103 protein-coding genes and 10 pseudogenes are annotated in these 107,539 nt (G+C 68.6%); 58 read left to right on the top strand and 55 right to left on the bottom strand.

Features of this window, described 5'->3' with window-relative positions; translation table 11 throughout:
* Window positions 1–668 precede the first annotated feature (668 nt).
* From ACWCP6_RS27470 to ACWCP6_RS27500, 7 genes are all read left to right on the top strand, one after another.
* Window positions 669–1,553 (top strand): phosphotransferase, encoded by an 885-nt coding sequence (locus tag ACWCP6_RS27470; RefSeq protein WP_450935253.1) that lies wholly within the window; start codon window positions 669–671, stop codon window positions 1,551–1,553.
* Window positions 1,550–1,897 carry an NUDIX hydrolase gene (locus ACWCP6_RS27475; RefSeq protein ID WP_450935254.1) on the top strand — a complete coding sequence of 116 codons (348 nt, stop codon included), beginning with the start codon at window positions 1,550–1,552 and terminating at the stop codon, window positions 1,895–1,897. The genes ACWCP6_RS27470 and ACWCP6_RS27475 overlap by 4 nt, the downstream gene beginning before the upstream one ends.
* Window positions 1,898–1,932: 35 nt before the next feature.
* Window positions 1,933–3,219, top strand: a complete 1,287-nt coding sequence (locus tag ACWCP6_RS27480) for an MFS transporter (protein ID WP_450935255.1) — start codon at window positions 1,933–1,935, stop codon at window positions 3,217–3,219.
* Window positions 3,216–3,797 carry a class I SAM-dependent methyltransferase gene (locus tag ACWCP6_RS27485; RefSeq protein ID WP_450935256.1) on the top strand — a complete coding sequence of 194 codons (582 nt, stop codon included), beginning with the start codon at window positions 3,216–3,218 and terminating at the stop codon, window positions 3,795–3,797. The genes ACWCP6_RS27480 and ACWCP6_RS27485 overlap by 4 nt, the downstream gene beginning before the upstream one ends.
* Before the next feature lie 33 nt (window positions 3,798–3,830).
* A complete protein-coding gene (locus ACWCP6_RS27490; protein ID WP_450935257.1) occupies window positions 3,831–4,580 on the top strand; it encodes a class I SAM-dependent methyltransferase in 750 nt (249 codons plus the stop codon).
* A 135-nt stretch (window positions 4,581–4,715) separates the two neighbouring features.
* The gene (locus ACWCP6_RS27495; RefSeq protein ID WP_450935258.1) at window positions 4,716–4,991 is read left to right on the top strand and encodes a hypothetical protein; all 276 of its coding nucleotides are present in this window, start codon (window positions 4,716–4,718) and stop codon (window positions 4,989–4,991) included.
* Between the two features lie 93 nt (window positions 4,992–5,084).
* Window positions 5,085–6,015 (top strand): IS5 family transposase gene (locus ACWCP6_RS27500; RefSeq protein ID WP_450935259.1). Its coding sequence is split into 2 segments (ribosomal slippage): window positions 5,085–5,533 and window positions 5,532–6,015, totalling 933 coding nucleotides; the frame shifts between segments, so codons are not numbered across the junction.
* Here ACWCP6_RS27500 and ACWCP6_RS27505 read toward each other — a convergent pair.
* The 7 genes from ACWCP6_RS27505 to ACWCP6_RS27535 all read right to left on the bottom strand — a co-directional run bounded on the left by ACWCP6_RS27505 (window position 6,016) and on the right by ACWCP6_RS27535 (window position 13,810).
* Entirely contained in the window at window positions 6,016–6,654 is a 639-nt protein-coding gene (locus ACWCP6_RS27505) for an SMI1/KNR4 family protein (protein WP_450935260.1), read from the bottom strand. It abuts the gene before it with no gap.
* Window positions 6,655–7,561: 907 nt separating this feature from the next.
* A complete protein-coding gene (locus tag ACWCP6_RS27510) occupies window positions 7,562–9,046 on the bottom strand; it encodes a SulP family inorganic anion transporter (RefSeq protein WP_450935261.1) in 1,485 nt (494 codons plus the stop codon).
* A gap of 79 nt (window positions 9,047–9,125) precedes the next feature.
* Window positions 9,126–9,734 carry a carbonic anhydrase gene (locus ACWCP6_RS27515; protein ID WP_450935262.1) on the bottom strand — a complete coding sequence of 203 codons (609 nt, stop codon included), beginning with the start codon at window positions 9,732–9,734 and terminating at the stop codon, window positions 9,126–9,128.
* A gap of 122 nt (window positions 9,735–9,856) precedes the next feature.
* Window positions 9,857–10,228 carry a hypothetical protein gene (locus ACWCP6_RS27520; RefSeq protein ID WP_450935263.1) on the bottom strand — a complete coding sequence of 124 codons (372 nt, stop codon included), beginning with the start codon at window positions 10,226–10,228 and terminating at the stop codon, window positions 9,857–9,859.
* A gap of 861 nt (window positions 10,229–11,089) precedes the next feature.
* Window positions 11,090–11,278 carry a hypothetical protein gene (locus ACWCP6_RS27525; RefSeq protein ID WP_450935264.1) on the bottom strand — a complete coding sequence of 63 codons (189 nt, stop codon included), beginning with the start codon at window positions 11,276–11,278 and terminating at the stop codon, window positions 11,090–11,092.
* Window positions 11,279–12,210: 932 nt separating this feature from the next.
* On the bottom strand, window positions 12,211–12,393 hold the full coding sequence (locus ACWCP6_RS27530; RefSeq protein ID WP_450935349.1) for a transposase domain-containing protein: 183 nt from the start codon (window positions 12,391–12,393) through the stop codon (window positions 12,211–12,213).
* A 181-nt stretch (window positions 12,394–12,574) separates the two neighbouring features.
* Complete coding sequence (locus ACWCP6_RS27535) at window positions 12,575–13,810, bottom strand: glycosyltransferase family 87 protein (protein WP_450935265.1); 1,236 nt, start codon at window positions 13,808–13,810, stop codon at window positions 12,575–12,577.
* Window positions 13,811–15,041: 1,231 nt separating this feature from the next.
* On the opposite strand from ACWCP6_RS27535, the gene ACWCP6_RS27540 reads away from it, so the two are divergent.
* The 5 genes from ACWCP6_RS27540 to ACWCP6_RS27560 all read left to right on the top strand — a co-directional run bounded on the left by ACWCP6_RS27540 (window position 15,042) and on the right by ACWCP6_RS27560 (window position 18,632).
* On the top strand, window positions 15,042–15,167 hold the full coding sequence (locus ACWCP6_RS27540; RefSeq protein WP_450935266.1) for a hypothetical protein: 126 nt from the start codon (window positions 15,042–15,044) through the stop codon (window positions 15,165–15,167).
* A gap of 656 nt (window positions 15,168–15,823) precedes the next feature.
* Window positions 15,824–16,237, top strand: coding sequence for a hypothetical protein (locus tag ACWCP6_RS27545; protein WP_450935267.1), 414 nt, complete (start codon window positions 15,824–15,826; stop codon window positions 16,235–16,237).
* A gap of 370 nt (window positions 16,238–16,607) precedes the next feature.
* Window positions 16,608–17,408 (top strand): maleylpyruvate isomerase family mycothiol-dependent enzyme, encoded by an 801-nt coding sequence (locus ACWCP6_RS27550; protein ID WP_450935268.1) that lies wholly within the window; start codon window positions 16,608–16,610, stop codon window positions 17,406–17,408.
* 431 nt (window positions 17,409–17,839) lie between these two features.
* Window positions 17,840–18,181 (top strand): transposase, encoded by a 342-nt coding sequence (locus ACWCP6_RS27555; RefSeq protein WP_450935269.1) that lies wholly within the window; start codon window positions 17,840–17,842, stop codon window positions 18,179–18,181.
* Window positions 18,135–18,632, top strand: coding sequence for a transposase (locus tag ACWCP6_RS27560; RefSeq protein ID WP_450935270.1), 498 nt, complete (start codon window positions 18,135–18,137; stop codon window positions 18,630–18,632). The genes ACWCP6_RS27555 and ACWCP6_RS27560 overlap by 47 nt, the downstream gene beginning before the upstream one ends.
* Here the strand turns inward: ACWCP6_RS27560 and ACWCP6_RS27565 are convergent.
* Window positions 18,589–19,133, bottom strand: a pseudogene (locus tag ACWCP6_RS27565) (hypothetical protein). The gene ACWCP6_RS27560 and the pseudogene ACWCP6_RS27565 overlap by 44 nt on opposite strands.
* Window positions 19,134–19,661: 528 nt before the next feature.
* Between ACWCP6_RS27565 and ACWCP6_RS27570 the strand changes: the two are divergent.
* Window positions 19,662–19,883 carry a hypothetical protein gene (locus ACWCP6_RS27570; protein ID WP_450935271.1) on the top strand — a complete coding sequence of 74 codons (222 nt, stop codon included), beginning with the start codon at window positions 19,662–19,664 and terminating at the stop codon, window positions 19,881–19,883.
* A gap of 545 nt (window positions 19,884–20,428) precedes the next feature.
* Here the strand turns inward: ACWCP6_RS27570 and ACWCP6_RS27575 are convergent.
* The 4 genes and pseudogenes from ACWCP6_RS27575 to ACWCP6_RS27590 form a co-directional block, all read right to left on the bottom strand.
* A complete protein-coding gene (locus ACWCP6_RS27575) occupies window positions 20,429–21,307 on the bottom strand; it encodes a hypothetical protein (RefSeq protein ID WP_450935272.1) in 879 nt (292 codons plus the stop codon).
* The gene (locus ACWCP6_RS27580) at window positions 21,307–23,211 is read right to left on the bottom strand and encodes a hypothetical protein (RefSeq protein WP_450935273.1); all 1,905 of its coding nucleotides are present in this window, start codon (window positions 23,209–23,211) and stop codon (window positions 21,307–21,309) included. Before ACWCP6_RS27580 ends, ACWCP6_RS27575 begins: the two co-directional genes overlap by 1 nt.
* Before the next feature lie 85 nt (window positions 23,212–23,296).
* Window positions 23,297–23,466, bottom strand: a pseudogene (locus ACWCP6_RS27585) (transposase); the annotation flags it as partial.
* Window positions 23,467–23,473: 7 nt separating this feature from the next.
* Window positions 23,474–23,708: pseudogene (locus ACWCP6_RS27590) on the bottom strand (transposase); the annotation flags it as partial.
* A gap of 128 nt (window positions 23,709–23,836) precedes the next feature.
* Between ACWCP6_RS27590 and ACWCP6_RS27595 the strand changes: the two are divergent.
* From ACWCP6_RS27595 to ACWCP6_RS27605, 3 genes are all read left to right on the top strand, one after another.
* Window positions 23,837–24,982, top strand: coding sequence for a hypothetical protein (locus tag ACWCP6_RS27595; RefSeq protein WP_450935274.1), 1,146 nt, complete (start codon window positions 23,837–23,839; stop codon window positions 24,980–24,982).
* Window positions 24,979–26,112 carry a hypothetical protein gene (locus ACWCP6_RS27600; RefSeq protein WP_450935275.1) on the top strand — a complete coding sequence of 378 codons (1,134 nt, stop codon included), beginning with the start codon at window positions 24,979–24,981 and terminating at the stop codon, window positions 26,110–26,112. The genes ACWCP6_RS27595 and ACWCP6_RS27600 overlap by 4 nt, the downstream gene beginning before the upstream one ends.
* Window positions 26,113–26,414: 302 nt before the next feature.
* Entirely contained in the window at window positions 26,415–26,888 is a 474-nt protein-coding gene (locus tag ACWCP6_RS27605) for an allene oxide cyclase barrel-like domain-containing protein (RefSeq protein WP_450935276.1), read from the top strand.
* Here the strand turns inward: ACWCP6_RS27605 and ACWCP6_RS27610 are convergent.
* From ACWCP6_RS27610 to ACWCP6_RS27645, 8 genes are all read right to left on the bottom strand, one after another.
* On the bottom strand, window positions 26,825–27,211 hold the full coding sequence (locus ACWCP6_RS27610; protein WP_450935350.1) for a GFA family protein: 387 nt from the start codon (window positions 27,209–27,211) through the stop codon (window positions 26,825–26,827). The two genes, ACWCP6_RS27605 and ACWCP6_RS27610, sit on opposite strands and share 64 nt — an antisense overlap.
* 923 nt (window positions 27,212–28,134) lie before the next feature.
* A complete protein-coding gene (locus ACWCP6_RS27615) occupies window positions 28,135–28,449 on the bottom strand; it encodes a hypothetical protein (RefSeq protein WP_450935277.1) in 315 nt (104 codons plus the stop codon).
* A 168-nt stretch (window positions 28,450–28,617) separates the two neighbouring features.
* Complete coding sequence (locus tag ACWCP6_RS27620; RefSeq protein WP_450935278.1) at window positions 28,618–30,042, bottom strand: eCIS core domain-containing protein; 1,425 nt, start codon at window positions 30,040–30,042, stop codon at window positions 28,618–28,620.
* A gap of 391 nt (window positions 30,043–30,433) precedes the next feature.
* The gene (locus ACWCP6_RS27625; RefSeq protein ID WP_450935279.1) at window positions 30,434–31,078 is read right to left on the bottom strand and encodes a hypothetical protein; all 645 of its coding nucleotides are present in this window, start codon (window positions 31,076–31,078) and stop codon (window positions 30,434–30,436) included.
* 317 nt (window positions 31,079–31,395) lie between these two features.
* Window positions 31,396–32,898 carry a hypothetical protein gene (locus ACWCP6_RS27630; protein WP_450935280.1) on the bottom strand — a complete coding sequence of 501 codons (1,503 nt, stop codon included), beginning with the start codon at window positions 32,896–32,898 and terminating at the stop codon, window positions 31,396–31,398.
* Window positions 32,895–33,230 (bottom strand): helix-turn-helix domain-containing protein, encoded by a 336-nt coding sequence (locus tag ACWCP6_RS27635; RefSeq protein ID WP_450935281.1) that lies wholly within the window; start codon window positions 33,228–33,230, stop codon window positions 32,895–32,897. Before ACWCP6_RS27635 ends, ACWCP6_RS27630 begins: the two co-directional genes overlap by 4 nt.
* Entirely contained in the window at window positions 33,227–34,354 is a 1,128-nt protein-coding gene (locus ACWCP6_RS27640; RefSeq protein ID WP_450935282.1) for a tyrosine-type recombinase/integrase, read from the bottom strand. Before ACWCP6_RS27640 ends, ACWCP6_RS27635 begins: the two co-directional genes overlap by 4 nt.
* Window positions 34,355–34,922: 568 nt before the next feature.
* The gene (locus tag ACWCP6_RS27645; RefSeq protein WP_450935283.1) at window positions 34,923–35,825 is read right to left on the bottom strand and encodes a LysR family transcriptional regulator; all 903 of its coding nucleotides are present in this window, start codon (window positions 35,823–35,825) and stop codon (window positions 34,923–34,925) included.
* 188 nt (window positions 35,826–36,013) lie between these two features.
* Here ACWCP6_RS27645 and ACWCP6_RS27650 point away from each other — a divergent pair, with 188 nt between their 5' ends.
* The 6 genes from ACWCP6_RS27650 to ACWCP6_RS27675 all read left to right on the top strand — a co-directional run bounded on the left by ACWCP6_RS27650 (window position 36,014) and on the right by ACWCP6_RS27675 (window position 42,673).
* Window positions 36,014–36,307 (top strand): DUF1330 domain-containing protein, encoded by a 294-nt coding sequence (locus ACWCP6_RS27650; protein WP_450935284.1) that lies wholly within the window; start codon window positions 36,014–36,016, stop codon window positions 36,305–36,307.
* Window positions 36,308–37,142: 835 nt separating this feature from the next.
* Complete coding sequence (locus ACWCP6_RS27655) at window positions 37,143–37,865, top strand: hypothetical protein (RefSeq protein WP_450935285.1); 723 nt, start codon at window positions 37,143–37,145, stop codon at window positions 37,863–37,865.
* Entirely contained in the window at window positions 37,852–38,460 is a 609-nt protein-coding gene (locus ACWCP6_RS27660) for a Fic family protein (protein ID WP_450935286.1), read from the top strand. The genes ACWCP6_RS27655 and ACWCP6_RS27660 overlap by 14 nt, the downstream gene beginning before the upstream one ends.
* A 609-nt stretch (window positions 38,461–39,069) precedes the next feature.
* A complete protein-coding gene (locus ACWCP6_RS27665; protein WP_450935287.1) occupies window positions 39,070–39,516 on the top strand; it encodes a hypothetical protein in 447 nt (148 codons plus the stop codon).
* A gap of 248 nt (window positions 39,517–39,764) precedes the next feature.
* Window positions 39,765–41,627, top strand: coding sequence for an NACHT domain-containing protein (locus tag ACWCP6_RS27670; RefSeq protein WP_450935288.1), 1,863 nt, complete (start codon window positions 39,765–39,767; stop codon window positions 41,625–41,627).
* Window positions 41,624–42,673, top strand: coding sequence for a DUF6801 domain-containing protein (locus tag ACWCP6_RS27675; protein WP_450935289.1), 1,050 nt, complete (start codon window positions 41,624–41,626; stop codon window positions 42,671–42,673). The genes ACWCP6_RS27670 and ACWCP6_RS27675 overlap by 4 nt, the downstream gene beginning before the upstream one ends.
* 1,135 nt (window positions 42,674–43,808) lie before the next feature.
* Here ACWCP6_RS27675 and ACWCP6_RS27680 read toward each other — a convergent pair.
* Window positions 43,809–44,186, bottom strand: coding sequence for a hypothetical protein (locus ACWCP6_RS27680; RefSeq protein WP_450935290.1), 378 nt, complete (start codon window positions 44,184–44,186; stop codon window positions 43,809–43,811).
* A 466-nt stretch (window positions 44,187–44,652) separates the two neighbouring features.
* Between ACWCP6_RS27680 and ACWCP6_RS27685 the strand changes: the two genes are divergently transcribed.
* Together ACWCP6_RS27685 and ACWCP6_RS27690 are read left to right on the top strand one after the other, a co-directional pair.
* A complete protein-coding gene (locus ACWCP6_RS27685; protein ID WP_450935291.1) occupies window positions 44,653–45,159 on the top strand; it encodes a hypothetical protein in 507 nt (168 codons plus the stop codon).
* Window positions 45,160–45,207: 48 nt separating this feature from the next.
* The gene (locus ACWCP6_RS27690) at window positions 45,208–46,041 is read left to right on the top strand and encodes a TRADD-N-associated membrane domain-containing protein (protein ID WP_450935292.1); all 834 of its coding nucleotides are present in this window, start codon (window positions 45,208–45,210) and stop codon (window positions 46,039–46,041) included.
* 171 nt (window positions 46,042–46,212) lie between these two features.
* Here ACWCP6_RS27690 and ACWCP6_RS27695 read toward each other — a convergent pair whose 3' ends face one another.
* From ACWCP6_RS27695 to ACWCP6_RS27720, 6 genes are all read right to left on the bottom strand, one after another.
* Window positions 46,213–46,749 (bottom strand): GNAT family N-acetyltransferase, encoded by a 537-nt coding sequence (locus ACWCP6_RS27695; protein ID WP_450935293.1) that lies wholly within the window; start codon window positions 46,747–46,749, stop codon window positions 46,213–46,215.
* 94 nt (window positions 46,750–46,843) lie between these two features.
* The gene (locus ACWCP6_RS27700) at window positions 46,844–47,179 is read right to left on the bottom strand and encodes a hypothetical protein (RefSeq protein WP_450935294.1); all 336 of its coding nucleotides are present in this window, start codon (window positions 47,177–47,179) and stop codon (window positions 46,844–46,846) included.
* A gap of 902 nt (window positions 47,180–48,081) precedes the next feature.
* Window positions 48,082–48,354 (bottom strand): hypothetical protein, encoded by a 273-nt coding sequence (locus ACWCP6_RS27705; RefSeq protein ID WP_450935295.1) that lies wholly within the window; start codon window positions 48,352–48,354, stop codon window positions 48,082–48,084.
* Between the two features lie 494 nt (window positions 48,355–48,848).
* Entirely contained in the window at window positions 48,849–49,298 is a 450-nt protein-coding gene (locus ACWCP6_RS27710; protein WP_450935296.1) for a hypothetical protein, read from the bottom strand.
* A complete protein-coding gene (locus ACWCP6_RS27715; RefSeq protein WP_450935297.1) occupies window positions 49,295–50,284 on the bottom strand; it encodes a metallophosphoesterase family protein in 990 nt (329 codons plus the stop codon). Before ACWCP6_RS27715 ends, ACWCP6_RS27710 begins: the two co-directional genes overlap by 4 nt.
* Window positions 50,281–50,829: a plastocyanin/azurin family copper-binding protein gene (locus tag ACWCP6_RS27720; RefSeq protein ID WP_450935298.1), complete on the bottom strand. Its 549-nt coding sequence runs from the start codon at window positions 50,827–50,829 to the stop codon at window positions 50,281–50,283. Before ACWCP6_RS27720 ends, ACWCP6_RS27715 begins: the two co-directional genes overlap by 4 nt.
* 759 nt (window positions 50,830–51,588) lie before the next feature.
* On the opposite strand from ACWCP6_RS27720, the gene ACWCP6_RS27725 reads away from it, so the two are divergent.
* From ACWCP6_RS27725 to tatC, 6 genes are all read left to right on the top strand, one after another.
* Entirely contained in the window at window positions 51,589–52,194 is a 606-nt protein-coding gene (locus ACWCP6_RS27725) for a sigma-70 family RNA polymerase sigma factor (protein ID WP_450935299.1), read from the top strand.
* Window positions 52,195–52,219: 25 nt separating this feature from the next.
* Window positions 52,220–53,008, top strand: a complete 789-nt coding sequence (locus tag ACWCP6_RS27730) for a zf-HC2 domain-containing protein (RefSeq protein WP_450935300.1) — start codon at window positions 52,220–52,222, stop codon at window positions 53,006–53,008.
* A gap of 999 nt (window positions 53,009–54,007) precedes the next feature.
* A complete protein-coding gene (locus ACWCP6_RS27735; protein ID WP_450935301.1) occupies window positions 54,008–54,430 on the top strand; it encodes an ATP-binding protein in 423 nt (140 codons plus the stop codon).
* A 272-nt stretch (window positions 54,431–54,702) separates the two neighbouring features.
* Window positions 54,703–55,119 carry a hypothetical protein gene (locus ACWCP6_RS27740; protein ID WP_450935302.1) on the top strand — a complete coding sequence of 139 codons (417 nt, stop codon included), beginning with the start codon at window positions 54,703–54,705 and terminating at the stop codon, window positions 55,117–55,119.
* A gap of 621 nt (window positions 55,120–55,740) precedes the next feature.
* Window positions 55,741–56,028 (top strand): Sec-independent protein translocase subunit TatA, encoded by a 288-nt coding sequence (gene tatA / locus ACWCP6_RS27745; RefSeq protein ID WP_450935303.1) that lies wholly within the window; start codon window positions 55,741–55,743, stop codon window positions 56,026–56,028.
* Between the two features lie 440 nt (window positions 56,029–56,468).
* A complete protein-coding gene (tatC, locus tag ACWCP6_RS27750; RefSeq protein WP_450935351.1) occupies window positions 56,469–57,371 on the top strand; it encodes a twin-arginine translocase subunit TatC in 903 nt (300 codons plus the stop codon).
* A 121-nt stretch (window positions 57,372–57,492) separates the two neighbouring features.
* Here the strand turns inward: tatC and ACWCP6_RS27755 are convergent, their stop codons facing one another.
* The gene (locus ACWCP6_RS27755; RefSeq protein WP_450935304.1) at window positions 57,493–58,386 is read right to left on the bottom strand and encodes a methyltransferase domain-containing protein; all 894 of its coding nucleotides are present in this window, start codon (window positions 58,384–58,386) and stop codon (window positions 57,493–57,495) included.
* 211 nt (window positions 58,387–58,597) lie between these two features.
* Window positions 58,598–59,104 carry an ArsR/SmtB family transcription factor gene (locus tag ACWCP6_RS27760; RefSeq protein ID WP_450935305.1) on the bottom strand — a complete coding sequence of 169 codons (507 nt, stop codon included), beginning with the start codon at window positions 59,102–59,104 and terminating at the stop codon, window positions 58,598–58,600.
* A 57-nt stretch (window positions 59,105–59,161) separates the two neighbouring features.
* Between ACWCP6_RS27760 and ACWCP6_RS27765 the strand changes: the two genes are divergently transcribed.
* Window positions 59,162–60,073 carry a S41 family peptidase gene (locus tag ACWCP6_RS27765; RefSeq protein ID WP_450935306.1) on the top strand — a complete coding sequence of 304 codons (912 nt, stop codon included), beginning with the start codon at window positions 59,162–59,164 and terminating at the stop codon, window positions 60,071–60,073.
* 15 nt (window positions 60,074–60,088) lie between these two features.
* Here the strand turns inward: ACWCP6_RS27765 and ACWCP6_RS27770 are convergent.
* Window positions 60,089–60,444: pseudogene (locus ACWCP6_RS27770) on the bottom strand (transposase); the annotation flags it as partial.
* A gap of 24 nt (window positions 60,445–60,468) precedes the next feature.
* Between ACWCP6_RS27770 and ACWCP6_RS27775 the strand changes: the two are divergent.
* Window positions 60,469–60,822 (top strand): annotated as a pseudogene (locus ACWCP6_RS27775) (transposase); the annotation flags it as partial.
* A 36-nt stretch (window positions 60,823–60,858) separates the two neighbouring features.
* Here ACWCP6_RS27775 and ACWCP6_RS27780 read toward each other — a convergent pair.
* From ACWCP6_RS27780 to ACWCP6_RS27805, 6 genes and pseudogenes are all read right to left on the bottom strand, one after another.
* Window positions 60,859–61,362 (bottom strand): AAA family ATPase, encoded by a 504-nt coding sequence (locus ACWCP6_RS27780; RefSeq protein WP_450935307.1) that lies wholly within the window; start codon window positions 61,360–61,362, stop codon window positions 60,859–60,861.
* Window positions 61,363–61,579: 217 nt separating this feature from the next.
* A complete protein-coding gene (locus tag ACWCP6_RS27785) occupies window positions 61,580–62,353 on the bottom strand; it encodes a MerR family transcriptional regulator (RefSeq protein WP_450935308.1) in 774 nt (257 codons plus the stop codon).
* Window positions 62,353–63,447, bottom strand: a complete 1,095-nt coding sequence (locus tag ACWCP6_RS27790) for a serine hydrolase domain-containing protein (RefSeq protein WP_450935309.1) — start codon at window positions 63,445–63,447, stop codon at window positions 62,353–62,355. Before ACWCP6_RS27790 ends, ACWCP6_RS27785 begins: the two co-directional genes overlap by 1 nt.
* A 448-nt stretch (window positions 63,448–63,895) precedes the next feature.
* Window positions 63,896–64,747, bottom strand: a pseudogene (locus ACWCP6_RS27795) (DNA/RNA helicase domain-containing protein).
* A 307-nt stretch (window positions 64,748–65,054) separates the two neighbouring features.
* Complete coding sequence (locus tag ACWCP6_RS27800; RefSeq protein WP_450935310.1) at window positions 65,055–65,687, bottom strand: DUF6368 family protein; 633 nt, start codon at window positions 65,685–65,687, stop codon at window positions 65,055–65,057.
* 154 nt (window positions 65,688–65,841) lie between these two features.
* Window positions 65,842–66,471 (bottom strand): TetR/AcrR family transcriptional regulator, encoded by a 630-nt coding sequence (locus ACWCP6_RS27805; protein ID WP_450935311.1) that lies wholly within the window; start codon window positions 66,469–66,471, stop codon window positions 65,842–65,844.
* 91 nt (window positions 66,472–66,562) lie between these two features.
* Between ACWCP6_RS27805 and ACWCP6_RS27810 the strand changes: the two genes are divergently transcribed.
* Together ACWCP6_RS27810 and ACWCP6_RS27815 are read left to right on the top strand one after the other, a co-directional pair.
* Window positions 66,563–66,976 carry a DUF4345 domain-containing protein gene (locus tag ACWCP6_RS27810; protein WP_450935312.1) on the top strand — a complete coding sequence of 138 codons (414 nt, stop codon included), beginning with the start codon at window positions 66,563–66,565 and terminating at the stop codon, window positions 66,974–66,976.
* Window positions 66,973–67,212, top strand: a complete 240-nt coding sequence (locus ACWCP6_RS27815) for a DUF397 domain-containing protein (RefSeq protein WP_450935313.1) — start codon at window positions 66,973–66,975, stop codon at window positions 67,210–67,212. Before ACWCP6_RS27810 ends, ACWCP6_RS27815 begins: the two co-directional genes overlap by 4 nt.
* A gap of 130 nt (window positions 67,213–67,342) precedes the next feature.
* Here the strand turns inward: ACWCP6_RS27815 and ACWCP6_RS27820 are convergent, their stop codons facing one another.
* A complete protein-coding gene (locus tag ACWCP6_RS27820; protein ID WP_362686226.1) occupies window positions 67,343–67,546 on the bottom strand; it encodes a cold-shock protein in 204 nt (67 codons plus the stop codon).
* A gap of 743 nt (window positions 67,547–68,289) precedes the next feature.
* Complete coding sequence (locus tag ACWCP6_RS27825; RefSeq protein ID WP_450935314.1) at window positions 68,290–68,577, bottom strand: WhiB family transcriptional regulator; 288 nt, start codon at window positions 68,575–68,577, stop codon at window positions 68,290–68,292.
* A gap of 229 nt (window positions 68,578–68,806) precedes the next feature.
* Here ACWCP6_RS27825 and ACWCP6_RS27830 point away from each other — a divergent pair, with 229 nt between their 5' ends.
* The 5 genes from ACWCP6_RS27830 (at window position 68,807) to ACWCP6_RS27850 (ending at window position 72,201) form a co-directional block, all read left to right on the top strand.
* Window positions 68,807–69,556, top strand: a complete 750-nt coding sequence (locus ACWCP6_RS27830; RefSeq protein WP_450935315.1) for a hypothetical protein — start codon at window positions 68,807–68,809, stop codon at window positions 69,554–69,556.
* A gap of 249 nt (window positions 69,557–69,805) precedes the next feature.
* Window positions 69,806–70,468: a TetR/AcrR family transcriptional regulator gene (locus ACWCP6_RS27835; protein WP_450935316.1), complete on the top strand. Its 663-nt coding sequence runs from the start codon at window positions 69,806–69,808 to the stop codon at window positions 70,466–70,468.
* Between the two features lie 126 nt (window positions 70,469–70,594).
* Window positions 70,595–71,062, top strand: a complete 468-nt coding sequence (locus ACWCP6_RS27840; RefSeq protein ID WP_450935317.1) for an ester cyclase — start codon at window positions 70,595–70,597, stop codon at window positions 71,060–71,062.
* A 119-nt stretch (window positions 71,063–71,181) separates the two neighbouring features.
* Window positions 71,182–71,757 (top strand): NADPH-dependent FMN reductase, encoded by a 576-nt coding sequence (locus ACWCP6_RS27845; RefSeq protein ID WP_450935318.1) that lies wholly within the window; start codon window positions 71,182–71,184, stop codon window positions 71,755–71,757.
* A gap of 69 nt (window positions 71,758–71,826) precedes the next feature.
* Window positions 71,827–72,201, top strand: coding sequence for a nuclear transport factor 2 family protein (locus ACWCP6_RS27850; RefSeq protein ID WP_450935319.1), 375 nt, complete (start codon window positions 71,827–71,829; stop codon window positions 72,199–72,201).
* Between the two features lie 333 nt (window positions 72,202–72,534).
* Here the strand turns inward: ACWCP6_RS27850 and ACWCP6_RS27855 are convergent, their stop codons facing one another.
* Window positions 72,535–73,131 carry a TetR/AcrR family transcriptional regulator gene (locus ACWCP6_RS27855; protein ID WP_450935320.1) on the bottom strand — a complete coding sequence of 199 codons (597 nt, stop codon included), beginning with the start codon at window positions 73,129–73,131 and terminating at the stop codon, window positions 72,535–72,537.
* Window positions 73,132–73,392: 261 nt separating this feature from the next.
* Here ACWCP6_RS27855 and ACWCP6_RS27860 point away from each other — a divergent pair, with 261 nt between their 5' ends.
* The 3 genes from ACWCP6_RS27860 to ACWCP6_RS27870 all read left to right on the top strand — a co-directional run bounded on the left by ACWCP6_RS27860 (window position 73,393) and on the right by ACWCP6_RS27870 (window position 76,668).
* Window positions 73,393–74,337 carry an alpha/beta hydrolase family protein gene (locus ACWCP6_RS27860; protein WP_450935321.1) on the top strand — a complete coding sequence of 315 codons (945 nt, stop codon included), beginning with the start codon at window positions 73,393–73,395 and terminating at the stop codon, window positions 74,335–74,337.
* 51 nt (window positions 74,338–74,388) lie between these two features.
* Window positions 74,389–75,333 (top strand): NAD-dependent epimerase/dehydratase family protein, encoded by a 945-nt coding sequence (locus ACWCP6_RS27865; RefSeq protein WP_450935322.1) that lies wholly within the window; start codon window positions 74,389–74,391, stop codon window positions 75,331–75,333.
* Window positions 75,334–75,606: 273 nt separating this feature from the next.
* Complete coding sequence (locus ACWCP6_RS27870; RefSeq protein WP_450935323.1) at window positions 75,607–76,668, top strand: hypothetical protein; 1,062 nt, start codon at window positions 75,607–75,609, stop codon at window positions 76,666–76,668.
* Between the two features lie 261 nt (window positions 76,669–76,929).
* Here the strand turns inward: ACWCP6_RS27870 and ACWCP6_RS27875 are convergent, their stop codons facing one another.
* Entirely contained in the window at window positions 76,930–77,340 is a 411-nt protein-coding gene (locus ACWCP6_RS27875; RefSeq protein ID WP_450935324.1) for a DUF6463 family protein, read from the bottom strand.
* A 181-nt stretch (window positions 77,341–77,521) separates the two neighbouring features.
* Here ACWCP6_RS27875 and ACWCP6_RS27880 point away from each other — a divergent pair, with 181 nt between their 5' ends.
* Complete coding sequence (locus ACWCP6_RS27880) at window positions 77,522–78,109, top strand: TetR/AcrR family transcriptional regulator (RefSeq protein WP_450935325.1); 588 nt, start codon at window positions 77,522–77,524, stop codon at window positions 78,107–78,109.
* A 57-nt stretch (window positions 78,110–78,166) separates the two neighbouring features.
* Here ACWCP6_RS27880 and ACWCP6_RS27885 read toward each other — a convergent pair whose 3' ends face one another.
* Entirely contained in the window at window positions 78,167–78,358 is a 192-nt protein-coding gene (locus ACWCP6_RS27885; protein WP_450935326.1) for a hypothetical protein, read from the bottom strand.
* A gap of 148 nt (window positions 78,359–78,506) precedes the next feature.
* Between ACWCP6_RS27885 and ACWCP6_RS27890 the strand changes: the two are divergent.
* Window positions 78,507–78,800 (top strand): annotated as a pseudogene (locus ACWCP6_RS27890) (helix-turn-helix domain-containing protein); the annotation flags it as partial.
* Window positions 78,801–78,814: 14 nt separating this feature from the next.
* Here the strand turns inward: ACWCP6_RS27890 and ACWCP6_RS27895 are convergent.
* The 4 genes and pseudogenes from ACWCP6_RS27895 to ACWCP6_RS27910 all read right to left on the bottom strand — a co-directional run.
* A pseudogene (locus tag ACWCP6_RS27895) lies at window positions 78,815–78,940 on the bottom strand (IS5/IS1182 family transposase); the annotation flags it as partial.
* Window positions 78,941–78,979: 39 nt separating this feature from the next.
* Window positions 78,980–79,564, bottom strand: a complete 585-nt coding sequence (locus ACWCP6_RS27900; protein ID WP_450935327.1) for a DinB family protein — start codon at window positions 79,562–79,564, stop codon at window positions 78,980–78,982.
* 215 nt (window positions 79,565–79,779) lie between these two features.
* Window positions 79,780–80,559 (bottom strand): hypothetical protein, encoded by a 780-nt coding sequence (locus ACWCP6_RS27905; RefSeq protein ID WP_450935328.1) that lies wholly within the window; start codon window positions 80,557–80,559, stop codon window positions 79,780–79,782.
* A gap of 468 nt (window positions 80,560–81,027) precedes the next feature.
* Window positions 81,028–81,786 (bottom strand): NADPH-dependent F420 reductase, encoded by a 759-nt coding sequence (locus ACWCP6_RS27910; protein WP_450935352.1) that lies wholly within the window; start codon window positions 81,784–81,786, stop codon window positions 81,028–81,030.
* On the opposite strand from ACWCP6_RS27910, the gene ACWCP6_RS27915 reads away from it, so the two are divergent.
* Window positions 81,785–82,192, top strand: a complete 408-nt coding sequence (locus ACWCP6_RS27915; RefSeq protein ID WP_450935329.1) for a winged helix-turn-helix transcriptional regulator — start codon at window positions 81,785–81,787, stop codon at window positions 82,190–82,192. The two genes, ACWCP6_RS27910 and ACWCP6_RS27915, sit on opposite strands and share 2 nt — an antisense overlap.
* Window positions 82,193–82,298: 106 nt before the next feature.
* Window positions 82,299–82,694 (top strand): VOC family protein, encoded by a 396-nt coding sequence (locus tag ACWCP6_RS27920; RefSeq protein ID WP_450935330.1) that lies wholly within the window; start codon window positions 82,299–82,301, stop codon window positions 82,692–82,694.
* 15 nt (window positions 82,695–82,709) lie between these two features.
* Here the strand turns inward: ACWCP6_RS27920 and ACWCP6_RS27925 are convergent.
* The 3 genes and pseudogenes from ACWCP6_RS27925 to ACWCP6_RS27935 form a co-directional block, all read right to left on the bottom strand.
* Window positions 82,710–83,553, bottom strand: a protein-coding gene (locus ACWCP6_RS27925) for an IS5 family transposase (RefSeq protein ID WP_450935331.1) whose coding sequence is annotated in 2 segments (ribosomal slippage) — window positions 82,710–83,192 and window positions 83,194–83,553 — 843 coding nt in all. Because the reading frame shifts where the segments join, the coding sequence is not laid out codon by codon here.
* Between the two features lie 221 nt (window positions 83,554–83,774).
* On the bottom strand, window positions 83,775–85,082 hold the full coding sequence (locus tag ACWCP6_RS27930; protein WP_450935332.1) for a phospholipase D-like domain-containing protein: 1,308 nt from the start codon (window positions 85,080–85,082) through the stop codon (window positions 83,775–83,777).
* Window positions 85,083–85,352: 270 nt separating this feature from the next.
* Window positions 85,353–85,780, bottom strand: a pseudogene (locus ACWCP6_RS27935) (RNA polymerase subunit sigma-24); the annotation flags it as partial.
* Window positions 85,781–86,110: 330 nt separating this feature from the next.
* Here ACWCP6_RS27935 and ACWCP6_RS27940 point away from each other — a divergent pair.
* The 5 genes from ACWCP6_RS27940 (at window position 86,111) to ACWCP6_RS27960 (ending at window position 91,649) form a co-directional block, all read left to right on the top strand.
* Entirely contained in the window at window positions 86,111–86,764 is a 654-nt protein-coding gene (locus ACWCP6_RS27940; RefSeq protein WP_450935333.1) for a class I SAM-dependent methyltransferase, read from the top strand.
* Window positions 86,765–87,069: 305 nt separating this feature from the next.
* On the top strand, window positions 87,070–87,549 hold the full coding sequence (locus ACWCP6_RS27945) for a hypothetical protein (protein ID WP_450935334.1): 480 nt from the start codon (window positions 87,070–87,072) through the stop codon (window positions 87,547–87,549).
* 800 nt (window positions 87,550–88,349) lie between these two features.
* A complete protein-coding gene (locus ACWCP6_RS27950) occupies window positions 88,350–89,390 on the top strand; it encodes an NAD(P)-dependent oxidoreductase (RefSeq protein WP_450935353.1) in 1,041 nt (346 codons plus the stop codon).
* Window positions 89,391–89,393: 3 nt separating this feature from the next.
* Window positions 89,394–90,905: an FGGY-family carbohydrate kinase gene (locus ACWCP6_RS27955; protein ID WP_450935335.1), complete on the top strand. Its 1,512-nt coding sequence runs from the start codon at window positions 89,394–89,396 to the stop codon at window positions 90,903–90,905.
* A 228-nt stretch (window positions 90,906–91,133) separates the two neighbouring features.
* A complete protein-coding gene (locus tag ACWCP6_RS27960; protein ID WP_450935336.1) occupies window positions 91,134–91,649 on the top strand; it encodes an ATP-binding protein in 516 nt (171 codons plus the stop codon).
* A 57-nt stretch (window positions 91,650–91,706) separates the two neighbouring features.
* Here ACWCP6_RS27960 and ACWCP6_RS27965 read toward each other — a convergent pair.
* A pseudogene (locus ACWCP6_RS27965) lies at window positions 91,707–92,603 on the bottom strand (PfkB family carbohydrate kinase).
* Between the two features lie 422 nt (window positions 92,604–93,025).
* Between ACWCP6_RS27965 and ACWCP6_RS27970 the strand changes: the two are divergent.
* From ACWCP6_RS27970 to ACWCP6_RS27995, 6 genes are all read left to right on the top strand, one after another.
* The gene (locus ACWCP6_RS27970) at window positions 93,026–94,393 is read left to right on the top strand and encodes an ABC transporter substrate-binding protein (protein WP_450935337.1); all 1,368 of its coding nucleotides are present in this window, start codon (window positions 93,026–93,028) and stop codon (window positions 94,391–94,393) included.
* Between the two features lie 43 nt (window positions 94,394–94,436).
* Window positions 94,437–95,399, top strand: a complete 963-nt coding sequence (locus tag ACWCP6_RS27975) for a carbohydrate ABC transporter permease (RefSeq protein ID WP_450935338.1) — start codon at window positions 94,437–94,439, stop codon at window positions 95,397–95,399.
* The gene (locus tag ACWCP6_RS27980; RefSeq protein ID WP_450935339.1) at window positions 95,396–96,292 is read left to right on the top strand and encodes a carbohydrate ABC transporter permease; all 897 of its coding nucleotides are present in this window, start codon (window positions 95,396–95,398) and stop codon (window positions 96,290–96,292) included. Before ACWCP6_RS27975 ends, ACWCP6_RS27980 begins: the two co-directional genes overlap by 4 nt.
* A gap of 352 nt (window positions 96,293–96,644) precedes the next feature.
* Complete coding sequence (locus ACWCP6_RS27985; protein WP_450935340.1) at window positions 96,645–97,679, top strand: zinc-dependent alcohol dehydrogenase; 1,035 nt, start codon at window positions 96,645–96,647, stop codon at window positions 97,677–97,679.
* Window positions 97,680–97,997: 318 nt separating this feature from the next.
* A complete protein-coding gene (locus ACWCP6_RS27990) occupies window positions 97,998–98,807 on the top strand; it encodes a DeoR/GlpR family DNA-binding transcription regulator (protein ID WP_450935341.1) in 810 nt (269 codons plus the stop codon).
* Entirely contained in the window at window positions 98,807–99,556 is a 750-nt protein-coding gene (locus ACWCP6_RS27995) for an HAD family hydrolase (RefSeq protein WP_450935354.1), read from the top strand. The genes ACWCP6_RS27990 and ACWCP6_RS27995 overlap by 1 nt, the downstream gene beginning before the upstream one ends.
* Before the next feature lie 645 nt (window positions 99,557–100,201).
* On the opposite strand, the gene ACWCP6_RS28000 is transcribed toward ACWCP6_RS27995, so the two are convergent.
* Genes ACWCP6_RS28000 through ACWCP6_RS28020 form a run of 5 tightly spaced genes read right to left on the bottom strand, consistent with a single transcriptional unit; the run spans window position 100,202 to window position 106,287 of the window.
* A complete protein-coding gene (locus ACWCP6_RS28000) occupies window positions 100,202–100,549 on the bottom strand; it encodes a DoxX family protein (protein WP_450935342.1) in 348 nt (115 codons plus the stop codon).
* Complete coding sequence (locus tag ACWCP6_RS28005) at window positions 100,546–102,579, bottom strand: acetoacetate--CoA ligase (RefSeq protein ID WP_450935343.1); 2,034 nt, start codon at window positions 102,577–102,579, stop codon at window positions 100,546–100,548. The genes ACWCP6_RS28000 and ACWCP6_RS28005 overlap by 4 nt, the downstream gene beginning before the upstream one ends.
* The gene (gene mhpA, locus ACWCP6_RS28010) at window positions 102,576–104,210 is read right to left on the bottom strand and encodes a bifunctional 3-(3-hydroxy-phenyl)propionate/3-hydroxycinnamic acid hydroxylase MhpA (RefSeq protein ID WP_450935344.1); all 1,635 of its coding nucleotides are present in this window, start codon (window positions 104,208–104,210) and stop codon (window positions 102,576–102,578) included. Before mhpA ends, ACWCP6_RS28005 begins: the two co-directional genes overlap by 4 nt.
* Window positions 104,207–105,145 carry a fumarylacetoacetate hydrolase family protein gene (locus ACWCP6_RS28015; RefSeq protein ID WP_450935345.1) on the bottom strand — a complete coding sequence of 313 codons (939 nt, stop codon included), beginning with the start codon at window positions 105,143–105,145 and terminating at the stop codon, window positions 104,207–104,209. Before ACWCP6_RS28015 ends, mhpA begins: the two co-directional genes overlap by 4 nt.
* A complete protein-coding gene (locus ACWCP6_RS28020) occupies window positions 105,142–106,287 on the bottom strand; it encodes a VOC family protein (RefSeq protein WP_450935346.1) in 1,146 nt (381 codons plus the stop codon). Before ACWCP6_RS28020 ends, ACWCP6_RS28015 begins: the two co-directional genes overlap by 4 nt.
* A 136-nt stretch (window positions 106,288–106,423) precedes the next feature.
* Here ACWCP6_RS28020 and ACWCP6_RS28025 point away from each other — a divergent pair, with 136 nt between their 5' ends.
* On the top strand, window positions 106,424–107,059 hold the full coding sequence (locus ACWCP6_RS28025) for a TetR/AcrR family transcriptional regulator (RefSeq protein ID WP_450935347.1): 636 nt from the start codon (window positions 106,424–106,426) through the stop codon (window positions 107,057–107,059).
* A gap of 18 nt (window positions 107,060–107,077) precedes the next feature.
* Here the strand turns inward: ACWCP6_RS28025 and ACWCP6_RS28030 are convergent, their stop codons facing one another.
* The gene (locus ACWCP6_RS28030) at window positions 107,078–107,230 is read right to left on the bottom strand and encodes a hypothetical protein (protein WP_450935348.1); all 153 of its coding nucleotides are present in this window, start codon (window positions 107,228–107,230) and stop codon (window positions 107,078–107,080) included.
* Window positions 107,231–107,539: the final 309 nt, after the last annotated feature.

Below are 107,539 nucleotides of genomic sequence, written 5' to 3' on the forward strand. Positions count from 1 at the left end.
AACGTCCGCATCGGCTCGTCCCGTGTGGTCACGGCCACGGACCCGTACTCCGAGCCCCGACGACCACGTCGGGCAGGCGCCGACGCCAGCGCAGCGACCTCCCAACCCAGAGCCAAATTCACTCAACACCAGCCGTGCGAACGGACGTTCGTACACGCTGGCCGCTGGCATGGTCCGTCGTGAAGGGCGTCCCGATGGCCAGGTGGCAATGCTCCAGCTCGTCCTTCTCAGACCTGGTTGGCACCTTGCCGTACTCGTCGTAAGAGAGAGTCGGCAAGACCGGGGTGACTTGCAGGGGTCGATGCCGCTCTCCTCCCTGAGCTCGCACATCGCCGCGTCGACCAGCGTGGTGTCGGTCGGCCCATCACCGTCGGCGATTCGGCCAACCACTCTGCCTTCCGTACCTGTTACAGGGGCTGGATCCGTGCATCTTCCACCCGCCGCCGCCCGCTCCATCTCGGGATTCCAGAACCGGCTCAAATACACCAGTTCGATAGCGCGGCCGGGTCGTTGAGCCTCACGACCAAGCCGCACGACCGTCTAGGGGGACCCACGTTGACCTCACCCGTGAGAAACGAACAGCAGGCAACTGCGCCTCCATTTGCCACCGCCGATGGCCGAGCCGACCGTTCCTTGACCGTTCCGCGCCAGAGTGCGAGGTGCACGGCGTGAGGCAGACGAAACCCCCTCCCGCGACGGTGCAGAACTGGGCGGAGCAGCGAACCGGGCCGGTCGTGGCCGTACGCGACGCCTCACACGACTGGCACCGCTCCCGGGTGTGGGAGCTGGCCGGCGAGGGCGGGGCCCGCTGGTACGTGAAGGTCTCACCTTCGGTGAAGTTCTTCAGCCGCGAGACCAGGGCCTACCGCCACGTCGTTCCCACGCTCGGACACAGCCGGGCGCCCCAGCTCCTCGACAGCCGCGCGGACGACCTGGCCTTGCTGCTCACCATCGCGCCCGGCGCTCCGGCCTCAGGGCTGGGACTGGACTCCGCCGCGTGGCGGGCCGTGCACTCGCAGGCGGGCGTGCTGTGTGCCCGGCTCCACGAAGCCGGTGAACTCGACCGCTCCGACCGGGCGGAGCCCGAAGAGGCTCTGGAGGCCGCGGCCGACGGCGCGGAGAAGTACCTGGGCCGCGCCGGGGACCGGCTCACCGCGGGCGAGCAGCAGTTGGTCCGCGACTACGCTGCCCAACTCCGCCGCGTCGGCCCGGTGCCGCTCGGATACATCCACGGCGACAACCAGCCGAGGAACTGGCTGTGGTGTGCGACAGAACTCGCGCTCGTCGACTTCGAGCGAACCCGACCGGCCACTCGCGTGCAGGACCTCGTCATCCTCGCCGTCACCGAGTGGCTCGACCACCCCGACCGCGAGCAGGCGTTCCTCCAGTCGTACGGGCGAGCGCTCACCGACGCCGAGCGGCAAGCGCTGCGCTGCCTGACCGCGCTGGACACGGTCAACTGCCTGGCCTGGGGCCCGGACAACGGCCATCCCGAGGTCACCGCCCGGGGCCGGCGGACCCTGGACCGGCTCATGAGGGAGGACCGGCCGTGAGCGACGTCCACCGGAGCATCGCGCACGTCATGGTCCTGCCCCAGCACCCCGTCGACGGCCGGGTACTCACCGTCCGGCACCAGCACCACTCGTGGCACTCCCCCGGGCTGCTCACCGTCGTCGGCGGCCGGCTTCGAGCCAACGAGTTCTTCGACGACGGCGCCGCACGCGAGCTCGCCGAGGAGACTGGCATCCGCATCGCCCCGGAGCGGCTCGAGTTCTGCCTGCTGGTCCACTTGCACGCAGCGGATGGGCCGATCCCGCTCGCCCGCCCGAGGACTGCCACCCCTTCACCCACGAGATCCTGCGCCACTTCGCCGCCGGACTCCGGTACGCCATCGTGATCGCCCCGGAACTGACGGGCGAGGGGTGAGACGCCGTGACGGTCGCCGCCCGGGCCGCGAAGACCACCGCGTGGTCGAGGCCCGTCTTCAGGTTCTTGCTCGGCAGCGAGGCCGTAACCCTGTCAGGGTCGGCGGTGAGCACCGTCGTCCTGCCCGCGCTGGCCGTGCTGGAGCTGCGCGCGTCCACCACCGAGGTCGCCGTGCTCGCGTTTTTCGGACAGCTTCCGAACGCGGTCGCGCTGTGGGCCAGGGCCCTGTCCGACCGACATCCCAAGCGGCCCCAGCTGATCGCATCGGACCTGGTGGCAGCCAGCGCGCTAGTGACCATTCCGGCCGCCGCCCTCGCCGGGGCGCTCACCGTCGGGCAGCTGTGCGCGGTCGCGATCGTGCTCGGGGCGGCAAAGGTGGTGCACGACGCCGCGGCGATCAGCCTCCTGCCGGCCCTCGTCAGTCCGGACCAGCTCCACGACGCGAACGCGAAGATCGGCGCAGCATCCTCGGTGGCCGACAGCGCCGGCACCAACGCCGGTGCCGCCCTGGTCGGCGCCGTCGGCCCCGCCCGCTCCGTCCTCGCCGACGCCCTGTCCTTCCTCGTCTCCGCGGTGCTCATCTGGCGCATGCGCGTCCCCGAGACCCCCACCGTGCCGAACGCGGCCCACACGAGCCTGGCGCGGGGCATCGCCGACGGCGTGCGCTACGTGGCCCGGCAGCCCACGATCCGCACCGTGATCGCCGCCCTGTCGACCCTCTCCTTCGGCTTGGCGATCATGAACACCTATTGGGCGTACTACCTTCTGGCCCGGCTCGGAGCCTCCCCGTCCGCGTTCGGCATGATCATGGGCATCGGCGGTGCCGGCGGCGTGGCCGGTGCGTTGCTCGCGCCGAGGATCGCCGCCCGGATCGGCATCGGTCCCACGATCATCGTGGGGTTCGCGGTCAGTCCCCTCGCCCAGGTGCCCCTGCTGTGTGCCGGGCCCGGACTGCGGTGGCAGATCGTCCTGGCCGCCACTCTGGCTGGGCAGCTGTTCTGGGTAACGGCGTCGGGGACCAGTCAGCGATCCCTGCGTCAGGCCGTGTGCGACCCCGCCTTCCAGGGCCGGATGCAGTCCGTCAGCACCACGCTCGCCGCAGGGGCCCGCCCGCTCGCCGCAGCCACCGCCGGCGGCCTGGTCCTCGTCCTCGACGTCCGGGCCACTCTGGCCGTCGGCGCGCTCATCCAGGTCGTGCCCGTCGTCCTGCTGCTGGCCTCCCCCATCCGCGCGCTGCGGGAGATCCCCGCCCGCGTGGCCGTGCCGCCCGCCCGTGAAGGAGCCTCTTCGTGACCACCGCGTCCACCTCTGCCGCGACCTACTGGGAGCGGCTCTGGTCCCAGGGCCGCCGCTACCGGCAGCTCGACGACACCGAGAACCGGCTGCTGGAAGACCAACTCGGCCCCGGCCGCGACCGCCCGGCCCTCGACATCGGCTGCGGCGACGGCTCTCTCACCCGGCGCCTCGCCGAGCTCGGCTACCTCACGACCGGCATCGACTGCTCCCCCAGTGCCGTTGCGCTCGCCGCCGCCCAGGACCCCGAGTCCGGCCACGAACCGGTCTGGCGGTGCATGGACATCACCACCGACGACCTCAGCGCCCTGCCGGAGCCGGCGTACGCGGTCATCACCTGCCGCCTGGTCTACCGGTGGATCGGCGACAAGGCGGCCTTCCTCGACCGCGTCCGTCACCTCCTCGCCCCGGGCGGGACCTTCTGGGTGGTCACCGAGATCGCCGGGCGCCGCGCCGCCACCGACCCCTTGCAGGATCTCGGCATCACCCCCGCTCAGGCCGAGATCCTCACCGCGGGCTGGTCCGCCCTCCACACCGCCGACCTCGACGTCCTGCGCTGCTACGCCCTGCGCCCCTGACCCCCGCCCGCCCCGCGATCTGATGGAGGACCGGTGACCACCGAGAAGGACACCGTCGAGACCTGGAACACCTACGGCAAACACCAACTCGCACGGAAGCTGGAGCTGCCCGAGCTGGAACGGTGGGACTGGGGCATCCCTGGCACCGGCCCCGGCAGCGAGGTCTTCGGCGACGTGGCCGGGCTGCGCGTCCTCGACCTCGGCAGCGGCCTCGGCCGGCACGCCGCCCACCTCGCCGCCCAGGGCGCCGACGTCACCGCCGTCGACGCCTCCCCCGCCCAGCACCAACGCGCCATCACCCGCTACCCGGACACCCCGGGCCTGCGCCTGGTGTGCGCCGACGCCGTGGCCCACCTGCGAGACGCCGACCCGTACGACCTGATCTACTCCGTCGGCTCCATGCCGTACCTGGACCCCGACCGGCTGCTGCCCGTCCTGGCCAACGGCCTCAAGCCGGGCGGACGGCTGGTCTTCTCGGCGCTGCACACCAACTCCGGCGGCACCGGACCGTCGGCCGAGGTGGCCCCGCGGCCCGAGATCCTGCGGCTGCCCGGCACCACCGACGACCACCCCGTGGACATGTGGGTCCTCACCCCGCAGCTGTGGGAGGACCTCCTGGTCCAGCACGGCCTCACCATGGAGGCGGTCACCACGATCGACTCCGACATGCCGGACAACCGCGTCTCCTACCGGCTGTACGCCGCCCACCGCCCGCAGCACGTACCGAGCCGCCCCGCACCAGCGCGCCGCCTCCGCCGAACACCGCGCTGGGGCTCGGCGTAATCGTGCATGTCCCAGACGGAGTCCTGCTCGGGCGGCACCGGCGCCGTACGTGGGAGCTCGCCAGCGGAACCGTCGAGCCGGGCGAGGCCTTCGCCCAGGCCCGCCGTCCCCGAACTCCGCGCGGAAGCCGGCCTCATGGCCGAGCCCGGCGACGTACGGGTGCTGGGCACGCTCCGGGATCGGGTGGGCGAGGTCGTCCGGGTGACGGCGCCCGTCATCGGCACCCAGTGGTCCGGCCTCCCGCAGCAGCGCGAGGAAGCCATCGGCGCCTGGCGGTTCTGGCCCCTGGACGCGCCGCCCGGCCCGCTGTTCGCACCGAGCGCCCAGTGCCTGACCGCCTGGAACCCGGACCTGCCGCTCAGCCACCCGCCCGCCGACTTCCACCCCAACCACTCCCCCGGCCGCGCCTAGCCCGGTGGCCACGCCCTACCTGGCCACACGCGCGGCCTAGGACTTGTCCGGTCGATCATGTGACAGGTTCGTGCCCGAGTCGTTCCTGTGGGCATGGGGCGGGGTGATCTGAGTGATGCCGAGTGGGAACGGCTGCGGCCGCTCCTGCCGGTCAGCAATGGTCGTTGTGGCCGGTGGCGGGATCACCGGCAGGTGATCGACGGGATTCTGCACCGGGTGCGGACCGGGGTGCAGTGGCGTGATCTGCCCGAGCGATTCGGGCCGTGGAAGACCGTCTATGGGCGTCATCGCCTGTGGTCAGGTGACGGAACCTGGGAACGTCTGCTCCAGCAGGTCCAGGCGGCGGCCGACGCTGCTGGTGAGATCGACTGGGACATCTCTGTGGAATACACCATCGTCTGCGCGCATCAGCATGCGGCCGGGGCCCGCACCGGACCACCACCGGCGCCCGCGTCAAAGGGGGCCGAAGGGTCGGAACACCAGGACGAGACGCCGTGGCCGAGCCTCGTCGCCCGACTGGAGGAGGTGGTGCGGGAGGTGAGGCCTGGGCCGCTCGCGCGGTGGGTTTACCAGCAAGCTCCACTTGAGCGCGGACGGCCTCTGCCGCCCGCTGTCCCTAGTCATCACTCCAGGTCAACGAGCGGACTGCACCCAGTTCAAGTTGGTGCTGGAGAAGATCCGAGTACCCAGACCTGGCCTGGGACGGCCCCGCAAGAAGCCAGCCAGTCTCGCCGCCGACAAGGCCTACAGCAACGGGCCCATCCGCGGGTACCTGCGACGGCGGGGAATACGCCACACGATCCCGGAGAAGACCGACAGCCTGGCCTCCCGCTTACGCAAGGGCTCACGTGGGGGACGGCCGCCGGCATTCGACGAAGATCGGTACAAGCAGCGCAATACTGTTGAGCGGGCCATCAACCGCCTGAAGCAGTACCGGGCTGTTGCCACTCGCTACGACAAACGCGGCTACGTCTTCCTCGGCACCGCGACAGCGGCAGCCCTCGCGATCTGGCTCCGGGCCTGATCAGGGCCAGTCCTCGGTGATGGGGTACATGTGAGAGAAGGGATCGGGCTCGCCTGTAGAAGGATCCAATCCGGCCCTGAGCCGTCGATGTTGCTCTCGCCAGCTGACGAACGTGTCTGTCCGCTTCCAGAGCGAAGCATCGCCGAGTGGGCAAGCGTCGAACTGGCCCAGCATCATGCGGGTGATGAACTGGACCATGTTGCAGTCGAACAGGGCCCACGGTGACTCGTCCCACGAGTGGTGCCGGCGCCAGGCTATGACAGGCCACTTGTCCGGATCTGGGTCGTTCATGAGCCAAGCCATCTCGTTGGCGTTCATTCCAGAACCCCAGGGCAGGACCGCATCGGCACCCAGCGTCACGCCGGGGACTCCTGCGTCCTCCTCCCAGAGCCCACGCAGGCCGTCCGTCATGGCTCCGATGTGACACCCGTCCCACCCGCGCACATCACTCGGGAGTGGAGGCAAAATGACGAGCTCTCCGATATCGCCCACGCCGTACGTGTCCAGCAGAGCCTTGTAGTCACTCGGCAGCTTGGCGCCGAGCGCAACTTCGGCCGCAGCCCAGTCGATCTGCTCGCCGCCTGCGAAGGCTGCCGGCACGAGGTCGAGCAGTACGGCGACGTCGGGATGAATGCCCATGGTGAAGTCCCTTGAGGTCAGTGGTCAGCAACCTTAGTTGTGTGGGCTGACACCGTTGCCCTGGGTAGCAGGTCCCCAAAGACCAGCCACCGTGTTCAACATGGGAAGCCAGGACTGTGACCACCGAACACAGCGGGTGATACGCCCGGTAGGGCGACCTCAGCAAGCATCCCGGCCGGACCGGACGAGCACGCCTCATATCCAAAGCGTGCTGCCCGTCCCACGCCGTGATCGACCGGACAAGTCCTCGGAGGTGCTCGGGCCGGAGTGGGGCCGGTGCCGTGCAGTTGCTTGATGGTTCCGCCGAGCTTGTTGCCGACGGCTTCCACATTTCGGGCTGTGCGCTGACGATCCAGCCGGAGCCTGCGAGGTAATTGCCCCCGAACATGGCGGCGCTGTCGAGCCAGGTCATCTGCTTGTACCTCTCCTGGGGGAACGTGGTGATGAGGTAGTTCGCCTGATTCGTGCGGCACAGGCCCTGGCGCGGCTCCTGTGCCTCGATGCGGATCTTGGGCTTGCAGCCGATGAGCTGGGCGATCACCTCGGCCTTCGCGGGTGCCACGGTCCCAGCCGCGGGGGCAGCAGTCGCGCCTGTCTTCGCTTGCTTGTTGTCCGCGGCGGCATCGCTTTCGCCCCGCTGCACGTCGTGGCCAGCGGGAGGAGTGCCAAACTGCCGGCCAGTGCGGCGCCGCGGACCAGGCGGGAAGTGATCAGAGTGCGTCCGATGCGTTCTCGTTGTGGCTGTTGAAGCACGTGCCTCTCCGTCTCCACGTATCCGCGCTGTTCCTGTCCGCACCGGCAGGCGGGCGTACGACGGGGCGTGCGGGTGAACACCGCTGGGTGTTCACTGCGTATCTCACCCAGGAGCCCGTGGGGCGGCCGGGACACCGCCCCACGGGCCCTTACCTCATGCCCGGGCGTGGGCGGGATCGGGCTGGATCGTGTGTGCATTGTGCTGGTCGGCCCAGTTCTGCAGGGCGCTCATACAGGCGTGATCCAGGTAGCGCAGCCCGGCGAGGTTGAGCTCGACCGGCCGGTCGGCAGGCAGCTGCTCGAGTGTGTCGAGGATGTGCGGCAGGCGCAGAAAGGTTGCGTGGCCGCGGATGCGTACCCGCACTGCACCTCCACCGGCGCCGTCGACGTCGACGTCGATGTCGATGTGGACGTGCGAGGTCTCCCAGGCCGCCTTGGCCACCGACAGCAGCAGGCCGATGACGACGCCCTCGAACATGTTGGTGATCAGGATCGCCCCCGCGGTGACCACCAGCACCACGGCCTCGCCCCGGTGTTCGCGCCACAGCGGCCCCAGTTCCTTGACCGGAAGCAGCTTGAAGCCCGCGTGGATGAGCACGCCGGCCAGCGCCGCCGTCGGGATCATGCCCAGTGCGTCGGGCAGCAGTGCGGCGAACAGCAGCAGCCACGCGCCGTGCAGCACACGGGAGACCTTGGTGCGGGCTCCGGCCTGGACGTTGGCGGCGCTGCGCACGATCACGGCTGTCATCGGCAGCGCGCCGAGCAGCCCGCACACCGTGTTGCCCGCGCCCTGGGCCATCAACTCCTTGTCGTAATCCGTCTTCGGGCCGCCGTGCAGCCGGTCGACGGCGGCCGCGCTGAACAGCGACTCCGCGGACGCAATCAGCGTGAACGCAACGATGGTGGTCAGCAGCCCGAAGTCGGCGAGCCTTCCGAACTCGCCGAGCCCGGGCGGCTGGACTGCCTTGAGAAGGCCGCTGACCTCGACGCGGGCCACAGGCAGGTCGAAGGTGACTGTGGCGAGGGTGGCCGCGCCGACCGCTACGAGCGAGCCGGGCAGCAGTTGCGCCTTGCCCGGCAGCCTCTTCCACAACACCATGACCGCGATGACCCCGGCGCCGCTCGCGACCGCGGTGAGCGCCGTGCCGGAAGTCAGGACGTCGGCCGCCAGACCAGGCAGCGCTGCCACGTTGGACGTGCCGCTGCCGGGGGCCTTGCGGTCGGCGAGCGTGTATAGCTGCCCCGCAATCAGCACCAGGCCGATGCCGGCGAGCATGCCGTGCACCACCGACAGCGAGATCGCACGAAAGATGCCACCCAACCGCAGCGCACCCAATGCGAGTTGGAGCAGGCCACTGGCCAGGACGATGACGCCGAGAGCGGGCAACCCGTACTCGGTCACGGCGGTCAGGACGAGCACGGTCAGACCGGCTGCGGGCCCGGATACCTGGAGGCTGCTGCCTGGCATCAACCCGGTGACCAGGCCGCCGACGATGCCGGTGATCAGGCCGAGCTCGGCCGGAACGCCGGAGGCGACGGCGACGCCCACGCAGAGCGGCAGAGCGACGAGGAAGACGACGAGGGACGAGGTGAGGTCGGTGCGCAGGGCGCGCCTGAGAGCAGAGATCTGCGGAGTCATGGCGTTCTCTTTCGTGGGGAAGGAACGTCGCGCGGGTCGCGACCGGAACGAGGGGACTGTGGGTGTCGGCTCGTTTCGGTCACAGGGGCTGGAAGGTCCGGCTGCCCGGTGCGCAGGTCAGGACTTCGCCGGTCTCGACGGTGTAGAACCATGCATGGAGCCGCAGCCGGCCGGACGCGAGGCGCCGGGCCACGCAGGGGTAGCTGCGCAGGTGCTCCAGCTGGGTCAGGACATGCTGCTGGGCTACGGCGGTCGGATCCTCGCCCAGCCCCTGGGTCTGCCACGGCTCGTTTCCGGTGGCGAGGAATTCGGCCCGGGACAGCCAGCGCCGCAGGAGCGGCATCGTCCGGACGTTCTGCTCGCGTATCAGCCCCTGGACGGCGCCGCAGTGCGAGTGCCCGCACACGACGATGTCCGGCACCTGCAGGGCCTGGAGCGCGAACTCCAGGGAGCCGGCGACGCCGCAGTCGGTCTGCGGTCGGTAACGCGGGACGATGTTGCCGGCGTTGCGCAGCTCGAAGAGGTCGCCGGGGCGGGCGCCGGTAAACAGCGTCGGGATCACCCGGGAGTCGGAGCAGGAGATGAACAGGGCCTGGGGCTTCTGGCCCCGGGCCAGCCGGGCGAGCTCCTCCTGCTGATCACTGGTCTTGGCGGGAAATGTACGGGCGTGCTCGATGAGCGACTGCATGATCGGCCTCGTGCTCTTCGTGGACTGTGGAAAGGGCGCGAAGAGGGCGTGCTGCACCAAGCCCGCGGCTCATGGGAAGCCGGGCGTAGAGGTGTGTCGGTGGGCAGGCAGCACGCTGCCTGTCAGCAGCGGAACGTCTGCAGGTTGGTGGGTGTCGGCGTCGCACCGGCGCTCGGGTTGCAGGCGCATCTTGCCGTACGGGGCTGGGCGGGACCTGAGCCTGCGGAGGCCGCGGCGCAGTCGTCCGTCGCCTCGTCGAGGGCCGGCCGCTCGGTGAGGGTCTGGGCCCCACGGGGTAGCCGGGCGACCGCTTCGGCCGTCTCCGCGTGGTGCTCCGACCCTGTGTGCGCGTGCGTCAGCACATGAGCCTTGCGGGGCTCCGCCTCGACGGCCGCGGTCATGGCGGAGGCCGCGAGAGGAGTCGCGGCGGAGTGGTGCGGCGTGGCGAAGTGCAGCAGAACGGCAGCAGCCAGCAGCACGATGGCCGCTGCCATTCGCCGTATCACCACTGGACCCCCGACGGTTTGCTCTTGCCGACGCCAAAACGTTACCGGTCCGAGCCTCGCTCGCATGCTGAACTCATGGGCGGAAAAGGTGAGATGGCCAACACCGTGCCCTCGGTTGCGGGAGCAATCGCCCCGGGTGGAGGGGGCTGCCAGCTGTGGGGCGCGGGTGAGGTGGGCTCTGTCGGTGGCCATCCGAGGAGTGTCGTCAGGCGGCGCAATGAAGGCGCGCTGCTTGCGTGACTGCTGCTCGCTGAGGACGGACTCCATAGCAAAACGGACTGAGCGGCCGCTGTCTCCGGGACCGGGGGCTTTGTCGGCGGGCCCTGGCTCGGGTGATCTCGGCGTGTACGAGTGCGCTGACGGCGGCGTAGACCTCCATGGCCATGGCGAAGCTCCTGGGGCTCGCGTTTGGGAGAGGCGCGGCAGGCCTCGGACACGCCCCGGCGCGCGAAAGGGGCAGGGGCGTGACGTGCGGCCGGGGGCCTCTCAGCAGCGCAGGACGACCGAGCCGGATGCCGTGGCCGGCGCGGTGCGGCGTTCGGTAGGGGCCGCCCGCGTCTTATGCCGCCGGGCCGGCTCCGATGTCGAGATCCGTGCCGGTCACTGGACGGATGTCGGAGAGATCGGACCTGTCGCGGCCCGGAGGCGGAGGCTTCGCAGGACTGCGGGGCGTCGCCGTCCTGGTGCTCGTGGGTTCCCAGTCCGGTCACCGCGGACACCGGCGTCATGGCGCATGTGCGCGACCTTGCGACGGCGGCACGTTGCCTGCAGCCGTCCAGATCGAGGGCGGCAAGGTGCGACGGGCCAGGGCTGAAGATCGGTGCAGCAGCGCAAAGGGTGATCGTTTGCTCACGTTGGATAGGGGTCGTAACAGTCCAGGGCCGGGTGGTAGAGCACCTGCCAGGTGCGGGCCTCGATGACGCCGCTCGCCGGCAGGTCGTGGCAGCCCTGGATCCACTCGATCTTCTTCAGCATGACCGAGTCGAAGGCCCCGTTGAGGGTGAGCTTGGGCGGCTGGCCTCCCCACACGTTGCTCAAGCATTGCGCCTGCTTGACCGCCACACCGGTGTCACCGTACGTAAGCGTGGGCCGATATGCCGAGGAGAGGTAGGAGCACTGACTGGGGATGGCTGCGGCGCTACATGGCACTGCCATGCCCAGTGCTGCGGCTGTGCACAGCGCCAAGCCCAAGGTGACCAGTCTGCGCTGTCTCATGCCGCTCCTTCCGGTCCGGCCACCTGCTGAAGCGGCTCGACGTCCGGGGGCGATGGATACGCGCCATTATCCCCACGGTCAACAACGCCCGCGAGTTGCGACCGTTACGACCTGACCGCCTCATGAGGCGGTCAGGTCGTGGGGCAATCGAACCTGCACGAGGAGTGACGAATCGTTGGGCGGGGTTCTGAGATCAACTACCGCACACGCCGTGCCCTCCGGTCAGCACGGATGCTGCGGTCCCACACGATCCAGTGACGACATACCGCCCTCTCCAGGACCAGCCACCCGCCAGCCGCGTCCCCAACCTCACAGGACCGAACAGCTAAGTACCAAAGCCGTTCAGTTAGGACGGTCTGGGCCGCGTCAAGGGTCGGTTGTGAGCATGGCGATGCTGATGGTGGCCTTGTAGGTGGCTCGGTCGATGGCGGGTCCGCGTGCGTTGTACTTGGAGATCGCTCGTTTGACGATGCAGTCTTTGGTGCGGCCCGCCGCTTGGGCAGGAGCTGAGCCAGCACGTGGTGGCCGATGGCGCCGACCAGGTCGATCACGGTGTCGGCGATGATGCCCGCGGCCAGGACGAGCTGGTCACGGGCAGCGGAGAGGGCGACGGTGAAACCGGCCCGGACCGGGTCGGTGCCCGGGACGCTGTCGGTGGCGTCCGTCATCGCGGTCCGCAGTGCCTGGTAGGCGACCAGTAGTGCCCAGACCTCCTGCTCGACCCCGGCCGGGGTGCGGGCCCGCAGGCCCCACCCTCAGACCGGCGCACAACCGGTCGAAGACCTGCCGGTAGCCCAGCTCGGCGAACAACGCCCCCGCCAGCAGCAGATACACGGTGGCCCGTGCCGCACCAGTCTGACCCGCTGCTGGACCGCCTTCGTCTCGGCCAGTACCTCATCGACCATCTCGAAGGGCACGATCCGGGTCAACTCGCCGATATGGCCAGGCGTGAACGCCCCGGCGGCTCCCCGACCGTCCGCGTTATCGCAGCCTGTTCCAACTGCGGAGCTCCAGTGGTGAGGATGTCTTGGAGTGACAGACCTCTTCTACGGCAGCTCCGCTGCTTTGCCTACAGGCCTTGACAGGCGAGCCTCACGCCTTGACTGAACGGCGTTGCCGCTAGACCGCGGCCCCGTGGTCGGCCCGCTGCTCGTGTCGTTGCCGAGGCGGCCAGTGCCGCGTGTTGACGGAGGTGACGGTCGTGCGCCACAACTGTCGCCAGATCAGGAAGGTGGCTGCTAGCAGCAGGCCGTCGCGCACGAGTAGCAGGACGATGGCGTACGGGGTGCTTTCGATGATCTCGGTGTAGCTGAACGGGAAGATCACCAGGGTCACCGCGCTGGCGGCGAGGATGAGTGCGGTGGGCAGTTTCAGGCGGGGCGTGCCCCAGGTGCCGCAGACGGCGGCGAGGCCGATGAGCCAGATCATGTACTGCGGGCTGAACACACGGCTGGTGAGGATGCACGGCAGGACGGCGGCGAGGGTGGCGAGTGCGGGGGTGGAGTCGGTGAAGGTGCGTGCCCGAAGCCGCCACAGCGCCACCCAGGCCAGCGCCAGTCCGTTCAGGGCGAGCGCGCAGGACGCCGCGGCGGTCACGCCGGGGCCGGCGAACTCCACGGCGCCGTAGCTGTTCTGGACCCATCCCGGCCAGCCGGCCCGGCGAGCGATGTGGAAGCCGAGGCCGACGAGCGACTCGATCTGCACGCCGCGGTCCCGTTGCGAAGTGAGGAAGGACAGGCTGCCGGGCATCAGTGCGGCGAATCCGCCGAGGCAGACGATCACGGTCAGGATCGCACTCGCCCAGGCCCTACGGGCGCTTTCGCCTGGCTTGGTACCCAGCAGGGCGAGGGCCGACCAGACCTTCAGCAGTGCCCCGAGTCCGGCGAGGGCTCCCCCGACCCCAGGGCGCACCGGAAGCGCCAGCAGGGCGGCGACGGTGACGGCGGTGACCATCACGTCGAGCCGCCCGTACGACACCGGCCCCAGTAGCGGCAGACCGACCGTCCACACCCATGCGCCGGTCATCCGCCGCCCGGGGAGTCGACCGGCGCGCACCAGGAGCGCGAAGACCACCGCGTCGGCGACGCAGGCCAGGACGAGAAAACCGGAGGCGTAGGAGAGGAACGGCAGCAGTCCCGGGGCAAGCACGATCAGTGCCGCAGCGGGCGGGTACTGCCAGGCGACGTCGGTGGAGGGGAAAGAACCGGTCTGAAAGACGTCGAACCACTTCTGGTAGAGGGGGAGGTCCCACTCGTTGCCGTCCCCGCCCGCGACGGAAAGCACTCCGAAGACGATCAGCATCAACACGACCCGGCTTGCCAGCCACTCCCAGACCGGTGCCTTCCCACCGGCCATACGTTCAGCGGAGGTTTCCATCGGCGACGCCTTTCGAGCTGCGGACGACCTCTGGCCGATCCGAACCCTAGGAGCGAATCTCGCCGGATGTCCGCTGCAGGACCGTGTTCCCGCCGGGTTACCCCAATCGGCGGGCGGGGCCCGGAGACGCCCTGCCCGCCGAAGCCGCGGAGGGGCTCCTTAATCCGGCGACTCGGGCGCGACAAAGTCGCTCTTGTAGGGCTGGCGGTCACTCACGGGGGACACTCCAGCACGGCCAGGGCCTCTGGTCAGCGCGGATGCTGCGGTCCCACACGATCCGGTGACGACAGATACGACGTCACGTCAGATATCGCCCTCTGAGATCCTCTGGGCGGTGCCGACGCCACGGGGCGGTGGCCCCATGACCAGTGCTGCCCAGCCCTCCGAGGACGGGCTGGTTCATCATTCGACCACCGCCGAGTGGTCCGGCTCGCCCACATGGACCCGCGCAGGCTCAGACGATGTCGGCACTGGCACCGGCACGAAGTCACCGGTCGGCGCGGACGGCTGCTGCTGACCCGTCTCGCCAGCGGGACCGTGACCGGGACGGCGGACGGGTCACGGTCCCGCGCCGTGCTTCGACGAACGCGACCTGGCAGCTGCGCGGCGGGACCCGTGCCCGAAGTGGGCTCCCGAGGTCAGTCACCTTCGACGTGCAAGATCGTTCCCTAGCGCCAACGGCTGCTCCGTTCTTCCCCGAGGCTGGGGTCGGGCGCCTCCGACTCCAGGGGGACTTAAACCGCTGCGTCATGCGGCATCACAAGGTGGAAGCCGAAGTCCTTGCTGCTCTCGTAGCCACTCCCGCCGTGACGGACGTGCCGTCAAAGCTTCTGACAGCCACACCGGTTCTCTGATCAGCGATGCGACGCCCGAGGAGCGGCAGGAGAAAAGACGCGTGCTGGAAGAGGCGTTCGAGCACGTAGTGGCTTCGGTCCCACCGTTCGTCGTGGCAGCCCGTGCCTACCTCAACGGCGATCCGACATCCCGCTGAGCACGAGGCATATCACGACCTGGAGGTGCCCTCGGCGCATCTGGCAGACGACGGAAGCACAATCGCCGACCTATCCTCCATGACCCCCACCCTCAAACTCGCCGCGCGGTTCCACCAGGCCGTCCTCGACGACCACGACGCACTTGCCGCCACCTTTCCCGGCTGCGCGAACCGCCCCAGAACGGGGACTACGCCTACTTCGTCGACATCATGTCCTTCATGGCCGGCCTCCCCCTCCCCGCAGACCACACGGCGCCGCAGTGGCTGGACAGCGAACAGGCCGCCCGCACCCGCTGGCGCACGCTTGTCACCGCGCGCCGGCACCGCCTCTACAACGACCAGTAGCAGCACAGGGGATACGGCAACCCGGTCCGCGTCCCAACCCTCTGAACTGCACACATACGGCTGCGGCCCGCGAACAAACCGGTGCTCGCGGGCCGCAGTCGTTCAATTGAGCAAGTTCAGCCGGCGTCCCTGCCGACCATCTTTGCCAGCAGCTCAATGATCTGCGCCTGATTGCGGTCGATCTTCTCGGCGAGGGGCGCTTACCTTCGCATCCAGGTTGCCCACCTTCTGGTCAAGGTTGCGGACCTGGAGCCGCAGGGCGGTCAGATCGCTCTTGATGATCCCGAACTCCCGATCTGTCCGCTCCGCCACTTCCTCCACTTCCTCGAAACTGCGGGTGAGAGCAGAGATCTGCGTGCAGCCTCCACGGTGCCGTTCAGAGCCGGAGGGGCTGGAAGAAGTAGCCGCCATCCCTGGCGGCGACGACGGCCGCGGCGGCAGGGCTGTCGGTGCGGACCGGGACGTGCGGGTAGACGCAGTCGACCAGGTCGTAAGCCTGCGCGTCATGACAGCGGGACCCGACACCGCGCAGACCGGGCTGCTGTATCCGCCGACCTCGGTCTATATTCCTGGCCAGTCGGGGTGCTGCTGGACCGTCGAACGGACGGCGCCCGCTGTCCTTTCGGTCCTGCGGGGCTGCTTGGCATCATCTCGGCATGACCCCAGCTCTTGCCAACACCGTCCGTGCCGTCGACACTGGCCAACTCCTTGGCCTGGCGCAGGAGGCTGCCACATGCGGCTTCAGCCAGCGGCTCCCGGTCGACTGGCTCCAGAGGCACCTCTCCGCGGGGGCGACCCACTACTTGTTCCCCACACTCGTACACCGGCTCCGCCACCGTCCCGAAGTGTCGCCACAGTGGAGATGCCAGCTGCTGCTGACCGTCAGGACCGGCGAACAGATCTGGGGTCTGCTCGACGTCCTTCCCGGCACCTTCGACAAGCTTCCGGAGACTTTGGACGCGGGATCCAAGACGGACGTCGTCAGCCGCATCCAGCGTGCCATGACCCAGCATGAGTGGGCAGAGCGCGAGACTGCCAACGACGCTCCTGAAGAACCGTCACGGGACTGAGGAAGGCACGCGGGCATGGGCTGAGTGGCTGTTGTTGTTCCGAACTTGAGGAGTGCTGGTCGAACGGGAGTCACCTGAACTCCCGACCCGACCGGTCCTCCCCCGCCGTCGTGACCTCCGCGTCCATCACATCGAGCGGCAGCATGACCGCGCGCACCGGGTGGACGTCACGTCGCCGAGGTGCCCGGCCGCACGGCGAGGCCAGAGCACCCACAGGCACGACGCCTGGCGTACCGCCACACCAGCGTCCTCGCAGCAGTGCGCAGCTTGTCACCCGAGCGGTGGGAGGCGAGGACGTCCGCAATGGCCAACCGGCGGCGACTGTGAAAAACGCTGTCCGATCACCGGAGCACGGTGGTAGACATCCGGCGTGGAAAAGAATCTTGAGTTCCCTGACCTGTTGCGACTGATCGATGAACGGTCGACCGCCTTCCGCGCCGTGGTCGCCGCCGCGCCCGGTCTCGACGCGCAGGTGCCGACCTGCCCCGGGTGGACGCTGTTCGATCTGGTGAAGCACCTGGGTGGGGGAGACCGTTTCTGGGCCGCCATCGTCGGCGCGGGGTCTGCCGACGCTCCCCCGGCCGAGGCCGTCGCCGCGCGCGCCGCGCTGGAAGTGCCGCAGGAGCGTGAGGCCCTGCTGGCCTGGCTGGACGCGTCGACGCAGCTTCTGCTGGGCGCCCTGCGCGCGGCGGGGCCGGAGAGCGGTTGCTGGACGTGGTGGCCCGCGTCGCAGTCACCGCAGACCGCCGGCGGCACCGCCCGGCACCGGGTCCAGGAGACCGCGGTGCACACCTACGACGCCCAGCTCGCCGGGGGCTCCCCGCAGCCGCTGCCGGTCGAGCTGGCACTCGACGGTGTGGAGGAGTTCCTGTTCACCGTCTGCGCAACACCGAGTGCCTGGCCGCACAAGCCCACGGCCTTCGACTTCCACGCCGCCGAGGGCCGCTCCTGGCGCCTCACCGTCGGCGGCGACGGCGCACGCATCACCCGCATCCCCGCGCCCACCGCCGCGACCGGCGAAGACTCGGACGCAGCCGGCGCCTCCGTCCACGGCACGGCCAGTGAGCTGGTCCTCTACCTGTACGACCGGATCCAGGCCGACTCCTTGCACGTTGACGGAGACGCAGGGCTGCTCGACCTGCTCCGCGCCTGGGAGCCGGAGGAGAAGTAGGACGTAGCGGGGGCGATTGGCCGCGCCTCGAGCCGGTAGGAGACGACTCTTCGCCAGGTTGTCAGTCGCGGCACCGGGCTCAAACCCGCGAGGCGGCCTCGGGGCGTCACCAAGCCGACCGTCTACCTGGATGGCAGTGCGAATTTGTCCGTCCCAGCGATCACGAGAAGCGACGCGACTGCCGTCGTCCCGATCTCGTCGAGAAGTCAGTCGATCGGGTGACTGCGGCGGCTGCCGTGCATGAGAGCAGGGCCTCTTGGTAGCTCGAAGGGTGTCGAAGCCAACGTGCGGTCCAGGAGGCCCTTTTGTCGCATCTCTACGGCAACGCGGGGGTGGGGTCCACTTCAGCCACTCTCGCGTGTGACTGTCTGGCTCACAGGTTCGGGAACGCCAGAGACCACGGGGCGCGCGAGCGTCGGTATCCCACCGACATGTCGGACGACGAGTGGGCGGTGGTCCGGCCACCGCTGCCGGTGCCGGGCTGGCTGCGGGGCCGGGGCGGGCAACCGGAGGCTTATTGCCACCGCGCGATGCTGGACGCGATCCGCTACCTGGTCGACAACGGCACGAAGTGGCGGGCCATGCCTGCCGACTTCCCACCGTGGGACCGGGTCTACGCGTTCTTCCGGCGCTGGCGCAACCACGATCTGGTCCGCGAGTTCCACGACCGGCTCCGCCGCCTGGTCCGCGAGCGGGCCGGGCGGGGACTCGGAGCCGGGCGCGGGCGTGATCGACTCGCAGTCGGTCAAAGCGGACGCGGTCGTCGGCTCTGACAGCCGCGGCTTTGACGGCGGCAAGCTGATCAACGGGCGCAAGCGGCACGTCGCGGTCGACACCCTTGTCCTGCTGCTCGCGGTGATGGTCACCGCAGCGGATGTGGGCGACCGCGCCGCGGCCCAGGTCCTGCTCACCCAGGTCACTGCCGCGCACCACCTGCTGGCCCTGGTCTGGGCCGACGGCGGATACACCGGCAGCCTCGTCGAGTGCTGCCTCGCGGCCCTCGCCCTGGTCCTCGCCATCGTCAAACGCAGCGACGACATGCGCGGCTTCGTCGTGCTGCCCAAGCGGTGGATCGTCGAGCGGTTCTTCGCCCACCTGATGCGAAGTCGCCGTCTCGTGCGCGACTTCGAGCGTTCCATCGCCAGCGCGGAGGCGATGGTCTACTGGTCGATGACGATGCTCATGACCCGCCGCGTTGCCCGGCCACGTCCTTCGCGAGCGTGAATCGGCCAGGTGCCGGCTCGATCAGCCAGCCGCGCGCCGTCAGCCGCTTGGCCTTCGATCGCAGTGCCTCCACCTTTCCCGGTACGGGGTCCAGGCCGAAGCAGGCGGCCATCTCCTGGCACGTCAAAGCTCCTTGACCGAGTCGGTTACGGTCGCTGAGGGCCTGCAGGATGCGCTGGTAGTCCACCGACAGCGCCGTCCAGGCCAGCCCCGCGCGCCACACCGGCACCACTGTTTCGGCTTCGCCGCTTCCGCCGGTTCGGGCCGCGCCGGCTGCACACCGGGAGCCGGCAGACCCTCGGAGGCGGCGGGGCCGACGACGGCGTCGTTGCCCGGGGCCAGTACCTCGCCAACGCGTGAGCGGGCGATGGCCCACTCGTTCCACTCCCGCTCAGCCACGGCCAGCTCCGCCTGGAGGCGGTCGGCCTCCTCCCGCAGATCGTCGACACGACGGCGAGCGGTGAGCTCACGCTGTTCCAGCAGTCCCACGACCGACGGCATGCTCGACCTCCACCAAAGCAACGACACGACACGTCACCACTGCCACGAGACCGCCGACCCTATGCCTGACCAGCGAGAACGCAGTCCTCAAGCCCGGAAAGACAACAACCTCTGAGACAGTCAGGAACCTATTGATCACGTCGAAGGCCGGGAGCCCGATCCGGCAGCGCCGTCATGCCCTTTGGCTGCGTGGTCGTCCGCTGCCCTTGCGGAGTGTGGCACGACCATGGTCGTACAACGCACTGCTGGACCGCGCTTGTACGCCTCGTCATTGCGACGGGTCCGGGCGCGCTCGTATTCTCGGAGCAGAGACAGCACGGAGCGGCGCAATCAGCCGACGCGGTGCGAGCGTCTCGCAGACTTCGCCTCACCCGTACCCGCGGGTGAGCGCAATCGACACCCGCTCCTGATCAGATGAGGACCGGCGGGGGTCGATCAACCACTGCCACGCGGCAGAGGTGGATTCGGCGTGGTCTTTGTGCCGGTCGCCTCCCTTCGCGTGGCATGCCACGAAGGGTTGATCGATCCGTGAACTGGGACTCCGTCATCTTGACGGTCCTCGGGGCGTTCGGTGCTGTCGCGGTTTTTCTCGGACAACTGAACGACGTGCTGGGCAAGGTACCCGAGCTGATCCGTGCCCTGCACGCTATTCATGCCGCATGGCGTGACGGCCGCGTGCCGGCACACGACGACCGTGGCAGGAACGCATTGGACCCCAATGAAGAGGGAGAAGAGGAAGCGGCGCCGTAGCGGGATACGTCAAGCCTGAGGCGACGAGTCCCTGCAGGAGGGCTGGACCGCGGACCGGTCCGGCTGCTCAGGCGTGGTTCAGCTCACCGGGCACAAGGCCATTGCTTTGGTCTGGGTGTCGCTGATGGGATCGTTCTCGAGCACGTAGACGGTCTGCCACTCGCTCGTTCGCCGTCCTTGCGCCCCGCACGAGCAGGGATGGGTCCCTCCTTGCCGGGCAGGGGGGCCGGGCTTCTGCTCCCCGCGCCCGCGGGGACGAACGCCCCGCCCCCTCGAGTCGGACTCACCGGTGAGGTTGCGGCGCTTCGGGCCTTCGCCGACACAGCCACTGCCGGCACGACAGTCTCGCGCTCGGTCACGTTCTCACTGGTCATCGATGCATCTGCCATGATCGGGAGTTACACCGAGCGATTTACAGTCCCCCGGATGGCCAAGAGTGGAATAACGGCGGCGTCCTGGACGTCTCTGAGTGAAGCGGCTGGGGTCGAGACCGTCGCCGTCGGGTGCAGAAGTACCGCCAGATCCAGGCTGTCACTTCATCTGCTTCAGTTGAGGAGCGCGTCGTGGATGCGGCGAGCCACAGTGGGGTCACCGAGATAGCCGGTGATGCCGTGATGGTTGGGCGTCGGATTCTCCACTTTGCTGTAGTTCTCAAGGGGTGTGACAGGGAATTGCGGATGTTCCAACGGGTGGAGCGCCACGACGTCCTTCGGGTCGAAAGCGTTGAACCAGTCGCCTGTGCACTCTGGCCGTTTGACCGGCGCAAGTCTCTGGACGATGTGTCCAACCGCCAGCGGCGATCCCAGGGTAAGGAGCGTGGGAACATTCCACTGATGCTCGCTGCCTTCCCGTTTGAGCATGTTGTAAGCGATGACCGTGCCTAGGGAGTGGGACACCACAACGCAGTCCTCACCACCGGTAAACGCCTGGCGCACGCCGCCCTCAATGTAGGTTTGTATGCCCGGATTGCTGAGGTATTGGTAGACGTCCCGGGTGGCTAGCGCGAGGCTGGCGGCGCTGAGAGCCGGCACCCGGTCGATGGCACGCAGCGCGGCAATCACCCATGGCCAGTTCTGGATGTCTCGCTCGATGAGACTGGGAACCGCCGAGGCGGCCCTGATGTCTGCCTCCGCAATCCCCCATGTCCTCACGACGTCCTTCAGAATCGCGGTGATGAATTCCTGTTCGTTGGGGTCGTCCTCTGCTCCCCTGACGATCACGTTGGGGGCTTCGACTCCCGAGTCCTTCGAGAGCGCCAACAACGTGTCGCCGTAGTAGGGGAACCGGATTCCCTCGTCAGGTATTCGCAGGTCCAAGCCAGCCGTCCGCAACCCGACGTGGAGTGCGTCCACCCACTGCTTTTTGAGTTTCCCGGCATCCTTGTTCCCTTGAGATCTCCCATGAATCAGTACGAGCTCGCGCATCACATCGCCCCTTCCTTTCCGAGAAGTGCACGCAGCGGTGGGAGGTCCGTATCGGTGAACAGGGTCCAGTGCGAAATCTGCGGGGTCGGGAGCCCCTGTTCCGGCCCCGGGGGATCCAACAGAGCCCAGCCGCGCGCCAAAAGCGGGAAGGGCGCGACTGCAAGCTCGGACCGTTCCTCCGAGAGGAGCCGCACGTCGAAGAGCTCCGGGCCCGAAGCGTTGAGCAGTTTGCTCACGTGGTAACGGCAGCCCATGTCGGTCAGGGCGTAGGCGAGATACACGGCGAGTGAGGGATCGTCGGCGCCCATCCACTCGTACTGCTCCACCAGGTCGGCGGCCGAATACCCCTCCCACCATGCAATGCCGAACCGCGAGGCGGCGGCGATCTGGGCCCGATAGGCGGCGTAGCCGGGCCGGAGCGGGCGCGAAAGCGGCGCATAGGAGACGTCGACGAGTTGGCCCTCCTCCATGGTCAAGATCCCCAGGTGGCCCGGAAACGCGGGCACCACGGCGCAGCGACCTGGGAACAAGCCCACCACGACGGCCACGGGGCGGTCCTCATCGAGCCCCACCTGTAGGACGTCGGGCCTGACCTGCCGTGGCAGCTTCACTAGCGAGTACCCGCCCTTCCGTGTCGCGTACGCGCCCTTGAACCCCTTGAACTTCGAACCGCGCACGCACAAGGCGGCAGCGCCCCCAACACCGATGAAGTCGGCCGGCTGAGCGAGCCGCTCAGCGGCTGCAGCGGCGGCACGGCGGGCAGGATCCGCCGTGTCGAATTCACGTAGGCCCTTGGATGCGGGTCTCCAACGAAAAGAAACATCGGGGAATCGGGCCGCTCTCCGTCTTTCGGATGAGTCACGGCGCTGCGGGTGCTTCGGGACACGCACGACCCAGTCCCCACTCCCACCTCCGCCCGAGCCTCCCATCGGCGGTCTCGCGATCGAAGGGGGAGATGGAGGTGGTGGCGGAGATGCCCCGGTGATCCTCGAGAGCCAGGCTTTTGCGCCGGAGCAGACCAGGCCCGCCGGCCATTGGCTGGTGCTGGCGGGGGCGCCCGACACGCGGATCCGAGCTGAGACGAGGCCCGGCAGTGCCTCTTTGAGCGGATAGGGACGCACCACGTCGAAGGCCGCGCCGCCCTCCAAGACTCTTTCCCGCAGGTCCGCGTAAGCGCCATCAAGCGCTTCGGCAAGGACTTCCGTATAGACAGCGCGGTAGGTACCACTTGATCTCGGCACGTCTTCGATCTCGTTGGACGCCTGACCAAGCCCGCAGGCGTAGAAGATGTCCACACAGCCGGGCGGGCCGCCCACTGGGCGGTTGGGAAAGATGACCTGGCCAGTCACGTCGTCTGCCTGGATCCCGGTCGGCGGCTTCCGGCAGGCGTCCGATATCAACACGACGTGCGGAATGCCGCAGCGCTCGGCAAGGCGGATACTCCTCGCGACATTGACTGCCTCGTTCGCGTTCTCAGGGGCACCAGAAAGCAGCCAGTACTCGCTGCCATTATTATTTACGCCGTGCCCGCTGAAGTAGACGATGAGCTGCTCAACGGTGTGGAGCTCCACGTAGCCCCTCACGGCTGCAAGAATGTCACCTGCCTGCACCGCGGTGCCGTCAGCATCCGAGAGAGTCTTGATCGAGTCAGCAGGAATCCCCTGCCCGTCGGCCCAGTCCTGCATGGTAGCTAGCGCTCTGCTGACCGCCTGCAGCTCGGTCAGATCACCGGACTTCCGTACGCCGATCAGCACGACAGCGCGTTCCATGGCCACTCCGTCTACGTGCCGGAACTGCTCTCTTAGTGTCTCTCTGTAATCAGGATCGCGCATTTCCTTGAGCTCGCCGAGCGCCCAGCCAAGCGTGATGTGACTGCGCTCGTCATCTGGCAGTCTCGCCACCACAGCCGCTCATTTTCGGCAGCGGCGATCGGGCTGAGCGCCGCAGACTTCGTGGCAGTGATCACCGAACTTCCGCTAAGACCGTGTCCTACATGGTCAGTTTGAGGAGCCGTTTGTAGCAGCAGAGCGCGGCTGCAAGTCCGCGAAGGCCCGGCAGTTGCCGGTTTTGCGCTCGTAGCGGTGGTTCAGACGGCGGTGGCCGGTCAGCCAGGACATGGTGCGTTCGATGGCCCATCGGCGGCGGCCGAGTCGTTCAGTTCAGCGGCCGGGCGTTCTCCGCCCGCAACCGGGCCAGTTCTCTCAGCCGGACTCCCGTCGCCCTCGCGGCGTTCCGGCAGTGCCTGGGACTCGTTTTCCTTGCGGACCCACGTCCGCAGTGACTCGGCGGTGATGCCGAGACCCGCTGCCACCGCCGCGTATGTGCGCTTACCGCCTGCGGCGCGGTAGAGCGCGACCGCGTACCTCCTGAACTCCTCCGGATACGGAGACTGGCGTCCCACCTGGACATCCCTCCCTGGACCATCAAGATCCATTGTCAGGGTGTCCACTCCAAAGGATCAGCCTCACGGGGCGGGCTGCTCCTTGGCTGACGACGGGGATACACTCCTGCGCCGGAGGGGATCACGGGGTGAGTGAGACAGACGAGGCGCCTGCGGCGCCCGGTCGGCTGCGCCGAGCGCTGCCGCACAGCAGGCGCGGCCAGTTGTTGCTGATATCAGCGCTGGTGCTCGTGCTTGCGGGCACCGGGCTCGGCACGTGGGCGGCGGACACCTGGCCGTGGCCGAAGGACCGCTACTGCTGGGGCGCATGGGAGAGGGACAGCGGCCCGGACTTCCTCGGCGACGAGGCCTTCGGCGACGATGACGACGGGTCACGCACCGGCAAGGAGACGGCGCCCACCCGCGAGCACCCGACCGGCAGCTGCGAGGTCGCCATCGCCAGCGACTACAAGAGCAGTTACGACGGCGACAAGGTCTCCACCCACCAGCAGGTGTCCGTCGAGTACGGCCCGGTCCCCAAGGCCGCGGAGGCCCGGCTCGCGATGGTCCATGACGGTTTCCTGGGCGGCGACATGGTCCCGCTCCCGGACGGCCTGCCGGGCACGGTGAACGGGCGCGGTGGCCTGCTGGTGCTCCCGAAGTCCTGCGACACGCAGGACGGCCGGCCGACCGTCGTCACCATGCACGCGTCCGGCACGTACAGCAGCGGCCCCTCGTACACCCAGAACGATCCGGCCGACCTGGGCGGCGCCCGGGAGGCGGCGGTGCTGCTCGTCGCGGCGGCCAACCGTGGGATGGCTGCGGCCGGTTGCGCGCCGGACGAGCCGCGGAGGGTCAGCTCGCCGGTCTACGACCTGCCGGGCAAGCAGGAGCACATCTTCAGCACCTCTAGCGACGTCTGCGGCATCCGCGGCCTGCACCTCGACACGGAGGACATCGAAGACCAGACCGGCGCGGTCACCCGCGACCTGCAGACGTGCAGCGTCCGTGGCGATCGCGACGGCATGCCGTACCTGGAGCTGGCGATGGTCGCGCAGCCCCGACTGGCCGCGGTTTTCGACGGCATCGCGGGCGAACACCCCGCGGCCCGCGGCTGGCGCGGCACGGGCACCATCGGCGAGAAGCACGCGATCGTACGAGCCGACTGCGCCGGCAGGCCCGCCACCTTCCTGATGGGCGCCTCCACCGACCCCGGCCACCTCGCCGCCTTCGCCAACGCGGCCGCGGCCCGCCTGGGCTGCGCCCCCATCGCCCCCAAGGGAGCCGTCCGATGAGCAGCACGGAGGACGAGCCGAACCGCTCCGAGCAGCCCCTGCGCCGGTGGCATTGGCGCAGACTGCTGCGCGGCCGGGTCCGGCCGCTGCTGGCCGCAGGTCTCGCCGGGGTGCTGCTCGGCGTCGGCGGCATGGCCTGGCAGGCGCAGATCGGGCCGTTCGCGCCGGACGAGTTGTGCTGGGGCGCGCTGTCCCGCGATGACCTCGCCGCGACGTTCCGTGAGCCGGAGAACGTCAAGGCGGTCGAGGCGCCCGTGCTGCACGGTGGGCGCTCCATGGACGGTCCCACCGGCAGTTGCCAGTTGACGAACAGCGACGGCGACGAATGGGCGTTCACCGCCCGGGTGCACCGGCTGGACGACCGGGCCGGCGACGACGGCAAGTGGGCCGACGAGTTCCTCTCCGCCCGTCTCACCCCGCTCGGCGGCGGCCTCCTGGGCATGGCCTCGGACAACCGCGCCTGGCTCGCCATCCCGGATGGCTGCCTGGGCCGCCCCGGCGACCTCGACGGGCCGACCGTGGTGGATATCGCTCAGGGCAGCTGGATCACCGACACGGAGCCGCGTACCAAGGAGCGCGACGGGATGGCCCGCATGGTCGTGAAGCTCGTCAACAAGGTCAGCGCGGACCTGGGCTGCACCGGCACGATCGCCGATCCAGTCGAACGCCTGCCGAAGGCCGCCCGCTACACCCACACGGAGAAGCCGGACGCGCTCTGCGGCATCAAGGGGCTGACCCTGGGCAAGAAGCGCAAGCCGGACCAGTACCCCATGATCACCGACGGGCACGGCCCGGTGCGCACCTGCGACCGGGACATCACCGGCTCGCAGCCGGAGCAGCGCCTGATGACCGTCGAGGACCCGCGGCTGGCCGCGATCTTCACGAGGATGACGCTGCACGAGGGCGACCGGGTGAGCTCCGCCGCCGGATACGGCGGCCTCGGCCCCAACCTCGGCGTCTTCCGGGCCCGTTGCCAGGCGGGCGCGACGGTGTTCCTCGTACAGGCCAACGAGGGCGGAATGAGCGCGGACGTGCGCACCCTCTTCCCCCGCTACGTCGAGGCCGAGGCCGCCCGCCTCGGCTGCGGCCCGCTGAAGCTGAAACTGCCACGGACGGTCGGGAGCCGCTGACTCCCGCCCGGCCGCCGTGCCGTAAGTCGCCGCAGATCCTCCCGGCAAGGGCGAGGATGATTACGGCCCCTGGTTTGGTGCCCCACGGTGCATGCTCCGTCCGAATGTTCCTCCCGGCCGTCCTTTGCCAGGCCGACCCACGCCTGTTGGCGGTTGAATCGACCGGCGCGACATCACTCGAATGACGATGCGGGTCTCCTGGTCGGGTGGATTGTCCCGTGATCAACTCTGACGCGAACGGCGGGGGGAAATCAAACGGTCGCACGTGTGCATTGCCCACGATCTACTAGGAGAATCCCGGGATGCGTAAATTGGACTTGCTCGGTCGGAGTTCCGTGGCCGCCTTGAGTGCGGTTTTGATCTCTGCTCCACTGGCTTCAGCGGCCGATGGCCAGCAGGGGGAGCAGGTGATTTCCCTGGTCGCGAAGACCACTCAGTTCACACCGAACGGCACTGGCGATGCCCAGGGCAACGGGTTCACGCTCGCCAACGATCTCTATCGTGAAGACCAGAGGGTCGGCTCCGGCGGCGGGACTTGCACCATCACCCGCCTCGAGGCAGGCGCGAGCACCGGCACCCTGCAGTGCCTGATCACCTTCGCCCTCACCGACGGCGACATCACGGTTCAGGGTCATCCTCCCTACGCCCCGCCTCCCAGCGACTTCAACCTCGCGATCACCGGAGGCACAGGGAGCTACGAGACTAGCCGCGGCTACGTACATGGGCACGTCGTCGACGACACGACCACGGAGCTCACGTTCCACATCGTCCCCTGAGCAAGGTCAAGACGAGGCAGCAAGGAGCTACAGAGCGGACAGGGTAGAGAGGCTGGCCGGATGCCGGGCGGCGTGCGCGCCACGCCGCCCAGTACGGCATCAACCGCTCGCCCGCTTGTGTTGGCCATACGGACGAGTGGTGCGTCGATGGCAGCCGCCAGGCGGCTGCCGCAGTTGGCACAGAACCCGCGCTTGGCCTCGCCCGGGAAGGTCTCGATCCACGTCACTTCGACCACGGTCCAGGTGATGCGGTCCGCGGGCCAGCCAGCCCACCACATCACCGGGGTCCCTCCGAGCTTCTGGCAGTGCCCGCAGCTGCACAGTTCCCTGTCACGTCCATCTGTTCACGCCTTGTGCCTCCTCCGTGTGGTCGCGTGCGGTGGTGGCCGTCGAAGGGGCGAGACGGCCACCCAGCCGTCTGGACGAGCAGTTCCTGTCAGGTCGACTGTGCCTTGTTCACCGGCGTGATGTAGGCCGCTTCGATGAAATTGATGAACCTGTTCGGGCTCCTGGTACCGAGCATGTTCCCTATGCGGCGGGTGGCTCTCAACTCATCACTGATGGACCCTAGGCTCCACTCACCCAGATTCTTCGTACCCGCCCGGAATTCTCAACGTCCTGGGATGTGGTCTCACGCTTTCGTCCCGGCAGGCGTCGATGGCCAGAATTCGTCTCGGAAGTAGCCCAGCGCCTTTCTGGACTCGCTCCGGTTGAGCATCCCCTGGACGGTCTGACTGCCGCGCGGCACTCGCAGAGTTCTCCGTCATCCGCGCTGAGCATGACCGCGGCGGGTCCCGGCCCGGGAGTTCCCGCCCTGCTCGCGGGCGGGAACGGGATGCCGCCGGGGCCATCGAGGGGCAGGTGACGTTGCTGACCAGTGGACGGGCGGTCAACCGGACGTGCTGTGCTCGGTCTCCGGTGCCGACGGCAGCCAGTGCACGGCGTTGTCGCGGAAGGACGCGTGGATCGGCACGAGGTCTGGGCCGCTGGTGTCGTCGAGGGCGGTGACGTTGATGCCACTCCGGGATGTCGCTGTCGATCGCCGCGAGCCGGCTGCCGCAGGTCGGGCAGAAGCCGCGCTTAGCCTCGCCTTCGAAGGTCTAGTACCAGGTTGGCTCGCCGCCCTCACCGGTCCAGGTGACCGTTTCGAATGCCACCCACCACATCACTGGTGTGCCACCGAGCTTTTGACAGTGGCGGCAGACACAGGTGTGCGGGAAGACGGCCTCGGTACTGGTGAGCTCGCCTATTCAACTGTCGCGAGTTCCCCGAGGAGTCCAGCCTGCTGGTGACCGTGTGTGGTTGCCGGGGCGTATCGGCTCCAGGTTGCTCCGGCCTCGGACGCGAGGCGGGCCGTGGTGATCTGGTGGTAGCCGAGGGCGTCGGCGGCGACGGGGGCCGGCATCTCCAGGACCTGCTGGCGAATCGCTGCGGCCCGGCTCGTGGTCGTGGGGACACCGAGGTCGTTGATCAGCTCGGAGAGAGCGAACGGATGCAGTGGCTGGCCAGCGCGTCGGCCGGGGAACAGCCAGCGCGAGTCGCGACTCGTCGCGGTGTTCATGTTGTCGCGGTTCTCGATCCAGTTCAGTGAGGAGTCCGGCGAACGGTGCGGGGGCCGGGGAGGGTGGCTCGCCGAGCCGCAGCGGGACACCGTCACTCCCCTGGACTGGCGCCGACGCCTGATCGGCTAGACGCCTCACGGCAGGTCAAGTCCCCATGGTCCGGAAGCTCAGCCGGGGAAGAACTGCCTCATCAGGGGATCCTGCATGTGTTTCCAGACCTCGTCGCCATAGGAGGAGGGCCGCGCAAGCGATTCCGGTGACGTGGACGGGCCAAGGTTGTACTCGGTGGCGATGATTTTGACCGCTCGTTCGTTGCTGCCGAAGTCGTTGCGAGACATTTTGGGATAGCGGTTCGGACGGTTCTTCAGTCGTGTGAGGAACCGGGCAGCAACACTGATATTGCCACGTGGCCACGAGAGCAGGGTGAGGATTTCCCGCTGCTGCGCAGGAGTCAGTTTCATGAAGTCGGCCTGGACCTTGCCCCGCCCTGGTCCCCGATCGGCCGGGGCCTGCTCAGTCCATGGGATGGCTCCAGTGACCATTGCCGCTGTGCTCAGCTTCACCTGTCCCACGCCTACGGATCGGTCGAGATCCTTGGCCTCCGTCGGCTTGCCGAGCTCTCTGCGGTGCAGGGCAAGGCCGGTCTCGGCCAGCTCGGATTCCCGCGCTTCGCGCGGAGACCCGATCGGAGCCAACGTCGTATTCGCCATCTCATGACGCAAGACCGAGGCGAGCACCAGGGCGGGGAGGCCGTCCTCACCGGTGGCTGTCGCGGCTTCGAGCACACATCCGCGAAGATCGGCCATCAGCTCCTCCGCGGCTTGTTCGTCCGGGGAGAACTTGGTCATGGGATGAGGAATCCGGGGGTCGCGGGGAGTGGTGTCGTGATCCAGCGCGACCGTACCGAGCGTGCCGGCGTTCGACGTAATCTTGCAGGTCATCCGGTACCGACGGCCGGCACCGTTCAAGCGGAACCATATGTCGGGCTTGGACCGGGTTACCTTCCAGATCACCTCACCCGTGTCCCGGTTGGTGAGTGTGAACTCGAAGCGAGGCAGGTCGCCGGCATCGCCTTGGTACTCGGCCCGGTAGGAGACCCGGGTGCCTTCGACCACGGGTGAGGAGAGATCGGACGTGAGGCTGACAACGCCTTGCTCCGCGTGTTGGCCGTGCTGTGAGGTGAGCCGCTGCAAGACAGGCGTGCGGTCCGGCGCAACGGCGGGGGTTCCCGGTTGACCGGACAGTGCTCGATCGGCAGCAGCGTCGGCCTCACGCTCACTACTGTCGGCAGGCTGGCTGATCCTCAGCGGTGCGGTGGCAGCCGGGTCAAGAGGGGTTTGCTGAAGGACGTGGGCGAGCTCATGGGCAAGCACCTTCCGTCCCTCCGCCGTTGCGGGGCTGTACCGGTCGGGAGCGAACACAATGTGCTCCCCGACGGTGAAGGCGGCAGCCCCCAACCCGATCGCCGTTTTTGCGGCAGCTGCATCAGTGTGCACCCGGACGCGGGAGAAGTCCGCCGAGAACCGCGTCTGCATGGTGTGCTGGACCGTCCTCTCCAGAGGCCGCCCCGGCGTGCCGAGTACGCGCTTCACCCCAGGCACCGTGCATTCCGGCCCCTTGCTCACTGGCTGAACGGCCCTGGCACGGACATCCATGCCACCACGTAACCATGACCGTGCTCATGCCGCCATGCAGTGGCCGCCGCTCCGGTTCCGGTCAACCGGGACCACCTTTGAAGCAAGCCTTCACCGGATCCCTGGTCGCCACCACCAACCGGAGGCCCGAGCATCACTCCTTCCGCGCGGAGACCACCCGACCGGTGACAGCACGTGATCGCCGGGGTACGTCGACTCCAGGACCAGGCCAGCGGCGCCTGCCCCGTTCACAAGCAGCGTGAAGGAAGTGAGTGGATTCCGGTGCCAGGGAACTGCATAGTTCCAGGGAGGGGACGCTCATGGCGTTCTGGGGCGGATTGTGTGCTCCTCAGTCCTTCCGCGGGCGGCGCCGGTACCAGGAGTGCGCCTTTCCGATGCCTCTGCCCACCGACAGGGCCACGGCCAGAATGACGTAGGCCCCCCAAAGCCAGCCCAAGATTGGTCGCGCGATTTGGCTCCACCAAGGCTCTTCATCGAGAGGTGTAAAAGCCTCTACCAGCAGGAAAAGCACGAGGTACAGAAGCGCAACAAAGGTCACCCAGATGCCGGTCTTCTCCACCTTGCCGAGGCGAGGTCCCTCGCCGGTGAACCTCTTTGGCTTTACGTTGCGCAAGAGCACCTGTTGGCGGGTCAAACTGGGGGTACCGTCAACGAGCAGTGACACGGAAATCTGCTGCCCCCGCTTAATTAGGCACTTCGGGACGTTGAGCATCGAACCGGCGTACGTGACGTTCGGGACCTCTGCATCCGAAGGCTCGACTTGGGGCGAGCCAATCATGGTGATGATGTCAGACCCAACGTTGAGGACGATTGGTCGGTCCTGATCGAAATCTGACGATGCGATGTCGGGTCCCTTGCGGACGAGCCGCACCTCAACCCGATGGGCGTTCTGTCGAGGTCGCCCATCCACCGACAGGACCATCCGTTGTCTTACATTGGTCGGCAAGTCAATGACCGGCTCAGCCAGAGGCATTCCGTAGTAGAGGGTCGCCTGCGCTCGCCAGAACCACCAAGTAACTGCCACTGTTCCGACGAGGCCCGCGAAGAACCAGAGGACTGGAGAATCTGCCAGGCCAGGCGGGGGGCAAGGGGCGGAGGAAATCAGATACATAAGCCGGATAGAAACATCTGGCGCATCACTTTCCTCGCACCTGGCTGGGAGTTTCCGTAAATTGAGCAGGCCGCGGCGGCGCGGCTGGAGCACTGGCAGCACGTGGGCATGCGCTGTACTGGTTTACTGGTGAGCTTTATTCAACTGTCGCCGGTTCCCCGAGGAACCCAGCTCGCTGGTTACCTTGCGTGATCCCCCAGGGCATACCGGCTCCATGTCCCGCCGGTCTCGTTGCGGAGCCGGGTGGTGGTCTTGTTGTGGTAGCCGACCGCGTCCGCGACGACGGGGGCGGGCATTTCGAGGAGCTGCTGCCGGATGGCGGCGCCGCGGGCAGCGGCGGCCGGGACCCCGACCTCGTTCAGGAGCACGGATAGATGATCCGGGCGGGACGGCTGGCCCGCCCGGCGGCCCGGGAAGAGCCAGCTAGAACCCGGGTTGGTGGCGGTGTTCATGTTGTCGCGGCCTTCGATGTGCTCCAGTAGCAGGTCAGCGACCAGTGCGGGAACGGGCGAGGCTGGCTCCCCGAGCCGTAGCAGCACGGTGTCGCCGTCGCGGATTACGTCGGCGACGCTGAGCCGGACGATGCGGCTCACGGGCTGCGCGTAGAGGAGCACGATGGCTCCCGCAACACGCAGACGCATCGGTATCTCCCCGTCCGTCAGCAGTCGGCCAAGGACATTGAGGCGCTCGTCCTCGCTCAGTGCGGCCCGCTGGGAGACCTTCATCGCTGGGATGCAGAGGGCGCGTCGGCAGTGGCGGCTCTGCATGGCCCAGTTCAGGAAGGCTCGCAGGCAGGTGCGGCCGTGTTCGGTGTTTTCGGCATACCAGGCGTCGACATCGATCTGGCCGCAGGACGCGAGAGTGCTGTTCTGCTCGCCGAGCCAGTGCAGGAAGGCGGTCGCGTACTTGATCTGCTCGGCGGCGAACCGTCGGACGCTTGGGGTGATGTGGCTCCGCTCGGCGCGGGCCCGTAGCCGAGGGAGGACGCGCCAGGTCGCGTAGAGCCTGATCGTCTTGACGTGCTCGGGGTCGGCGATGCCGGCCAGATGCCCGAGAAGCCAGCGCTGGAAGGAACAGAGGTACTTGTCGACCGGGGGCAGGACTCCGCACGTCATCAGGAGTTCTTCCAGGCGAGCGGCGGCCCGCCAGGGCTGGAGCTCGTGGAAGGCGTCGTGGGTCAGCGGGATCTCGCCGAGGCCGAGCCGACGCAGCAACTGTGAGGCGTTCCCCCGCTGGCTGCGGCGCATCTCCAGCCAGGCCAGCCCGCTTCTGGGCTCGTCCATCGCCACCAGCAGGTCCAACAACGGGACCAGTGCGGGACGGACGCGGCCGGTGCCGTCGTCCAGGAGCGCGGTGAGGCGGTCGGTAAGCGTGCAGCGTTCGCAGAGCCGACCGCGCAGGAGCTTGCCCTCGAAGCCGCAGCGTGAGCAGTCGAAGGTCTGGGAAAAGCTGGCGCAGGTGGTGCAGATCTGGGCCCTGTCACCGGGGCGGAGCCCGGGAAGGGCACGGTCCTGGCGGCATCCTGGGCAGATGCCCCGTGTCCGGACTGCGCGGTCCGAGCAAGTCCGGCAGACGTATCCGTCCGGCCAGGTGCCGGCCTTGTGTCTGTGGCGGCCGCAGCGGCAGCACTCGGCCATGTACCAGCGTTCGTACTGCTCGTCGGTGGCGTAGGCGCGGGTCATGCGTCGGGCAGGATACGGGCCGCGCGAGGGCGCAGCTTCGCCACGTTCGCGGGCGGTGCGGGCAGGTCGCTGGTGGCGGTCTTGCGGACGCCGGCGTTCTCGGCGGTGGTGGCCACGAGGTCGGCGGGGGTGCAGGACAGGATGTCGCAGAGCGCGGCCATGACCTGCAACGACAGGCGTTCCGGGGTGCCGGAGACCAGGCGGTGGACCTGGGAGGCGGACAGGTCGATGCCGCGCTCGCGCAGCAGCGGCACCAGTTCGGTAGCCGTGAAGATCTGGTGCTGGGCCATGACCTCGCGCAGCCGCCAGGTGTAGCCGACCTTGCGTTTCATGCCTGCCTCCCGGCCTGGGTCTGGAGGGCCGCGGCGATGGTGGAGTCCAGGTGCCGCCGCAGGGTGCGGGTGCGGAAGTCCGAGGACACGCAGGTGTAGAGCGAGGTGGTGCTGGCGTGCTCGTGGCCGACTTGCTCCTGGACGAAGCGCGGGTCCCAGCCGTCCTCGATCAGGTGGGTGACGTAGGACCTGCGGAAGGAGTGGAAGTCGAGTCCGTCATCCAGGTCGAGGGCCTTGCGGTAGGCGATGAAGCGGGAGTTGAGCCGCTGGCATCCGATCCGCAAGCCGCGTTCGGAGGGCCATGCCGCCGGGTTGTTATCGGTGCCGAACATCGGGCGGACCTCGGTGAACCACTCGTCCAGGACGTCCGGGGTCCAGTCGAACACGGTCAGCACCCCGCGGCGCTTGGGCGGCGAGCCCTTCTTGGCCTTGCCGAACCGGACCTGGCACCGGCCGTACTCACCGAACTCGCCGCCGTGCGGGTTGCGGCCGAAGTCGGCAGCGTCGAGCATCCGCGTCTCGTTGCGCCGTGTCCCGTAGGCGTAGGCGGTCTTGAACAGGGTCGCGTCGCGGAAGGCAGGCAGCCAGTCCTTGCGGCCGAAGGCCCGGATGCGGGCGACCTCGTCGTCGCAGTGTGCGAAGAAGGCGTGCAGCTCGGCCTTAGTGAACGCGCGCTTCTTCGCGTCCGCCTCGTTGTCCTGGACGTGCACCGCGGTGTTCCACTCGTGCACCACCTGCACCGGATGGGTGCCGAACCGCTCTTCGCAGGTGGCCGTCCACTCGTAGAGGGGGTCGGTGATGAAGTGGCAGAACGCCCGCACGGCCTCGGAGTACGAGCGGATCGTGGAGCGCTTCAGGTCCCGCAGTGAGCGCAGGTCACCGAGCCACTCGTCGACCATCGCCGGCGTCCAGTGCCACGGGTAGGTGTTCACGTAGGCGGCGAACGCCTTCACCGTGTTCTCCCGGCCCTCCACGGTCGTGCGGGCAAGATTCCGTGCCAGCTGCTGGTTGGCGAAGCTGGTCAGCATCGCTGTGAAGACCTGTTCCTCCGGCCGCAGCAGGGCGACCCCGTCGACCAGATGCAGCCTCGCCTTACCCGGCACCGACCCGCTGAACCCAACCATTGCGCCACCCTCCGTCACTCGCATTCGGTGCGAGAAAACCGCATCCGATGCGAGCCGGCTGACGATCCGCAGGCCAGCCAGCCATACGAGTGACACGGCTGGCCATCACGTGCCGCGATCCGCTAGCTTCGCATGGCACTGTAGGGCTTCAACTCCCCTGGTCACGCTGGGAAATCCGGTACCCGCCGATGTCGAATCGCAGACCGTCGCGAGTTCGCATCTGGTGCAATTGGCGGCGCTCGGGGCAATGGAACAGTGGTTGGCGTTAAGCATTGACCGACGTCATGGACGCCGTTGACGGCGGGCGCTCCCGCCGGTTACCCGTGCTTGTCCGGTTCGGCGTCGGCGAAGGCGCGGTATCCGCCGAGATCTCGGGCTGGGCGAGGACGTCGCCGCGGTGTACGACTCGGACCTGACCCGGGGCCATCATCGGATGCTGATCCGCCGGCGTAGCGAGGTCGTGTCGGACATTCAACAAGACCGCCGTCGTCATCACCGCGAAGTCCGCCGGGCGCAAGGTCTTGGGCCTCGCCACCTCAGGCGTCCGTCTCGCTTGACCTCTTGGGCGTCAGTCCGGCAGCCAGTGCAGCTCGTGCGCCAGGGTTTTGGCGACGGCACGGATGCGGCGGTGTAGTGGCGACTGCTCGCGTGGGAGGACCAGGTGGAACGTCAGGCTGGGCGCGTCCCGCAGCGGTCGCCAGGTGAGACCGGCCGGTTGTGCCGTGGCCGCGGCTTCTCCGGCCGGGGCGAGGGTGACCCCGTCGCGCAGGTCGCGCTGAGACATGTCAAAAGAGACTGCGGGCGTGTGGAATCGGGGGTGTGGTCGGGTGTCTCGGAACAGTGCGGACAGCTGATCGTGGATCACGGGGTTGGCCGCACGGTCCGGGAGTCGCAGCGGATACGCGGCCGCGTCGGCGATCTCGATCTCCGGGTGTTCGGCCAGCGGATGGTGCTGCGCCAGCTGGACCCCGATGCGCGCACGCCGCAGCAGGAACCGGCGCACGCCACGGCCCGGTTGTTCACCGCGGGTGATCCCGGCATCGATGCGGCCGTCGGCGACCGCGGGGGAGATCTCCGGTGTCGCCATCGGGACCGCGCCGACCTCGAGTCCGCTGTTGCCGCGAATCAGCCTGTCCACCAGGGCCGGTGCCGTCTCGGCCCCGGCGCTGAGGCTGTATCCGATGCGCAGCGTGCCCAGTTCACCGGCCGCCGCGCTCCGGGCGGTGTCCCATGCCCGGTCCAGCGCCGCCAGCGCAGGCGGCGCGGACTCCGCCAAAGCCGCACCAGCCGTGGTCAATACGACGCTACGCGTGTTGCGGACCAGCAGGGCCGTACCGAGTTCCGCCTCCAATCGGCGCATCCGGGCGCTGAGTGCGGGCTGTGCGATACCGATCCGCGCGGCCGCGCGGGTGAAGTTCAACTCCTGCGCCAGCACCAGGAAGTACCGCAGGCTCACCGTATCCGGCGCCACGTGCCCTCCCTGCCGATTGATAACGATCCGTTCTGAGCCTATCCCGTACCGGTCTTTCCCTCGACCGCACATCAAGCCCTAACCTGCGCATATGACGATTCAACTGACCGCGGTACCCGTCGCCGGGATCGATCGACCTGAGTGTCAATTCGAAGTCGGACGTGTCCGGCCGAACACAGGAGGTTTCCATGGCTAAGGGCTACTGGGTCAGTGTCTACCCCGCCATTTCCGACCCTGAGAGGCTGACTGCCTACAACAAGCTGGCCCGTGCGGCTGTCCAGGCTGGGGGCGGGCGCACCCTGTCCCGTGGCGGTCGAGTCGTCGCCCATGAGGCCGGAATCACGCAACGCGTCGTTCTGATCGAGTTCGACAGCTTCGAACAGGCCGTCGCGGCATACGAGAGCGAGGCATACCAGAAGGCGCTGGTGGCCCTCCCCGACGGCGTCGAGCGCGACTTCCGCATCATCGAAGGCATCGACTGACCGGCGGGCCCAGCCATCGCTGAGCATCCGTCACCTGATACGCACACGGTGCTGAACGACGACTCACGAGACGAGTTCGAAGCCATGCCCCGCGTCCCAGTCCGTCGTCGACGTCCTCGACGGCCTGATCCCTGTCGGGCGGATCGAAGAAGCGACGCGACGTCCGGGCCAGCTGGACTGTCTGATATACAGTTTGAAGAACCGCAGGTCAAGACCTCTTTCGAGGGGTTTCGATCTGCGGTTCCTCTGTTGTTGAAGTAGCCCCGGGGCGCGCCAGGATGGCGCACTGGAGCCGGCCGCCCTGCTTCGGGGATCAGGTGGTCATGCCACAGATCTACCGCGAAGGCCCGTTCCCCGTGAGCCCTGCTTGCGCGAACTGGCCGACCTGAAAGTCGGCCATGCGGCCGTCGAGGCTTCAGCCCATCGCCGCACCTCATGCACGCCCGTCACGGGGCCGCGCCGGTGCGACAGCCTTCCGACCACCGGGCCAGCGGCCCCGAACGGGGAGACTATCTGGAACTTCCCGATTTAGGTAGGTGTGCGATGCCAGCAGGACACCTCAACGGCGTCGCGGCGTGATGGCGGTGATTTGCGTCGGCCGGTACGCCTTCTTCCGCCCCGCCGAGGCCGGGCACCGGCCGCTGCGCGAACCATCGCTCGGTGACGATGAGCGCGGGCTATAGGTCCTGCACGATGCCTACGCGGGGTGCGGTCCGAAAAACCATTCGCGATCCCTGGGGCTTCGAGCCGAGACTGATGGGTCGATCACATCGAACAGGAAGAGTGGCCAGCGCTGACGTACAACCGTGACACCCTGCCCTTCCCCGACAACCGTGTGCCCCCCGTCACCTACGAGGACATTCGGAACTGGGATGAATCCGACCCGGCACGCCACTCGTTCGCCTGGGACGAGGACGAGGAAGCCCGACTCCGCTCGCTGGTCCGCGAGTGGGTGCCGCCCGTGCTCTCCGGTATGGCTGGCTGGTGGCAGGGTGAACGCTGGTGTGAGAGTCAGGTGGACGCGGTCCTCCGGGAGCGATATGGCACCTGGACCTGGGGATGGAGCTGGTGCTACCGCGACGGCGGGCCCATCGGCAACTGGGTCAGCGGGCCAAGCTCGGTGACGACCCCAGACGAGACCGCAGCACGCGTCGTAGCCGCGCTGTTGGAGTGGCGGGAGTGGCTGGAGCGGACAGCCCAGCGCTTCGCCGAGCTGGCGCCGCCACCGGACGTCTCGCCCGAGGATCGCAGCTGGCACCTGGAACGGGCCTGCGTCCGGCTCGTGACCCACGCGCTGGACTCGGGCGCGGACAACGCCTGGCGCGGACAGACCTCGATCGTCCTGGGCTGGTTCCTCACCAGCACCGGCCTGGACCGAGCCGACGCCGCGCGAGCAGTGGTGAGTGCGATCGGTGGCCGGTTCAAGAGCTGGGTCACCCCGGAACGGACGCTGATCGAATCCGTCGGCGAGGACCTCGCCGTCGGCCTCACGGGCTACGCCCCGTACCAGGACCACCGCGAGAGGGCGGCTCTGGAGGATCTCCATGACCGCTACTGACAGCCTTTCGGTCTGGCTGCGCGTGCGCCGTGAGGCCGACTGGCAACGCGCACCGGTCCTACAGCGAATCCCGCCCGACCGCGATGGGTTCCGGTCCTGGTGCGAGGGGCCGGTGCGCCAGCGCGACCCGATTCGCGCTGAGCGTCTGCTCGCCGCATATACCTTGGCCCGAGAAGATGCCGCACGCCGCACCCCGCTGGACTTCGCCCTGCTGGCCGGTTGGCAGCGCGAAGTCCTCGCTGCACCAGGGGCACCGTTCCGCGTGAGCGACGCCTATGCGAAGGCTGGTCGCGAGCGCTACGCTCTGACACCTCGCACGCAGGCCGACTTCGATTCCTGCTTGCACGAGACGACCGACCCGAACATCCCGCTGGCGGCCCGCGCGGCCCGCGCCTACCTCGATGTGGCGTTCTTCCACTCCTTCACTGATGGCAATGCCCGCGCCGCGCTGTTGACCTTGGTCCATGTTCTGGCCCGGGAGGAGATCGTCCTTCCTGAGGTCGGCCCCCTCCAGACCACCCGCTACGCGGATGACCCGGCCGGTGCCGCCGACCTTGCCACTCTCATCGGTGTGCTCAACCGCCGCCGACACTGAAGCGTTCGTGTGAGAGCACCGACAACTTCCGCCAGGCTTCAATAAACCGTTTCTTGAAGAGCGCCGAGCGGGCAGCCCGAGGACCCCTCAGATCCTTCAAAAACTCCTTCAAAAACCAGAGTGGTTCAAGAACCCCGGAACACCGTTTGCTGACAGAATCCGGGGCGTGAGCACCCCCTTCGAGCCCGATGCCTTCGACCTCCTGGTCGCCGAGCCCGCCCACCGCACCGAGATCCTCATCGGCTACGCCCGGGTCTCCACCGGCAGGCAGAAGCTCGACCGCCGGCTTGACGCCCTCACCGCCGCCAGATGCCGCCGAATCTTGGTGATCGGCGCGAGGGTCTTGTCGACGAGGGTCTGGCCGGGGGTGAAGGTGCCTCCTGCAGGATGCCGCCGAACGCGGTGCGGGTCTCGAGGGACAGCCGGCGTCCGTGAAGTGGTCGACCGGACTTTCGAGAGTGATCACATGGCAGTGAATTCGAGCCTGAACGCCCGAAATGAGATCGAGCCTGACATGCTTTTGGACGTACGTGGCCGAGCGGCTCCACCCGGGTGCCCGTATGGCTAGCATCAGGGACCGAACTCGCTTGTGCGGCAAGGGGACTACCTGTGCTCGACACCACTGCATTGCTCGACCAGATCGTGCCGGCCTCGGAAGCCGCAGCCGTCGCCTATGGCATGAGCGTGCTGACCAGAACCCAGGACGAGGCCGCCAATGCGACCGTACGGCTGGGGCAGCGCCTCATCGGCAGGCTCCTGAACCGTGACGCCGACACGGCCCCCGACTCCGACCCCGTGCGCACCGCGGTCGTACACCTCGCGGAGGCGGGCGCGGACCCGGACATGCTCACTCTGCGCCGCGCGGAGTTGAGGATCGCGCTCCGCACGGCACTCACGGACACGCCGGGCCTCGCCGAGGAACTCTCGGCCCTTCTTCCGGCGCCTCCGCCTCCCCCTGCCGTCCACGCCGAGGGCGAGCGCTCCGTTGCCGTGGGCGGGGACAATTCCGGGAACATCTCCACCGGCGACGGCGCGGGGAGCGCCCCCCGCCGGTGAGAGGCCGGTCCGGTGTGCGGGCGGGCGGCACGCGCTCCGTGGCCGTGGGGAGGGACAACCGGGCGCCCATTTTCACCGGCGACAACGTAACGATCGTCTCGGGGTCAGGCCGCCGCCCGGTCACGCTGGCCGAGAACCTACGCATCCTCGCACAAAGGGTCCTCGCCGACCTGGGGCAGGATCAGGTTCAGGAGCAATTGCGGAGCGGACATCCGCTGCCGGTGCATTGTCGAGCGGCACCTGAGGAGTTGACCGGTCGGAGGAGCGGTGCCCGGGAGACCTCGGCGGCGCTGGCGGCCGCTTCCCCGCTGGACCTGGCAGGTCCGCTGAAGAACATCGCGTCTGTCTACCTCGAGGAAAGACGCAGCCAGCTGCTGGTGCTGGGCCGGGCCGGTTCGGGGAAAACCGTCCTGATACGGCGCTTCGCGCAGACCCGGCTGGAGGACGACGACTGGACCGGCAAGGGTCCAGTGCCGGTGATCTTCAGTCTGGGATCATGGGACCCCACTGCGATGTCCCTGCGGGACTGGCTGATCGACTGCTTGGAGCGGGATCACCCCTTCCTGGCCAGGCGGCTCCCCTACAAAGGGACATGGGCCGCTGAACTGATCGTGGGGGGCCACGTGCTGGCGATCCTCGACGGGTTCGACGAGATGGCGGAGGACCTTTACAAACCCGCGCTGCGGCACCTCGGGGCCTTCAATCTGCCACTGCTGCTGACGAGCCGCCACGAAGCACTCAGAGGCGTCAACCCTGGCGAAGGGCTCTTTCCGGGGATCGAACTGACGGACCTCACCCTCGACGACTGCTCCGCCCGCCTCGACGCCTCGACCGGATGGGCGCCCGTCCTGGACCAGTTGAGCAGCCGCTCCGGCGAACCGGCCGTCGCCCGGCTCGCCGCCGTACTGACCACTCCCCTGATGCTCACCATGGCCGAGGCGTTCCACGCGTCCGGCGGCAATCCTGAAGCCCTGCTGGAAATCGCCGAGTTCAGCTCCCAGGACACGCTGGAGAAGCGCCTTCTGGATGCCTTCGTCCCCAGGACGTACGACCCCATCCTCAACCTGTCGGTCCCGAAACGCCGACGGTGGAGCGCTGAGCGCGCAGGCCAGTGGCTCGGCTACCTGGCCACGCACCTGAAGAAACAGAAGACGGACGCACAGAAGCCCGACGCACACGTCATCGGCGCACAGGACATCGAGTGGTGGCAGCTGGGCACGACCATGAGCCTGCCCATGCGCATGGTCGTCTCCGGAGCCCTGTGCGGGCTCGTGTCGGGGACGGCGGTCGCTCTCGTCTATGCCCTCATGAGCGACCCCCCGGCGGCGCTCCTGTACACGTTCCTGAACATGCTGGGCATCGGGCTGACCTTCGGGCTCATGCACGGATTCGCGTCGAAAATCGAGGCCAGCGGCGCGTTCAAGCCGTCCCGCATGCAGCTCCGGTTACGTGGCGAGTCGAGGGGGGCGAGGTCGAGGAGAGTGCGGGAGAGCCTCCTCCCCAGAGTCGGCGGCGGGCTGGCCGGCGGACTGGTCTTCGGGATCGTCTTCGGTAGCGGAGTCGCGGTCTACGCGATGCTCCTGTCCTACCCCTGGCCGGTGGTCGCCCTGCTCTTCGGGAACTGGTTCGTGGCCGGCTCCCTGATCGGACTGGGGGTCGGGATCGTCCTCGCGCTGGTGGCCTGGCTCGAGACGGACGCCAAGCCGGAGGAATCAGTCAGCGCGACGGCCCTACTGCGCACGAACCGCACCATCGTGCTCGTGCAGGCGGCCGCGGTGGGGCTGGTCCTCGGGCTCGGATACGGAACTGCTGTCACGCATTTCAACGGCTTCGCCCTCGGCCTCCCGGCCGGGATCGGGTCCGGACTCGCGGCCGCGGTCGGGGTCGGCACGCTGTCCGCGTGGGGCCGGTGGGTGGTCCTGGTCCGCCTCTGGCTGCCACTGTCAGGACGCCTCCCCTGGAGGGTGAACGCCTTCCTGGACGACGCCCGCGCTCGAGGCGTACTGCGCCAGGCCGGCGCGGTCTACCAGTTCCGCCACGCACGGCTGCGGGACCGCCTCGCCGAGGCCCACCGGCATCACCAACAGCCGACGGAAGGCGGGAGCCCATGAGCGCCGGGCGCGGCATGGCCCGCGGCGGCACGCGCACGTACGGCATCGGACGGCAGGCCCTGGGAGTCGCCGGAGCAATGACGGCCGTGCTGGGCATCGTCGCAACATGGGGCACCCCGGCCGCCTCCGCGCAGCCGGTGTCGATCAAGCTGAGCTACACCTGCGCGTTCACGGGGATCGGCACCACGCAGGTGACGATGAGGATCGGCACGGACATCCCGCGTTCGCTCGAAGTCGGCGACTCCAGCCCGAGAGCCGCCGTGAGCGGAGTAGCGACGGTGGACGCGAGCTTCACCGGGCTGGCCCCGCTCGTCGGAGCGAGGACCCTGGAGGGCTCGGTGGACGGGACCGCCACTGTGTCCGCGCCGCAGGGCGACAGCCGCCTGTCCGTGCCCATGACGATCCCCCGCACCCCCATCCCGGCCTTTGGCGCGTTCGACATGTCCGCCAAGGGCACCGCGCCCGCCGTCACCTTCACCCGGCCGGGCAACGTGAGGGTCACCGTCGGCGACCTCGGCCTGCACCTCACCCCGAGGGACGCGTACGGCAACCTGACCCAGGTGGGCACGATGAACGCGGCCTGCACGGTGGACCCCGGACAAAACACGGTCCTGCAGTCGCTCGTCGTCACGAAGCCCGTGAAGGCGGCGGGGACGAAGCCGGTGAAGGCGACAGGGACGAGGACGGTGAAGGCGACAGGGACGGGGACGGGGGCCGGCGGGAGCGGTTCCGGAACCTCCGGCGGGTCCGCCACGGGCACGCGGCCGGGACCGGGGACAGCCCGTTCGACGGCGAGTACGACCAGCACACCCGACCCGTCACCCAGCACGACCGGATCCGCACCACCCCGCTCCCCCTCCCCTTCGCCGGGAGCACCGACAGTCGACACACCACGGAACGACCCGACGAGCACGCCGGACGACAAACACGGCGCCCCGAACCCCAAGCACCCGGTCGCACTGGCGTTGGGCGGCCTTGTCACAGGCACCGCCGCAGCACTGGTCGGCCTCGGCGCACGCCTGAGAAGACGCAGAGCGGACGGCTGAGTCGGAGCGGGGCCGGGTCACGGGGCTCGGAGCGGGACACCTCACACCGAGTACAAACACCTCGCCCGGGCGTACAGCAGGCAACGGTCGGCGCGTCCCTGGGCCAACGCCCGTGCGAAACATCACCGTTGACGGTTCTGTGATTTTAGGCGGGGTGGAGGTGTCCGCGGGCTCGGCGGGTGGTGACGCAGGGTGCGTGCAGGGGTCGATTGGCGGGGTTGAGGAAGCCGTGGGCGCTCTGGGTCGCAGGCCCAACCACCCCGGCCCCGCAGTTGGCAGCGGCTGCCTCCAGTTGTCCGAGACAGGACAGGGGCTCGGGTGCAGGGGTTCCTTGTCGTCCGAGTCGGAGAGAATGGGTGATCGACACATGCCCATGACCCGAGGTGCCTTCGATGGCGTCCCGTTGACCACGCTCTTCCCGCACATCTTGGCCGCTGACGTGGAATCCCTGGGGCATGCGCCCCGTGCAGTTGATGCGGCTCGTGTCGACGGAGACGCGGCGGAGTGGGAATGGGCATTGGCGCGTTCCCGGCACTCCCGACGCAACGCGGCGGTCGACGCCAACGAGTTCCCACCCCGGCCAAGTGGCCGAAGTAGGAGGAGGCCGGCGGCGGATGCATCGGCCGGACGCGAACCGCCGGGCCTACCCAGTGTCCCGTATCGGTCCCCAGCTTCCTCGTCCCGGCCCGTGTTCAGTCGCGTCCGCACCACGACGAGGTCCCTGCGCCGGTTCACCTGGTGACGCTGTATCCGCACCACCCGCTCCCTGATCTCCGTGGAGTCGTCTCCGCCAAGCATGAGACGTGAGCACGGTCCCGGTCCTGCAGGTCTGCGAGGCCGGGAGCCGGAGAGTGATCAAGTCTGCGCCTCAGTCACCTCACTGGACCCGCGAAGGCATTGAGGCTTTTCCAAACCGGCTGCTGAGCCTGCCTCGTACCGCTCGGATCGGTTTGCAGGGCGCCAGCATCAACCACGGCACCACGTACCAGGGCCCACCAACCCGCCCATGCAGTGCTGCCCAACAGCGCCTGACCAGCGACACCCCGAAACCATCTGCCTCGACCGGTCGGGGGCGCCTAACCGGTGAGTGGTGTGTGGCCGAACATTGGCCACACACCAATCGATCCTGCTCACCTCACGAGCGGTAGTAGTACCTGTAGGCGAGAACCTTCCCGTTGGCGTCGGTCAGGTTAATCCGGACATGGTCGGCTCCGCCGGGGACGTCTGCGTCAAGGGAGATGTCCTGATCCGTGTAGTTGTCGCAGTGGGTGCTGGTGCTCCGTTCGTCCAGTGGGGTGGTGCCTGCCCACGCGATACCGTACGCACGCTTACACCCGTAGGCATTGAGCTCTCCGTCGAGGCTCACCGACCGGTTGTACCAGGTGATTTGGCCGGCATACCAGCTGTCGCCTGATTGGACGGTGAACTGGGTGGTGGGGTAGGTGGTCGTGGCGGCGGTGGCGGCTGGCGCCCCTGCGAGAACCGGCACGGCTGCCGCCGCGAATGCGGCCACGATCGCGCTGACTTTCCTTAGCAAGGCTGCTCCCCCAGTTACTTGAGTGGTGCTGTATCGGCCAGCGACACGGTAGTCGTCCCTCGGCGCGGCGACGAGGCCACCGCGGTCGATTGACGGCCGATCTTGCGGACAGGATCCAAGCCGCCGCCAGCCGAATGCACCATCAATGATCGGCGCTGGCCACTCGAGAAGGAGGGTGAATGACTTCAGCCAGAGCCGAGCGGCTCAGCCTCACCGCAGTCGTCATCCGGCTCCGCACTCGTCGGGCTGATCGCCTTCTCGATCGCCTTCTGTCGTGGGGGCTTCTCCTTAGCCATCCCGGCAGCAGCACGAGCCAATTGAGCCTGCAGCTCGTCGAACGCCGCCGAGCCTGACAGCTCTCGCAATCTGCGACTTCTGCTCATGCATCATGAACGCCCCACCGCGTCGCCCGTAACTGCGATTCCGCCGAATGGAGCACGTCGTGAACGACGCCACGCTTCCCGCCTCCACGGTCTGCCGTAGCGCCCTGTACGCCGACGAACTCGGCCGCCAGGCCTGCCGCCCCTGCACCGACCGCACCGACCGCACCGACCGAGACTGCTCGCCCTCGCCGGGCCCGACAGCCTGTACGCCAGTCTCAGCGGCCGGCTCATGCCCGGCAGCGGGAACCGGCGGGCCGAGCGTCTCCGGCAGACGCACAGCGCCGCTCGCGCCCCGGCTGGAGCTCCTGTCGCTCATGGCCCGCGGGGGCGTCGTGACGATCCTGCAGACGTGGCTGATCTATTGGCATGAGCTCCTCGGCTTCACGTACCCCCGATGGCAGGGCGAGCGCCCGCCCCGCCGTGTCCCCGTCGCCTGCCCCTGCGGCCAGGCCCTCCGCGTCACCCTCGACAGTCCCTGGGCCCGGTGCAGCGGCTGTGGCACCCAGTACGGGCACAGCGAGTTGATGGTGCTGCCGCTCGCAGAACGGAGGACGGCGGCGGCCTAGCGGATCTCGGCTACTCTGGCGCATCGTCACAGCAGCCTTGGGGGGCCCATGAGTTACAAGCCACCAACGATTCATTTTGAACGGCACACTCCAGCGGGAGGGCGAACGACGGTTCGGTTCAACATCGAAAAAGTTGCTGCCGGTCTCGGACTCGCCAGCGGCGTCATCGCCGCAGTGGTTTCCGCTATCGTCTCGATCAAAGACTCGAGCCGCACGAAGACCGAACCGCTGCCCACATGGTTCATCACCGTTGTTGTCATCGCCGGCGTTACGACGGTCCTGGCTGCAGTCACAGCAGTCATCGTCAGAGAGCGCCGACGAGCAGCCATCAAACGTGATGAGCAGGAGCGGCTCGACAACGCCGCTGACCGACTCCGTGAACGCATGGAGTTGCCTGCCCTAGTCCACTTCAACCAGGCGCTTCTCGAGAAGTACCACGGAATCGCAACCAGGCAGGCAAACAAGTCGTTCGTCAGCAGCCTCACAGCGATGGCAATTGGGCTCGTCGCGCTTGTTGCCGCCTTCGTTGCGTCGATGCACTACAACAGCCAGGGGGAGAGGATCTTCATCGGCTCTCTGGCGGCCCTCTCGACAGTCTTCGTGGGTTACATCAGCAAGACATTCCTTGCTGTCTACGACCGTTCCATCCAGCAGCTGAATCAGTACTTCAACCAGCCAGTGCTGAACGGTTACTTCCTGACAGCTGAGCGCATCACCGAACGGCTCGAAGGTCCCGCCAAGGATGACCTCACAGCGCAGATCGTCCTCGATGTACTCGAGACCGGAAAGCAGATGCATCAGGTGAACGGGTCGAAGCAGAGCGGCGCACCGAAGACGCTCCCCAAGATCGGGCAGCAGCGAAGTGAACCGGCTCCACAGTAGATATCGCAGCGGGGGCGCGGCGCGAAGCGGGCCTAACCCGCGGGCAGCATGATGAAGGCCCCGCCCCCGAATCACGGGAGGCGGGCCTGCATCGGGATGTGGTTGTAGAGGGTGCCCGGGGAGACGTGTTCGCCGGGTTGGCAGTGGCGGCGCCCGAACCGCGTGTTACAGCTACTCCGAGGTACAGGAATAGCTCCGGAAGTTCGGGTAGCCCAGGATGAAGAGCTTCTGCGACGAGTTGAGGACGTAGGGGATGGTCTTGCCGGTGTCCTCGAAGCCGAGTCGCCGGTAGAAGGCCAGCGCCCGCTCGTTGCTCTCGTGCACGCCCAGCGTCAACCAGCGTGCGCTGGCGTGGACTTGGGCGTAGCCGATGGCCGTGTGCATCAGGTCGGCGGCGGGGCCGGACGGGCCGCGGCGCCTCGGGGAGATGTCGACCGAGTGGATCTGCACATGGTCGGGGACGTACGGGATGGGTCCGACGCCGGCGAGCCCGATCCAGGTGCCGGCTTCGTCGCAGGCGATGAAGGCGGCGCACTCCACGGAGGTCGCCTCGATGGCGGCCTGCTGCTGCCAGAACTTGTCGGGGCGGGCTGCGGTGTCGGCGTGGGAGGAGCTGAAGGCTGTGGGTGAGTCGCGTAGCGACTCAAGCCTGATCGTGCGTAGTTCACGCCATTCGGTGCCGGCTACCCGGCGTATGCAGTAGTGCATAGGTTCAAGTCTTCTCTGAGTCGTGGGGTGCGCTTGACGCCAGGGGCTTCTTATTGGGCTGGGCGGCCGCAGCGGCGGCGGTAGTAGGCATAGGTCAGGGCCAGCACCAGCGGGCCCCAGAGGGAGAACAGGCGCTGACGGTCACGGCGAGCGCTTTCCACCAGCCGTTGTCGTACGGGACGTCCGTGAGCCCGGCAAGGCTGAAGGTGGTGAGGACCCAGTCGACGGTCAGCGCGGTGAGGAGCAGGCCCGCGATCGTGGCGGGGGCGAGCACTGCGGCGGGCCGGATGCGCCGACCCCGCGGCACGGGGACCCAGTCCGGTACGACCTCACCGGAGCGGCGGACGAGGCAGGAGCAGAGCAACGCGAAGGTCTCGGAGAGGGCGAGTGTGCCGACGTAGGCCACGCCGACCCACAGCGGAACCTCCATCCGAGGCATATCCATGCCCATCAGGAACCCGAAACCGATGGGGAGGCGCCAGAGGCACACCGGGAGGCCGATCCAGGGGATCGCGCGCGCGATGCGCTCGGCCCAGCGGGGGACGGGGTGTTCGGTGGCCCCGGTCGGACGGGTTCGTTGTCTTGATCGCCATGCGGCCAGCATCCTCGGGTGGCGCTGAGCGGGGATCGCACCCGGGGATGATCCAACTCTCCCGTACGGGGGTGGAATTGACGACCCGGTCGTCTTCGGGGAGGACGCCGACACCTCCAGCCGCCTCCACCCGGGATGGCCACCGCAGACCGCGAACCGTGGATGGCGGACTACTTCTGGCCGCCGTCGAACCATCATCCGCCCCGGCCCGGTGCCCCGCCCAGCAGAAACGGACTCCGCGCCCGCCCTGATCTCTCCAGCGTTGAGTGAGCAGATCAGTCGAGAGGAAAGCGGCGATGACCGTTCGGCCCCGCCACCGCGAGCGACGGGGGTCCGGACCTCATGGGCGGCGCCCTCGTCCCAGGGTCAGTACAGTCACGGCATCGCCGCAGCCACCACGCAGCTCCACTGCAGCCTGTCCGCAGATCTGCTGCTCCCACGCGATTCGGAAAAGACCCGTCCATGACCCTGCACACTCCCATCGCCTCTGACCTGCGGCGATGGGTCACCGATGACCTGCCTGGAACGGAGCACAACGTCGCGGATGTGTCCTGGCCCCGCGGCAGCTTCAGGGTCTGCCAAGTGGCCGCAGGCGAGGACGTGGCCTTCGTCAAGCTCAGCCCGAGCGCGCAGGACTACGAGTGGGAGATCCACGGATACGACTACGTGGCGCGTACGCTCGCCCCTCACGAGACGCCCCGCCTCCTCGCATCGGACCCTGCAGTGAGGTCAGGTTCCGGTCAGCTCGGTCGGTGGCGGAGCAGGGTGGCCCGTAGCTCGTTCTCGGTGATCTGCTCGGCGAGGCAGTGGAGCGTCCAGCGGTGGGCCTCGCCGTCCATGGACAGCACCTCGACTACGGTCTTCAGCGGTGGGTGGCCGACTTCACCACAGGCGAGTTGGCGGATTATGACGGCGGTGTCGTCGTCCAGGCCGAGCAGGGCGCGTACGGCATCCTTCAGTTCGCGGAGGTGCGGGCTCGGCCAGGCAATTCCTGGGCGCGGTTCCAGGTACATGGGGGCACTCCTTGGTTCCGGAATGGGGTGCGGGCGGCGCAGGTAGCGCCTATGAGGTCGACGGTCTGTTCGGCGGGGAAGCCGATGTCTCAAGCGTTGCGACTGCCTCGCCTCTCGACGGTGCCGGTGTGGGCGGGCGGCCTGTGCAGTAGCCGCGGCACGGCTGGGAGTGTCGGTGCCGGTCGGCGGGACGTAGACGGGTGCGCCCCGCTGGCCTGTCTGTCCGCGTACGGCATACACACCGCTGTCCGCCTGCGGCTCGCGCAGCGTGGCAGGCAGTGGTCGGTCAGGCCGAGCACGGGGGTTCGGCAAGCAGGAGGGCGTGCAGTGCCTGGGCCGACACGGAGTCCTGCCAACGGGTGAGCTCCCGTATGGTCGCCCTGCGCTGCCGTTCACTTCTGCCGTGGTAGCCCGTGTGGCGGTGTGTGGCTTTGCCGGTCCCGCCGCACCTCGAACCAGGATTCAGGCACCTCGAGCGGCTTCGTGGCGGCGGTTCAGTCTTGTGGTGTGCGGGCGGTGGTCCAGTTGGGTGTCCTGGCGGGCGGTCGGGCTGCGCGGCGTTGTCTGGTCATGGTCAGCTGCCAGACGGCGAGGAGCAGCAGCGTCCCGGTTTCGGCGAGGAGGCTGAGGAGGGCTTGTGGCTCGGGCTGCAGACCGTGCTCGGTGAATCCGAACACTCCCACGGTGCGCGAAGCAGTGAAGCCGCCGAGCGCGCCGAGCGCGACGCCTGCCGAGGCGGTCCTCAGCAGCAGGGGCGGTGTCCCGATCAGCAGCAGGGCGGTGCAGGCGAAGGAGGTGCTGGCCTGGAGCAGGAACAGGGGGCCGATGATGCGGATGAAGCGGTATCCGTCGATGTAGAGCTGGGCGTGAATGTATCCGCTGGCGGCGAGCGTCGCGGCGGTCATCGACCGCAGGGTGGGGGCGAGGAGTCTGTGGGTGTTCATACCAGCCTCTGTTCCTTGATGGCCAGTTCGCGGTCACCTTGGTGGTAGCCAACGCTGCGGATGCCGAGTGCTTCTTTGAGCTGCCGGGCGGGGACGACCTGCGGGGTCGGGGCAGAGGCGCGGCCCGGTTTGGGCAGGGGGTAGGCGGTGGTAGTGGCGGAGTGGAAGGTGATGTTGCCCTCTGTCTTGGTGAACAACTGGTGGACGTGCCCGTTGAGACAGGTGACGGAGGAGAAGCGGCGCAGCAGGGCGATGACCTTGAGGGCGTCGTCGGTGCTCCAGCCCCACTTCGGGTACATGGCGAACAGCGGGATGTGGCTGAAGACCACGATGGGGGTGTCCGAAGACAGTCCGGCGATGTCCTTGCGAACGAAGTCGATCTGGTCGGTGCCGAGATGGCCGAGCTTCTCCAGGCTCAGGGTGTTGACCAGGGCGATGAAGTGCACGCCGTGGGTGTCGAAGCTGTACCAGCCGTCGCCGAGCGTGCCCATGCCGAAGGTCCGCCGGTAGGCGCGGCCTGCATCGCCGATGGAATCGTGCTCGCCCGGCACGGTGAAGACGCGGTCCGTCTTCATTCCGGCCATCATCTGCTTGACCTGGTCGAACTGCCCGGCCGTGGACAGGTGGGTCAGGTCACCGCTGTGCATGACGAAGTCAGGTCTGAATCCGAGCGAGTTGACCTGCTTGATCGCTTCCGCGAAGGAGCCGACCACATCCGTGTTCGCCGGGCCCTGGAACCCGATATGGCTGTCGGAGACCTGCACGAACCGCAGCGCGCCGCTTCCCGCTGCGGCGGTCCCGGTGTTGGTGTCCAGGGAGCCGGCGATGTGGCTTATCACCTCTCCACTGGCCACGGTCAGGACCACCGCGCCGCCGAACCATCCTGCGTGCCGGAGGAGTTGACGTCGAGTCATACCGTGTTCGGTATCGGGCCGACCGGCGTCGTCGGCCGGCGCTCCGTCGTGACTGTCGTAGTAGTCGGTCATCGGGTCACCTCCACAGTGGCGGTCATGAACGGATGGATGGTGCAGAGGTAGGCATAGGTGCCCGGCTTGGTGAACGTGTAGCTGTAGGTGGCATGGGGGGCCAGGGCGGCCGAATGCAATGGGCCGCCCGATCCGGCGCTGGTGACGGTGTGGGCGTCGGTGTCCTGATCGGTCCACGTCACCTTCGTGCCCACTCTGACTTTCAGCGTGGCCGGGGAGAATGCGAAGGTCTTGATCGTCACCGCGTCCCCGGTCACCGGCGCGGCCGGGGCGGACGTGCTCGAGGCACTCATGGGCATGCTCATTGCGGGCATCGGCGAGGCACTGGGAGCGGAGCCGGTTCCTGGCTCCATGGCCCCGGGCGTCCCTGCCGTCTGGTGCTGCCCCGGACCGGGTGTGATGGCGCCGGCTGCGCTGTCCGAGGAATGCGACGACTGGCCGCACGAGCTGAGGAGCCCCACCGCGCCGGCAGTGGCGATGGTGGCGACAGCCAGCCCGGCCGCAGCACGTGATCGGCGGCTTGGTGTGCGGAAGTTCAGGTACATGGTGTCCGTTCCTTACTGATCAGGCGGAGACGGGAACTGCGCCGGCTCGGCGCACGTAGCCGCAGGAATATGTGGTGGATGCCGCGTTCATGGGCGCGTGCCCCTCAGGGACCCGGCGAACGAGCATGGGTGCCGCCCCGGGGCGGCGGCTCGCCTCGACGTGCCCTGCGCTGCACGTCCGCCCCTGCGCGCCACGAAGGTGCGCGCGACATGCGGCAGTTCGCGCTGTGGGGAGCCGCGTGTGACTCGAGGCAGGTTGGCAGTGCCCGTACGGGTGGTGCGCACACCGGGCAGGGCGGAGTTCTGTCCCGGTGGTTGCGCGGCCCTCGATCACTGTGCATGCAGAGACATCGCCATGGTGCGCGCCGGCCACAGGCGGAAACTGCACGGTGGCGCCTACTTGGATGCACGGGGGCGGGGTGAGCTCGGCCGGCACCAGGAGCGGGTCCGTCGCGTGGTCCATCTCGGTCATCTCCGATCCATCCTGTGTCGCGTGGGGAATCGATGAGGCCCTGCGCGCGAGTCGGCTCTTGTCCGGCTCCACGGATGGCGGGAGTCCCACGGTTCGGCAGATATGCACTTTTTGTGAGACCTCTTGACATCGCCGCAGATCAGTCGCCCTCCCAGCCGTAGCGCACGCTTGGCTCTCTTGGCGCCACAGGGCCCGGCAGGGGCGCATCGCCCGCAATACACACAGCGTCACCCGCACTGCGCCGTGCGTTACGGGACAAAGCGTTACATTTGCGCGATGATCGGTTTATGGTCTGGAGTTCCCGAAAGCGTGGTGGTCCAAGGACCGATCCGAATCGCTCCGCGCGCCGTGTAACTGGTAAAGGGGCGCTTTCGACCGCAGATGAGGAACTGCTGCGCACCCTGTACGCGGAGCACGCAGGAGCCCTGTTCCACTACGTGCTGCGTCTGACCTCGGGAGATTGGCAATGGGCAGAGGATGTGGTGCAGGAGACGCTGCTGCGAGCGTGGCAGCATCCCGCCGCGTTCGACCCCGCACGCGGCCCGGCCCGGGCTTGGCTGTGTACGGTCGCCCGGCACCTGGTCATCGACGCCCACCGGGCCCGGCAGGCCAGACCGGCCGAGGTCGGCGGCGAGGCCCTTCAGCGGGCCGCCGAGCAGACGCCGGGCGAGGACCAGATCGAGCAGGCGCTGCAGAGCTGGGCGGTCGCCGACGCCGTCCGGTCACTGTCCCCGGACCACCGCGCCGTCCTGCTGGAGACCTACTACCGGGGCCGGACCATGGCGGAGGCCGCACAGGTGCTGGGCATCCCGCTGGGCACCGTGAAGTCGCGGACGCACTACGCCCTGCACACCCTGCGACTGGCACTGCAGGAACGGGGCATCGAGCCATGACCGTGGCGGGCAGGAGGTGGCGACCATGAGTGCCGAGCACGACGCCCTCCGGCTGGCGCTCGGGGGATACGTCCTGGGCACGCTGCCCTCGGCGGAAATGGAGCAGGTGCGCATCCACCTCGCGGAATGCGCCGAATGCCGGGCCGAACACACCCGGCTGGCGGGATTGCCTGCACTGCTTGCGACGGTGACCGAAGCCGAAGCCTCAGGCCAGACAGTGCCGACGGCCGACGAGGACCTGGCCGACCGGCTGGTGGCACGGGCAGCCGAAAGCGCGCAGGGCACCCTGCCCGAACGACCCGCCGCTCCCGCAGTGCCGAAGGCGTCGGCAGGGGGTGTGCTGGAGAGGCTCCTCCAGCAGGCCGCGACCCGGCGACGCAGGACCTGGCGTCTGCAACTGGCCGGCGCGGCCGCCTCACTCACGCTGATCGCGGCAGCGGCCGGCGGCACGTGGCTGGCGGCCATGGGATCCGTGAGCAGTCAGGCGACCCCGCCTGGGCCGACCGCACCGGCTGCCTGGCGCACCTTCTCCGGAAGCGATCCCACCACCGGCGTCTCCGCCTCGGTGAAGGTCTCGCCCTCTGCCTGGGGCAGTGTCCTGCAGGTCTCCGCCCAAGGGGCACCCCCCGGAATCACCTGCCGGCTGCAGGCGGTCGGACCCGGCGGAGTCAGGACGGACGGCGCTACCTGGCGGGCAGGCGAGTATTCTCCCGACACCACGATCCCAGGCGCGGTTGCCATGTCCCCGGGAGACATCGACCACTTCGAGATCCTCGCAGACAACGGTCAGAAGATGGTCACAATCCGGGCGTGAGGCGAGGCCGGGGACGTCATGCCACTCTGGGGTCTGACCGCCCAGTGACATGACGACAGCAGTCGGGGGCGAGCGCACGGCGGCACGAGAGGCCAAAGGGTGCACGACCAGCGGGTCGAGGGGCGGCCGCAAGCGGTCGTCGCCCTGGCCGCTGTGGTGCCACACGTCGCCCGGCCCGGTCAGATGCTGCGGCTGCCTCGCCCCACAGCCTGTCATCGTGGGACTGCGTCGGCGCCGGGCAGTTCTGCGGCTCGTTCGTGGGGCTCTTGCCCGCTCCCGTCACGCGGCTTCCGGCAGTGGCTGGCCGGTCACCCCCGCGCCGGATCTCCTCGGGTGCCGGTCGCGAACATGGGTGGGCACGACTGTGCAGGACCCAGGGCATGCACCTCAACCTCCGCCGGGAGGAGGCCAAATCCAGCACCCGGGTCCATTTCTCACGGCGCGCCGACGGGGCGTGTACGCCCTCTCCGGGTGGCCGGTGGTGCCACCCTGGCCTCAGCAAGGGGCCCGGCCGAAGTGATCCCCGCCCCGCCCGCAAGCAGAGATGCGCGATTCACCAAACGGCCGACGACCTCAACTCGCCTCTTCCTTGGAAGTGCGTGCAGCACGGAGATGACGATCAAGGATGTCTGCACGCCGAGGGCCGCGACCGAGCCGAGACGCGGGCAGGGACGCACGTCCGGCCCTGCGGCGCTTCGATCCCGCAGAGCCGTTCGGAAGACCACGGGCGAGAAAACGAGCTACCGGTGCCCGGTTCGACCGAGTACGGCATCGAGCCCGGGCAGAGGCAAGTGAGCCCAGCCGGCCCGCGGACATGACGTCACCCGCAAGAAGTCGAGTAAAAGGGGCGAACAACTCGAACCGTTCGGCATGCGTCGCCCGTGGAACTGAATGAGCACGGCCCTTCAGAAGCCGGCGCACTGACAGCCCCCGAAGTAGTTGGTGGTCTCCCCCGTTCCGCTCTCCGCACATCCACAGAAGAGCCAGAAGACCATGTTTGTGACCGATTCCCCCAGCCCGAGTTCACTGCTCGGCCAGCCCTGCCGCCACGAGGCGCTGCTCACCCTGCCCGCGCAGGAGGCACACGTCTCCGCCGCTCGTCACTTCGCGGCCGATCTGCTGGAGACATGGAGCGTGCCCGCAAGTGAGCGGGACTCCGCCGTTCTCATCGTCGACGAACTCGCCGCCAACGCCGCCCAGTACGGCCGCGAGCGCATGACCCTGCTGCTCGTCCTCGACGACGGCACTCTGCATATTGTGGTCGCCGACTCCGGCATGGCGTTGGAGCGGCATCGCCCCGACATCGCCCCCGACGAACACGGCCGCGGTACCGGCATCGTCCAGCACCTTGCCCAGTCGACCGAGGTCCACCAGACACGCAGCGGCCGCGAAGTCCACGCCTGCCTCAGGTGCGCGCCATGACCGGGCCGGTCGCTCCGCACGCACTACGGTCCCTTGCCAAGGTCGACACCGCCGCACAGCGACACGTCACTGGGATTGGCTGCGGCGCCGGGTCACCCGACGGCGCCGCCGAGTGGGCCTTGGCGCCCCACAAGCCGTTCCCCGTCGACGGCTGGCCGAGCCCGGCCCGGCTGCCCATGCGGTCCGCGGCACACCCACCGGCCCTCGATCACGACCCCGAGCAGGAGACCGCGCTGCGACGCCGGCCCGCGCCTACCGGCGGAGGTGTGAACATGCACGTCACCCCGAACAGCGGCGAGGCAATCAGCGCCCCGCCCCCGCACGAGGCGTACGCGAATGCGCCAGACCTACGCCGCGAGATGCACCAAGTGCTCGCTCTCGGAGCCGAACGCGACGGCCGCCGGGCAAGGCCCGTCACCGGCCCCCTGGCCGATGCGACAGCAGCCGAACGCGCCCGGCTGCTACGACGGGCGGCCCTCATGGACCGAATGGCCCTCGACGACCCCGGCCCCGGCCCGGTCGCAGCCGCCGCGGAAACCGCCGAGCAACTCGTCCTGCACGACCGTCGCCATCCCGATCTGGTTGCCGGCCCACACCACCCCGACGCGATCACGCTCTCCCCCAACCACCGCCTCTACGTCCGTCAGGAGTACGCCGCCTGGACGACTGCCGGGCGCCCCGGAACCTGAATCGACCCCGATCCGACAAGGAGAAGGACACATGACCCGCAAGGACATCGACACCCGGCGCGCCCCCTCGGCAGCCGGTCCACTCCACTCCCCTCGCCTCATATGCCCGACTGCCATGCGTGAACATCACGCCGGTCGGCGACAGGAACGGTCACGCCGGAGAAAGCCGATGAACGCACCATGGCCGAGCGCGAAGACCCACCGGCTGTTCCAGGTCCCCGAACGTGGTTGCTCCCAGGGGAAGCGGCTGGGCGTCCATCCGGCCCCAACACCCCCACACGCCCCGAGTGCCGGGCAGCCGGCGCCGGTGCCCATACAGGTCACAGGCGACGAACTGCCCCTCGCCGTAAGCCTGTTGCCGACCGATCTCCCCGTGGTTGCGGCGGCGGGCGACGAATTCGCTTGTGAGACCTGGCTGGACGACGCCGTGGGAATCTCCCGATGGCGCGGGCGGCGGGCACCGGCGAAACCGGCGTGCCAAGTGCGCCGGGAGACCTCCTCCCAGGCACACGTGCACAAGACCGCGGGAGCTCCCGCTCCCACCGCTGCCTCGCAGGAACACGCGGCACGGATCACCGAAGCAGATACGAGGACCGACATGTTCGAAGGGGTGGTGTGACGATGTTCCGCAATGCGCTGGAACCCTGGCACCTGCTGATCCTGGTCGCGGTGGTGATTTTGATCTTCGGCTCGAAGAAACTACCCGACACGGCCCGGGCGCTGGGCAAGTCCCTGCGGATCCTCAAGAGCGAGACCAAGGCCATGAAGGACGACGGCGCCTCGAACGAGCCACGCCCCGAGCCTGAGCCTGCACCGGGACCGGGACCGGGACCGCGGACGATCTCCGGCGCTCCCGGAGACACCTCCACCGACCGCACCGCGCCCACTGACAGCACGACCGGCCACTGAGTCCGAGTCCGATTCCTGCGCGCCCCCGGCTCGTCCCGGCACGAGACGCTGCCCGAATCCTCCCCAGCCGGCTCACCTCTCGCGCTGTCGATCCGACCGCGTCGTTGTCTGCGGTATCGGCCGGAGTCTTGGCCGAAGCAACGCTGTTTCCTGGCCCGAGCGCAGCGCCTCACAGTGGACGGTTCCGAAGACCTTCGTGGGCAACCCGCCCTCGGGCCGGGCAGGACAGAGCGGCTCGCCGTAAGTGGTGCCGACCGGGACCAACCTCCTCCTGGACACGCCACCGGCCGCAACCGTCGCCGTGCCGGGCTCGCGCCCCACCGGGTGACGTAGACGATCAAGTACTGACGCAGGGCCGGTCACCCCCGGTCCGCCGCACGAAATGAGGACGTGGCGTGCCTCAGTCAGTCCGCAACAAGGGCAGGGCCCCCGAGGGGCGGATGCCGCTCGCGGAGCACCTTCGTGAGCTCCGCAACCGGCTCGCCAAGGCCGTCCTCGCCATCCTGGTCGTCACGATCGCCGCGGCCTTCAACTACAAGGGCATCATCAACTTCTGCACCAGGCCGGTACTGGACTCGGTCGGGTGCCCCACGTCCTTCGCCGATCTGGCCAAGCAGACCGCGGACACCACCTGCGCGCGGATCACGATCAACGGCCTGCTCGCACCCTTCACCCTGGCGCTGAAGGTGTCCCTGATGGCTGGCGTCGTGCTGGCCTCGCCGGTATGGCTGTACCAGCTGTGGGCGTTCGTTGCCCCCGGCCTGCACAAGCACGAGCGCAAATATGCCTACGCGTTCGTCGGCGCGGGCGTCCCGCTGTTCTTCGGCGGCGCCTTCTTCGCCTATAGGGTGCTGCCCACGACCGCGAAGGTGTTGATCGGCTTCACCCCGCACGGGGTGGACAACCTGCTGCCACTGGACGATCTGCTCGACCTCGTCACCCGCATGGTGGTGGTCTTTGGTCTCTCCTTCGAGATGCCGCTGCTGCTGGTGATGCTGAACCTCACCGGAGTGCTGTCCGGCCGGCGGATGCTCGGCCGGTGGCGCGGCATGATCATGGGGATCGCGGTCTTTTCGGCTGTGGCGACGCCGAGCACGGACCCGCTGACCATGCTGGCGTTGGCCACGCCGATCTGGGTGCTCTACTTCTCCGCCGTTGTCTTTTCGCTTCTCCATGACCGGCGCACGGCCCGAGCAGAGGCCGCAGGACCCGGCGACGACGAAACCTCCGACCTCGACCTCACGCCCCAGGGCATCGGCGAAGCGGAACCGGTGTCCGCCAGCCAGGCCCCGCCCGCGCAGCAGGACGCCAACGACACTGCGCCAACGGGTAGGACGACGTGACCTGAGGCGCCTTCAGTAGGGCACCGAGGCGGCGGCGCCATCAGATTCGCCGACCCCACCCCGGGCCAACGCCAACGACGAACAGCGCTGTGGGCAGGTCGGACAACGCCTGGATCCGCACCTAACCGAGTGCCGACGGGAGCTCGGCTGGACGGCGTCCCCAGGCCGAAATCAGCGGCGCGAGTGTCAGGTCGAGTTTGCCCGCGTGGATGGCGGCCAGGTGCGCGTCGATCTCGGCGTCGTCGGCCAGGCCGGCCGCGAGCAGTTCGCCGCGCACGTGCCGGATGGTCGCCGCCTCCAGCCGGTCGCAGGCCAGCCCACCGACCGGGAAAACGCCCGCCGCGGCGACATCTACCAAGCCGGCCTCACGCAATGCCCGCGGCAGTGTCCGGCCGTAGCGCAGGTCCGCGCCGCGGCGCGTCAGCAGCTCCCGGACCGCGTCACGCAGCCGGTTGGCCCGCCGCTGCGCAGGGCCGCTGTCGTCCAGGCATGCCAGCGGCTGCAGAGCGGTATCGGCGTCCTCGACCAGCAGCCAGCCGCCGGGCCGAAGCGCTGCCGCCATCGTGGCCAACGCCCGTGCCCGGTCGGGTACATGGACCAGCACGAGCCGAGCGTGCACCAGATCGAACGTCCCCGGCTCCGGGGGCGGGTCAGCGGCGACGTCGTGCTGGCGCACCTCGTACCCGTCGCCTGTCTTCAGCCACGCCGGGTCGATGTCCGTGGCCAGCACGTGCCCGGTCGGACCCACGGCCGCCGCGAGCGCCTCCGGGATACCGGGGCCACCGGCCCCCACTTCCCAGCAGCGCGAGCCAGCCCCGACCCCGAGTCGATCGAAGTGCCCGCGTGTCACACCGTCGAACAGCTCGGCCAGCCAAACGAATCGCTCGCCCGCCTCGGCGCGCGCGTTGTCCAGCAGGTACCCGCGGGCGGGAGCGGACTCTCCACCGAGCGCGGTAGTTCCGTCTGTCGGATCCGGTCGGCCACCAACGTGCGGCGGGCGGGGCGAGGAGGTCATCACTACATGGTCAACCTCCCCAGGCCACCAGCGCCACGACGACGGTAGAGGGATATCTCACACAGCTAGGCCCTCTCGTTCGGATCTTGTCAGGCGCGCGACTCCCACAGCCTGACGGCCGGGAGGTGCCCCCAGGCAGTCCGGCGGCCGCGCAATGATCCGAAAGATGGGGCCTAGCCGTACCGCAAACACGATCTTCAGCAGACCGGCCCTACGTCCCGGCCTGCTGGTAGAGCGTCACCAAGAGGCCGTGCACCGGCTCGCCTTCCGAATCCTCCTCCGTCTCGTCGACCAGTCCGGCCAGCGCCTCGGCGAGCCGCGCTGCGTTGGCCGGGCTGAGCCGGAGGTGGCGCAGTGTCAGGAGGTGGTCGGCGGGTGAGCGGTCCAACTCCTGGGCGACGGCGCCGAGCAGCGCGGCCGTGCCCTCGGCCTGCGGTTCGGCGACGAGGAGTCGCTCGGCGGTCCGCCGGTAGTACTTCTCGGTGCCGCCGCGCACCCGTCGCGTTCCCGCGTCCTGGACCAGCCCCGCCTCGCACAGCACCCTGAGGTGGTGGGAGACGCTGCCCTTGTTCGCTCCCAGCTGCGCGGCGAGCCGACTGATCGTCGACGGCCGGCCGCTGAGCGCGAAGAGCAGGCGCTGGCGCATGGGGTGGGCGAGTGCGGTGTGCTGCAGAGGCGTGCTGATCCGCTGGACGCCCTCGTCTGGTTGGTGGCTCACCGGATCAAGCGTTAAGTATGTTTGACGCTTTGGCAAGCCGCTGGTCTACTCCCTCCCATGACCTCCACCACATCGCCACCCGCGTTGGACGCCGTCGCCGTCGTCGAGTCGATCGCCGACCTGGTGTGCGAGAACTACGTCTTCCCCGATGCCGCCCGGCAACTGGCCGCCCTGCTGCGGCGCCGGAGTGCCGATGGCTCCTACCAAGTCCCATCCGCCCAGGAGTTGGCCGAAGCGGTCACCGCGGACCTGCGGTCTGTCAACGGCGACCTGCACCTGGCCCTCAAGTACCACGCCGTGCCGGTGCCGCTCGAGCAGGGCGCGGCGGCACTCGCCGCGATGCGGAGGGAATTCGACGACTCCCTGAGCGGTGTTCCGCGCGTGGAGCTCCTCGACCACGGCGTCGCGGTCCTGGAGATCGCACCCAAGATGTTCCCACTGGACTGGGCGGCGCAGCCGCTGGCCGCAGCGCTCTCACTGGTGGCCCCCGCCCGCGCCCTCATCCTGGACCTGCGCCGCAACACCGGTGGCGACCCGGACACGGTCGCCTTCATATGCGGCTACCTGCTCGACGGCCGGACACACCTCAACACCATGCTCTCGCGGCAGGGGGAGGTGGCCGAGCAATCCTGGACGCCCCCGTTCGTACCGGGTGCCCGCTTCGGCGGCAGCAAGCCGCTCTACGTGCTGACAAGCGGAAACACCTTCTCCGCGGGCGAGGAACTCGCCTACGACCTACAGCAGCTCGGGCGTGCCCAGGTTGTCGGTGAGGCCACCCGGGGCGGCGCGCACCCGCGCGAGGGCTGGACGGTGCACCCGCACCTGGAGCTCAGCGTGCCCATCGCCCGGGCGGTCAACCCGGTCTCGGGCACCAACTGGGAGGGCACCGGAGTCCGGCCCGATGTGCTGTGCGACGCCGAGGCGGCGCTCGACTGCGTGCTGCCCCTGGCCGTGGCGCGCTTGACCTAGGTCCTTTCTCTTGCATTAGTGGGCGGACCAGATGAAGATGCCCGCGATGTGGAGTCCGGCCTGGAAGACGGTGGCGGTCTTCTCGTAGCGGGTGGACAGGCCGCGCCAGTTCTTCAGGCGGTTGATGCAGCGTTCGACGGTGTTGCGCTGCTTGTATGCCTCGCGGTCGAAGGCGGGCGGGCGGCCTCCGAGCCGGCCTTTGCGTTGGCGGTTGGCGATCTGGCCGACGGTCTGCGGGACCACGTCCGGATTCCGCGCCTGCGCAAGTACTCGCGGATGGCGCGTGACGAGTAGGCCCGGTCCGCCAGGACGACGAGGGGCCGGGTCCGCGGCCGTCCGACCGGCCTGGGAACGCGCAGGGCAGCTATGACGTGTCGAATGCGGGTGCGTCGCCGGCCTGGCTGAGGTCGATCCGCGCGGCCCGCCCGGACGGCGCTCCGATCTACGTCATCCTCGACAACCTATCCGCCCACAAGTGCGACACCATCCGGCACTGGGCGAAGAAGAAGCGCGTCGAACTCTGTTTCACCCCGACGTACGCGTCCTGGGCCAATCCGATCGAGGCCCACTTCGGACCACTGCGGCATTTCACCGTCGCCAACTCCAACTACCGCGACCACATGGTCAAGACCCGGGCCCTGCACGCCTGCTTGCGATGGCGCAACACCAACACCCGCCACCCCGACGTCCTGACCGCGCAACGTCGCGAGTGCGCTCGGATCCGCAACGAGAAGGGCCTCCGCTGGGGGCGGGCGTCCCCTCCTCGCCCGAACAGCTTCAGGCCCTCACATCACGGACTGCATGACGATCTGCTCACCCTCTCCTTTCGGTTCCTCGAAGTTGGCCAGGTAGCGGTTGAACAGCGTCTCATCCACGGTTACGGAGTTGGCCCTTTCTTCACCATTGCGCGCTTCGAGGCGATGCTCCAGCGTCGTCCGGTCGGCCTTGAGGTGGACCAGTTCCCAGCGGCATCCGTGGTTCTCGATCAGCGCCTTGTAGTCATCGCGGGCGGCGCGACTCCAGAAGCTGTAGTCCACCACCACGTCGCGCCCTGTCAGCATCAGCTCGACCAGTTCCTGCCGCTGCTCGCGGCGGACCTCTTCCTTGAGCTGATCGAACGCCTCAGTTTCCAGCACCAAGCCGGCGTCACGCTGCCCGAGTCTCTGCCAGACCACCTCGTCGATCGACAGCCGAACGTAACCGCGTCGCACCAACTCCATCGCGTAAGTGGTCTTGCCCGCTCCCGGAAGACCACACATCAGCACCACCGTGCTCGTTTCCTGCGTCACGGAGCCAGGTTAGACCCGAAGACAAGCCACCCAACGTGGCGAGGAGTGCGGCCGCTGGAGCGGCCTTCACCGGCGACCGGCCTGTGACTCAGCGCTTCAGTTGGCCCATGAGCACTGCAGTTGGCGCGGCTTGGCGTCGGAGTTGGCCCGCAGGAAGAGGCGGTGAGCTTCTCATCTGCTGTGACACGCAGTTTTCGGTGCCACGAGGATTCCGTCATCAGTGCGGCATGGGTACGCCTGCAGCGCGGAGCTTGGCCTCGGTCAGCGCAGTCAGCCGGGCCGCGACCGGCGCTTGGTCCCCGCGGTGGTTGTTGATCAGCTTGTACTGGGCCGAAGCCTTAGCCCATGCCTGCAGGCTGGCGTGATCCCCCTGCAGCGCGGGGTTGGCAAGGTAGTGGTCAGCCATGGCGGTCGCGAGTTCTTCGATCCTCGGGTCGTCCGGTTCCCAGGTCTCCGCCTCCCGGCCGCGTTTGGCCAGGTCAACGTACTCGGGGTCGTCGAGGCCGTGTTCGAGCTGGTTCAGGAAGCCGTCGAAGCCCTGCGGTACCAGCGCCCGGGCCAGCACCAGAGCCTCGCGTTGCGCGGCCACATAGTCGGGGCTGAAGCCGAGGCAGTGCATCCGGTCGAGGATCGCGCAGGCGCGGTCGGGCAGCAGGGCCCGGTCGCCGTCGGCGAGCCGGTGCAGCGTGTCGCGGCGGGCGACCAGCTCGTCGATGCGTTCGGTGAGCTGCCGCTCGACGTCGGCGAGCGCGGAGCCGAACTGCGCGGCGTCGGCGTCGAGCATGGGCCCGATCTCGGCCAGCGGCACGCCCGCGGCGGCCAGCGTCCGTGCCTGCACCAGCTGCAGCAGCTCTCCGGAGCCGTATCGCCGGTAGCCGGAGCTGTCCCGTTCCGGCTCCGCGATCAAGCCGAGCTTGTGGTAGTGCCGCACCGTCTTCACTGTGACGCCGACGAACGCCGCCGCCTGCCCGATCGTCACTCCGTTCCTCATCAGCCCAGCTTGCCGCAGAACACCTCGTCGACAAAACGCTGTTGGGCGGTCTGGAATGCCGGTGCTATCGACAGGCCGGCGTCGTCCACCCAGGTCAGCCCGGCGGTCAGGGTCTTGGTGCCATCGGCTGTGCTGTACATCAGCGCCGCCGAGCCCATGGTGGCGCCGTTGTGGTGGAAGACGGTGCCACAGTCTGTTTCCTGCGCGAACACCCCCAGGCCATAGCCGACCGTCGTCTCCGGCGTGCGCATCTCGGCCAGCAGCTCGGCCGGCAGGAGCTTGCCGCCCATCAGCGCGGAAAAGTACGTGTGCAGGTCCCTGGTGGTCGAGATCATGTCACCACCGGCTCCGACCCAGGACAGGTTCTGACGGGTGACATCGACCGTCCGCTCCTGCCCGGCGTCCTCATAGCGGTAGTAGCCGTGGTTGTGCGGCTCGGGGATCTCCGGCGAGGTGCCCGGCGCCACGGTGCCGGTCATCCCCAGCGGCCCCAAGATCAGCCGGTGCAACTCCTCGGGGAACGAACGGCCGGTCACCTTCTCGACCACAAGCCGGGCCAGCACGTAGTTGGTGTTCGCATAGCTCCAGCCCGTACCCGGCGCAAACCGCGCGGGCTTGGACACCGACAGCCGCACCAGCTCTTCGGGCAGGTAAGTCTTGAACCGGTTGTCCACCCACTCCTTACCCTGCCAGGGGACCCCCAGCACGATCGTGCCGTCCTCGTAGAGCTCGCCGGTGTGGTTGAAGATCCCGCTGGTGTGCTGCAGCAGCATCCGCACTGTGATCCGCCGGTCGAGACCGAACTCGGGCAGGTAGTCATCGGCCGGGGTATCCAGGCCGATCCTGCCCTCGGCCACCAGCAAGAGCACCGAGGTGGCGACGAAGTTCTTGGTGCTGCTGCCGATGCGGAAGTGCCCGTTCGTCAGCGGCTTGGCGCTCTGACCCAGCTTGCGCACACCGGCACTGCCGACCCACTCGCCCTTCTCGTCGTTCACCCGGAGCTGGACCCCGACGAAACCGGACTCGACCAACTCCTCGATCGCCTTCTGCAGCTCCAGACGATCCTGCCCCCGGCCGGAAAGGTTGGTGGACATGTTGCTCCTTCACATCGGTTGTGCCCGGGTCGGCGTCGTGCCGATGCGACGAGCGTCCACTCTGTCCCAAGGTCAACCTCAACTGTGATCCAGCCCACAGTCGCTTCCGGTCGGCACGACTGTCAGCGAGAACTCCCCGCCCCACTCCGGATCCTGGCCGCCGCCTCGCTGCCCCGCGATGGCGATTCGCCCGACCAGTGCTTCACGAGGACAGCTCCGGCCACATGCTCATCCACCACCCTGCGGGCCAACTACAGCGCTCAGTGGTCAACCAGCCCGCTCAGTCACACGACCTACCCGGCGAACCAATGCGGTCAGAGCACTAGGCATGGAGGGAGCCTATGTAGCTGTGACCATGACCGCCCGCGAATTGCCCGACGGGGAGAACACCGCCCGGAGACCCTCCCGCCATCTCACCTTCGGCCTCCGCATGTAGGTCGAGCTGCACCTACCCGTCGTCGGAACAAGTAGCCAGGGCGCATGATCGGGCGGACAAGGCTTGGTCGTTCGCACCAGCTGGCGCCGTTTGGCTGTGCTGGGGAAGCAGTGTCTGCAAGTACGCCTGAGCAGCTGCATCCTTCGAGTAGAAGCGGGTGCCTCTGGTGCCCCGAGTGGCGAGTACCCGGTAGGTGTTGAGCGCGTACCGCAGGTAGCGATGCGGTGGGAGGTCGCGCAGCTGGGAGTCGCGGCTTTCCTCAGGGTGAGCGATCCACCGCTCACCTCGCCAGAAGAGGTCCCCGCCCATGATGACGGCGTTGTAGGCGGACTCCATGCCCTGGGCTGTGTAGATGCAGCCGACCTGGTCATGGCCGCCGGTGTCAGTGGCCCAGAAGGGACGGGCCGGCACGTCAGCAGGGCGGTCGAATGCGGGCTCGTCGGCGCGGGAGTTCCACGGGCGTGCCCAGGTACGTGGCCCCTCCGGCCCGTCCCAGGTGATCGCTACTTCGGGCAGCAGGGGTGGAGTCGGTGGAGAGTCTCATGGCCAGCAGAAGCCAGCAGTCACCCGCACGGTCCGGCCGCCGCTGATGTATTCAGCAACCCAGTGCTCAAGCTGCTCGGGGTCTGCTGCGACGGCCAGGTCGTAGTCGCTGCCCTCCCAGACCGAGGCGGACCCCTCAGGCTGGAAGAGGCGATCGAACCACTGTTGGTAAGCACGTGAGCCGTTGCAGCGGAACTGGCTGACCAGGTCGATGTGGGCGAAGGACGATCCGGTGCGCTGCTCGTGCTGTCGAAGTTGCTTGAGAGGGAGGCCTTCCGTCGGCCGCACGATCTGTCGCTCGTCGAGGAACAGCACCGTCACGGCGGCCCGTTCGAGGACTTGCCCAGAGTCACAGGGAACGCGCCGTGCCGGTGGTCAGGGTAGGTACGGGCGCGGCGGGCCCCGGCCAGGAGGACCACGCTGTCACCGGTGACCCCGACCGGGACCTTGTCGAGGAATGTGGTGATGAGGCCTTCACCGCGACGTACTGGTCGCCGAACACAAGGAACGCGCCCGCATCCGCAGTGAGAACGGCATCCACTGGGGCAGCCGACCGGCTCTCGCCGCGTGATCAGGCAACATGGCGAACGTTCCAGGTCACAGGCCTCCCGCCGCGGATTTGTCTGGGCTACTTGACCAGCCGGAAGGCGGGTTGCCCAACCCAGGCCCGCAGGAACTCCGCCGTTCCCAGCGCCATCCAGTCGTCGTCCGCGATCCCCAACACCCCCGGAAGGCCGGCGACCACCGACGCCTGTCCCTCCAGCAGCTCGGCTTTGGCCACGCCTCCGATGACGTCCATGACAGCGGCGGTCAGCAAGGCCGTGGCCACGTGGTCGATCTCGCGATTGCAGCCGGCGCTGACATTGACGGCATGCGTCGGTCTGAAGCCGAGGATGGCCTCCACCTCCGGCTCGTCCGCGTGCTCAGCCTCGAAGAGGCTCTCATCGCCGACACCCGGCCCCATCAAGTAGACCAGGAAGGGCCGACGCCAGTCCTCGCGCTGTGGATTGAATCCCACCAGGGCCGTGAGCTCCTCGTCCGCGGAGGTGTTGCCGAGGAGTGAAAGCGGGAACGGCTTTCGCCAGTCCTCCTCTCGCCTGTCCTCGACGCCCAGTCGCTCTGCGGACACGTTGACGTCGAAGAACCCGGGCCGCTTCTCGTCGAAGTGGGAGGAGAGCACCAGCATCAACGCGCAGAACTCCCGCAGCTCAGCCGGGGAGAGCGGCTCCGCCAACTCGATCACCAACGTCGGACCAGACATGCTGAGAGCCTAGTTTGATCGGTTCCGCGACCGCTCAGCACATTCCCACACCGAGTCCAGCCGGTCAGGGCACCGACACCGCCAACCCGGCGAACCCATGCGGTCAGAGCACCAGCAGCGCATCGAGCCTTCTACGCGTTGTAGCCGGCAGGCCCTACGCACCCGCGCCGAGCCCTCGTTGCGGCCAGTCGGGAGCAGGGTCCTCGGCAAGCAACGGTCGGAGGGCTCCGAGAACCGCACCGATGCAGACGTCGCGCAACTGGGTGCGGCTACATGTCTCGTGGGTGAGCCAGTCGACGCAGAGGACCTGGACGAAGACCAGCCAGCTCTTCAGGACGCCGGACACGGCCTCGCGGGCACTCTCGTCCGCGAGTGGGAGTACGGCCAGCAGCCGCGCACGGAGCGCGTCCAGTTCGTTCGTCATGATCGTCTGGATCACCGGGTCGCCCGCGAGGACCCGGTTCGCAGCGAGGACGGCGTTGCGGTTGGCCACGAAGTAGTCGAGATGGACCTCCATCCCCTGGATGAGTTGTTCCACCAGGGGGTCGGCAGCATCGAGCCGCGTCTCGGCGAGCAGCTGGTCGGCCGCCTGCTGGTAGACGGCTGCGAAGAGGGCGTGCTTGCTGGGGAAGTGACGGTAGAGCAAGGCCCGGGAGACGCCCGCCTCTTCGGCGACCTCCTCCATCAGTACGTCGGCGTACGGGTGTGCGGCGAAGAGCCGAGCGCCGACGGCAAGGAGTTGGGCGCGGCGGTCGGCGGGGGTGAGCCGCTGGCGGGGAGACACGAATGAAGTCTAGTTGACAAGCGTCTACTAGCGCGCCCAATCTAGTAGACGCATGTCAACTAAGGTTCCGCCAGTACGGCTTGGAGGGGTTGTGGCCAGAACTCTGCGCGTTCTCACACAGCTGATGGGCTTGGCTTGCGTGGCGATCGGCCTGTTCCACGTGGCACTGGGCAACGCGGCGATCCCTGGGGCCGGTTCCGCCGGACCGACGGTCGACAGCTGGGGCCGGTTCATGGGGGCAAGCTTCGTCGGCTACGGGCTGGCCTGGCTCTGGGCCGCGCGGCAGCGCCCGGTCCCGGCTCGGGCGGTGCGGTGGCTGGCCGGCGTTTTTCTGCTGGGCGGCGCGGGTCGACTGCTCTCGCTCGCCGTGCACGGCCGGCCGCAGTGGTTCCAGATCGCGCTGACTGTGATCGAGCTCGGCCTGCCACCCGTGTTCTTCTGGCTGGCTGATGCAGAGGAGCGGGCACTGCGCAGCGACGTGGAGGCCGTGTCCGCCGGTCAGTGAACGCGCGTGAACCCTTCCCTGAGCCCTTGGGCCGCCACGCCCGAGGCCGGCGCCGGATCCCCAGCAGCCCCCTCCACCTTGCCCTCTTGGGTCTCGGTGGCCATGGGGCGCCTGAGGCATTTCACGGCACCGGCATCCGCGACTCGAGGATGCCCGATGGCGCCGCGCTGCTCGTCACCCCGGCTGCGTTCGCCGCCTTCGTGACCGAGGCCGCCACCGGGCGCTCCACCCGCTGACATCCACAGCACAGGCCCGGCTCCCCCACGGCGCATGCGGGGGAACCGGGCCTGTGTTGTGCAGCCGTACCCATTGGTGCCCGCAGCCTGCCGCCGCAGAACACACACCATGTTCGGCGACAAACGCCGATCAGGCGGGGGTGATGTTCTCCGCCTGCGGGCCCTTCTGGCCCTGGCCGACGTCGAACGTCACCCTCTGGCCTTCCTGCAGCTCACGGAAGCCGGAGGCATTGATGTTGGAGTAGTGCGCGAAGACGTCCGGCCCGCCGCCGTCCTGAGAGATGAAGCCGAAACCCTTTTCGGCGTTGAACCACTTGACGGTTCCGCTGGCCATGCTGAGCCTTCCAGTCGATCCCGGACCCGCACCGCGCGGGCCCGAAGCAGATGCCCCGGTCCCGCACCGCACAGCAAGGCGCCCACGCCAGGGCGCGGGCGGGCACTGCGAACCAGAACATCCGACGGCGACGCTACACGGCGAAACCGGCTCCCACCAGAGAGCAACGGTCACCATCCGGTAGGCGTACTCCACGGGCGCGCGGCATCGGCGCACTGTCGGGTGCTCGTCGCCCAGAGCAGTTCCGTCGGTCCCCGCAAACCGCGTGGCCCCGTTGAGCGCGGTGCACCGCCGACTCGAGAAAGCCGGCCGGGCCGATGACCTGCGCTGTGGGGCCCGGATCTCACGGGCCGGGCCCCAGGGCCAGGAGGACCTGGCAGATCGCATACACCGCCCTACGGCTGGTCGGCAGCGGTACCGGGAGGTGTACGGGAACGGGCGTGGGAGCGGAAGTGGCCCGCGAGGGCGGCAGGAGTGGTGAGGCGGTCCCGCGCGGCGTGCGATCGGAGCGCGGGACCGCCAGGCCCGGCTGTCCTGTCAGAGCCGGGCACTGGAACCGTACGAAAGAGCACCACGGTTCGCACGCTCAGCGGTGCGGGCGGGTGTCTGGCGCCCGCGCATGCGCTCGTCCGCCGACCAGCGCAGGTATGGGGCCTGGGAGCATGCGAGCGGCAGAATCCGCCCCGGGGACAGGGCCTGGGACGGCACCCGCAAGGCACGGGCCGCTTGTATGCGCCGGACTGTCAGCTGGCAGTGGACTGCTCGAACGCCTGTCGTGCGTCGTTCAGGACCCTCTGCCAGGACGTAACCTCTGGCCGACGGCGCAGAAGGGCCCTGCGCTCGCGTTCGGTCATGCCGCCCCAGATGCCGAACTCGATGCGCTGATCGAGTGCTTCGGCCAGGCACTCGGTGCGCACCGCGCATCCGGTGCACACCGTCTTCGCCTGGTTCTGTCCGGCGCCCGGGGTGAAGAGTTCGTCGGGGTCGGTGCCCCGGCAGGCCGCGTGCTCGGCCCATTGTGCGATGGTCATGGCTCCCCCTCAGCTTTACTCGACGACCCTACGTTGCTCACCTGAACCAACGTTCATGAGCTCGGGTTTGTTCAACACGGTGAGGAACAGCGGCGCGGGCGGGGCCGGGTGGTGGACAGTGGTGGTGGGTTCTCGTACGGGGTGTGTTCTGGGGGACATCAGCCGTAGGCAGCTGGGGTGGGTAGCATCCGCGCAACACACCAGGGAACAAAAGGGAGCGTGAACTGCCGTGGCCGACGAGCCAGCCAGCATCTCCATCCAGAACCGGTACGCGCCTCAGTTTGCCGCCGACCTCGAGAAGAACCTCGCCGAACAGGAGGAGCTGCGCACGCGGTTGGAACAGCTCAGGTCGGAGGAGGCGTGGCTGCGTAGCGTGCAGGGCACCCTGCCCGCCGAGGGAGCCGGCCCCGCCGCCACGGCACAACCGTCCGCCGGCCCGGCATCCGCCACGGCACAGGAGACGTCCGCCCCCGCGAAGGAGGCGCCTGTCCCGCAGCCGCGGCAGGAGGAAACCAGCAGCCCTGCCACCCCGGCGAAGAAGACGGGCCGGGCCAGGAAGTCCGCGGCGGCCAAGACCACCACCGCGACCGCGGCCAAGACGGCGCCGAAGAAGACCGCGAAGAGGGCCGCCGTCCAGAAGACGGCAGCGAAGAAGACCGAGGCGTCGGCGAAGAAGACCATGGGCACGACCGGTGAGCCTCCGCTGGGCACCATCCTGCTAAGCATCCTGGAGAGCACCACGGGTGAACCGCGCACCGCGGGCGAAGTTACCAGCGACCTGGAAAAGGCGTTCCCTGCGCGGGCCCGTGACGTCAACACGGTACGCAACACCCTGGAGCGTCTCGTCGCCAAGAGCCGCATCGAGCGGTCGAAGCAGGGAAGCACCGTGTACTACAGCGTGCCGCAGCCGCAGTCGCAGGCCGACGCGCAGGAGAAACGAGTGGGCGAGGAGAGCGAGAAGGTACCAACGCAGGTGTGACACGGCGTCACCGTGCGAGGGTCCATGCCGCTGGCAGCGGTATGTCGCGCAGGAGGCCCGCAGCAACGGGGCGAGGCCGAGGTGTGTGGCGCTGCCGCATGCCGGAGCCGTTCTTCAGCCGTGGGGGCGGGCACTGTGCGGTGCGTGCTGCGTGCCCGGGTGCGACTCAGGCCGGGCGGGTGACCCGGTGCGACGAAGGCCCGGCTTCGTGCTGAGAGCTGGAAGTCCAGTTCAGGCGACCGCTTGACAATGAAGTCAAGCAGTCGCTTGAGTTCTAGCGTGAGGCCAGAGAAAACGGACCTTCGCCGCGAGGCCGGTCAGCGAACGCGGGATGATCTGTTGGCGGCTGCTCTAGAGCTGCTTGCGCAACGGGGGCAGGAAGGCGTGACCCTCCGTGAGATCACCCAGAACGCCGGAGCCAACGTCGCCGCGGTGAGTTACCACTTCGGATCGCTGAAGGCACTGTGCGATGTGGCGATCGAGCACGCGCTGGAGCGATACCTGGACGCGCAGATTCGGGAGCTCGACGCCCTGGCGGGGAGCGCGACGCTGAGCGAGTTGGCCGAGGCGTTCGCACGGCCCATGGTGAGCGCGCTCGTGGCCGGGGGGCGGGATCTGGCCGTGATGCGGACCGTGGCGCGGGTGGGGATCGATCCGCCCGAAGGGTGGGAGAGGCTGGCCGGGAAATTCGAGCAGGCCCGACGCCAGGCGGTGCGGGTACTGTCGGCGAGCCTTCCCGAGACCGACGAGCGGGAGCTCGTCTTCCGTGTCCGCTGTGCGGCCGGAATGCTCAATTGGCTCGCACTGGCGCCCATCGGGGCCGAGCTGGGCGCCGAGCCCGCCGAGCGGGTGGAGCGGATGCTCATCCCCGTGGTGGCCGGAGCGTTTCGGGGAGCCCCGGTGAGCGCCTGATACCGCAGATCGGGCCGCTCCGGCCCGGCTCCACTATGAATTCAATCACTTGCTTGACAAGACAGCCAATCCCGCCCACAATTTCAATCAAGCATTTGAATGGATTCTCTCGCACGGGAGGGCACCATGAACACCGACGCGGAGACCGTGGTCCGGGCGGCGTACCGAGCGGCCGAGGGCAGCGTCATGGACGTGCAAGGTTTCGTGGACCTGTTCGCCGAGGACGGCGTCTTCAACAACATCGCCGCCGGCGAGAGCTACCGCGGTGAGCACCTTGGCGACCTGGTCGCCTTCATGGGCGCACTCGCCCCCGACGTGCACCGCGAACTGCACCGGTTCCATGTCATGGGCAATGTCGTCGCCGTCGAGCTGACGATCCAGGGCACCGTCACCGGGCCCTTCGAGACACCCGCCGGCACCATCCGGCCGACCGGCGCCGAGCTCAACATCCCTACGGCCGACTTCTGGTACATCGAGAGCGGCAGGATCAAGGAGTTCAACTGCTACGTCGGCCTCAGCGTGATGCTCGCCCAGCTCGGCGTGCAGCCCGACTTCGCCTCCGCCGTCACCGCGTCGGCCACCGTGCCGAGCTGACCGAACCGCTCCGGTCGACCCCCGCACCGTGCTGCCGGGCACCACGCCCGCCCGCTCACCGACCTTCCGGACAGCGCGTGTCCCGCAGCCGTAAGGCGCCACGAAAAGGCAGGCCATCCATGCCCACCATCGGCATCATCCTCGGCAGCACCCGGCCCAACCGCGTCGGAGACCAGGTGGCACGCTGGGTCCTCGACCACGCCTCGCGCCGGACCGACGCCGGCTTCGAGTTGCTCGATCTGCGCGACCACCCCCTCCCCCACCTCGACGAGCCGATGCCGCCCTCCCTCGGCCAGTACCACAACGAGCACACCCGGCGCTGGGCGGAGACCATCGCCGTGTACGACGGATTCGTCATCGTCACCCCCGAGTACAACCACGGCGTCCCCGGTGTCCTGAAGAACGCCCTGGACTACCTCTACGCCGAATGGAACAACAAGGCCCTCGGCCTGGTCTCCTACGGCGCCGCAGGCGGCGCACGGTCCGCCGAACAACTGCGCCTGGCCGCCGCCGAACTCCAGATGGCCGACGTACGCCAGCAGGTCATGCTCTCCCTGTTCACCGACTTCCAGGACTTCAGCGTCTTCAAACCCGGCGACCACCACCTGCGTTCGCTGGACACCATGCTCGACCAGGTCATCGCCTGGACCTCGGCCCTCGCCCCGCTTCGGACGGCCCCGGCCGTCGCGACCTGACCCAGTCGGCCGCGCGGACCGGTGGACCTCCACCACAGCGACCGACCAGCCCACACGAACGGACTCACCATGACCAGGTCCCCCGCCGATCTGATGCGAGTCAACCTTCTCGAGGTGTTCAACGAACCCGACCCGGATCGACGGGCCGCGGTCATCGCCGAGAACTACGCCGAAGACGTGGTGTGGCATGAACCGGACCGCATCAACCGCGGGCGCACGGACCTCGCGCGCCGCGCCACAGAGTTGCGTGGCGAGAACCCGGACTGGGTCTTCCGGCCCGCCGGCCCCGCGTCGGGGCTCGACGACATCGGCCACCTCGGTTTCGAGTACGGCCCGGTCGACGGTCAGCTGCCGATGGTCAGCGGCATGGATATCGCCCGTACCAGGAACAGCGTCATCATCGAGCTCTACACGATCGTCACGGAGATCCGTCAGCCGTCCTAGGTAGAACGCGACAGCAACGGCCGACGGGGCGTCGGTGGCCTGCACTTCGACGGCACGGGCCACGAGGCCCGGCAAGCCCAATCACGTCCCGGTCACTCGGTTGCGCTGTCGGGGATCGGTATCAACGCGTTCCGGTTTCGCGTGCAGACCCTCGCCGAGGGTTCATGCCGTGCTTCTCGTGTTTGCCGGAGCAGAAGGGACGCTGCAGGAGATCCGCGTGCCCGAGGAGGCGATCGCGCAGAGCGGGATCTCTGCTCTCACCAGCCGTTTCGAGGCGGCGGTCTGCTGATCCTCAACACCGTGCAAGGGGGGAGGCTCCGCCATTTGCGGGCGTCAGCTTCGGTGCGACTGGCGCAGTCCTGCGAGGAGGAGTGTGATCAGTCGGCGCGCGTCGTAGCGGGGGTCGCTGTCGGTGCCGATGCAGAGGTTTCCGATGCCGCGCATGAGGTGGTAGGCGTCGAGGTCGGGGCGGATCTCGCCGGCTGCGCTCGCGGCGTCGAGGAGCTGGGTGCACACCGGCACGAGGCGGTCGAGGAAGTAGGTGTGCAGGGTCTCGAAGCCGGTGCTGTCTGCCTGCATCGCGGCGGCCAGGCCGTGTTTGGTGACCAGGAAGTCGACGAAGAGATCGACCCAGCTTTCGAGGGCGGCGAAGGGTGTCGGGCCGGCCGCCAGCAGGGCGGGGCCGGCTTCGGCGCAGGTGTCGACCTGGTGGCGGTAGACGGCGATGACGAGGTCGGCCCGGTTGGGGAAGTGGCGGTAGAAGGTGCCCAGTCCGACGCCGGCCTTGGCGGCGATCTCGCGTACCGGTGCGTCCACGCCTGAGGTGACGAAGACCGCGGCGGCGGCGTCCAGCAGGGTCTGCTGATTGCGCCGGGCGTCCTTGCGCTTGGAGACGGCCGAACTTCCCTGGCGCGGGCTGCTCTCGTTCACCGGAGCACTCCTCTCGTGACTGACCTTGCAAAGCGGAACTGCGTTCCGTATCGTATGTGGAACAAGGTTCCGCTTCGTCCATAATGCCAGACCAGGGGACCGGCCGTCAGGCCGTCGTCTCCGCGCCCCTGCCGGGGAGCTGGAAGAACATCGGGGCGTGGATGCCGCGCGTGACAAGCGCACCCGCTCCCCTCCCGGTCGGCGCCGCCGACCGTCGGCCCCCAGCCCAAGCCTTGAAGACACCGATCGGAAGGCCCTCTCATGTCCGACTCAAATGCCGTGAACGCGCAGAATCCCGCCGGCGGCCCCACCGCGGTGGTGTCCGTGAAGCCGGTCGTCCTACCCGCCCCGAGCGGCCGTGGCGAGGAACTCCAGGTCCGCGTGTCCGCCCCCGCGGCCGGCGGCGAACTGCCCGTCGTCGTCTTCTCCCACGGCTTCGGCTGGTCGATGAACGGCTACGCCCCGCTGGCCGACCACTGGGCCGCCCACGGCTTCGTGGTCGTCCAGCCGACCCACCTGGACTCCCGGACACTCGCCATCCCTGCGCAGGACCCCCGCACCCCGAGGATATGGCGCTACCGCATCGAGGACATCACGCACGTACTGGACGGACTCGACGCCCTGGAGGCGTCCGTCCCCAGCCTCGCCGGCCGTGTCGACACAAGCCGCATCGCCGTCGCCGGCCACTCCTGGGGAGCCCAGACCGTGAGCGCCCTGCTGGGCGCACGTGTCCTCGACGCCGACGGCGTACCCGGCGACGACATGTCCGACCCCCGCGTCAAAGCAGGGGTGCTGCTGGCGCTGACCGGCCTGGGCGATGACCTCACCCCGTTCGCCGCCGAGCACTTCCCCTTCATGAAGCCGTCGTTCGCCACCATGAGCACCCCGGCCCTCATCGTCGCCGGCGACCACGACCAGTCCCACCTGTCCACCCGCGGACCGGACTGGTTCACCGACCCCTACACCTACAGCCCGGGCGGCAAGAGCCTGCTCACGCTGTTCGGGGCCGAACACTCGCTCGGCGGCATCCCCGGCCACGATGTCGCCGAGACCACCGACGAGAACCCTGCGCGCGTGGCCCTGATCCAGCAGCTCACCACGGCCTTCCTGCACAGCGCCCTCCAGGACGACGACGCCGGATGGAAGGCAGTGACCGCCTCGCTCGAGGCGGACCCCGAGCCGCTCGGAACCCTGTGGAGCAAGTGAACAACCGCCCCCACCGCCAACGACCGATACGGGAACACGTAAGGACTTGTGATGATCCTCGTCACCGGAGGCTTCGGCTTCATCGGATCCCATACCGTGCGCGCCCTGCTGGACCTGGGCGAAGACTCCGTCGTGGTCCAGCGCCGCGCCCGCGAACTCCCGCCCGTACTCGCCGGAACACGGGTGAAGGTCGAGCAGGCGGACATCACCGACCGCGACGCCCTACTCGCCGTCGGCCGCCGCCACGACATCACCGGCATCCTCCACCTGGCCGGCTCCCACCCCTGGCCGCCTGTCCCCGACGCGCCCGTCGAGGCGACCCGGCAGGCGCTCGGCGGGCTGCTGAACGTCGCCGAGACTGCCCAGAAGTGGGGCGTACAGCGCCTCGGCATCGCCAGCACGATCGGCGTCTACCTCGGCGCCGCCGGCGACGGACCGCTGCGCGAGGACGCCCCGCTGTCGATGACCGCGCCCGTCTCCATCCCCACCTTCAAGAAGGTCGGCGAAATGCTCGGCGGGTTCCTCGCCGACACCACCGGCCTCGACATCGTCAACTACCGCATCTCCGGCACCTGGGGCCCGCTCGGCCACCCCGACCCCTTCTTCGCCGCGCCCGCCCTGATCCACGCCGCCGCCCGCGGCACCGCACCGGACCTCACCCACCTCGTCCACCCGGCCTGCGCCGAAGACGGGCTCGACCTCACCTACGTCAAGGACACCGGGAGGGCGATCGCCCTCCTCCAGCTCGCGGACACGCTGAACCACCGCACCTACAACGTCGGATCCGGCCGCGCCACCACCAACGCCCAGATCAGCCAGGCAATCAGGAAGACGGTCCCCGGCGCACAGGTCGACCTCCCCACCGGAGACGCCGCACCGCACCTGGTACTCGACATCAGCCGCCTCAAGGAAGACACCGGCTACCGGCCCGAGTACGACACCGAGCGAGCCGCTGCCGAGTACATCGCTTGGCTGCGCGCAGGCCACGACAACTGAACCCAACCCTCCCTGGCATGGCCCCGCCCACCGCCCCGGTTCTCCGCCGCCATCACCCGCATCCGGCAGGACTACGCCCTGCGCCGATTCGCCAACAACTGGGCACTGCTGCCGACTTCCCCCGCCACCGGTTATCGCGTCGCTAGGCTGACCGCTCGCCGGGGCCGGGGGCGGGCCATGTGTGGGAGAGGGTGGGGGACGATGCAACTGCAGATGTCGGGGGCGGCAGTCCTGGCTTGTGTGGGGCTGGGATCCGCAGCGGTGGGATGGGGCATGACCCGTGAAATGTGCCGGGTCATGGGCCGCAGCTTCTTTTGGGACTGGAAGGCAGCGTCCGTCGCGCCGGCGATGCACCGGCGCGAGGCACTGCACCTGGTCGCCCTGTCCCGCTGCGCCGGCAGGCGCATGGATTCTGGCGTCGAAGCGGTGGCGGCCAGGTTCGCTCGGGCAGCGACGGCACGCAAGCGGGTGCGTCGGGTCAGCAGAGTGGGAACCACCGCGCTGGCGGGCTGCCCACTCATCCTGCTGCTGGCCCTCTACCTGTTCGGCTCTCCCGGCACCCGTCCATCGCTGTTGTACTACGCCTGCCTCTTGGCAACAGTGTGGTACAGCGCGGGCTCTTTGGGCGCACTGCTTGCATGGCAAACCGCTCAGCGGTTCTGGACCCGGCTGGCCGGTGACCATCGCGCCGTGCGCTGGTGTGCGTTCGTACTGCACGACGCTCTCCTCGTCGCATATGGGCGTGACGACGCCGTACGCGGGGTCAACGCAGGCGTCTCCGAGATCTGCCGGGTGCTGGAGGAGTACGCGGCCCAGGACGCCGCGTTCCCGGCCGAGGGGCAGCGCCAAGCGGTCAGCGCCCATGTGATGCAGGTACGCCGGGCACTGGTGGCAGCAGCAAACGGGCTCCTCCGCGACGGGCGGGACGCACTGCCCGGCCTGGTGCGCACCGTGTCGACGCTGCTGGACCGCCTTGTCGCCGAGCGCTGGCTGGCGCTGCTGGACCTCGAAGAGCCATCCGCCGCAGCCGACGCGGACGACCTCGCGAGCGGGCCGACGGAGGAACGCCGGGACAGACTGGTGGTCCTGGCGGGTTCCATGTTGGCGGCGGGCGGCCTGGCCACGGCCGCCGCCTTCGGCGTCCCACTCGGCGCGGCCGTACCGGGTGCGCTCGTCTTCCTCCTGGGGCCGGCGATGATGTGGGGCGGAAAGGGGCTGCGGCCCTCCGCGCACCGAATGTTCGCGTCATTACAGGAGGGCATCGGCCGCGCAGGCGCGACCGCCGAGCCCCCTTCCGCGCCCGCCACGTCGGACACGGCTCAGCCGCCCGGATAGGCAGTTGCGCAGGGAACTCGCCTGCAGAGTCACCTGCTGAGCGTCAAATAGGCGGCAGCGCAGGCGGCGCCGGAGGTCGGTTCCCAGCCCGGGTAGAGGCCAGTACCGCGCAGCAGTCGGACACCTCGGACTTCGACCAGCCTGCCGATGTGCCGGTCACCCATGGCACGGCGGCGGGCGGGGCTGCCCTCTCATGTTCATGGCGAAGCGGTACGGGAGCCCTGATACCCACATACCGCTTGTCACTGGCGCGGCCTATGTTCACGCTCGTGGAAGACCGGCCTTGGACGCGAGTTCGTCCCGGCGGGCGCGGCGGGTTCCGATCAGCAGCAGGGCGCACGCGAGCGCGAAGAGCGGCCAGGGCGTGAACGGGAGGACCACGGCGTCGACGACGGTCCAGCCCCCCAGCGTCCAGGCGATGAATGCCGGCGGGGTGATGCCGCGGCGGTCCAGCCAGAGCACCGTCAGGCCGACCAGGATGAGCGGTATGCCGAAGCTTGCCAGGCTCAGCCAGTACGCGCTGCCCGCCGGGCTCATGTCGGCAAGGTCCTCGTTCCACAGTCCGCCGGTGAACCATGTCCCGGCATGGCGCGCGGCTTTCTGCACCGTCAGGGCACCGAGTGTGTGTGCGGTTCCGCATAACGTGATGATCCGGCCAGCCCATTTGATCATCCGAGTTCTCCGTTCTTGTTGCGAAGCCACGCGGCGTGGCGTCGTCGCGGTTGTCTCTGCGTAGCGGGGCCCGTGATCTCCGGAACCATAGTTCCGATACTACGGTTCCGATACTCCCGTTCCGTATCATGCAGACATGACAGCGAGAAGGCAACGGGGCGGACGCCCCCGAGACAGTCGCGTGGATCACCAAATCCTGCAGACCACCCGCGAGCTCATCGACGAAGCCGGGTACCAGGCCCTGACCGTCGACCAGGTCGCGACGCGCGCCGGGGTGGGCAAGGCGGCGATCTACCGCCGCTACGCCTCCAAGGCCGAGATGGCGTTCGCTGCCACCATGTACGAGCAGCAGCTGCCTCCGTTGGCCGGCACCGGCTCCTTGCACGGGGACCTGCTGGCGCTGGTCCGCACGTTTCACGCCCGCATGGCCACCCCGGCGGCCCGACAGCTGGCACCGGCCCTGATCAGCGAACTTGCCGTCAATCCCGAACTGGCTACCCGGTTCCAGGACACCTTCCTGGCCGCCGAACAGGCCGCCTTCGCCGAAATCATCGAACAGGCCGTGGCTCGCGGCGAGCTGGCCGGGTCCGTCGACCCCGCGATGGCCCACCTGCTACTGCTCGGCTCCCTGGCATCCGCCCTTTACATCCTCAACCTGCCCGTCGACGACGCGAGGGTCACCGACCTCGCCGCCGCCGCCACAGCAGGAATCACCGCCCTGGCCGACCGACACCACAAAGACCCCGGCGGAGCCACCGAGCCGCGCTGACAGGCCGTCTCTTCCGCTTGGGTGGCCGTGTGAACGTGGGCGGGACGTGTTCACCGGTCATGACCAGCTGTGGGTGGCCGCTCGCTCGACCGGAAGGGTGCGCAGGTACTTCCGGGCGGCCTGGGGATTGACGTTGCCGTTGTCCACTTCGGTGCCGGTGACGTTGCGGGCATCCGGAGCCAGGTCGAATACGCCAGTGACGACATCGTCCGGGTCGTACACGTTGAGCCACTTGATGTGCGCTGGCATGGCAAGGAGCTCAGGCTCCGGAATGCTCATGACGCGTCGCACGGCGGGGATGACGAGGGGCGAGCCGGGGGTGACGAAGCTGCGGCTGCCGTGTTCGGCACTGGGACCGTATCGTCGAAGCCTGAGCCAACGGCGACATTTTGCCTGTATGGGTGGGGTGTTGCGGGCCGAGCCGATGTGGGTGGAGGCGTTTACCGGCTTACGGAGGGAGCGGTTCCAAAAGCTGCTGCGGGTCGTGCGGGAGCGAGGCGGGAACCGTCCCGGTGGCGGCCGGCCGAGGTGTCTTGCGCCGGCCTAGCGCGTACTGATGGTGGCCGTGTGCTACCGCACAAACCTCACGATGCGGCAGCTCGCGCCGCTGTTCGGAGTGTCGGCGGCCATCGTCTGCCGAGTCATCCAGCGTCTTGGCCCGCTGGTTGCGCTGGAGCAGGCGCCCAGGCCGGTGGCGGGCACGCCTTCGCCCGGTCTCCGTCGCCCGCGGCGGGAGCGGATCGGTGATATGCCCTTCACCAGGGGGATCAGTGCCTGGCTGTCGTGCAAGTTCGCCCCCGAGGTTCCGACGGACAGGGGCAGACCTGTCCGCTCGGTGATCACATCACGTCACATCGTGGGACCAGACTTCTAAGCCTTGGTTGGTGCGGCCGTCCTGGCGGCCTGCTCGATCTTCGCGAAGTAGGCTGCACGGGCTTCCTCGTCGATCGGCTGCTCGTTTGCGGCACGCACCCCAGTCCGGCCGTCGACGCCCTCGCGCAGGATGTCGGCGTGCCCGGCATGCCGGACGGTCTCGCCGAGGACATGGACCATGATGGCGAACAGGTTCGTGTTGGGATAGGGCTCCGACCACCAGGGCACGTGGCCGGGGGCGTCGAGGGCAAGCTCGTTGATCGTCGCGTCCGAGTGTTCCCACGTGCGCCGGTAGAACCCGATGATCTGATCGCGCGTCTCGCCCTCGGCCGCCCATTGATCGCTGCCGTCGGAGTCCTGCCACCGGCACAGCGGTTCCGGAGAAGGGCGGTCGAAGACCTCACCGAAGTACCTGGCCTCGACGGTGGCCACGTGTTTGACCAGGCCGAGGAGGTTGGTTCCGGTCGCTGTTAGAGGCCGGCGCACGTCGTATTCGGACAAGCCATCGAGCTTCCAGAGCAGCGCCTCACGGTCCCGCCGCAGTCTCTTGTGCAGGTTGTCTTTCGCGAACTCATCGATCACGCGGCACGAGCCTGCCATGGGCTGCTCATGGTCTCAAGATCCTGTACATGGTCCGCAACGACTGGCGGAGCCGTGGTCAGCTATGGTCACCGCCCCGACCTGCTGCAAGGAGCTCGGAAAACCTGCCCACGTGAGACAACCTCCAAGAGGCCATCTCATTTGGCGAGTCTGCGGTAGCAGATGAGGGTGCAGGCGCCGATGTTGGTCGCACCCGCTCAGCCGGCCGAAGTGTTCTGTGTCGCCTCGCGTGCCTCGGTGAGGGCTCGCTGCCTGAGGTTGCCGCCGAACAACTGAATCGTGGTGGCGGCCAGGATGTCATCCCTGCCGATGGTCCGCCTGTCCCCCGTGCGGGCGGGCAGGGCCCGGAGGGAATCCTTGAGGAACGGGGGTGGGGCCGGTTCGCCCGACATCACTAGGGTGACCGTACCGAAACGTTTGACCCCGCCCTCGCGGACGACCACGGCCGCGTCCCGGGCGAGGTCCGTCAGGAACACGCTCGCGATTCCGTCCAGGTCGCGGACCATCGCCGGGACGGCCGTCGCCCCCTGGCTCCACAGCAGCTTCTTGACCCCGGCCTCGAACCTGTGGGCGCCGACCACAGCACTCGGTTTGCGCGACCTGCTGCGCTTACGAGAAGGCACGATGACACCCTCGGCGTCGCACAGGACACCGGTCAGGCCTTGAAACGTCGGGCTGTGGTCGTACCACTTGACCCCCACCTCGAGCTCGACGTTCCGGTCGATCGCCGAGAGAAGGTCCCCGGGAATCAGCTTCTTCCGGGCCTCCGCCGCCGCCGCTCTCCTCGCGCCGTCGATGATCTCCGCCAGCACTGTCCGCGTCACCGACGCGGCGGCCCACGCGGCCGGCCGAGAGACGGGCATCGGGGTCACGTCCCTGAACACCGCTTTGACGAGAGAAGGCTTGAAGGGCGAGACATCCATGACCGAGGCGGTCTTGGGACCGCTGCGCTCAGGGCGTGCGGGCTGTGCGGTCATCGGAGGAAACGCTCCCTGCTGTCGGAGTTATCAGAGGCCCACACTTCACCACGCAGACCCGCTCTCGTCCCCCATCCTCCGTCGAAGCGGCGCCCGGTCAAGGGCCTGACCGGCACATCCCGACGCCGGGCCGATGATTCGCCACCTCCGGCACGCCCTCGTACCGTGGCACCTGCGTCCCCCGTCCGGCTGTACCCCGTTCTCCCTAGCCCCTGCCACCGAGAAGGAGCGGCCGGTGAAGAGCACGCAGGACGACAAGTGGGCGGCCAACCTGCGGGGCGGCGAAGGCGTTCCACGCCCGTGGGGGGCACTTGAACGTTCCCCGCAGAGCCTGCGGCAACCCTGAGGTCGCGACGGCGCCTCCGGTATCACCCGCTGGAACAACTCTCACAACTTGTCCGGCACCAACCGCTCAATCATTCCCACCATGACCCACAGAATGCCGGGTCAACCAAATGAGATGACTTCTTAGTCGTCTATGGCCCCTGGGGCCAGAGCCGGCGCCGGAAACGCGAAGCGGGCCTCGGCGCCCGACCACCAGACACCAACGGCGAAGACGGCAGTGGCCTCCAGCAGGGCGGCACGGCCGAGACCGCCGCAGGGCAGGGGCGTGCAGCCCATGGAGGCGATGAGCTCCGCCACTCGCGTGGCGGCACCCGGTTCGTCGGTGCAGAAAGGCACCGCCAGCGGCGCCCCTTCGAAGGCCGGCCGGTCCAGGGTCCAGATGCTTTCGTGGCACACCCCGAATGCCTTCACCACATGGGCGCCGGGGGCGGCGTCCGCGATGAGCCGGGCGACGGAGGTGGCGCCGCCCGTGGTCAAGGCCGGGCCGTCAGTGCCCGGCGCCATCGGAACGGTGCAGTCGATCACTGTCCGCCCGGCGAGCACATGGGCCAACTCCTTGGCCAACTGCGGTGCGGCATCCGCCGGGACGGCGGTTAGTACCACCTCCCCATGGGCCGCCGCCTCCGCGAGGCTGCCGTGCCCGGCGGCGCCGGTCCGCCGAGCGGTACGGGAGGCCGCCGCGGTGTCCCGACCACCCACCCAAACGTCATGGCCCGCCCGTACCCAGGCCGTGCCGAGGGCCGTGGCCATCTCCCCTGTTCCCAGAATGCCGATGTGCATGTGCTCGCTCCTGTCGTCCGTGTCGCGGGGTGCGACGGAAAGGACGCTAGGCGCGCCGATGCACACCACATGGTGTACATCGGCCAGGCAGGATGAGGGCATGGCCAACGGAGCAGTAGAGGAACAGGACTTGGGCGGTGACGAGTTCGCCGCGGACTGCCAGGCGAGGGTGGCCTTCGAGGTACTGTCGAACCGCTGGGACAGCGTGATCGTATATATCCTTGGCGAGAGCGGACCCATGAGGCCGCGCGCGCTGATCACCCGCATCGGCGGGATCAGCCCCAAGGTACTCAACGAAGCCCTGCGCCGCCTCGAGTACAACGGCTTGGTCGTACGCCAGGCGTACGCCGAAGCCCCACCGCGCGTCGACTACGCCCTCACCGAGGCGGGCATCGCTCTGCTGGGCCCGATCCACGCGATGGGCGCGTGGGCGGGACGCTACGCCGAGGCCGTCCTGGCGGCCCAGACCCGCCTCGGATCCCGTAAAGATCGCCCGGACAGGTCCTAGGCGGTTTCCTCCGGATCAAGCCCGTTTGATGTCCCTGGTTAAAAAGATCTCGGATCTGTCGGGCAGGCGACCTACGCTGGCCCCGTCCGCACTATCTGGGAGAAGCATGACAAGCAGGTTCACCGAGTTGACCGTTGACTGCGGTGATCCGGAGAGGCTCGCGGCCTTCTGGTGCGAGGTCCTGGACTTCAAGGTGATCGACCGGAGCGAGGGCAAGGTCGAGATCGGCTCTTGGGTGCCGACCGTCGAGGATGTCCGGGCCCGCCAGATGCCGCCCACCCTGATGTTCATCCGTGTGCCCGAGGGCAAGACCGTCAAGAACCGGCTTCACCTCGACGTCAGCCCGATCGACGGCAGCACCGAGGACGAAGTGACCAGATTGCTCGCTCTCGGCGCCGTTAAGGTGGACGTGGGCCAGGGCCCAGACCGGAACTGGGTGGTCATGGCTGACCCCGAGGGCAACGAGTTCGATGTCCTGCGCACCTTGGCACCGCAGGACTAGGCCGCCTTCCTCGGATCACCTCGCTGACCAGATGAAGATGGCGGCGATGTGGAGTCCGGCCAGGTAGATGGTGGCGGTCTCGTCGTAGCGAGTGGCCAGGCCGCGCCACTGCTTGATCTTGTTGATGCACCGTTCGACGGTGTTCCGCTGCTTGTAGGCGTCGCGGTCGAAGGCTGTCGGACGGCCGCCGCGCCGGCCGAGCCGCTTTCGGTTCGCGGCCTGGTCGGCCGGCTGTGGGATCACCGACCGGATTCCGCGCCGTCGCAGGTGACTGCGGATTGCCCGGGACGCATACGCCTTGTCGGCCAGGACCACGTCCGGTGTGGTCCTGGGCCGGCCGATCGGCCGGGGCACTCGTAACCGGGCCATGACCTCGGGGAATGCGGGTGCGTCACCTGCCTGGCCGGGCGTGACGACGAAGGCGAGCGGGCGGCAGCGGCTGTCGGCGGCGAGGTGGATCTTGGTGGTCAAGCCGCCGCGGGAACGTCCGAGGGCATGGTCGTCCGGCTCGCCGGCTGGGGCCCCTTTTGACAGCCCCGGCGGCGTGCTGGTGGGCGCGAACGATGGTGGAGTCGACCGCGACGACCCAGTCGAGGTCGCCTTCGGCGTCGGCCTGGGCGAGCAGAGCGGTGAAGGCCTTCTCCCAGGTGCCGTCGGTGGCCCACTTTCGCAGCCGGTTGTGGGCACCCTTCCACGACCCAAAGTGCTCGGGCAGGTCCATCCAGGGTGTCCCGGTGCGGTACTTGAACGCGATCGCGTCGATCACCTTCCGGTGATCACGCCACCGTCCTCCCCGCTTGGGTGTCCGGTCCGGCAACAGCGGCTCGATCCGCGCCCACTGGGCATCAGTAAACGACACACATCAACCAACGATCAGATGATCCGAAGTAAACGGCCTAGTCACTCACTCGTCGATGTGGTCACAAGATCTGGCCCGTGACACCAATGCGTGAGGCGAGCTGAGCTGAGCATGCGAAAGACTACGATCACGGCCGCCGCAGCTGGCGATCCTGCTCGCTCTGCTTTCCCGGACCCATTGGGACCGGGACGGCCATCCACCGCCCCGGTCTCCTTGAGTGATCAGTGGCAGTCGGACCGCGACCAGTCGCCCTGCGTCCAGGTGCAGGTCGCGCTGGGGAGCGCGGACCTGAAGAAGTTCTCGTACGCATCGAAGGACGCAGTGTCCTCCAGTTTGACGAAGCTTTCGTCGCTGTCACGCAGCGAGTTGAAGCTGTAGTTGTGGCTGCCGGTCCACAGGATCTTGCGGTCGTGGACCTGAGCGGATCCGTCGTCGTATCCCCCCTTGACGAGGAGGAACTTCGAGTGGAAAGGGTAGCTGCCGTTGCCCGACTCGGGGAAGGTGTGCACCACCGGGCCGTTGTAGGCGTTGAACGGTGCCGTGAGTTCCGACGTCGCCTTCTTGTACGAGTCCGTCGCAGGGGCGTCGGCGTATCCGTTGGGCAGCTGATAGGCCACCTCGACCCAGCAGCCGGCGTCGTCGAGATCGTGTAGCTTCTTGGCGATCTCGTAGCGGCTGAACAGGTTCATGCCCACCCGGACCACGGTGCGGCCGTCGTCCGTGCCGAACCCTGGTGTATTGCCCTTGCAGACGACGCCGTTGAGTCGGTTGATCACCGCGTCGGTGGCGGGCTCCGACGGCCAGTCCGGGTTGACGGACGCTTCGGGGAAGAAGTACGCCTTGGCGTTCCCCGAGGCCACGGACCGGTAGTAGTTGTTGTTCGCCTTCATGGCGGTCAGGTCGGCGTGGTACGAGGCGTAGCCCGCGTACAGGGCGGCATTGCCATTGATCTGGACGGCGCTGTTCCATGCGCCGAAGCCGCCCACACTCCCCCGCGCATCGAGGTTCTCCGACGACTGGACCACGACGTTCGAGGTGCCGTCGGTCAGGCGGGAGAACAGGAAGAACTTGTTGTGGTTGATCGAGGACCCATCGGACGCAGCGCCGATGCACCCTCGGTTCGCCGGGCAGGCCACCGCGTAGGAATCGGCCGAAGTCGAAGAACCGATGTGGTCCTTCAGCTCCTTGAAGGCCGCGTAGTGCGTGTCCGACTGTGCCGAGATGTGGTCGACCACGAGCTTGACGTGAACCCCACGGTCCGCAGCACTCTCCAGCGCCCGGGCGACCGTCAGGTCATTGAAGATGTACATCGCCACCCGGATGTCGGCCCCTGATGGCACCCGGTTGGTGAGGCCGACGATCCGGTCCCTGATGGCATACCGGTCGGTGGGAGAGCTGAAAGAGGCACTCGACCCCGTGTCCGCGACCGCTTCGGGTGCGGTGGTGAGCGGCAGCCCCAACGCCAGAGTCAGAACGGCTACGGCGGCGGTGGCGCGAGTGGTGATGCGGCTCCGTAACGTGGCCCTCACGAGATCCCCCCTTGATCACCAGCGCGCCACACTAGCAGCTGATGATGCGGCAGTTCACGGCATTGTGACGCCGCGCCGGTCGTGACGTGTCCGCCGGTCGGCAGGCAGGTCACGTACCGGCCGCAGCTGGTGCTGCTTTGCGGGGAGGGCGGTGGTGTGAGCCGCCCCGCACCACGAAGACGCCGACCAGATGTGATGCGGCTGTGCCGCTGCCGGCAGCGGCGTGCGGGGCGAGCACGTCGGCTATGTCCGTTCGGGGAGACATCGGGCTCAGCGGCGCAGGTCGGTTTCCTCCTGCATGTGCGTCAGTTTCTCGGGATTGCGCACGGCGTAGAGCCCGGTGATGAGACCGTCGTCGATACGCACCGTCATGACGGTGTCGATCTCGCCATTGAGCCGGAGGTTCGGTGCCGGGCAGCCATTGACCTGTGCCGACTGCAACGACACGGGAACCTGCCGAGCCCGGCAGTCAGCAGGCGAGCCACCTTGTCGGCCCCCACGGTGGGCCGCAGGACGGCCTTCTTGACTCCCCCACCGTCAGCCAGGAGGACGGCATCCGGCGCGAGGATGTCGAGCAGGCCCTGCAGATCGCCCATCTCGGTCGCCCGCCGGAACGCATCGAGCGCGCCCCGGGTCTCGGTCGGGGACACGATCGCACGTGGTCGACGCGCCGCTTCGTGTGCCCGTGCTGCCCGTGCTGCCCGGGTGAGCGATCTGGCGGACCGCGGCCTGGCTCAACCGATGGCTGATCATCGGGGATGAAGGCGCCGGGCAGCGCCCCGTCGGGCGGGAGTTCCCGCCGCGCTTCGGCAACCTCGTTCTTGCTCGACTCTGTTTCTGATGCTGCAGCAGGTCATGTATGAGAAGAGGTGCAGTTCGTCAGCCGACAGGACCTGCGCATCCAGTGCTCTGACCGGAAACGATCACGGGAGTGGTGATGGCCGAGTGTCTACGGCGGTGGATGTCGCGCAGGTCAACTCAAGGTCGTGACACGGCTTGTCAAAGTTCTCTGGTCTAGGGTCGCCCGCATGGCTGAGCCCTCCTTTCTGACCGCCGTCCGCCAGTCGTACGACACGGTCGCCGCCGATTACGTCGAACGCGTCCCGCCTCCGGCCGCGATGGACCCGCTCTCACGCGCGATGCTGGCGGGGTTCGCCGAACTCGTGCGGACGGCCGGTCCGGGGCCGGTCGCGGACCTGGGATGCGGCCCCGGCCGTGTGACGGCGCACCTGGCCGGGCTGGGAGTGTCCGCCTTCGGCGTCGATCTGTCACCGAAGATGATCGGGCTGGCTCGGCACGCCTATCCGAACCTGCGGTTCACCGAGGGCTCGATGACCGCGCTGGATATGAGGGACGACGAGCTCGGCGGCATCCTGGCCTGGTACTCCACCCACCACACGCCCCCGCAGTGGCTGCCGGATGTGTTCGCCGAGTTCCACCGCACGCTCGCGCCCGGCGGCTACCTGCTCTGGGGAGACTATGTCGGCGATGAACGGCTGCAGCCGACCCACGGCTATGGCCATCCTGTGTCCTACGAGTCGTATCTCCTGCCCCTGAATCGCATGATCGGCCTGCTGGAGCAGGCCGGACTCGTCGTCACCGCGAGGCTGGAGCAGGAGCCCGGCGGACGGGTGAACAGACCGCACGCCTGCCTGCTGGCCCACAAGCCCGAAAAGCCCTGACGGGGCTTGTTCTGCGCGCGCTTTTCAACTTTAGAGCGGCAGGTCAGGCCCTGCGTGGTCCCCTCGGGCAGAAGTGGCCGTTACGCCAGGACGTTTCTGTAACGGAGATCCCGGACGGCGTTGCGTCCATGGGTGAGCGGCTGTCCACGGACAGGTCGACGGTCACGGGCATGCCCGTCGTGGTCCGAGCGCCAGCAGCCACCAGCGCGGCCTGTCGGCCTGGCGCTCGGCAAAAGCCCGTGATCACCATGCCGGAAGGTGAGAGCCGCTGGTGTCGCAGCGGCGGGTCAGACAGCATGCGGTGCATGGACTGGATGCCTCTGCTCTCCACGCTGACGGGTGCCGCTATCGGCATCGCTGCCACCCTGATCGCCGATCGCAACAGGTGGCGGCACGAGGAAGCACGAAACGCTCTGGAAATACGGCGCGCCGTGTACACCGAGTACGCCTCCGCCCTCAAAGACGCGGGGGAAGAGATACGGGCTGTCGCCCTGGGCGATCACATGTCCGAGTCAGCGCGGGATGCGGCGGTGCGCGAAGCCTTCCGTGGGACCGGATTGCACACGGCAAGCGAGCAGCTCTGGCTCGTGGGTCCGCCGCTCGTTGTCGCGGCTGGGAACGAGGCGTTTCACAGCCTGCGTCGGATGCGCGACGCCTATGCCCGCGGGTTGGTAGTCGGCTCCACCGAGGACGCGGCCCTCATCCAACAGCGCCGCACGGCCATGGCTGAGATGCGCCGCCGCATGCGTGAGGATCTGGGCATCGGGCCCCTCGGGATCGAATGACCACCGGCCGGAGAGCATGTCGGGAACTGTGCCTCCGGTGAGCAGCCACCAGTGCAGGCAGCGGCCTGGCTCTCGGCAGAAGGGCCGCGATCGCCGCGCCGGAGGCTCGGAAACACGTGCACGGCCCGCGCGATGTGTGGGCCGAGCTCGAGGGCTTGCACACCTGCTGGGTTCAAGCCGTACACACGGAACGGTACCGGGTCGAAATGCCTGACTGCGGCGGCCCGCGGCAAGTCACCTCCGGCACCGGGCATAGCGCGCTCGCCTGGGTGCTGCCGCCGCTCGGAGCAGTTGCCCGACAGACGTCGTGACCGCTCCGGACCGCCCAGGCGGTAGCCGCGGGAACGACCTCCTGTGCGCTCCCAGTCCTCGCCGCCCTACTCCCGCAAGGAGTTGTCCCGATGAGCAGCCGAATCGTGTTGATGTCCGACCGGAAGCCGGCGGCGATCCCCGTTCAGGAGTGTGGCGAGAACCTCCTCGATGCTCGCGCGCACGAACTCCAGGTCGGTGAGCCGGGACGAATCGGCAAGTCCGTGTCACGCGCCGACGTATGCCGAGGCGGATCTTGACGTCGGCGGGGCCTGGGGGGCGGTGCTCGTGCCTGTCGTCCGCGGGCGCGGATTGTCAGTCCGGAGGCACGTCGAGGCGAGCCTTGCAGTGGCTGAACGTAGCGACCGGTCCCGGTCACGCGCGGTGCCGGACGAGTGTGGCTGGTGACGACGCTGGGCGCCCCGCCTGGGGACGTGGGACGATTACGGAAGACGGGAGAGGGGCACCTCCTGGAGGCCTCATTGCACGTTGTGATCGTCGGTGACCGCTTCATTCCTGCCGAGTACTACATCGACGCCCTGGTGGAGGCCTGCGGTCCGGGTTTTGGACCGGTTCGCGGCGTGGACTGGCACGGAACCAAGGCGGAGCAGCACGCGGCGCAGCAGACCATGGAGTGGCGGGGCCCCGAGGCCGTGGCGGTGGCCGATGAGATCGTGAAGGCAGTGGGAGAGGCCGAGGTCCTGGCCGTGCACTTCGCTCCGGTCTCCCGTTCGGTGCTCCAGGCCGCACCGGCACTGCGGGCCGTCTGTGTGGCACGAACAGGGTTGGAGAACATCGATGTCGCTGCCGCGACCGCGCGCGGGGTGGGGGTCGTACCGGTGTTCGGCCGCAACGCCTCGGCCGTGGCCGAGCTCGCCATCGGACTGATGCTCGCCGAGGCCCGGGACATCGCCCGGGTGGATGCCTCGGTCAAGGTCGGCGGCTGGCGCAAGAACCTCGGTCTTCCCGGCCGCGAGATCGGTGACAGTACGGTCGGCATGGTCGGCTTCGGCCATGTGGGGCGCGCGTTCGCCACCCTGCTGCGCTGCTTCGGCTCGCGCCTGATGGCCTACGACCCATACGTGACCGACGCCGTTCTGGCCGAGCACTCGGCCGCACGGGCCGACAGCCTGGACATGGTTTTCCGCGAGTCCGACTTCGTCCAGATCTTCGCCCGGTTGACGGCCGAGACCGAGCGCTTCATCGGCGCGAGTCACTTCGCGCTGATGAAGCCGACCGCCTACTTCGTGAACACCGCGCGCAGCCGTCTGGTCGACACCGGCGCCCTGTACGACGTCCTGGTGGCCCACCGCATCGCCGGGGCCGGGCTCGACGTGCACGACCAGGAACCCCTCCCGGCGGAAAGCCCTTGGCGCCGGCTGGACAACGTCACGATCACCACTCACTTCGCCGGTGACACGACGACCACGAGCGTGCGTTCGGCACGGCTGGTCGCCGAAGCCGTGGCGGAGCTGGCCGCCACCGGCCGTTGTGTTTCCGCGGTCAACGCCCGTGAGCTGGGGTGGGTGTGAGCGGTGGCGGGCGAACTGGTGCTCGGTATCGACGCGGGGCACACCGTGACCAAGGCCGTGCTGTTCGACTCGGCAGGCCGACAAGTGGCGCGGGGCGTCGGCACGGTCCCGCTGGACACTTCGCATCCCCGCTGGGTCGAGCGGGACATGGACGACGTGTGGCGAACCACCCACCGGGCCATCAGGACCTCTCTTGCCGCAGCGGGCGCCGAGGGGCGGGCCGTCGCCGCGGTGGGGCTGAGCGGACACGGTGACGGCCTCTACGCGATCGACGAGCGGGGGAGGCCGGTGCGGGCCGCGATCGTCGCGATGGACACGCGTGCCGAGCCCATGCTGGCCGAGTGGCGTGACACCCCGGTCTGGGACCGTGCCCTCACCCTGTCGGGCACGGTCCCCTTCGCGGGTTCGCCGGCCGCCCTGTTGGCGTGGCTCGGACGTCACGAGCCAGACGTGCTGGAGCGGGCCCGCTGGCTGCTGTCCTGCAAGGACTGGCTGCGCTGGCATCTGACGGGCGTGGTGGCCACTGATCCGACGGACGCCAGCGCCTCGTTCACCGACATGCGCCGGGACGGCTACTCGCAGGAGCTGCTCGACCTGTTCGGGCTCGGGCCGCTCGCCACCAAGCTGCCGCCCGTGCGAGCCTGTGACGCGGTGTGCGGAACGGTCACCCAGGAGGCCTCGGCCCTCACAGGGCTCTCCGCCGGTACGCCCGTCGTCACGGGTGCACACGACGTCGACGCGGCAGCATTGGGGATCGGTGCCACGAGGGTGGGCGAACTGTGCCTGATCGCGGGGACGTTCAGCATCAACCAGGTGGTCTGCGATCGCCCTGTCACCGACCTCCGTTGGCAGTGCCGCAGATTCCTGCGCCCGGGGCAGTGGATGATCATGTCCACCTCGCCCGCCTCGGTGGCGAACCTGGAGTGGTTCCTGCGGGTCATGGGTGCACCGCCCGGGCACCGCGACGATGTCTACGACGCCATCGGCCAGGAGGTCAGGGCTCATCTGGAGGGCCCTTCGGAGGTGCTGTTCCATCCGTTCGTCTACGGATCCCCCCACCAGCAGCCGACCTCCGGAACCTTCCTCGGCATGCGCGGCTGGCACGGCCGCGGACAGCTGCTGCGGGCCCTGATGGAGGGTGTTGTCCTCAACCACCGCTGGCACGTCGACGCACTCCACTGCACATTGCATATCACCGGGCCGGCAAGGCTGACCGGCGGCGCCGCGCGCAGCGCCGTCTGGAGCCAGATGTTCGCCGACGCGCTGCGGCGCCCGGTCGTGGTGACGGACGTCGAGGAGAGTGCTGCCCGAGGGGCCGCTCTGCTTGCCGCCGGTGCCGTCGGGCTGCTCGGCGAGGGGGCGGATTCGCGCGTCGGCGTGTCTGTCATCAGGCGCCATGAACCGGCCGCCGACCGGGTCGCGGTACTGGAGGAGGCCTATCGGGTCTACCAGGAGGCCCAGGAGGCCCTCTGGCCCATCTGGGCCCGCCTCGACTCTGCTGGGGCGGCGGAGTGAGCAGCACTGGGAGCAGGCATCGCCAGCACGGCAACGTCACCTCCGCGCACGACATACAACCAAGCAAGTTATCACATTTTTCGTGATTTTCTATGCGAATCTATTGCAAACCGAATGGCGCAGGCGTAGACAGAAATAGCAAGACGAACCACGCCCGGCTCTCCATGGCCCGGTCACCCGCCACCCGACGTGGCACCGACCCCGCTCGCCAGTCCGAAAGCTACGGCCATGCCTCCCGACACCGCCCCGCCGATCGGCCCCGACCTTTCGCTCGTCGCGCCGTGGAACAACCTCCCCCTCCCCCTCCCCCTCCCCGGCCCCAGGACTCTGATTCCTCACCACCCCCTGAAGGCCCAGTTCACATTGCCGGCACAGGAGGCACTGGTCGGCTGCCTGCGAAGCGCCGCCCGCGCGGTGCTCACACGCTGGCACCTGTCCGAGGAGGAGCGGGAGTCGGCCCTCCTGATCGTGGGAGAGCTGGCCGCGAACGCGGCCGTCCACGGGCGGAGTGAGATGTCGCTGCGCCTGGTCCTCACCGAGGGCACCCTGGGCATCATCGTGGGTGATCACGGTGAGTCCGTTCCGTCACATCGGCCCGCCGCAGACGACGATCCGGACGAACACGGCCGTGGCCTCGACATCGTCCACACCTTGTCCACCCGGGTCGACCTGCACCACGACGACCACGGAACGTGGATCCTGGCCTGCCTCGCCGTCACGGCCACGCAACCGGCGACCGACTGACTCCGGCGGTGCCCGATGAGTGGGACACCGGCGGGACCCGGAGCCACGGCCGACGAGCTACGACGGGATCGGCACGCCGTCACGAAGGAACGGCGGCTGGGCGCCCACGCGCGTGCAGGTGTCCGCCGCGACCCCGACGGCGTACGCGAGCAGCCGGACGAGCCCGTCGGCGTGCGATTCGGCGACACCTTCCCTGTCGAGCCGACCCATCCCGTGCAGATGGGCGAGCGCGCCCGCAGTGAAGGCGTCGCCCACTCCGACCGTGTCGACGACCTCGGCCGCCGGGGCGGGCATGTGCTCGCGAGCTGTGCGCCCCGCGGCCCAGGCGCCCCGCGTGACGAGGACGAGCTTGGCCCCGGACGCCGGCCGGCGCGCGGCCACCAGCCCGTACTGCTCACCCGGGTGGAGTCAGGCCAGGCCCTCCTCACTCGCCTTGACGGCGTCGGCGAGCGCCATCCGCTCGCTGAACCGCCGGAGATGGCAGGAGCGGTCGGTGAGCCCGTTCGGATCGAGGCACCCCAGCCGGTGTCCCGCCTCCCGGCGCAGCAGAGTCGAGGCGAGGGGCGCCAGGACCAGCCCCAGCGAGCCGATGTGCAGTGCCGCCCCGTCGGGCAGGCGTTCGGCGTCCGGCAGGGTGTCGAGGTGCTCGAGCCGCAGACCGCGGTCGGCGGCACCGTTCGCATGGAAGAAGTAGCCGGCCGACCCGTCGTCGCGCAGCCGGACGGCGGCGAGGGTGGTGGGGTCGGAGGTCGCCCGTACCCGGGTGAGCTGTGCGCCGGATTCCGCGAGGTGCGTGCGCAGCAGGTCACCGAAGCGGTCGTCGGAGATGTGCGCGAGAAGGCTTGCAGGCACACCGGGGCGGCCGAGGCCGGCAGCGACGCGGAGACAGGAGCCGCCAGCCCGCGGCTGGTAGGCAGCTTCACCGGCGACCGTCCGGGCGGGCGCGAGGTCCACCAGCGCGTCTCCGGCGACGCCGGGGGCCTGCGGGGATCGGGATGGCTCTCATACGGGATTTCTCGGGAATGGCGGCACGGTGGGCTGCAGGGGCTGTGTGCGGAACTCCGCCGGGCGAGCTGCCATCGGCCGCATGGGCGGCGACCGGAACCGAGACGGAGGTGTCTCACACCGACGAGACAAGGTAACGATAGATCCGATGAAGTTTTCTCGCAAAATGTGTTAACAACGGCGCCTTATGCTGCTAATAATTCCGCCAAGCGATGCCACACCCCACACCCCGGGGAGGCATCCCCCTTCCTCAGCCGAGCGTCGGTCGACGTCCCGACGAGATCCCCTGCTGAGCGGCTGCGCCCATGAGCTGTGCCGCCGTGGGTGCCCGCAGGCCGTTTCCCGACCCACCCGCACGAGAGGTCCCCGTCATGCGTCCGACGAGCTTCACCCGATCGACCAGATACGCCCTGGTGGCCTGCGCCGCCACCACCGCCCTGCTCGCCACCGCCTGTTCCGGAGCCGGGGCCGGCGGCTCCTCGGCGGGCGGGAAGAGCATCAACGTGCTGATGGTCGGCAATCCGCAGATGGAGGACATCGCGAAGCTCACGAAGAGCACCTTCACGAAGGACACCGGCATCAAGGTGAACTTCACGGTGCTGCCCGAAAACGAGCTGCGCGACAAGGTCACGCAGGACATCGCCACCAAGGCCGGGCAGTACGACGTCGCCACCATCGGCGCCTACGAGGTGCCCATCTGGTACAAGAACGGCTGGCTGCACGAACTGGGCTCCTACGCCGACAAGGACGCGAGCTTCGACAAGGTCGACCTGCTCAAGCCGATGGTGCAGTCGCTGTCCGGCTCGGACGGCAAGCTCTACGCTCTGCCGTTCTACGGCGAGTCGTCCTTCCTCATGTACCGCAAGGACGTGTTCGCCCAGAAGGGCCTGAAAATGCCGGAGCATCCGACGTGGCAGCAGGTGGCGGACCTGGCGGCGAGGGTCGACGGCGCGAAGCCGGGGATGAGGGGTATCTGCCTGCGCGGTCTGGCCGGCTGGGGTGAGCTCGGGGCGCCGCTGACCAGCGTGGTCAACACCTTCGGCGGCACGTGGTTCACCAAGGACTGGAAGGCCCAGGTCAACGGCGAAGGCTTCAAGAAGGCCACCAAATTCTACGTCGATCTGGTGCGCAAGCACGGTGAGGCCGGCGCCGCGCAGGCCGGGTTCACCGAATGCCTGAACGCGATGAGCCAGGGCAAGGTCGCCATGTGGTACGACGCCACCAGCGCGGCCGGGTCACTGGAGGACCCGAACAGCAGCAAGGCCGCGGGCAAGATCGGCTACGCGTACGCGCCCGTGGAGAAGACCAAGAGCAGCGGCTGGCTGTGGGCCTGGGCATGGGCCATGCCGGCGACCACCAAGAACGCCGATGCCGCCTCGAAGTTCATGCTGTGGGCGTCCAGCAAGAAGTACGAAAAGCTGGTCGGCGAGAAGCTGGGCTGGTCGCGGGTGCCCGCGGGGAAGAGGGCCAGCACCTACCAAATCCCTGAGTACCAGAAGGCTGCGGGCTCGTTCGGTGACATCACCCTGAAGTCCATCCAGCAGGCCGACCCGGCCAACCCCGGCGTGCAGCCGCGGCCCACGGTAGGCATCCAGTTCGTCGCCATCCCCGAGTTCCAGGACCTCGGTACCAAGACGACACAGGAGATCTCCGCCGCCATCGCCGGCAAGACCAGCGTGAACACCGCGCTCGACGATGGCCAGAAGCTCGCACAGGACGTCGCCAAGAACTACCAGTGACCCGCCCAGCCCCAGCCGCACTGCAGCGGAAGAAAGTCAGTCAATGATCGCACTGTCCCATCCCCCCATGAAGCACGGGCAACCAGCCGCCCGCCCGCTCAAGCCCACGAGCGAACGCAAGTGGCGGCGTCGCTTTCCGCTGCTGCCGGCACTGATCTTCACCATCGTCGTCACTCAGCTGCCGTTTGTGGCCACGCTTGTCATCTCCACGTTCCAGTGGAACATCCTGCGCCCCGGTGACCGCCACTTCACCGGCCTGTCCAACTACGCCTTCGTCTTCACCGACGAACGGTTGCGCAACGCGGTCGTCAACACCGTCGTCCTCACCGCGTCGGTCGTTGTCCTCAGCGTGGTGCTGGGGCTGGGCCTGGCCCTGCTGCTCGACCGCCGCTTCCTCGGCCGGGGCCTGGCGCGCACCCTGCTCATCGCGCCGTTCCTGGTCATGCCGGTCGCCGCCGCCCTGCTGTGGAAGCACGCCGTCTACAACCCCGACTACGGGCTCCTCAACGGCACTCTGAACGCCGTCTACCGGCTGTTCGGGGCCGAGAACGGCCCGACCGTCGACTGGGTCTCGTCCTTCCCGATGCCCTCTCTGGTGGTCGCGCTCGTGTGGCAGTGGACGCCGTTCATGATGCTCATCCTGCTGGCCGGTCTGCAGGCCCAGCCCGGTGACGTCCTGGAGGCCGCCAAGGTCGACGGGGCCTCGGCGCTGCAGACCTTCCGCCTCATCACGCTGCCGCATCTGCGGCAGTACATCGAGCTGGGCATCGTACTCGGCAGCATCTTCGTGGTGCAGACCTTCGACGCCGTCTACACCATCACCCAGGGCGGCCCCGGCTCCCGGACCACGAATCTGCCCTACGAGATCTATCTGACCATGTTCCGCAAGTTCGAGTACGGCCAGGCCGCGGCTGCCGGTGTCGTCGTGGTCGTCGGCTCGATCATCATCGCGACGTTCGCCCTGCGCGTGGTCGCCTCCCTGTTCCGGGAAGAGGTGTCCCGATGACCGGCACGACTGCAACCGCCCGCGCATCGTCCGCCACCGTCGTGCGCCGGCTCCGCCGTCGGCGCCACGAGGACCCCGGGCAGGTGCCGCGTCTTTCACCCCTGTGGACCTTCGCCGCCTGGCTGGTCACCCTGGCCTTCTTCGCACCAGTGGCCTGGATGATCCTGACGTCCTTCCACCAGGAGTCCGACGCGGCGACCAACCCGCCCAGTCCCTTCGCGCCGCTGACACTGGACCAGTACAAACTGCTGCTGGGCCGGGACATCACCCCGTACCTGCTCAACTCGGCCATGGCCAGCATCTTCTCCACCGTGCTGGTCCTCGCCCTGGCGCTGCCCGCGGCCTACGCGTTGTCCATCAAGCCGGTCAAGAAGTGGACCGACGTGATGTTCTTCTTCCTGTCCACGAAGTTCCTGCCGCTCATCGCGGCACTGCTGCCGATCTACCTGATCGTCAAAGACATCGGCCTGCTGGACAACATCTGGACCCTCATCGTCCTCTACACCGCGATGAACCTGCCGATCGCGGTTTGGATGATGCGGTCGTTCCTCGCCGAGGTGCCCAGGGAGATCCTCGAGGCGGCCGAGGTCGACGGCGCGGGGCTGCCCACGGTACTGCTGCGGATCGTCGCGCCGGTCGCCATGCCGGGGATCGCCGCCACCTCGCTGATCTGCTTCATCTTCAGCTGGAACGAGTTCATGTTCGCCGTCAACCTCACCGCGACCAAGGCGTCCACCGCGCCGGTCTTCCTGGTCGGCTTCATCACCAACGAGGGCCTGTTCCTGGCCAGGCTGTGCGCGGCGGCCACGCTGGTGTCCCTGCCCGTCCTCATCGCGGGCTTCGCCGCCCAGGACAAGCTGGTGCGCGGTCTGTCCCTGGGAGCCGTCAAATGAGAGGCGGCGCGCTTCGGCCCGTCCGGCCCCGCGGCGCGGCGCGCGCCGCAACCGACGTCCAACAGGTCGTAACCGCTCTGCAGCCGAGACACTCCGCGGCCGCCGACGAACCCGGCCGGGCGAGTCACCGCAGGGACCCGGGCTCCTCCGCTCCCCCGCCCTGCCCCGCACCCGCTGCGGACTGCGCCGCCGAAGGCATCATCGATCCGGACGTCCTCCGCGAGGGCCGCCATCCGCCGACAGCGCCACCGCGCACGATCGCCCGCCGCAGGGCGAGCATCGGCCGCAACCCCCTCGTCCAGTCCGGCCCCGCCGCCGCGTGAACGCTCGAACCGAACGGAACACCGTCACCATGACCCAGCAGATCCGCCGCGTGCTCGTCCGCTCCCTCGACGACATCGTCGTCGAGCACGCGCCCGCACCCGTCCCCGGAAACGACGAACTCCTGGTACGCACCACGGTCGTCGGCGTGTGCGGATCCGACACCCATGCCGCGGCCGGACACCATCCGTTCATCGACCTTCCCTACCATCCTGGCCACGAGGCGGTGGGCGTCGTGGTAGCCACGGGAAATGAGGCCGAGGACTTCGCCCCCGGCGACCGAGTGATCGTCGAACCGAATCTGTACTGCGGCCAGTGCGCCCAGTGCCGATCCGGCCGCTACAACATCTGCCAGGCACTGAAGGTCTTCGGTTGTCAGACGCCGGGCGCCCTGGCCGACCTGTTCACCATCCCGGCCGACCGCGTCCACCGCGTCCCCGACGACATGACCGACCTCCAGGCCGTCCTCGTCGAGCCCTTGGCCACCCCCGTGCATGCCGTGGCCAAGGCCGGCGATCTCACCGGCCGCAGCGTCGCCGTCCTCGGCGCCGGCCCCATCGGACTGTTCACGCTCATTGCCGCCCGCCATGCGGGCGCCGCACGGATCGCTGTCACCGACCTGCTGGCGGGCAAGCGAGCTCGGGCGCTGCGTCTCGGCGCCCATGCGGCCCTGCCCGCCGGCTCCCCTGACCTGGTCGCCCAGGCCCACGCGGCACTGGGCGGCCCGGCCGACGTCGTCTTCGACTGCGTGGCCCGAGGACAGTCCATGGCCCAGGCCACCGATCTCGTGGCCAAGGGCGGCCAGATCGTCGTGGTGGGCGTGGGTGCCGTGGGCACCACCCCAGTCCGCCTGGACCTGGTCCAGGACCGGGAGATCCGCATCGAGGGCACCCTCATGTACACGGCCGAGGACTACCGCACCGCGATGTCCCTGATCGCTTCGGGCGCCGTCGACACCGCCGAGATCGTCACCGCCACGTACCCCCTGGAAGCAGCCGCTGCGGCCTTCTCCGCCTCCCTCGACCCGGAACACGTCAAGGTCTTGGTCACCGTGGACGGTTCGTAATGCAGGAGCGACGCAACGGCACTCGGCCGACTCCGGACCCGCCCAGCCCCCGGGCCTGTGGCAAAGGACGAACGGTCCCCGGCCCGTATGCGAAACTGCGAGCCTGGTGTCACCCGACCGCCTTCGGCCTCCACCGGACCGAACCCTGGTTCCGGTCCACTCATCCGCCGAGCGGGGCCGACTGGTCGACGGCACCGGGCACGCCCCGGGAGACGGCGAACACACGTCGACGGCGCCGCAACCGCAGCGCTGTGTGTGAGGGACACCATCCATCCCGTATCGCCGGACCGCATATGACCGAAGGGAAGGAGAGTCGCCGTGGCCGCCCGTACGCGAGCGTCGCATGCCGTCGTCGAGGAGCGGCGGAAAGCCGTCCTGCGTTACGTCGCCGAACATGGTGAGACCCGCATCAACGACCTCGCCGAGCTCTTCGACGTGAGCCTGATGACGATGCACCGGGACCTGGACGACCTCGCCGGGCGCCATCTGCTGCGCAAGGAACGCGGTCGGGCCGTCGCCTTCCCCGCCCTCACCATGGAGATGGCCACCCGCTTCCGGGAGAGGAGTGACCTCCTGGCCAAGAACGCTCTGTGCGCGGCCGTCGCCGACCGGATCAAGCCGGGCACCACGGTCCTCATGGACGACTCGACCACCCTGTTCCCCCTGGTCCCCGTACTGGCCCGGCTTGACCAGCTGCACGTCGTCACGAACTCGGTCGGCCTGGCGCAGCGCCTCGGGTCCGAGTCCGGCGTGAACATCACCCTTCTGGGCGGGCGCTACCACGGCGACTTCAACTCCTGCACCGGACCGGCGGTCACCCGTGCTCTGTCCCAGATCCACGCCGATCTCGCGCTGATGTCCGCCACCGCGATCCTGGAGGGCGAGCTCTTTCACCCCATGAACGACTACGTCGAGGTCAAGCTGGCCATGCTCGCCTCCACCAAGCAGGCACTGCTCCTGGCCGACCACTCGAAATTCGGCAAGACCGCCACGTACGCCTACGGCACCGTGGCCGACTACCAGGCAGTCATCACCGACACGCACACTCCCGAAGCCGAGCTCGCCGCCATCCGCGACCTGGGAGTGCCCGTGGAGACGGTCGCCCCCGAAGAGCAGCCCCCCTCGTGATGCAGACACTGTTCGAGACACCGAGTGCCTATCGCCCCAGCGACGCCGAAATGGCAGCGCCGGTGCCACCGCTGCAGGCCGTGCTCTTCGACTTCAGCAACACACTCTTCCAGATGATCTCCCTGGAGACATGGCTGCGCCGAGTGGGCCGCGCATCCGGCCGCCTCACGCTCCTCGAGGAACACGGCGCCGAGGCCGAGATCTCCCACCAGCTGCGCACCGCCTTCCGATTGCCTTCGGTCGTCGCACTGCAGCAGGGTCGCGACCTGTCTCCCGAGCGGCACCGGCAGGCCATGCGCGGATGGTGGCAACGCGTGGACTTCTTGCGCGGTGCCGAAGAGACGGCCTACCAGGAACTCACCGCCCCGGACGCGTGGACCCCGTACACCGACACCGAGCCCACCCTGCGCGCCCTCCGCGCCCGCGGCCTGCGCGTCGCCATCGTCAGCGACTTCGCCTGGGACCTGCGCACCCACCTCGTCCACCACGGAGTGGACACCCTGATCGACAGCTGCGTCATCTCCTACGAACAGGGCCGTGAGAAGCCCGATCCGCACCTGTTCTTCAAGGCGTGCGCCGACCTCGGAACCGAGCCCCGCGCCACGCTCATGGTGGGCGACAATCCGGTGCGTGACGGCGGTGCAGCCGCCTGCGGCCTGCGGACCTACATCCTGCCGGCCGAAAACCGAACCGGCGAACGCGGCCTCGCGGACATCCTCCGGCTGCTGCCCGGACGGCAGCCGCGCTGAGTCTTCCAGCCGGTGAACGGCTGGGGCACGCGTCTCTGCTACGCGTCCGGGTGTTCGACACCCCGTCGGCGACGAATCCGGTCTGTTGCGCCGCAGCCGCCGACTTCGAAGTCACCGGTGTTGGCTGCACCCCGTCCAGGCAATGGCGAAGGTGCCGGCGTGCAGAGCCTGCCCGCGCTCGGAGCAGCGCGTGCTGGTGGCTGCCCGGTCCGACTGCATCGGGGATCACCAGAACTTCCGGCGCCAGCCGTGGGTTCAAGCCAACTGAACCACGACGGCGCGCGGTCGGCAGCGTTCCCAGCCCGACGATCCCGCTGACCGAGCCGACTGGCTGGTGCTGGCCGGCGCGCAGCGCCATGCCGTCCTCCACCGCGGCGGCAACGCAGTTCAGGCCGACCAGGATGCGTGCCGCCATCCGCTCCACCGATCCGTGGAGGTGGTCGTAGGTGGGACCTTCGTCCGACCGCCTGCACGCGCACCCGTAATAACGGCCTGCGGGCGCGTGCCAGTCCCAGCGTGGGGTCGCGAACGGCGCTCAGTGACGGCGATGTGCCTTGATGCAAAGGGACTCCCCGCCTGCACGCAGCAGCCGGCGGGCAGGACGGTGCAGGCGCCGTAGTGGCCGCCGACAGCACTCGGGGCGGATCACACGTCGGCAAGGAGCACGAGATACCAAGCGACCAGCGCGGCGCACGCCACCGCGGGGACGAGCTTGGGCAGCTCGTCCCCCTTGCGCACGTGCGTGGTCACAGCACCGGCGAGCAGCATCAGGAGCCCGAGGGCGGCCATGCCTCCGCACAGCGGTACGACCGGGCCGAGGGCTACGCCGACAGCAGCTGCCAGCTCCAGCGCACCGATGACCCGGTAGGCCGTCGTGGTGAAGCCGGCGTGGGCCGCCAGCTCGGGCATCGGGCCCAGGGCCAGGATCTTGGCGACGCCCAGCAGGGCGAAGATCAATGCGATGAGACAGGCCGGTGCGGCTGACAGGCTCATGAACCGTCCTTGATGGTGTGCGAGTGACGGGCCTGACGGCGTTCGGATCCCAGGTCGGCGAAGTAGGCGACGAGGTCCGGGTTGTCGATGGCCGAGGGATTGACGACCTGCTCGGCGGGGGCGCCCTGGAGGAGACGCTTGACCGGGACCTCGAGTTTCTTGCCGGTTTTGGTGTGCGGGATGGCCGGCACCGCGAGGATCTCGTCGGGGACATGGCGGGGTGAGGCACCGGCGCGAATGGCGTCGCGGATCTTCTCGCGCAGGGCGTCGTCCAGGGTGACACCGGACGTGGGGACGACGAACAGGGGCATCCAGTAACCGCCGTCGGGTTCCTCCACGCCGATGACGAGTGCCTCGGTGATCTCGGGGAGGCGTTCGACGATGTCGTGGATGTCGGCACTGCCCAGGCGCACGCCGTTGCGGTTGAGGGTGGCGTCGGAGCGGCCGTGGACGATCACCGAGCCGTGCGAGGTGAGGGTGATCCAGTCGCCGTGCCGCCACACGCCCGGGTAGGCGCAGAAGTAGGCGTCGCGGTAGCGGCTGCCGTCGGGGTCGTTCCAGAAGTACAGCGGCATGGACGGCATGGGGCGGGTGACGACCAGTTCGCCGACCTGATTGACGACCGGCCGTCCCGCGCCGTCGTACGCCGCGAGCGCCACGCCGAGGTTGGGGGCGGACAGCTCGCCCGCCCAGACGGGGGTCGTGGGGGCGCTGCCTGCGAAGGCGGAGACGACGTCGGTGCCTCCGCTGGTGGAGGCCAGCTGGATGCCTGCGCCCACGTGGTCGCGGACCCAGGGGTAGGCGGAGGCGGGCAGGGCGGAGCCGGTGCAGCCGATGACGCGGATGGCCGCCAGGTCGTGCACGGCGGGCTCGACGCCCAGCTTGGCCATGGCCAGCAGGTACTGGGGGCTGGTGCCGAAGACGGTGACCTTGTGGCGGGCCGCCAGCTCCCACAGGACGTCCGGGCGCGCCTGCGGCGCGGGACTGCCGTCGTAGGTGCAGGTGGTGGCACCGGACAGCAGGGTGGAGACGACCAGGTTCCACATCATCCAGTGGGTGGTGGTGTACCAGAGCAGGCGGTCTCCGACACCCAGGTCGCAGTGCAGGCCGAGGACCTTGAGGTGCTCCAGCAGGACGCCGCCGTGCCCGTGGACGATGCCCTTCGGCAGTCCGGTGGTGCCGGAGGAGAAGACGACCCACAGGGGGTGGTCGAACGGCACCGGGGCAAAGGTGAGGGAGACGGTGCGGGTGGCCGCGTCGTCCCAGGGAACCCTCAGGCCCGCGTGCCGGGTCTCGGGCCAGACAAGGCCCAGGTGATCCACGAGCACCGTGGCCTTGAGCGTGGGCAGGGCGCCGGCCAGTTCGAGCGAGGCGGCACGGCGGTCGTGGGAGGTGCCGTTGAAGAGGTAGCCGTCCGCGGTGATGAGCACCTTCGGTTGGAGCTGGGCGAAGCGGTCGGCGGCGGCCTTGGGTGCGTAGTCCTGGCCGCACACCGACCACACCGCGCCCAGGCTGACGGTGGCGAGAAAGGCGATGACGGCGTGGGGCGTGTTGGGCAGGTAGCCGACCACCCGGTCGCCCATGTGCACTCCCAGCTCGCGCAGGGTGGCGGCGACGGAGGCGACCTGGGAGCGCAGCTGCCGGCCGGTGATCTCGTAGCCGACTCCGGTCTCGTCCAGCGCGGTGATCGCGGGAGCGTCCGGGTGCAGGTTGCGCAGGGCGTGGTGGGCGTAGTTGAGGGTGGCGCCGGGGAACCAGCGGGCGCCGGGCATGGTCTCCTCGGCCAGAACCCGCTCGTAGGGCGTGGTCGCGTCGACGTCGAAGTACTCCCACACCGCTGCCCAGAACCCTTCCAGGTCTGTGACCGACCAGTGGTACAGGGCCTGGTAGTCGGTGGGATCGTGGGCGTTTTCGGCGCCGCGGTGCCGGGCGGCCCAGCGGGCGAAGTCCGCGATGCGGCTGTCGGCGGCCGTCATCGGGCCGGGCCGCAGGAAGGGTTCCGGATACGGCGTGGGGTGCGGGGTGGTCATGGTGCGGTGCTCCTCGGCAGGGGGACGGGCCGGGCATCGGTGGTGCGGCGGGTGGTGTGCAGCAGGGAGGCCCAGGCGGTGGTGTCCGGGAAGCTGCCGGTGCCGGCCGGGACGGTGTCCAGCACGACGCGGTCGGGCCGCAGCAGGACGGCATCGGACCGGCCGCGTGCCAGCCAGGTGGCCAGCGTGCCGTCGTCGCCCAGCTCGTCGACGTGGATCGTGGGTGCGCCCAGTGCCGTGGCCACAGCCGTCATCTGCGGGGTGGGCGCAACAGCGGTCAGGACGGTGAAGGAGTCGCCGAGTACGGCGTCCAGGCGCACTCGACTGCCGTCGGCGATCACCCAGGGCTGTGGGCAGAAGGTGCCGGCCAGCCCGCGTCCGATAAGCCAGGGGCGGCGCCGTACGAGCGGACCGGCGGTCAGGGCGGGACTGAGGTCGCGGCTCACCGCCGCGGTCACGCCGGGGATGCGGCAGGCCGTGCCGACGACGGCCCGGCGGAGCGCCGCGGCGCGGTCCTGTCCACCGGTCATGGCCCAGCCGACGGCGACCGCGACGCGGATCAGACGACGGGCGTGCGGCTTGCGTTCACGCTCGTAGGTGTCCAGCAGTCCGTCGTCCGCGCCTTGCTGGAGAACACGGGCGAGTTTCCAGGTGAGGTTGTGGGCGTCGCGCAGGCCTGCGCACAGACCTTGCCCGATGAAGGGCGGGGTGAGGTGGGCGGCGTCGCCCAGCAGAAAGACGCGCCCGCGGCGCCAGCGGTCGGCGAGGCGGGCCCGGAAGGTGTAGTGCGCCTGCCGGATCACCTCGAAGTCGTCGCTCCACGAGGCATCGGAGGGCAGATCCAACCAGGGGGCGACCAGCTCGCGCAGGTGCTCCAGCCCGCCCGGGCCGTCCAGGACCGCGTCGTCTGCCAGCCGGAACTCCCAGCGGTAGCGGTCCTCGCCGAGGCGCATGAAGGTGGCGGGCCGGGAGGGGCAGCAGATCTGGTCGACACCTTCCCAGGTGCGCACCGGGCGGCTGGTGCGCACGTCGACGACCCGCCAGCTCTCCTCGAAGTGCAGGTCCTCCCATGCGGCGCCGATGGCGTCGCGGGTGAGGCTGCCCGCGCCGTCGCAGCCGAGGACGGCATCGGCCCACAGGTGCTCCTCCTCGTCGCTGCCGTCGCGGCGGAAGGTGACCCGGACCGTACCCGGCGGACCGTGTGATGCGTCGGTGCCCTGGGTGACGGACACGACCTCCACTCCGCCCCACAGCTCACACTCGGGGCGGCGCGCCAAGGCGTCGCGCAGCAGGCGTTCCAGCTCGGGCTGGTCGAACATGCTGGTCTGCGGGAAGCCGTGGTGCCCGTGCCGGGAGCGTGCGAATTCGGCGATCACGCGGTGCCGGGCGTTCAGCAGCCGCAGCCCGCGTGCGGGACGGGAGACGGCGGCGAACTCCTCATGAATCCCGACGGTCTGCAGAATCCGGCGGACCTCGTCGTCCACGACGACGGCGCGCGGCAAGGGGTAGATGCCCCGGTGGCGTTCCAGGAGGAGGCTGGGCACTCCGTGGCGGGCGAGCAGGAGTGCGGCCGTGACCCCCACGGGCCCCGCACCGATGATCACCACCGGTCTCCGGGATGCGGCGCTCACTTCGCGTCCGCCACAGCGGTCCGCTGCTCGCCCAGGTCGATGCGCCCGTCGGGGGTGGCGATCGTGGCGGTGACGAGGTCACCGTTGCGCAGGTAGCGGGGGTTCTTGGCCTGACCCTTGAAGAATGCCTTCCACTTCAGTGCGGGGGGCAGCAGAGCGGCGATCTTCTCGGCCGGCTTGGGCGGGGCCTTCAGGGCCGTGCCGCCGGGAGTGCCGGTCAGCAGCAGGTCGCCCGGGGCGAGGGTCTGGAAGCGGGCGAGCAGGGTGAGGGCCTGCGCGGGCCGGACGATCATGTCGGCGAGCGTGCGGTCCTGGCGCGGGACGCCGTTGACCGACAGCCGCAGCCGCAGGTCGATCAGACGGGCGAAGTCCTCGGGCTCCAGAAGGGTCAGGTGCGGCCCCGTCGGCGTGAAGGTCGGATAGGACTTGCTCTCGTAGAACTGGGTCTTGGTCAGCTGGACGTCGCGGGCGCTGACGTCGTTGGTCAGCACGAGCCCGGCGACGTAGTGCGGCAGGTCCCGCTCCTCCACGACGGTGCCGACGGGCAGGGGGGCGCCCATGACGAGGCCGAGTTCCACCTCGTAGTCGAGGAACCTCACGTGCGCGGGGCGGACGATCGTCTCGTGCGGGCCGCTGATCGAGCCGGACGCCTTGCGGAAGAAGGTGGGCGGAACATCGCCGGTGAATCCCGAGTCCTTCGCGTGGCTGCGGTAGTTGACCATCTGGGCGACCACCCGGCAGGGGGTGGTGACCGGGGGCAGCGCCACCAGGTCGGCGACGGGCGTGCCGCTGTCGGCGGAGGCGGCGGCCTCGCGGACCGCGTCCCGGTCGGTGAGCAGCTCGGCGGTGGTGACCGCCTTGGTCTCGATGCGGAGGGCGCGACCCTCGCGGACGACCCACCAGCCGTCGGGTGTGCGCAGAACGTTGGTGCTCATGAGCTCATCGCTTTCATCAGGCCCAGCAGGCGTGCGGGGTCGAGTTCGTTGTCGTCGCGCAGGGCCGTCATGACCTCGCGGAGCTTGGCGGGGGACGGGTTCGTGCCCAGGAAGTCGCGCGTGACGGGCGGGCCCCACTGGGCCAGGCCGCTCGCCGACATCGGCGCCCATCCGGGTTCGAGGTCGCAGGAGAACAGGTCGCCGTCGGCGAAGTGCTCCAGCATGAAGCGGTCGGGGTCGCGCCAGTAGTCGAATAGCTGGCTGCCCTGGATGTGCCGGCCGATCCCCCAGCTGCGCTTGTAGCCGCGCTCGGCCAGGTACTCCCCGCCGGCGGCGATCGAGTCGAGGTCGGTGACCTGGTAGGCGGAGTGGACGTAGCCGCTACCGGGCCCCAGGTGCAGGGCGAGGGTGTGGTGGTCCACGGGCGTGCCGCCCTGGTCGCAGCGGATGAACGCCATGGTCGGCCCGTGCCGGCGCTGCCCGTCCAGGAACAGGAAGTCGGACACGATCATCCCGAGGGTGTCCAGGTACCAGTCCAGCGTGCGGGCGAACGTCCGTGTCTCCAGCACCACATGGCCCAGCCTCTGGATACGCGACGGCTCGCGGGGCGGACGCTGGGTGGCGTTCGTACGGCGGGGTCGGGTGCCGGTGTTGAGGGTCAGCGGCGGCTGCTCGGGCAACGCGGGCAGCGGTTCGGCGCAGTGCACGACCCGGACCGGGAGGCCCGAGGGATCGAACAGGGCGACGGACCGTCCGCCGCCCGGTACGTCGATGTCCCGGACGGTGTGTCCGACGGCGGCGGCCAGCCGGTCCACGTCGGCCCGCTCGGCCGCGCGGAACGCCGGTCCGAGAAAGCGGGAGGCGCGCCCACGCCGGATGACCATGCAGGGTGAGCCCGCAAAGGAGCCGCGCAGCCACAGCTCGTGCTCGGTGCGAGCAGCGATCGCGAAGCCGAAGTCACGGGCGAACACCTCGGCCCGGTCCAGGTCCGGCTTCTCGAACTCCAGCCAGGCCAGGTCCGCCACCTTGATCACGGGATTCCGGGCTCGTCCGGGGTGCTCTCCGCGCAGGCCGCCCTGCTCGCTGTGGAGGTCTTGGTGGGGCGTCAGGGGACCGCCCTTGTGAACGGGGATGCGGGACATGTGTCCTCCAAGCAACGCTGCCGTAGTGATGAAATCATCAACTCTGTCGATTCTCATCGTCAATAGGGGCAGCCCAAATAATTGAGGATCTCATCAGTTATGGCAGAGTCATCGCCGCAGTGGTTACACTGGCCTAATGCCGATGTCAGCCCCGCCCAAGAACCGCTTCGAGCGGCGCCGTGCCGAGACCCGTCAGGCGCTTGTCCGTGCGGCTCGGCGGATCCTCGCGGAGACCGGGGACACGAGCGCCAGCATCCAGGCCATCGCCGAGCGCGCCGATGTCGGTTTCGGCTCCTTCTACAACCACTTCGAGTCCAAGACGGAGCTGTTCGACGCCGCGGTGACGGACGCGCTGGAGGAGTTCGGGCAGGTCATCGACGAGCGCGTGAAAGGCATCGACGACCCGGCCGAGCTCGTTGCGGCCGGCTTCCGGCTGACGGCCCGGATGGCCGACTCCCACCCGGAGCTCCTGCGGATCCTGTGTGACCGCGGTCTGGCCCACATCCACTCCGATCGCGGGCTCTCCCCGCGAGCCCTCCGCGACCTGGAGCTCGGCATCGCCTCGGGCCGCTTCACCTGTGGCAACGCGACCACGGCCCTGTCCGCCGTGGGCGGTACCTTGATGGCCCTCGTGGCGCTGCGGCTTGCCCGCCCCGACCTCGACGGTGACGAGGCCGCCTCGGACCTGGCCGAGATGGTCCTGCGCATGCTCGGCGTCCCCCCGGTCGACGCTCACGAGGTCACCCGGCGCCCCCTGCCCGCCCTCGGCTGAGAGGGCCACGGCGACAGCTCAGGGGGCCGAAGTCCAGATGGACTGCGTAGACCGCTCGTCCAGGCTTATCAGGGTGGTGCAGAAGCCCGAGCGCTCACCGCGGTCGGCGATGGTGCGCACCAGGTCCTCGCACGAGCCAAGGCTTGAGCCGTAGGCGACGGTCAGGTTCACCCCGACGCCGCTGACCGAGGCCTGCGTCCGCGTGTCGTCGGTCTGCAGGTCCGCGGCGCCGATTGTTCCTCGATGGCCTTGCGCTTCTTGGGGTCGGAGATGTGGCTCGCGCCGCTGCGGCGAGGCTGGGGTGGGTCAGTGCCAGGACTCGCCCCTCCAAAGACCGCTGCGGGCCTGGAAAAGGCAGAGGGTGGCAGTGCCTGCAGCCAGTGCTCCAGCTGGAGACGGGGGCACGACCGGCGAAGTCGGGACGGCTGGCAGCGCGGCGCGATGGGCGTGCTGAACGTGGAGCGGCGCCGGACTCACAAG

The organism is Streptomyces sp. NPDC002004 (genome assembly GCF_053593975.1).

Excerpts from the sequence above, each read along its gene's own strand:
- ACWCP6_RS27495 (WP_450935258.1), top strand. The coding sequence starts at position 4,716 with ATGGCCGAGCCCGGCGACGTACGGGTGCTGGGCACGCTCCGGGATCGG.
- ACWCP6_RS27505 (WP_450935260.1), bottom strand. The coding sequence starts at position 6,654 with ATGGGCATTCATCCCGACGTCGCCGTACTGCTCGACCTCGTGCCGGCA.
- ACWCP6_RS27510 (WP_450935261.1), bottom strand. The coding sequence starts at position 9,046 with ATGACTCCGCAGATCTCTGCTCTCAGGCGCGCCCTGCGCACCGACCTC.
- ACWCP6_RS27515 (WP_450935262.1), bottom strand. The coding sequence starts at position 9,734 with ATGCAGTCGCTCATCGAGCACGCCCGTACATTTCCCGCCAAGACCAGT.
- ACWCP6_RS27520 (WP_450935263.1), bottom strand. The coding sequence starts at position 10,228 with ATGGCAGCGGCCATCGTGCTGCTGGCTGCTGCCGTTCTGCTGCACTTC.
- ACWCP6_RS27535 (WP_450935265.1), bottom strand. The coding sequence starts at position 13,810 with ATGGCCGGTGGGAAGGCACCGGTCTGGGAGTGGCTGGCAAGCCGGGTC.
- ACWCP6_RS27540 (WP_450935266.1), top strand. The coding sequence starts at position 15,042 with ATGGCCGGCCTCCCCCTCCCCGCAGACCACACGGCGCCGCAGTGGCTG.
- ACWCP6_RS27545 (WP_450935267.1), top strand. The coding sequence starts at position 15,824 with ATGACCCCAGCTCTTGCCAACACCGTCCGTGCCGTCGACACTGGCCAA.
- ACWCP6_RS27555 (WP_450935269.1), top strand. The coding sequence starts at position 17,840 with ATGTCGGACGACGAGTGGGCGGTGGTCCGGCCACCGCTGCCGGTGCCG.
- ACWCP6_RS27575 (WP_450935272.1), bottom strand. The coding sequence starts at position 21,307 with ATGCGCGAGCTCGTACTGATTCATGGGAGATCTCAAGGGAACAAGGAT.
- ACWCP6_RS27600 (WP_450935275.1), top strand. The coding sequence starts at position 24,979 with ATGAGCAGCACGGAGGACGAGCCGAACCGCTCCGAGCAGCCCCTGCGC.
- ACWCP6_RS27605 (WP_450935276.1), top strand. The coding sequence starts at position 26,415 with ATGCGTAAATTGGACTTGCTCGGTCGGAGTTCCGTGGCCGCCTTGAGT.
- ACWCP6_RS27615 (WP_450935277.1), bottom strand. The coding sequence starts at position 28,449 with ATGAACACCGCGACGAGTCGCGACTCGCGCTGGCTGTTCCCCGGCCGA.
- ACWCP6_RS27625 (WP_450935279.1), bottom strand. The coding sequence starts at position 31,078 with ATGCCTCTGGCTGAGCCGGTCATTGACTTGCCGACCAATGTAAGACAA.
- ACWCP6_RS27630 (WP_450935280.1), bottom strand. The coding sequence starts at position 32,898 with ATGACCCGCGCCTACGCCACCGACGAGCAGTACGAACGCTGGTACATG.
- ACWCP6_RS27635 (WP_450935281.1), bottom strand. The coding sequence starts at position 33,230 with ATGAAACGCAAGGTCGGCTACACCTGGCGGCTGCGCGAGGTCATGGCC.
- ACWCP6_RS27640 (WP_450935282.1), bottom strand. The coding sequence starts at position 34,354 with ATGGTTGGGTTCAGCGGGTCGGTGCCGGGTAAGGCGAGGCTGCATCTG.
- ACWCP6_RS27650 (WP_450935284.1), top strand. The coding sequence starts at position 36,014 with ATGGCTAAGGGCTACTGGGTCAGTGTCTACCCCGCCATTTCCGACCCT.
- ACWCP6_RS27660 (WP_450935286.1), top strand. The coding sequence starts at position 37,852 with ATGACCGCTACTGACAGCCTTTCGGTCTGGCTGCGCGTGCGCCGTGAG.
- ACWCP6_RS27675 (WP_450935289.1), top strand. The coding sequence starts at position 41,624 with ATGAGCGCCGGGCGCGGCATGGCCCGCGGCGGCACGCGCACGTACGGC.
- ACWCP6_RS27690 (WP_450935292.1), top strand. The coding sequence starts at position 45,208 with ATGAGTTACAAGCCACCAACGATTCATTTTGAACGGCACACTCCAGCG.
- ACWCP6_RS27695 (WP_450935293.1), bottom strand. The coding sequence starts at position 46,749 with ATGCACTACTGCATACGCCGGGTAGCCGGCACCGAATGGCGTGAACTA.
- ACWCP6_RS27700 (WP_450935294.1), bottom strand. The coding sequence starts at position 47,179 with ATGGAGGTTCCGCTGTGGGTCGGCGTGGCCTACGTCGGCACACTCGCC.
- ACWCP6_RS27705 (WP_450935295.1), bottom strand. The coding sequence starts at position 48,354 with ATGTACCTGGAACCGCGCCCAGGAATTGCCTGGCCGAGCCCGCACCTC.
- ACWCP6_RS27710 (WP_450935296.1), bottom strand. The coding sequence starts at position 49,298 with ATGAACACCCACAGACTCCTCGCCCCCACCCTGCGGTCGATGACCGCC.
- ACWCP6_RS27715 (WP_450935297.1), bottom strand. The coding sequence starts at position 50,284 with ATGACCGACTACTACGACAGTCACGACGGAGCGCCGGCCGACGACGCC.
- ACWCP6_RS27720 (WP_450935298.1), bottom strand. The coding sequence starts at position 50,829 with ATGTACCTGAACTTCCGCACACCAAGCCGCCGATCACGTGCTGCGGCC.
- ACWCP6_RS27725 (WP_450935299.1), top strand. The coding sequence starts at position 51,589 with ATGGTCTGGAGTTCCCGAAAGCGTGGTGGTCCAAGGACCGATCCGAAT.
- ACWCP6_RS27730 (WP_450935300.1), top strand. The coding sequence starts at position 52,220 with ATGAGTGCCGAGCACGACGCCCTCCGGCTGGCGCTCGGGGGATACGTC.
- ACWCP6_RS27740 (WP_450935302.1), top strand. The coding sequence starts at position 54,703 with ATGCACGTCACCCCGAACAGCGGCGAGGCAATCAGCGCCCCGCCCCCG.
- tatA (WP_450935303.1), top strand. The coding sequence starts at position 55,741 with ATGTTCCGCAATGCGCTGGAACCCTGGCACCTGCTGATCCTGGTCGCG.
- tatC (WP_450935351.1), top strand. The coding sequence starts at position 56,469 with ATGCCGCTCGCGGAGCACCTTCGTGAGCTCCGCAACCGGCTCGCCAAG.
- ACWCP6_RS27755 (WP_450935304.1), bottom strand. The coding sequence starts at position 58,386 with ATGACCTCCTCGCCCCGCCCGCCGCACGTTGGTGGCCGACCGGATCCG.
- ACWCP6_RS27765 (WP_450935306.1), top strand. The coding sequence starts at position 59,162 with ATGACCTCCACCACATCGCCACCCGCGTTGGACGCCGTCGCCGTCGTC.
- ACWCP6_RS27785 (WP_450935308.1), bottom strand. The coding sequence starts at position 62,353 with ATGAGGAACGGAGTGACGATCGGGCAGGCGGCGGCGTTCGTCGGCGTC.
- ACWCP6_RS27790 (WP_450935309.1), bottom strand. The coding sequence starts at position 63,447 with ATGTCCACCAACCTTTCCGGCCGGGGGCAGGATCGTCTGGAGCTGCAG.
- ACWCP6_RS27800 (WP_450935310.1), bottom strand. The coding sequence starts at position 65,687 with ATGTCTGGTCCGACGTTGGTGATCGAGTTGGCGGAGCCGCTCTCCCCG.
- ACWCP6_RS27820 (WP_362686226.1), bottom strand. The coding sequence starts at position 67,546 with ATGGCCAGCGGAACCGTCAAGTGGTTCAACGCCGAAAAGGGTTTCGGC.
- ACWCP6_RS27825 (WP_450935314.1), bottom strand. The coding sequence starts at position 68,577 with ATGACCATCGCACAATGGGCCGAGCACGCGGCCTGCCGGGGCACCGAC.
- ACWCP6_RS27835 (WP_450935316.1), top strand. The coding sequence starts at position 69,806 with ATGAAGTCAAGCAGTCGCTTGAGTTCTAGCGTGAGGCCAGAGAAAACG.
- ACWCP6_RS27840 (WP_450935317.1), top strand. The coding sequence starts at position 70,595 with ATGAACACCGACGCGGAGACCGTGGTCCGGGCGGCGTACCGAGCGGCC.
- ACWCP6_RS27845 (WP_450935318.1), top strand. The coding sequence starts at position 71,182 with ATGCCCACCATCGGCATCATCCTCGGCAGCACCCGGCCCAACCGCGTC.
- ACWCP6_RS27850 (WP_450935319.1), top strand. The coding sequence starts at position 71,827 with ATGACCAGGTCCCCCGCCGATCTGATGCGAGTCAACCTTCTCGAGGTG.
- ACWCP6_RS27860 (WP_450935321.1), top strand. The coding sequence starts at position 73,393 with ATGTCCGACTCAAATGCCGTGAACGCGCAGAATCCCGCCGGCGGCCCC.
- ACWCP6_RS27865 (WP_450935322.1), top strand. The coding sequence starts at position 74,389 with ATGATCCTCGTCACCGGAGGCTTCGGCTTCATCGGATCCCATACCGTG.
- ACWCP6_RS27870 (WP_450935323.1), top strand. The coding sequence starts at position 75,607 with ATGACCCGTGAAATGTGCCGGGTCATGGGCCGCAGCTTCTTTTGGGAC.
- ACWCP6_RS27875 (WP_450935324.1), bottom strand. The coding sequence starts at position 77,340 with ATGATCAAATGGGCTGGCCGGATCATCACGTTATGCGGAACCGCACAC.
- ACWCP6_RS27885 (WP_450935326.1), bottom strand. The coding sequence starts at position 78,358 with ATGCCAGCGCACATCAAGTGGCTCAACGTGTACGACCCGGACGATGTC.
- ACWCP6_RS27905 (WP_450935328.1), bottom strand. The coding sequence starts at position 80,559 with ATGACCGCACAGCCCGCACGCCCTGAGCGCAGCGGTCCCAAGACCGCC.
- ACWCP6_RS27915 (WP_450935329.1), top strand. The coding sequence starts at position 81,785 with ATGGCCAACGGAGCAGTAGAGGAACAGGACTTGGGCGGTGACGAGTTC.
- ACWCP6_RS27910 (WP_450935352.1), bottom strand. The coding sequence starts at position 81,786 with ATGCCCTCATCCTGCCTGGCCGATGTACACCATGTGGTGTGCATCGGC.
- ACWCP6_RS27920 (WP_450935330.1), top strand. The coding sequence starts at position 82,299 with ATGACAAGCAGGTTCACCGAGTTGACCGTTGACTGCGGTGATCCGGAG.
- ACWCP6_RS27940 (WP_450935333.1), top strand. The coding sequence starts at position 86,111 with ATGGCTGAGCCCTCCTTTCTGACCGCCGTCCGCCAGTCGTACGACACG.
- ACWCP6_RS27945 (WP_450935334.1), top strand. The coding sequence starts at position 87,070 with ATGGACTGGATGCCTCTGCTCTCCACGCTGACGGGTGCCGCTATCGGC.
- ACWCP6_RS27960 (WP_450935336.1), top strand. The coding sequence starts at position 91,134 with ATGCCTCCCGACACCGCCCCGCCGATCGGCCCCGACCTTTCGCTCGTC.
- ACWCP6_RS27970 (WP_450935337.1), top strand. The coding sequence starts at position 93,026 with ATGCGTCCGACGAGCTTCACCCGATCGACCAGATACGCCCTGGTGGCC.
- ACWCP6_RS27975 (WP_450935338.1), top strand. The coding sequence starts at position 94,437 with ATGATCGCACTGTCCCATCCCCCCATGAAGCACGGGCAACCAGCCGCC.
- ACWCP6_RS27980 (WP_450935339.1), top strand. The coding sequence starts at position 95,396 with ATGACCGGCACGACTGCAACCGCCCGCGCATCGTCCGCCACCGTCGTG.
- ACWCP6_RS27985 (WP_450935340.1), top strand. The coding sequence starts at position 96,645 with ATGACCCAGCAGATCCGCCGCGTGCTCGTCCGCTCCCTCGACGACATC.
- ACWCP6_RS27995 (WP_450935354.1), top strand. The coding sequence starts at position 98,807 with ATGCAGACACTGTTCGAGACACCGAGTGCCTATCGCCCCAGCGACGCC.
- ACWCP6_RS28000 (WP_450935342.1), bottom strand. The coding sequence starts at position 100,549 with ATGAGCCTGTCAGCCGCACCGGCCTGTCTCATCGCATTGATCTTCGCC.
- ACWCP6_RS28005 (WP_450935343.1), bottom strand. The coding sequence starts at position 102,579 with ATGACCACCCCGCACCCCACGCCGTATCCGGAACCCTTCCTGCGGCCC.
- ACWCP6_RS28015 (WP_450935345.1), bottom strand. The coding sequence starts at position 105,145 with ATGAGCACCAACGTTCTGCGCACACCCGACGGCTGGTGGGTCGTCCGC.
- ACWCP6_RS28020 (WP_450935346.1), bottom strand. The coding sequence starts at position 106,287 with ATGTCCCGCATCCCCGTTCACAAGGGCGGTCCCCTGACGCCCCACCAA.
- ACWCP6_RS28025 (WP_450935347.1), top strand. The coding sequence starts at position 106,424 with ATGCCGATGTCAGCCCCGCCCAAGAACCGCTTCGAGCGGCGCCGTGCC.